The sequence below is a fragment of the Afipia sp. Root123D2 genome (genome assembly GCF_001425835.1).
In the GTDB taxonomy this organism is placed as follows: domain Bacteria; phylum Pseudomonadota; class Alphaproteobacteria; order Rhizobiales; family Xanthobacteraceae; genus Afipia.
This window is the reverse complement of record NZ_LMDP01000001.1, coordinates 1,017,384-1,129,706: the sequence shown is the minus strand read 5'-3', so window position 1 is coordinate 1,129,706 and position 112,323 is coordinate 1,017,384. Positions and strand designations below refer to the sequence as shown.

115 protein-coding genes and 2 tRNA genes (1 of these 117 cut by a window edge) are annotated in these 112,323 nt (G+C 62.0%); 43 read left to right on the top strand and 74 right to left on the bottom strand.

Annotation, left to right across the window (positions count from 1 at the left end; all coding sequences use genetic code 11):
* Window positions 1–318 precede the first annotated feature (318 nt).
* From ASC80_RS05520 to ASC80_RS05495, 6 genes are all read right to left on the bottom strand, one after another.
* Window positions 319–1,836, bottom strand: a complete 1,518-nt coding sequence (locus ASC80_RS05520; protein WP_056293655.1) for a recombinase family protein — start codon at window positions 1,834–1,836, stop codon at window positions 319–321.
* A gap of 147 nt (window positions 1,837–1,983) precedes the next feature.
* A complete protein-coding gene (locus tag ASC80_RS05515; RefSeq protein WP_056293653.1) occupies window positions 1,984–3,372 on the bottom strand; it encodes a hypothetical protein in 1,389 nt (462 codons plus the stop codon).
* 3 nt (window positions 3,373–3,375) lie between these two features.
* A complete protein-coding gene (locus ASC80_RS05510) occupies window positions 3,376–4,101 on the bottom strand; it encodes a hypothetical protein (protein ID WP_056293647.1) in 726 nt (241 codons plus the stop codon).
* Between the two features lie 136 nt (window positions 4,102–4,237).
* The gene (locus tag ASC80_RS05505) at window positions 4,238–5,389 is read right to left on the bottom strand and encodes a hypothetical protein (protein WP_156464266.1); all 1,152 of its coding nucleotides are present in this window, start codon (window positions 5,387–5,389) and stop codon (window positions 4,238–4,240) included.
* A 105-nt stretch (window positions 5,390–5,494) separates the two neighbouring features.
* Window positions 5,495–7,348 (bottom strand): T6SS phospholipase effector Tle1-like catalytic domain-containing protein, encoded by a 1,854-nt coding sequence (locus tag ASC80_RS05500; protein WP_082512410.1) that lies wholly within the window; start codon window positions 7,346–7,348, stop codon window positions 5,495–5,497.
* 188 nt (window positions 7,349–7,536) lie between these two features.
* Window positions 7,537–7,827 carry a hypothetical protein gene (locus ASC80_RS05495; protein ID WP_056293642.1) on the bottom strand — a complete coding sequence of 97 codons (291 nt, stop codon included), beginning with the start codon at window positions 7,825–7,827 and terminating at the stop codon, window positions 7,537–7,539.
* Window positions 7,828–8,231: 404 nt separating this feature from the next.
* Here ASC80_RS05495 and ASC80_RS05490 point away from each other — a divergent pair, with 404 nt between their 5' ends.
* Window positions 8,232–8,525 carry a hypothetical protein gene (locus tag ASC80_RS05490; protein WP_156464265.1) on the top strand — a complete coding sequence of 98 codons (294 nt, stop codon included), beginning with the start codon at window positions 8,232–8,234 and terminating at the stop codon, window positions 8,523–8,525.
* A gap of 125 nt (window positions 8,526–8,650) precedes the next feature.
* Here ASC80_RS05490 and ASC80_RS05485 read toward each other — a convergent pair.
* The 7 genes from ASC80_RS05485 to ASC80_RS05455 all read right to left on the bottom strand — a co-directional run bounded on the left by ASC80_RS05485 (window position 8,651) and on the right by ASC80_RS05455 (window position 13,497).
* Window positions 8,651–8,728 (bottom strand) — tRNA-Pro (locus tag ASC80_RS05485).
* An 85-nt stretch (window positions 8,729–8,813) separates the two neighbouring features.
* Complete coding sequence (locus ASC80_RS05480) at window positions 8,814–9,509, bottom strand: MerR family transcriptional regulator (protein WP_056295654.1); 696 nt, start codon at window positions 9,507–9,509, stop codon at window positions 8,814–8,816.
* Window positions 9,510–9,657: 148 nt separating this feature from the next.
* The gene (locus ASC80_RS05475) at window positions 9,658–9,993 is read right to left on the bottom strand and encodes an integration host factor subunit alpha (protein ID WP_056295651.1); all 336 of its coding nucleotides are present in this window, start codon (window positions 9,991–9,993) and stop codon (window positions 9,658–9,660) included.
* Window positions 9,994–10,121: 128 nt separating this feature from the next.
* Complete coding sequence (locus ASC80_RS05470) at window positions 10,122–11,099, bottom strand: beta-ketoacyl-ACP synthase III (protein ID WP_056293638.1); 978 nt, start codon at window positions 11,097–11,099, stop codon at window positions 10,122–10,124.
* Window positions 11,096–12,157 (bottom strand): phosphate acyltransferase PlsX, encoded by a 1,062-nt coding sequence (plsX, locus tag ASC80_RS05465; protein WP_056293635.1) that lies wholly within the window; start codon window positions 12,155–12,157, stop codon window positions 11,096–11,098. Before plsX ends, ASC80_RS05470 begins: the two co-directional genes overlap by 4 nt.
* Window positions 12,158–12,311: 154 nt before the next feature.
* Window positions 12,312–12,932, bottom strand: a complete 621-nt coding sequence (locus ASC80_RS05460; protein WP_056293632.1) for a YceD family protein — start codon at window positions 12,930–12,932, stop codon at window positions 12,312–12,314.
* A 7-nt stretch (window positions 12,933–12,939) separates the two neighbouring features.
* Window positions 12,940–13,497, bottom strand: coding sequence for a ubiquinol-cytochrome C chaperone family protein (locus ASC80_RS05455; RefSeq protein WP_056293629.1), 558 nt, complete (start codon window positions 13,495–13,497; stop codon window positions 12,940–12,942).
* A 117-nt stretch (window positions 13,498–13,614) separates the two neighbouring features.
* Between ASC80_RS05455 and ASC80_RS05450 the strand changes: the two genes are divergently transcribed.
* Window positions 13,615–14,091 (top strand): outer membrane protein assembly factor BamE, encoded by a 477-nt coding sequence (locus ASC80_RS05450; RefSeq protein WP_056293627.1) that lies wholly within the window; start codon window positions 13,615–13,617, stop codon window positions 14,089–14,091.
* A 64-nt stretch (window positions 14,092–14,155) separates the two neighbouring features.
* On the opposite strand, the gene ASC80_RS24115 is transcribed toward ASC80_RS05450, so the two are convergent.
* The 10 genes from ASC80_RS24115 to ASC80_RS24530 all read right to left on the bottom strand — a co-directional run bounded on the left by ASC80_RS24115 (window position 14,156) and on the right by ASC80_RS24530 (window position 23,335).
* The gene (locus ASC80_RS24115; RefSeq protein WP_200941144.1) at window positions 14,156–14,308 is read right to left on the bottom strand and encodes a hypothetical protein; all 153 of its coding nucleotides are present in this window, start codon (window positions 14,306–14,308) and stop codon (window positions 14,156–14,158) included.
* A 212-nt stretch (window positions 14,309–14,520) separates the two neighbouring features.
* Complete coding sequence (locus ASC80_RS05445; RefSeq protein WP_056293623.1) at window positions 14,521–16,641, bottom strand: sodium-translocating pyrophosphatase; 2,121 nt, start codon at window positions 16,639–16,641, stop codon at window positions 14,521–14,523.
* 225 nt (window positions 16,642–16,866) lie between these two features.
* Window positions 16,867–17,850, bottom strand: a complete 984-nt coding sequence (gene thiL, locus ASC80_RS05440; protein ID WP_056293622.1) for a thiamine-phosphate kinase — start codon at window positions 17,848–17,850, stop codon at window positions 16,867–16,869.
* A gap of 124 nt (window positions 17,851–17,974) precedes the next feature.
* Entirely contained in the window at window positions 17,975–18,451 is a 477-nt protein-coding gene (gene nusB, locus ASC80_RS05435) for a transcription antitermination factor NusB (RefSeq protein ID WP_056293619.1), read from the bottom strand.
* Window positions 18,451–18,942, bottom strand: coding sequence for a 6,7-dimethyl-8-ribityllumazine synthase (ribH, locus tag ASC80_RS05430; RefSeq protein WP_056293617.1), 492 nt, complete (start codon window positions 18,940–18,942; stop codon window positions 18,451–18,453). The genes nusB and ribH overlap by 1 nt, the downstream gene beginning before the upstream one ends.
* A gap of 96 nt (window positions 18,943–19,038) precedes the next feature.
* Window positions 19,039–19,647 carry a riboflavin synthase gene (locus ASC80_RS05425; RefSeq protein WP_056293615.1) on the bottom strand — a complete coding sequence of 203 codons (609 nt, stop codon included), beginning with the start codon at window positions 19,645–19,647 and terminating at the stop codon, window positions 19,039–19,041.
* A gap of 58 nt (window positions 19,648–19,705) precedes the next feature.
* Window positions 19,706–20,809 (bottom strand): bifunctional diaminohydroxyphosphoribosylaminopyrimidine deaminase/5-amino-6-(5-phosphoribosylamino)uracil reductase RibD, encoded by a 1,104-nt coding sequence (ribD, locus tag ASC80_RS05420; protein ID WP_056293613.1) that lies wholly within the window; start codon window positions 20,807–20,809, stop codon window positions 19,706–19,708.
* 25 nt (window positions 20,810–20,834) lie between these two features.
* Window positions 20,835–21,317 carry a transcriptional regulator NrdR gene (nrdR, locus tag ASC80_RS05415; RefSeq protein WP_056293611.1) on the bottom strand — a complete coding sequence of 161 codons (483 nt, stop codon included), beginning with the start codon at window positions 21,315–21,317 and terminating at the stop codon, window positions 20,835–20,837.
* Window positions 21,318–21,341: 24 nt separating this feature from the next.
* The gene (gene glyA, locus ASC80_RS05410) at window positions 21,342–22,643 is read right to left on the bottom strand and encodes a serine hydroxymethyltransferase (RefSeq protein ID WP_056293609.1); all 1,302 of its coding nucleotides are present in this window, start codon (window positions 22,641–22,643) and stop codon (window positions 21,342–21,344) included.
* Between the two features lie 557 nt (window positions 22,644–23,200).
* Complete coding sequence (locus ASC80_RS24530; RefSeq protein ID WP_283805035.1) at window positions 23,201–23,335, bottom strand: hypothetical protein; 135 nt, start codon at window positions 23,333–23,335, stop codon at window positions 23,201–23,203.
* Window positions 23,336–23,352: 17 nt separating this feature from the next.
* On the opposite strand from ASC80_RS24530, the gene ASC80_RS05405 reads away from it, so the two are divergent.
* Complete coding sequence (locus ASC80_RS05405) at window positions 23,353–23,613, top strand: hypothetical protein (RefSeq protein ID WP_056293606.1); 261 nt, start codon at window positions 23,353–23,355, stop codon at window positions 23,611–23,613.
* A 234-nt stretch (window positions 23,614–23,847) separates the two neighbouring features.
* On the opposite strand, the gene ldtR is transcribed toward ASC80_RS05405, so the two are convergent.
* Window positions 23,848–24,360, bottom strand: a complete 513-nt coding sequence (gene ldtR / locus ASC80_RS05400) for a transcriptional regulator LdtR (protein ID WP_056293604.1) — start codon at window positions 24,358–24,360, stop codon at window positions 23,848–23,850.
* A 270-nt stretch (window positions 24,361–24,630) separates the two neighbouring features.
* The gene (locus ASC80_RS05395; RefSeq protein WP_056293602.1) at window positions 24,631–25,128 is read right to left on the bottom strand and encodes a DUF6163 family protein; all 498 of its coding nucleotides are present in this window, start codon (window positions 25,126–25,128) and stop codon (window positions 24,631–24,633) included.
* 198 nt (window positions 25,129–25,326) lie between these two features.
* On the opposite strand from ASC80_RS05395, the gene hemB reads away from it, so the two are divergent.
* From hemB to ASC80_RS05375, 4 genes are all read left to right on the top strand, one after another.
* Window positions 25,327–26,385: a porphobilinogen synthase gene (gene hemB, locus ASC80_RS05390; RefSeq protein WP_056293601.1), complete on the top strand. Its 1,059-nt coding sequence runs from the start codon at window positions 25,327–25,329 to the stop codon at window positions 26,383–26,385.
* Window positions 26,386–26,539: 154 nt separating this feature from the next.
* On the top strand, window positions 26,540–27,094 hold the full coding sequence (locus ASC80_RS05385) for an RDD family protein (RefSeq protein ID WP_056293596.1): 555 nt from the start codon (window positions 26,540–26,542) through the stop codon (window positions 27,092–27,094).
* Between the two features lie 146 nt (window positions 27,095–27,240).
* Window positions 27,241–28,017, top strand: coding sequence for an arginyltransferase (locus ASC80_RS05380; RefSeq protein WP_056293594.1), 777 nt, complete (start codon window positions 27,241–27,243; stop codon window positions 28,015–28,017).
* Entirely contained in the window at window positions 28,014–28,331 is a 318-nt protein-coding gene (locus ASC80_RS05375) for a winged helix-turn-helix transcriptional regulator (RefSeq protein ID WP_502690931.1), read from the top strand. Before ASC80_RS05380 ends, ASC80_RS05375 begins: the two co-directional genes overlap by 4 nt.
* A gap of 10 nt (window positions 28,332–28,341) precedes the next feature.
* On the opposite strand, the gene ASC80_RS05370 is transcribed toward ASC80_RS05375, so the two are convergent.
* Window positions 28,342–29,733, bottom strand: a complete 1,392-nt coding sequence (locus tag ASC80_RS05370) for an Nramp family divalent metal transporter (protein WP_082512409.1) — start codon at window positions 29,731–29,733, stop codon at window positions 28,342–28,344.
* 141 nt (window positions 29,734–29,874) lie between these two features.
* Here ASC80_RS05370 and ASC80_RS05365 point away from each other — a divergent pair, with 141 nt between their 5' ends.
* Window positions 29,875–30,276, top strand: a complete 402-nt coding sequence (locus ASC80_RS05365) for a RidA family protein (protein WP_056293588.1) — start codon at window positions 29,875–29,877, stop codon at window positions 30,274–30,276.
* Between the two features lie 21 nt (window positions 30,277–30,297).
* Here the strand turns inward: ASC80_RS05365 and tsaA are convergent, their stop codons facing one another.
* Together tsaA and parC are read right to left on the bottom strand one after the other, a co-directional pair.
* Window positions 30,298–30,810, bottom strand: a complete 513-nt coding sequence (gene tsaA / locus ASC80_RS05360) for a tRNA (N6-threonylcarbamoyladenosine(37)-N6)-methyltransferase TrmO (RefSeq protein WP_056295646.1) — start codon at window positions 30,808–30,810, stop codon at window positions 30,298–30,300.
* Window positions 30,811–30,864: 54 nt separating this feature from the next.
* The gene (gene parC, locus ASC80_RS05355; RefSeq protein ID WP_056293585.1) at window positions 30,865–33,120 is read right to left on the bottom strand and encodes a DNA topoisomerase IV subunit A; all 2,256 of its coding nucleotides are present in this window, start codon (window positions 33,118–33,120) and stop codon (window positions 30,865–30,867) included.
* 253 nt (window positions 33,121–33,373) lie between these two features.
* Between parC and ASC80_RS05350 the strand changes: the two genes are divergently transcribed.
* Window positions 33,374–33,664, top strand: coding sequence for a hypothetical protein (locus ASC80_RS05350; RefSeq protein WP_056293581.1), 291 nt, complete (start codon window positions 33,374–33,376; stop codon window positions 33,662–33,664).
* 74 nt (window positions 33,665–33,738) lie between these two features.
* Here the strand turns inward: ASC80_RS05350 and recO are convergent, their stop codons facing one another.
* The 9 genes from recO to rpoZ form a co-directional block, all read right to left on the bottom strand.
* Entirely contained in the window at window positions 33,739–34,488 is a 750-nt protein-coding gene (recO, locus tag ASC80_RS05345; RefSeq protein WP_056293580.1) for a DNA repair protein RecO, read from the bottom strand.
* A gap of 51 nt (window positions 34,489–34,539) precedes the next feature.
* Window positions 34,540–34,929, bottom strand: a complete 390-nt coding sequence (locus ASC80_RS05340) for a hypothetical protein (protein WP_244487186.1) — start codon at window positions 34,927–34,929, stop codon at window positions 34,540–34,542.
* 11 nt (window positions 34,930–34,940) lie between these two features.
* On the bottom strand, window positions 34,941–35,864 hold the full coding sequence (gene era / locus ASC80_RS05335) for a GTPase Era (RefSeq protein WP_056293566.1): 924 nt from the start codon (window positions 35,862–35,864) through the stop codon (window positions 34,941–34,943).
* Window positions 35,857–36,720, bottom strand: a complete 864-nt coding sequence (gene rnc, locus ASC80_RS05330; RefSeq protein ID WP_244487222.1) for a ribonuclease III — start codon at window positions 36,718–36,720, stop codon at window positions 35,857–35,859. Before rnc ends, era begins: the two co-directional genes overlap by 8 nt.
* Window positions 36,717–37,475, bottom strand: coding sequence for a signal peptidase I (gene lepB, locus ASC80_RS05325; protein WP_056293564.1), 759 nt, complete (start codon window positions 37,473–37,475; stop codon window positions 36,717–36,719). Before lepB ends, rnc begins: the two co-directional genes overlap by 4 nt.
* A gap of 170 nt (window positions 37,476–37,645) precedes the next feature.
* Window positions 37,646–38,065 (bottom strand): holo-ACP synthase, encoded by a 420-nt coding sequence (gene acpS, locus ASC80_RS05320; protein ID WP_056293560.1) that lies wholly within the window; start codon window positions 38,063–38,065, stop codon window positions 37,646–37,648.
* Window positions 38,062–38,844 (bottom strand): pyridoxine 5'-phosphate synthase, encoded by a 783-nt coding sequence (locus ASC80_RS05315; RefSeq protein ID WP_056293554.1) that lies wholly within the window; start codon window positions 38,842–38,844, stop codon window positions 38,062–38,064. Before ASC80_RS05315 ends, acpS begins: the two co-directional genes overlap by 4 nt.
* 29 nt (window positions 38,845–38,873) lie before the next feature.
* Window positions 38,874–41,150 carry a RelA/SpoT family protein gene (locus ASC80_RS05310; protein ID WP_056293552.1) on the bottom strand — a complete coding sequence of 759 codons (2,277 nt, stop codon included), beginning with the start codon at window positions 41,148–41,150 and terminating at the stop codon, window positions 38,874–38,876.
* Window positions 41,151–41,354: 204 nt separating this feature from the next.
* A complete protein-coding gene (gene rpoZ / locus ASC80_RS05305; protein ID WP_056293550.1) occupies window positions 41,355–41,747 on the bottom strand; it encodes a DNA-directed RNA polymerase subunit omega in 393 nt (130 codons plus the stop codon).
* Between the two features lie 376 nt (window positions 41,748–42,123).
* On the opposite strand from rpoZ, the gene ASC80_RS05300 reads away from it, so the two are divergent.
* The 4 genes from ASC80_RS05300 to ASC80_RS22905 all read left to right on the top strand — a co-directional run bounded on the left by ASC80_RS05300 (window position 42,124) and on the right by ASC80_RS22905 (window position 44,210).
* Entirely contained in the window at window positions 42,124–42,759 is a 636-nt protein-coding gene (locus ASC80_RS05300) for a LabA-like NYN domain-containing protein (protein ID WP_056295642.1), read from the top strand.
* A complete protein-coding gene (locus ASC80_RS05295) occupies window positions 42,737–43,453 on the top strand; it encodes a uracil-DNA glycosylase (protein WP_056293548.1) in 717 nt (238 codons plus the stop codon). Before ASC80_RS05300 ends, ASC80_RS05295 begins: the two co-directional genes overlap by 23 nt.
* Before the next feature lie 129 nt (window positions 43,454–43,582).
* Window positions 43,583–43,816 carry a DUF3551 domain-containing protein gene (locus ASC80_RS22910; RefSeq protein ID WP_082512476.1) on the top strand — a complete coding sequence of 78 codons (234 nt, stop codon included), beginning with the start codon at window positions 43,583–43,585 and terminating at the stop codon, window positions 43,814–43,816.
* A 34-nt stretch (window positions 43,817–43,850) separates the two neighbouring features.
* Complete coding sequence (locus ASC80_RS22905; protein ID WP_502690930.1) at window positions 43,851–44,210, top strand: hypothetical protein; 360 nt, start codon at window positions 43,851–43,853, stop codon at window positions 44,208–44,210.
* Here ASC80_RS22905 and ASC80_RS05285 read toward each other — a convergent pair.
* The 5 genes from ASC80_RS05285 to ASC80_RS24525 form a co-directional block, all read right to left on the bottom strand.
* The gene (locus tag ASC80_RS05285) at window positions 44,191–44,775 is read right to left on the bottom strand and encodes a peroxiredoxin (protein ID WP_056293543.1); all 585 of its coding nucleotides are present in this window, start codon (window positions 44,773–44,775) and stop codon (window positions 44,191–44,193) included. The genes ASC80_RS22905 and ASC80_RS05285 overlap by 20 nt on opposite strands.
* Complete coding sequence (gene smpB, locus ASC80_RS05280; protein ID WP_056295639.1) at window positions 44,772–45,245, bottom strand: SsrA-binding protein SmpB; 474 nt, start codon at window positions 45,243–45,245, stop codon at window positions 44,772–44,774. Before smpB ends, ASC80_RS05285 begins: the two co-directional genes overlap by 4 nt.
* A gap of 102 nt (window positions 45,246–45,347) precedes the next feature.
* Entirely contained in the window at window positions 45,348–45,761 is a 414-nt protein-coding gene (gene mscL, locus ASC80_RS05275; protein WP_056293541.1) for a large conductance mechanosensitive channel protein MscL, read from the bottom strand.
* 27 nt (window positions 45,762–45,788) lie between these two features.
* The gene (gene dapA / locus ASC80_RS05270) at window positions 45,789–46,679 is read right to left on the bottom strand and encodes a 4-hydroxy-tetrahydrodipicolinate synthase (RefSeq protein ID WP_056293539.1); all 891 of its coding nucleotides are present in this window, start codon (window positions 46,677–46,679) and stop codon (window positions 45,789–45,791) included.
* 2 nt (window positions 46,680–46,681) lie between these two features.
* Window positions 46,682–46,804 carry a hypothetical protein gene (locus ASC80_RS24525; RefSeq protein WP_283805034.1) on the bottom strand — a complete coding sequence of 41 codons (123 nt, stop codon included), beginning with the start codon at window positions 46,802–46,804 and terminating at the stop codon, window positions 46,682–46,684.
* Window positions 46,805–46,975: 171 nt separating this feature from the next.
* Here ASC80_RS24525 and ASC80_RS05265 point away from each other — a divergent pair, with 171 nt between their 5' ends.
* Entirely contained in the window at window positions 46,976–49,129 is a 2,154-nt protein-coding gene (locus ASC80_RS05265; RefSeq protein ID WP_056293536.1) for a lytic transglycosylase domain-containing protein, read from the top strand.
* Window positions 49,130–49,294: 165 nt separating this feature from the next.
* Window positions 49,295–50,173, top strand: a complete 879-nt coding sequence (locus tag ASC80_RS05260) for an alpha/beta fold hydrolase (protein WP_056293533.1) — start codon at window positions 49,295–49,297, stop codon at window positions 50,171–50,173.
* 311 nt (window positions 50,174–50,484) lie between these two features.
* Here ASC80_RS05260 and ASC80_RS05255 read toward each other — a convergent pair whose 3' ends face one another.
* Entirely contained in the window at window positions 50,485–51,933 is a 1,449-nt protein-coding gene (locus tag ASC80_RS05255; protein ID WP_056293530.1) for a porin, read from the bottom strand.
* Between the two features lie 520 nt (window positions 51,934–52,453).
* Window positions 52,454–53,896, bottom strand: a complete 1,443-nt coding sequence (locus tag ASC80_RS05250) for a porin (RefSeq protein WP_200941168.1) — start codon at window positions 53,894–53,896, stop codon at window positions 52,454–52,456.
* Window positions 53,897–54,399: 503 nt separating this feature from the next.
* Between ASC80_RS05250 and ASC80_RS05245 the strand changes: the two genes are divergently transcribed.
* A tRNA-Ser gene (locus tag ASC80_RS05245) sits at window positions 54,400–54,491 on the top strand.
* A 51-nt stretch (window positions 54,492–54,542) separates the two neighbouring features.
* Here ASC80_RS05245 and ASC80_RS05240 read toward each other — a convergent pair.
* The 9 genes from ASC80_RS05240 to ASC80_RS05200 all read right to left on the bottom strand — a co-directional run bounded on the left by ASC80_RS05240 (window position 54,543) and on the right by ASC80_RS05200 (window position 63,473).
* Window positions 54,543–54,809 carry an SEL1-like repeat protein gene (locus ASC80_RS05240; protein WP_056293524.1) on the bottom strand — a complete coding sequence of 89 codons (267 nt, stop codon included), beginning with the start codon at window positions 54,807–54,809 and terminating at the stop codon, window positions 54,543–54,545.
* Window positions 54,810–56,221: 1,412 nt separating this feature from the next.
* Window positions 56,222–57,706, bottom strand: coding sequence for an Asp-tRNA(Asn)/Glu-tRNA(Gln) amidotransferase subunit GatB (gene gatB / locus ASC80_RS05235; RefSeq protein ID WP_056293521.1), 1,485 nt, complete (start codon window positions 57,704–57,706; stop codon window positions 56,222–56,224).
* A gap of 52 nt (window positions 57,707–57,758) precedes the next feature.
* Window positions 57,759–59,147 (bottom strand): patatin-like phospholipase family protein, encoded by a 1,389-nt coding sequence (locus ASC80_RS05230; protein WP_056293518.1) that lies wholly within the window; start codon window positions 59,145–59,147, stop codon window positions 57,759–57,761.
* Between the two features lie 139 nt (window positions 59,148–59,286).
* Window positions 59,287–60,765 carry an Asp-tRNA(Asn)/Glu-tRNA(Gln) amidotransferase subunit GatA gene (gene gatA / locus ASC80_RS05225; RefSeq protein ID WP_056293517.1) on the bottom strand — a complete coding sequence of 493 codons (1,479 nt, stop codon included), beginning with the start codon at window positions 60,763–60,765 and terminating at the stop codon, window positions 59,287–59,289.
* Window positions 60,762–60,986, bottom strand: coding sequence for a hypothetical protein (locus ASC80_RS05220; protein WP_056293514.1), 225 nt, complete (start codon window positions 60,984–60,986; stop codon window positions 60,762–60,764). The genes gatA and ASC80_RS05220 overlap by 4 nt, the downstream gene beginning before the upstream one ends.
* 23 nt (window positions 60,987–61,009) lie before the next feature.
* Entirely contained in the window at window positions 61,010–61,297 is a 288-nt protein-coding gene (gatC, locus tag ASC80_RS05215) for an Asp-tRNA(Asn)/Glu-tRNA(Gln) amidotransferase subunit GatC (protein WP_056293511.1), read from the bottom strand.
* Window positions 61,298–61,456: 159 nt separating this feature from the next.
* Window positions 61,457–61,984, bottom strand: a complete 528-nt coding sequence (locus ASC80_RS05210; protein WP_056293508.1) for a PAS domain-containing protein — start codon at window positions 61,982–61,984, stop codon at window positions 61,457–61,459.
* 110 nt (window positions 61,985–62,094) lie between these two features.
* Window positions 62,095–63,171 carry an NAD(P)H-dependent flavin oxidoreductase gene (locus ASC80_RS05205; RefSeq protein WP_056293506.1) on the bottom strand — a complete coding sequence of 359 codons (1,077 nt, stop codon included), beginning with the start codon at window positions 63,169–63,171 and terminating at the stop codon, window positions 62,095–62,097.
* A gap of 77 nt (window positions 63,172–63,248) precedes the next feature.
* Window positions 63,249–63,473 carry a hypothetical protein gene (locus tag ASC80_RS05200; RefSeq protein ID WP_056293504.1) on the bottom strand — a complete coding sequence of 75 codons (225 nt, stop codon included), beginning with the start codon at window positions 63,471–63,473 and terminating at the stop codon, window positions 63,249–63,251.
* A gap of 48 nt (window positions 63,474–63,521) precedes the next feature.
* On the opposite strand from ASC80_RS05200, the gene ruvX reads away from it, so the two are divergent.
* Together ruvX and ASC80_RS05190 are read left to right on the top strand one after the other, a co-directional pair.
* Window positions 63,522–64,013 carry a Holliday junction resolvase RuvX gene (gene ruvX / locus ASC80_RS05195; protein ID WP_056293501.1) on the top strand — a complete coding sequence of 164 codons (492 nt, stop codon included), beginning with the start codon at window positions 63,522–63,524 and terminating at the stop codon, window positions 64,011–64,013.
* A 3-nt stretch (window positions 64,014–64,016) separates the two neighbouring features.
* Window positions 64,017–64,943, top strand: coding sequence for an AEC family transporter (locus ASC80_RS05190; RefSeq protein WP_056293499.1), 927 nt, complete (start codon window positions 64,017–64,019; stop codon window positions 64,941–64,943).
* Between the two features lie 6 nt (window positions 64,944–64,949).
* On the opposite strand, the gene ASC80_RS05185 is transcribed toward ASC80_RS05190, so the two are convergent.
* From ASC80_RS05185 to ASC80_RS05175, 3 genes are read right to left on the bottom strand one after another with little or no spacing between them, the layout of a single operon-like run.
* Window positions 64,950–65,726: a CPBP family intramembrane glutamic endopeptidase gene (locus tag ASC80_RS05185; protein WP_056295637.1), complete on the bottom strand. Its 777-nt coding sequence runs from the start codon at window positions 65,724–65,726 to the stop codon at window positions 64,950–64,952.
* A 28-nt stretch (window positions 65,727–65,754) separates the two neighbouring features.
* Window positions 65,755–67,401, bottom strand: a complete 1,647-nt coding sequence (locus ASC80_RS05180; protein WP_056293497.1) for an acyl-CoA dehydrogenase family protein — start codon at window positions 67,399–67,401, stop codon at window positions 65,755–65,757.
* A 59-nt stretch (window positions 67,402–67,460) separates the two neighbouring features.
* Entirely contained in the window at window positions 67,461–68,219 is a 759-nt protein-coding gene (locus ASC80_RS05175) for a M15 family metallopeptidase (protein WP_056293495.1), read from the bottom strand.
* A gap of 127 nt (window positions 68,220–68,346) precedes the next feature.
* On the opposite strand from ASC80_RS05175, the gene ASC80_RS05170 reads away from it, so the two are divergent.
* From ASC80_RS05170 to dprA, 4 genes are all read left to right on the top strand, one after another.
* A complete protein-coding gene (locus tag ASC80_RS05170) occupies window positions 68,347–69,300 on the top strand; it encodes an aspartate carbamoyltransferase catalytic subunit (protein WP_056293494.1) in 954 nt (317 codons plus the stop codon).
* A gap of 11 nt (window positions 69,301–69,311) precedes the next feature.
* Window positions 69,312–70,613, top strand: a complete 1,302-nt coding sequence (locus ASC80_RS05165; protein ID WP_056293491.1) for a dihydroorotase — start codon at window positions 69,312–69,314, stop codon at window positions 70,611–70,613.
* Window positions 70,614–71,204 carry a glycerol-3-phosphate 1-O-acyltransferase PlsY gene (gene plsY / locus ASC80_RS05160; RefSeq protein WP_056293489.1) on the top strand — a complete coding sequence of 197 codons (591 nt, stop codon included), beginning with the start codon at window positions 70,614–70,616 and terminating at the stop codon, window positions 71,202–71,204. It abuts the gene before it with no gap.
* A 68-nt stretch (window positions 71,205–71,272) separates the two neighbouring features.
* Window positions 71,273–72,394 carry a DNA-processing protein DprA gene (gene dprA / locus ASC80_RS05155; RefSeq protein WP_056293486.1) on the top strand — a complete coding sequence of 374 codons (1,122 nt, stop codon included), beginning with the start codon at window positions 71,273–71,275 and terminating at the stop codon, window positions 72,392–72,394.
* Between the two features lie 2 nt (window positions 72,395–72,396).
* Here the strand turns inward: dprA and ASC80_RS05150 are convergent, their stop codons facing one another.
* Window positions 72,397–73,170 carry an SDR family NAD(P)-dependent oxidoreductase gene (locus ASC80_RS05150; RefSeq protein ID WP_056293484.1) on the bottom strand — a complete coding sequence of 258 codons (774 nt, stop codon included), beginning with the start codon at window positions 73,168–73,170 and terminating at the stop codon, window positions 72,397–72,399.
* A 100-nt stretch (window positions 73,171–73,270) separates the two neighbouring features.
* Between ASC80_RS05150 and ASC80_RS05145 the strand changes: the two genes are divergently transcribed.
* The gene (locus ASC80_RS05145; protein WP_056293482.1) at window positions 73,271–73,723 is read left to right on the top strand and encodes a winged helix-turn-helix transcriptional regulator; all 453 of its coding nucleotides are present in this window, start codon (window positions 73,271–73,273) and stop codon (window positions 73,721–73,723) included.
* Here the strand turns inward: ASC80_RS05145 and ASC80_RS05140 are convergent.
* Entirely contained in the window at window positions 73,720–73,938 is a 219-nt protein-coding gene (locus tag ASC80_RS05140) for a hypothetical protein (RefSeq protein ID WP_056293480.1), read from the bottom strand. The genes ASC80_RS05145 and ASC80_RS05140 overlap by 4 nt on opposite strands.
* 249 nt (window positions 73,939–74,187) lie before the next feature.
* Here ASC80_RS05140 and topA point away from each other — a divergent pair, with 249 nt between their 5' ends.
* From topA to rpmG, 7 genes are all read left to right on the top strand, one after another.
* On the top strand, window positions 74,188–76,932 hold the full coding sequence (gene topA, locus ASC80_RS05135; protein ID WP_056293477.1) for a type I DNA topoisomerase: 2,745 nt from the start codon (window positions 74,188–74,190) through the stop codon (window positions 76,930–76,932).
* Entirely contained in the window at window positions 76,932–79,271 is a 2,340-nt protein-coding gene (gene rnr, locus ASC80_RS05130) for a ribonuclease R (RefSeq protein WP_056293476.1), read from the top strand. The genes topA and rnr overlap by 1 nt, the downstream gene beginning before the upstream one ends.
* Window positions 79,271–79,747: a DUF983 domain-containing protein gene (locus ASC80_RS05125; protein WP_056293474.1), complete on the top strand. Its 477-nt coding sequence runs from the start codon at window positions 79,271–79,273 to the stop codon at window positions 79,745–79,747. Before rnr ends, ASC80_RS05125 begins: the two co-directional genes overlap by 1 nt.
* Window positions 79,744–80,481, top strand: coding sequence for an NUDIX hydrolase (locus tag ASC80_RS05120; RefSeq protein WP_056293472.1), 738 nt, complete (start codon window positions 79,744–79,746; stop codon window positions 80,479–80,481). The genes ASC80_RS05125 and ASC80_RS05120 overlap by 4 nt, the downstream gene beginning before the upstream one ends.
* 101 nt (window positions 80,482–80,582) lie before the next feature.
* Window positions 80,583–81,359, top strand: coding sequence for a cell envelope integrity protein TolA (tolA, locus tag ASC80_RS05115; RefSeq protein WP_056293469.1), 777 nt, complete (start codon window positions 80,583–80,585; stop codon window positions 81,357–81,359).
* A 135-nt stretch (window positions 81,360–81,494) separates the two neighbouring features.
* Window positions 81,495–82,844, top strand: coding sequence for an LLM class flavin-dependent oxidoreductase (locus ASC80_RS05110; RefSeq protein WP_056293467.1), 1,350 nt, complete (start codon window positions 81,495–81,497; stop codon window positions 82,842–82,844).
* 104 nt (window positions 82,845–82,948) lie between these two features.
* Window positions 82,949–83,116, top strand: a complete 168-nt coding sequence (gene rpmG, locus ASC80_RS05105; RefSeq protein WP_056293464.1) for a 50S ribosomal protein L33 — start codon at window positions 82,949–82,951, stop codon at window positions 83,114–83,116.
* Window positions 83,117–83,202: 86 nt separating this feature from the next.
* Here rpmG and ASC80_RS05100 read toward each other — a convergent pair whose 3' ends face one another.
* From ASC80_RS05100 to ASC80_RS05090, 3 genes are all read right to left on the bottom strand, one after another.
* Window positions 83,203–84,876 (bottom strand): adenylate/guanylate cyclase domain-containing protein, encoded by a 1,674-nt coding sequence (locus ASC80_RS05100; RefSeq protein ID WP_200941143.1) that lies wholly within the window; start codon window positions 84,874–84,876, stop codon window positions 83,203–83,205.
* A gap of 185 nt (window positions 84,877–85,061) precedes the next feature.
* Window positions 85,062–86,435 carry a PleD family two-component system response regulator gene (locus ASC80_RS05095; protein WP_056293457.1) on the bottom strand — a complete coding sequence of 458 codons (1,374 nt, stop codon included), beginning with the start codon at window positions 86,433–86,435 and terminating at the stop codon, window positions 85,062–85,064.
* A gap of 10 nt (window positions 86,436–86,445) precedes the next feature.
* On the bottom strand, window positions 86,446–86,811 hold the full coding sequence (locus ASC80_RS05090; protein ID WP_056293453.1) for a response regulator: 366 nt from the start codon (window positions 86,809–86,811) through the stop codon (window positions 86,446–86,448).
* A 124-nt stretch (window positions 86,812–86,935) separates the two neighbouring features.
* Here ASC80_RS05090 and ASC80_RS05085 point away from each other — a divergent pair, with 124 nt between their 5' ends.
* Together ASC80_RS05085 and ASC80_RS05080 are read left to right on the top strand one after the other, a co-directional pair.
* Window positions 86,936–87,223 (top strand): DUF3572 domain-containing protein, encoded by a 288-nt coding sequence (locus ASC80_RS05085; RefSeq protein WP_056295634.1) that lies wholly within the window; start codon window positions 86,936–86,938, stop codon window positions 87,221–87,223.
* Between the two features lie 6 nt (window positions 87,224–87,229).
* Window positions 87,230–88,528, top strand: a complete 1,299-nt coding sequence (locus tag ASC80_RS05080; protein WP_056293450.1) for a DNA polymerase IV — start codon at window positions 87,230–87,232, stop codon at window positions 88,526–88,528.
* A gap of 119 nt (window positions 88,529–88,647) precedes the next feature.
* On the opposite strand, the gene ASC80_RS05075 is transcribed toward ASC80_RS05080, so the two are convergent.
* Window positions 88,648–89,529, bottom strand: a complete 882-nt coding sequence (locus tag ASC80_RS05075; RefSeq protein WP_056295631.1) for a cell envelope integrity EipB family protein — start codon at window positions 89,527–89,529, stop codon at window positions 88,648–88,650.
* Window positions 89,530–89,731: 202 nt separating this feature from the next.
* On the opposite strand from ASC80_RS05075, the gene dmeF reads away from it, so the two are divergent.
* The 6 genes from dmeF (at window position 89,732) to ASC80_RS05045 (ending at window position 95,123) form a co-directional block, all read left to right on the top strand.
* A complete protein-coding gene (dmeF, locus tag ASC80_RS05070) occupies window positions 89,732–90,712 on the top strand; it encodes a CDF family Co(II)/Ni(II) efflux transporter DmeF (protein WP_056293447.1) in 981 nt (326 codons plus the stop codon).
* 93 nt (window positions 90,713–90,805) lie between these two features.
* Complete coding sequence (locus tag ASC80_RS05065; protein WP_056293446.1) at window positions 90,806–91,273, top strand: RidA family protein; 468 nt, start codon at window positions 90,806–90,808, stop codon at window positions 91,271–91,273.
* Window positions 91,274–91,278: 5 nt separating this feature from the next.
* Entirely contained in the window at window positions 91,279–92,034 is a 756-nt protein-coding gene (locus ASC80_RS05060) for a glycerophosphodiester phosphodiesterase (RefSeq protein ID WP_056293443.1), read from the top strand.
* Window positions 92,035–92,141: 107 nt separating this feature from the next.
* Complete coding sequence (locus tag ASC80_RS05055) at window positions 92,142–93,377, top strand: GNAT family N-acetyltransferase (protein WP_056293442.1); 1,236 nt, start codon at window positions 92,142–92,144, stop codon at window positions 93,375–93,377.
* A 165-nt stretch (window positions 93,378–93,542) separates the two neighbouring features.
* Window positions 93,543–94,634: an FUSC family protein gene (locus ASC80_RS05050; RefSeq protein ID WP_056293441.1), complete on the top strand. Its 1,092-nt coding sequence runs from the start codon at window positions 93,543–93,545 to the stop codon at window positions 94,632–94,634.
* Between the two features lie 63 nt (window positions 94,635–94,697).
* On the top strand, window positions 94,698–95,123 hold the full coding sequence (locus tag ASC80_RS05045) for an HIT family protein (RefSeq protein ID WP_056293438.1): 426 nt from the start codon (window positions 94,698–94,700) through the stop codon (window positions 95,121–95,123).
* A 1-nt stretch (window position 95,124) separates the two neighbouring features.
* Here the strand turns inward: ASC80_RS05045 and ASC80_RS05040 are convergent, their stop codons facing one another.
* The 4 genes from ASC80_RS05040 to ASC80_RS05025 form a co-directional block, all read right to left on the bottom strand.
* Window positions 95,125–95,469, bottom strand: coding sequence for an AzlD domain-containing protein (locus ASC80_RS05040; RefSeq protein ID WP_056295628.1), 345 nt, complete (start codon window positions 95,467–95,469; stop codon window positions 95,125–95,127).
* Window positions 95,466–96,206, bottom strand: a complete 741-nt coding sequence (locus tag ASC80_RS05035; RefSeq protein ID WP_056293435.1) for an AzlC family ABC transporter permease — start codon at window positions 96,204–96,206, stop codon at window positions 95,466–95,468. Before ASC80_RS05035 ends, ASC80_RS05040 begins: the two co-directional genes overlap by 4 nt.
* 146 nt (window positions 96,207–96,352) lie before the next feature.
* A complete protein-coding gene (locus ASC80_RS05030; protein ID WP_056293432.1) occupies window positions 96,353–96,976 on the bottom strand; it encodes a class I SAM-dependent methyltransferase in 624 nt (207 codons plus the stop codon).
* Between the two features lie 69 nt (window positions 96,977–97,045).
* Window positions 97,046–97,993, bottom strand: coding sequence for a lytic transglycosylase domain-containing protein (locus ASC80_RS05025; protein WP_082512407.1), 948 nt, complete (start codon window positions 97,991–97,993; stop codon window positions 97,046–97,048).
* Between the two features lie 166 nt (window positions 97,994–98,159).
* Here ASC80_RS05025 and ASC80_RS05020 point away from each other — a divergent pair, with 166 nt between their 5' ends.
* Both ASC80_RS05020 and ASC80_RS05015 read left to right on the top strand, forming a co-directional pair.
* Window positions 98,160–98,627 carry a PilZ domain-containing protein gene (locus ASC80_RS05020; protein WP_056293429.1) on the top strand — a complete coding sequence of 156 codons (468 nt, stop codon included), beginning with the start codon at window positions 98,160–98,162 and terminating at the stop codon, window positions 98,625–98,627.
* 71 nt (window positions 98,628–98,698) lie between these two features.
* A complete protein-coding gene (locus ASC80_RS05015) occupies window positions 98,699–99,118 on the top strand; it encodes an MFS transporter (RefSeq protein ID WP_156464261.1) in 420 nt (139 codons plus the stop codon).
* A gap of 56 nt (window positions 99,119–99,174) precedes the next feature.
* Here ASC80_RS05015 and clpA read toward each other — a convergent pair whose 3' ends face one another.
* Window positions 99,175–101,568 carry an ATP-dependent Clp protease ATP-binding subunit ClpA gene (clpA, locus tag ASC80_RS05010; RefSeq protein ID WP_056293423.1) on the bottom strand — a complete coding sequence of 798 codons (2,394 nt, stop codon included), beginning with the start codon at window positions 101,566–101,568 and terminating at the stop codon, window positions 99,175–99,177.
* Between the two features lie 195 nt (window positions 101,569–101,763).
* Window positions 101,764–102,096, bottom strand: a complete 333-nt coding sequence (gene clpS / locus ASC80_RS05005; protein ID WP_056293421.1) for an ATP-dependent Clp protease adapter ClpS — start codon at window positions 102,094–102,096, stop codon at window positions 101,764–101,766.
* Window positions 102,097–102,762: 666 nt separating this feature from the next.
* Here clpS and ASC80_RS05000 point away from each other — a divergent pair.
* Window positions 102,763–104,169, top strand: coding sequence for a TadE/TadG family type IV pilus assembly protein (locus ASC80_RS05000; protein WP_056293419.1), 1,407 nt, complete (start codon window positions 102,763–102,765; stop codon window positions 104,167–104,169).
* 94 nt (window positions 104,170–104,263) lie between these two features.
* On the opposite strand, the gene ASC80_RS04995 is transcribed toward ASC80_RS05000, so the two are convergent.
* A complete protein-coding gene (locus tag ASC80_RS04995; RefSeq protein WP_056293417.1) occupies window positions 104,264–104,605 on the bottom strand; it encodes a phasin family protein in 342 nt (113 codons plus the stop codon).
* Between the two features lie 395 nt (window positions 104,606–105,000).
* Here ASC80_RS04995 and ASC80_RS04990 point away from each other — a divergent pair, with 395 nt between their 5' ends.
* Window positions 105,001–106,866 carry a D-alanyl-D-alanine carboxypeptidase gene (locus ASC80_RS04990; RefSeq protein ID WP_056293415.1) on the top strand — a complete coding sequence of 622 codons (1,866 nt, stop codon included), beginning with the start codon at window positions 105,001–105,003 and terminating at the stop codon, window positions 106,864–106,866.
* A gap of 231 nt (window positions 106,867–107,097) precedes the next feature.
* Here the strand turns inward: ASC80_RS04990 and ASC80_RS04985 are convergent, their stop codons facing one another.
* The 3 genes from ASC80_RS04985 to ASC80_RS04975 form a co-directional block, all read right to left on the bottom strand.
* The gene (locus tag ASC80_RS04985) at window positions 107,098–107,832 is read right to left on the bottom strand and encodes a DnaJ domain-containing protein (RefSeq protein WP_056295622.1); all 735 of its coding nucleotides are present in this window, start codon (window positions 107,830–107,832) and stop codon (window positions 107,098–107,100) included.
* 141 nt (window positions 107,833–107,973) lie between these two features.
* Window positions 107,974–108,726: a vWA domain-containing protein gene (locus ASC80_RS04980; RefSeq protein ID WP_056293414.1), complete on the bottom strand. Its 753-nt coding sequence runs from the start codon at window positions 108,724–108,726 to the stop codon at window positions 107,974–107,976.
* A gap of 244 nt (window positions 108,727–108,970) precedes the next feature.
* Complete coding sequence (locus ASC80_RS04975; protein ID WP_056293413.1) at window positions 108,971–109,816, bottom strand: alpha/beta fold hydrolase; 846 nt, start codon at window positions 109,814–109,816, stop codon at window positions 108,971–108,973.
* 424 nt (window positions 109,817–110,240) lie between these two features.
* Between ASC80_RS04975 and panC the strand changes: the two genes are divergently transcribed.
* Window positions 110,241–111,092, top strand: coding sequence for a pantoate--beta-alanine ligase (gene panC, locus ASC80_RS04970; protein ID WP_056293412.1), 852 nt, complete (start codon window positions 110,241–110,243; stop codon window positions 111,090–111,092).
* A gap of 6 nt (window positions 111,093–111,098) precedes the next feature.
* On the opposite strand, the gene ASC80_RS04965 is transcribed toward panC, so the two are convergent.
* Together ASC80_RS04965 and ASC80_RS04960 are read right to left on the bottom strand one after the other, a co-directional pair.
* Window positions 111,099–111,536, bottom strand: a complete 438-nt coding sequence (locus ASC80_RS04965) for a DUF1489 family protein (RefSeq protein WP_056293411.1) — start codon at window positions 111,534–111,536, stop codon at window positions 111,099–111,101.
* A 70-nt stretch (window positions 111,537–111,606) separates the two neighbouring features.
* Window positions 111,607–112,323, bottom strand: partial view of a hypothetical protein gene (locus tag ASC80_RS04960; protein ID WP_244487185.1) — the 3' portion only. It continues 279 nt past the right edge of the window; 717 of the gene's 996 nt are visible here — the last part of the coding sequence; its start codon lies off the right edge, out of view; its stop codon occupies window positions 111,607–111,609.

Sequence of the window (112,323 nt, the reverse complement as noted above, 5' to 3'; positions counted from 1 at the left end):
CGCCTGGATGAAGCCCGATATGGCCGGGTCGGCGAGTATGGGAAATAGAAATTTCCACGCCACTACAAACTTGAGAACGTCATCCGCAAACCTTTGTTCGGTGGTTAAATCGGATGACCTTGATTCATAGAGCCGAGCGGAGCTGATAGAATGCCTTGGCCTGCCATCAGATCGACGAATGCGGTATCAGTGACAATCGTTCGAACCTGATCAAGTATCTCACCCACACGAGCGCGACGTGCAAAGGCATGTTGTTCAGCAACCCGCTTCGCAACCGTTCGCCGGAGGCGAGCGCGCTCGGCAAGGTATGCCCGCGTCCTAGTCATGCCAATCCCGCATATCCATCCTCGCACAAAGCCGAACCAGCGGATCAAGCGTCGTGGACTTGAATGCGCCCAGTTTCCCGAGACGTAGAGTTGTGATCGTCAGCCACGTCTCGCTCGGCAGCAAGAGTAGCGGAATCAACAAATAGTCTTGAATGACCGAGCGCCCGTCATCAACACGGACCACGACGAGAATATCCGGCTTTGGAAGTGTCTTCCTTCTGACTTGCCACTGGTTCTTTCCACATCTTGGCGCGATGCAACCCGCGACAACGGCAATCTCCAGTTCGTCGTTCACACAAATCTGAGAATACTCACGATCATGCCGAACAATTCCGCCGGAGCGCCCAATTTGCTCAGCAATAATTGCAACTATCGACTTTCTCAGCTGCGGCGCTTTTCCAAACTGAAGTCGCCCGATATATCCAATTTTGCGATATGCAGGCACGAGGCCTCCGAAATGCTCCAAGTACGCATTCACGCAAGGAGCTTGCTCACTTTGCTCAACAACAGACGCGTTCAAATAGCCCTCCTTGCACCAAATGGCTGTAAGAGAATCGAGCATCTCCGTTTCTGAATAGGATCGAGCATTATCTTCGATCTGCTGCTGCGCCTGGCGAAACCTTTCGTTAGAAACCACGGGTTCAAAAGCGTTCGACACTCTAATCCAATCGGAAGTTGGGTTCTTTCGATAGCGGCTGTTCAGCTTTTTTGATGTGCGATTATAAACTGCCGCACCATTGTATTTTGGATTGGCCAATATTTGCCGAATAGCCACGGAATTCCACTCTCGTCCGGAGCTGTTCGCAATACCGCGACTGTTCAATTCCCGCGCGATCCGACTCATCGAGTACTTGCTATCGATGAACATGTCATAGATGTCGTGGACAATTTTCACTTCCTCAGGTGGGCCGGGCACCAAGATTGTGCGATCAGATGACAGCGCCTTCTGCTGTCCGAAACTCATTTGCATTTTTGGTCGCCCGAACTCGTCGATCAGAAATCGACGCAAACCAAAGCCCGGAAGGGATCCGATAAAGTATCCCTTGGAAACAACGCGGCATTGGCCAGCGAATACCTTGGCCGACAATTCACGACTGAACTCGCCAGCCATGGCGCGCTTGATATTCTTTATGATAGTCGATGTAAGGCTGCCATCGTTCTGAAATTGCTCAGTACAATACTCAATTTTGACACCCGCCTCCCTGCATAGAAATTCATAATAAACGCTCTCATCGGTGTCCTGAAAGCGCCCCCAACGACTAACGTCGTAAACAAGGACTATGCTGAAATCCGCTAAACCGGAGCGAACATCTCTCATCAATTCTTGTAAGGCGGCTCGTCCTTCAATGCTAAGCCCACTTCGGCCGGCGTCTTCGTAGGTCCGCACGATGGAAAGGCCGCGTTGGGCTGCATAGAGCGCTATTGCTTCAGCTTGGTTTTCAATCGAATAGCGTTGCATGTCGGTTGACATGCGGATGTACTGTGCAGCTCTGTTCTGCCGTAACAACATCTACAGATATTGTCAGACAATCGCGAAGAACACGCGACGTAAATTGCGACACTTCGACAAGAGACTGGCACATTATAAGCTAAAGTCTCGCGCTATTCGAACACGGCGAAATGCGGCCACGGATCGACTCTCTAGCAGCATGGCAAATTACTTCCCGCTCTCCCGCGCGGCGTTGTCGACCGCGATCAGCCGGTTCCGCACGGGTTTTTCCAGCAGGTAAGCCGCTACGTCCGGATTGAACCACGCCATCTGGACGATCTCGTCGGCGTTCTGCTTGTTGGTCGGCAGGAGGTCGAGCAACAGCTTGAACCGCTTCACGATACCGCCGCCCTTGAGGTCGCCGTAAACGTGTCGCGCCGCGAGCTGCACCCATTGCGGAATGGTCCGCTCCGCCGTCGGCGAGCCGGTCGTCGCCCGCTTCTCGGCCTCCTTGAAGTAGCCGAGCAGCTTGTGGGCCTGACGAAGATTGTTCATCTCCTCCGGGCTGTAGACCTTGGCCAGGATCGCCTCGTTGTCCTTGAACTCCTTGGCGAGCCGCGCGTACTGCACCTCGGGCGTCTCGCCGATCTTGCGGGTCGACTGCACGCGATCGGCCAATACCTCGGAAACGGCGGCCTTCCAGCCGCGTTGCGCCGCCGGGTCGCTCTTGACCAGGTTGCCGATCTTGTTTTCGCCATCCTCGTTAAAACGCGGGCGCAAACGATCGAGCCGCTGCACGAATTCCGCCGGCATCTGCTGATTTTGCGGGCCAAGTTGATTGATGCCCGCGCGCACCCGATCGATGGCCCCGAACACATCGTCGGCAGGAATCTGCTCGGATCGGCCGGGTGCCTCATCGAACTGTCGGTTCTTTTCTGTACGAGCCGGTACATAATTCTCGTCGACAATCGTCCGGTCGAGGTTGCGGCTGGCGTTGCCCTTGGCTTCGGAATTGGCGATGACGTTGAAAGGTGCCACCCAGTCGTCGAACATACTATTCATCCGATCGTTTCGGCTCTGCAGCCGGCCGATCTCGAAATCTGCAGCACCAACCCGCTTATACCGCTCGCGCTGCGCCACGCTCGCCACGGCGCCCTGATCGGCTTCCGGATCACGGAGCGACGACACACGTTCGCCGGCGGCTTCCTTGACGTTCTGGTCGCGCTGGATGAAGTCGCCGGAGTTGCGGGTGCGCGCAGCCGTTTCGGCCGCGACGAGACCCGGATCGCGGGACAGCAGCCCGGTCGTCGGAACCTGGCTCGGCTCGATGGGGGTTTCGCCCAGCCGTTGCGGGCGTGCAAGTGCACCAGCGTTTTCGCGGATGTCCTGCGCAATCGTGGAAGGGTTGCCGGTCGCGCTGCGCTGGAAGTCGCCAGCGGCACGTTCGGTGTCGGCGCGATTGTACGGCTGGCCGGACGGTTTCACCGGCACGTTCACGTCAGCGCGGCGTTCGCCGATCCGCCGAATTGCTCCGCCGACGCCTTCAGCGGCGCCCTGCACGGTCGAAGCTGCGCCACCGCCGACCAACGGCGCGACGAAGGTCGCGAGACTCTTCACGAACTAGCCAAGTGGCGTTGCGGGCTCCTTGGGCAGGTAATCATCCGCGGCGTTGACCGCGACGCCCGCTCCTGCTCCGCCGACTGCGTCGCCCACAACGGTGCGCGCCGGCGCTGCCTGATACGGCCGCGCCAGGGTGTCGAGCGTCCGGTTAGCCAGATCTCCCGCCGGCTTCGCGCCGGTGGACGCCGCTTCAAGGATCGCAGGAGCACGGGTCGAGAGCGCAGCACCGGTCCCAATGGCCTGCGTACCGAAACGGTTGACATTGTAGGCCTGCTTCTCCTTCGGCGACATTTCCGCTTCAGGAATCGAGAACGGGCCGGCCACTTGCTCCGCGATGCGCGACGCCGGGGTGGCGGATGGAATTTCAGTGTCGAAAACCTTGTTGACAACGCCAGTGGCGAGGTTCTGCGCCCCCGCTGCGAGATCGAACGGTGAGAGCACGATGTCGCGCAGCCCGGCGTCAACACCTTGCGCGCCGACGGCGAAATTGTGCAACAGCCCCTTGTCGGCGTTCGGATTGACGGCCGGCGCCGGAGGTGGCGGCGCGCCAATCTCCACGCGCGGCAAGCCGGATGCCCCGATCGGCACACCGCCGGGAGTGACGGGCGCAGCAGGAGCAGTCGGCGGGCCATAGTGCGCGCGCAACGCACGCGTCATTTCATCCGGCGGAGTGCCGTCGGGAAACTCGACGAGCGTGCCGTCCGGTCCTTGAACTTGCACGGTCATTCGAGTTGCCCTGTAGCCGGGTTGTAACGAAGCACGGACGAAGGAGCGGCCGGAGATTGTGGCGCGCCCGGAGCCGAGCTAGGGGGCGGGGTGGCTCCGGGCGCGGCCGCGCGAGACTGTAGAAACTGGAAAAACATCAGTGCGCCTTGATGATGAGGTTGCAGACCAGCGCGGGGGGCACATTGTTGTGCGCCGTGTCAGAACCGCCCGACGGCGTCGTGCCCGTCATGGCGGGGAGCGTGGCAAATCCTGTGTTGGTGCCAGCGTTGCTACCGAGATGCGGGTTTGGGCCAGTCTCAAAACCATTCGCGGCCGATTGACCCACCGAGTAAGAATGGCGATGGCTGCCCTGCCCCGCCGCAACCGCTGTCGCAAACGTCACATTCGGCAGATTCGCCTGAACCAGCACGACCGACTGCGCACCACCGGTTGCGCCGAGTGTGGTGCCGTCGACGCCGGAGCCGGCCGACGTGAGCCGCCCGGCGGCCGAACCGCCCATGTTGTCCTTACCGAAGATCGACCGGCCTTTGCCGTCCGGCTTCTTCGGGTTGCCGGAGCCGTCCTGGCCATGGGGGAAACTGTCGTCGATGTAGCGCTGGCGCAAAGCGGGGAACGCAGTGTCGGAAAGCAGCACGCCACCGTCCGCCCAATCCCAACCGTCGGGAAGCGACGCGCCCGACCACGGGAGAGGTCCGAGGCCCGCCGGCAAGATCAAATCGCGCAGCTGTGCCGGCACCGCGGCAGCCATCTTGACCAGCGTCACGGCCGCATCGGCGATCTTCGCGGTCGTAACCGCGGACGCGCCGATCTTGGAGTTCACCACGGCGTTCGTCGCGATCTTCGCGGACGTCACGGCGGCATCGGCGATTTTCGCCTCGGTCACGCCGCCGTCGGGCAGCGCAGCCGCGACACTCAGATCGGCCACCAGCCGCCATTTGCTCGCGTCGAACACCGCGCCGGACGTGTGGGTCTCGAGGGCGGTGTAGAACTTCGCCTCGTTGAAGACCGTCGAGACGTCGACCGTGTAGAGCGTATCCGTCGTCCACGGCAGCGGGCTTTTGAAGCCAATCGTGATGGACGAATCGAGTTGGTCCCGACCGACCGATCCCGGTGCGAGGCGCCCGTCATCGGACTGGATTCTTTTTAGATTGCCTTGAGTCTCATCCAGAGAAACTTTGACCGCGTTGAACTCAATATCAAGGTCTGTTCCCCGCTGCGGAGACGAAGGATTCTGCGCGCTGTGAAGCGAGAAACTGTTTTGGCGATCGTAAGGGGTTGGCTGAGGCATTCTGGCGACACCGAAACTGCGCATTGATTGCGCGGCGCCGTCGGCGGAACGGCTACAGGGTCGCCATACGTGATAATACTACGGATGCGTGATTTTGAGAAGCGCCTATGCTTGTGTTTGCGCTGGCGTTGCTATCTTTCTTTGCCGTTTCACCCAACGCTGATACGCCTTTGTGGAAAGCACTCCGAAAAACCAGAACAGAAGGTAACCCGTCAGGAAGATTACGAGCGAGAGGGGCAGCTTAAGGATCCAATCGAACACCTGTTGGAGACCACGCCAATCGGCGAGCATCCTGTGTAGACAACTCCCCACTGTTGAGAGCGGCATAGACCGCCATTCGGCGGTCATCAGCCAATGGCCAATTTGCGCTAGCAGGATTCCGCCTCCACCAAATATTCCGACCAAGCCAAGTACGAAGCCGATGCACGAAAGCGCCTTTTCCATGTCTCGTCCCTCCCCTTGGCTGCTAAAAGCTGATCGAATTGATCGAGACCACCATGCCTGTTTGAGGCTTTGCCAAAACGTAATATGGGGCCATGGAACGTCGTCGTAATAGCGCTCAAACCCTTCATGGGTCCGCAGCGACTCTGGCCGGTATTTAGCCATCACGTCATATTGAAGTACGGCTTCGAACTCAAAACGCTGTTTGACGCTCTCGTGCAACGTCGCGGTGCTAACAGGTGCTCGATCCGACTTTCCCGCCAGGCGAAATAGTAACGATCGAGTCTCGTCGTGCTGTTTGCCGTCGAAGGACGGTTTGAGAGCGAGCACGCTTCGGTCCACTAGCAAACTTTCATCTGTCAGCGACGTTGCTTCGTCGAGCATCCAACTCAGTGTTATATCGGAAAGCCGCGATTCATTCTCAGCGTAGCCACCACCGATATCGGCATGGTTCCCCGCAAACCACAGCTGCCGAAAACGGGGGATCTTGCCGGGGATTGTGAATTCGGTCCTGCTGTTTCCCCATTTCACGCGTTGAAAATCCGCGCGGCGCTCGTCGAGCGATATAGCGTGCCGGGCATATCCTGTTCGCGTGTCAAGATGGTCGTCGTAAAATTTCTGACGAAAGGTAGTCAGATGAACCGTCTCCCACCATTTGAATCCATCTAAGCGCACTGCAAACTTGAGGTGGGTGTATATATAGGCGGCAAGTGCGAGCAACGCCGTGTCAAACGTAAGCCATGGCAGCCAGTACCAATATTTCTGAAGATCGCCTCCAGCAAGGGCAAGAATCAAGCTCAGCGTCAGCAGGGCTCCGACGACGGCACTAGCCAATATTGCCAGAGAACCTCGGTTGGAGAGCGCTGCAACCGTGTCGAACACACCGATAAAGAACGGAAAAGAACTACGCTGCTCCTCTACCGCACCGTATTTCTTCCGAAAGCGAGCGGCGAGTGCTCTTCGTTGATCGAAGTATTTTGCATCTCGCGGGGAACTAACATGTTGATACACAGACTTAACGGCTTCTGCGGCAACCCTTTGCGTCGAAGACTTATCGCGTAAAAGCGGCGCGCCGCTTTTACCGTGCGTTGGGATTCCGCAATACGCCAACACCGTTGCAAGGCATCGAACCGTATAAGCACCGCGACTAAATCCAAACAGAAAGATACGATCGCCCGGGCGCCAGTGCTCAATGACGGCAGCATAGCAGTCGATAATGTTCCGAGTGACGCCGAGGCCGGTCGCTTGGCTAACGAAATTGTAAAGTGTGCGCCAGGTACGTGTAACGGTATTTCCGCCAGCGGGTTGTGTGCCTAGCCCTGGATCGTAGAACGCAACCTGCTGGCGTGGGTCGATCGACGTGTCAGGACCGACACGAGCCGCGCGATAGAGTTTGTATATGTTTGTCCGATCCTCATCGAAGAACACGCCGCCACGTTGACCCGTGCCATCGGAAAAGATGACGACGTTCTTCGAACCCGGCGTTGCCGGATCTCCCGCTGACTCGACATCGACCATGGTTGCGCCCTAGCCAGCACCAAAGTGCTGTGGCAGCAATGGTAGGAGCCGAGCGGATGCACGCGAAGAACTGAAGTCGCCTTTCCACAGTAATCCTGAGGAATATGGAAATTTGCAATTTAGGAAAGCGAGGCGGCGGCTTCTGGACGCCATGAAATCTGCCCCCGCCGGGGGTGGGTGGGTACGCCCTATCGTGCATGCCAACGATCGTCCGCTGCGGTACTGAGGACCTGACGCGGGCCGCGCTTCTTAGCTTCTCGCCAATCCCATAGACGACCGGCGCCAGCGATCAACGCGAAGAACATTCCCAAGGTGAACACGACCGGAATTAACGATCGGCCGAACCCCGTACCAAGAAAGAACAGAGCAAAAAACGATAGCGCTGCAATCGGGATCAGAGCCGCAAGTCCTCTCATGAGGAACGGCACGCAAAGCAAGATTGCGAGCGCAAGCAGTATTCCAAACGCAATTTCGATCATCGCTATATCTCCAACGCATTGAGACTAAAACGAATCTGCTGCGCAGTCGAGTGCAAGTTATGCCTGAAAATAGCCGGTTTCTTGTCGATTTAACGCAGCGAAGAAATCGACATTTTGAGCGTCGATCAAAGATCCTTCGCGAAACTCAACTGCTTACACGTCGATTTTATTGTGCGTGCAAATCGGCGAAAAAATCTGTTTTCGATTTCGGTAGTCAGCCGCATCATTCCCCTGGGCCGAAAGCCTACAACGTTAGCCGAAAGTCGTTTCCGGTAGTCGGCGATCACAAATCAAGTCCAGGGGCCGCACGCGTATGTCCAAGGCGTGAGCCTAAAGGTGTGCGGGGCCGCCTAGCGTCGGTCATTTCGCCCCTGGACGCTCAACCTAAACGAATGGAAATCGCTATGACCCGCCCCACCAACACCGCGCCGACCCTGTCCGTCATTCCCACGCGCGCCCAAGCAATCGCCGCGAAGCTCGACTCGCTCGGTACCGTCTTCCGTCTCGTGATCGAAGAGGATGCCGTGATCCTCGAGGCACACGTGCCGTCCGGTGTGGCTGCCCGCATGTTGAAGCCCCTCGGCCGGCGGGCGGTCGGACAGTTCCACGCCCTGCCGGGCAACATGGTGGTCATTGACGCCCTAGTCGACCTCAGCATGGCCCGGCGAATGCTCGCCCCGGCTGGCCGGATGGGCTAGGGGAATCGGCGCGCGAGGCGACCTGAATTGCGCCTCGTGCTTCCCCGGTGCTTCCCGACAGCAAATAACAGAGGAACTCAGGGCCAACTAAGGAGAAAAATCTGGTGCATATTCAATCGGTTGAATGGTCGGAGCGAGAGGATTCGAACCTCCGACCCCTAGTCCCCCAGACTAGTGCGCTAACCGGGCTGCGCCACGCTCCGAACCTGCCTTCGCGGCCCCGTTGCTGTAGCGTCGTTCGGCGCTACGCGCAAGAAGGCAGGGATACCGGCCGGCACCGCCGGAAGGTCACGACTGGCGTTCGTCCTTGAGCACCCGTTCGATCAGGGCGCGCGCGCCAATCAGGTCATCGAGCGCCGCCTGAAGTTTGCTGCGATCCGGGACGGGCTGCTTGCGAATGGCGGGTGGCCCGTAAATTTCCGCGCCAGCCACGGGGCCTGGCGGCACCGGTTTGGCAACGATGGGTTTTGCAACCACCGGTCGGGCGAATACCGGTTCGCGCAAGATGGTGTCGTCATCGCCATCGTCCGTCAGATGTTCGTCTGCCTGATGGTCTTCGGCACCGTCATCTGCATCGTCCTGATCGTCGTCGAAATCGGCATCGTCGCCGTCCGCGATGTCGTGACCGTTCTCATGCGACTCGGAATCGGCCGGGATGCGGCGCGATGGTTTAACGGCGCCTGCGCCTGCGAACGACGCCGGCGCAATCGCCGAATCGTCCACCAGGTTCTGCACCGCCTTGATGCCGTGCTCGCGCAGGATGCGCTGGACGCCGCGAATGGTGTAGCCCTCGCCGTAGAGCAGGCGGCGAATTCCGCGCAGCAGATCGACGTCGTCGGGGCGGTAATAGCGCCGGCCGCCGCTCCGCTTCATGGGTTTAATCTGGGCGAACCGCGTTTCCCAGAATCGCAGAACGTGCGCCGGGATATCGAGGTCGTCGGCGACCTCGCTGATGGTCCGAAATGCATCCGGCGCCTTGTCCAAATGCATCCTCCCTTTCATCGCATGGCAATGAATCGCTGCCACCGCGAATCTATCGCGTTTTCACTCCAAGGGGAATTCGCTTCAAGCGAGAGGCGCGGCTTATGGGCAGGTTAAGCATCCGGCCCAGCGCGGCAGGCCCGACAATGCGTCAGTCTTGCTCCGCAGGTGCTGCCGCGCCATTGCCGGCGTTACCGTTGATACGCTGCTTCAGGATCGCCGACGGTTTAAAGACCATGACGCGCCGGGGCGAAATCGGAACTTCGGTTCCCGTCTTCGGATTGCGTCCGATGCGCTGGCCCTTCTTGCGCACCATGAAGGAGCCGAACGAGGACAGCTTCACCGTCTCGCCCTTTTCAAGGCAATCGGTGATTTCCTTCAGCACGAGTTCGACAAACGCGGACGACTCCGTACGCGACAGGCCCACCTTCTGGTAGACCGCTTCGCATAGATCGACGCGTGTGACTGTTTTTCCGGTTCCCGTCATCGCCTGCCCCAGTTCGGCGAACATTTTCGTTCCTGAAATTATGAGCTTAGAGCGCGAGGGTCAACACTGCTGATCGACCTAAGGCCAAGAAGTTCCTTTCAAATTTAGCGGACTTCCGGCTGCTATTGTCACCACCGAAGCAGTGCAGACCCCCAGGTGAAGCCCCCACCCATGGCTTCCAGCATGATGAGGTCATTGGCCTTGATGCGTCCATCGTCGGCAGCGGCTGCCAGTGCCAGGGGAATCGATGCCGCGGAGGTGTTGCCATGACGATCAACCGTCAGAACCACCTTCTCCGGCGCAATATGAAGCTTCTTGGCTGACGCATCGATGATCCGCTTGTTGGCCTGATGCGGAACCAGCCAGTTGATGTCATCGGCCGTCGTTCCCGTCGCCTCGAATGCATCGACGATCACATCGGTGATCATGCCGACGGCGTGCTTGAACACCTCGCGGCCTTCCATCCGCAGATGTCCCACCGTTTGCGTGCTCGAAGGTCCGCCATCGACGAACAGTTTGTCCTTGTGGCGGCCGTCAGAGCGCAGATGCGTGGTCAGGATGCCGCGATCAGACGTCTTGCCGGGCTGCGGTTGGGCATCGAGCACCACCGCGCCGGCACCGTCCCCGAACAGAACGCACGTGCCACGGTCGTTCCAGTCGAGGATCCGCGAAAACGTCTCGGCGCCGATCACCAGCGCGCGCTTGAAAGCTCCCGACTTGAGGAAATTGTCGGCTGTCGCGAGCCCGAAGATAAAGCCCGAGCAGACCGCCTGCAGGTCGAACGCGGCACCGTGATTGATGCCAAGCCCGTTCTGAATAGAAACTGCAGTCGCCGGAAACGTGTTGTCGGGCGTCGAGGTCGCCAGCACGATCAGATCGATCGACTGCGCGTCGATTCCGGCCTTGGCAATGGCCGCCTGCGCCGCCCTGAGACCGAGATGGGAGGTAAACTCGCCGTCCGCTGCGATGTGGCGCTGCCTGATCCCGGTGCGCTGAACGATCCATTCATCGGAGGTGTCGACCATCTTGGCCAGTTCGGCATTGGTCAAAATGCGCTCGGGCAGATAGGAGCCATAGCCAAGCACAACCGAACGCAACACAGTCACGAGACAGCCTCCTGCGCGTCCGGCGCCCGAGCAAGGGCGCCGCCGTCACGGTTGAGAGTTTGATTGATCTTGGTCAGGAGATCGTAGCGGACCATGTCATAGCCAACATCGACAGCCGAGGCAAAGCCTTCGGCATCGGTGCCGCCATGGCTCTTGATCACCACGCCGTTCAGCCCGAGGAAGACGCCGCCATTGACCTTGCGCGGGTCCATCTTGTCGCGCAGGGCGTTGAAGGCGCCGCGCGCGAACAGATAGCCGAGCCGGGAGCGCCAGGTCCGTCCCATGGCGCTGCGCAGATACTCGGCGATCTGGCGGGCGGTTCCCTCCGCACTCTTCAGCGCGATATTGCCGCTGAAACCCTCGGTGACGATGACGTCGGCGGCACCCTTCCCGATGCCGTCGCCCTCCACGAAACCGATGAAATCGAGCTGCGGCAGGTTCATGCTTCGCAGCAATTCCGCCGCGCCGCGGACTTCCTCGACCCCTTTGACTTCCTCAACACCGATATTGAGAAGCCCGACCGTCGGGCGCTCGAGATCGAACAGCACCCGGGCCATCGCGCTGCCCATGATCGCCAGCGACGCCAGATGCTGGGCATCACCGCCGATCGAGGCGCCGACATCGAGCACAACCGACTCACCGCGCACCGTCGGCCAGGCGCAGGCGATTGCCGGGCGATCGATGCCGGGCAGCATTCGCAGGTTGAACCGGGCCATCGCCATCAGCGCGCCTGTGTTGCCGGCCGATACCGCGACGTCGGCCTCGCCCTTTTTCACCGCATCGAGCGCAAGCCACATCGACGATGTCTTGCGGCCGCGGCGCAGCGCCTGGCTCGGCTTCTCGTCCATGGTGACCGCGACGTCGGTATGAAAGACGCGCGAGGCCGCCTTCATCGCCGGATGAGCGTCGAGTTGCTTGTTGATGAGCGCGCTGTCGCCGAACAGCAGAAACTCGGTGTCGGGGTGTCGGGTCAGTGAAATTCCCGCGCCGGGAACGACCACCGATGCGCCGAAGTCGCCGCCCATGGCGTCTAGCGCAATTCGAACCTTTTGCGGCATGGGTCGTTCCGGAAACCTGATCTTTTACGGCCGAATGGCTGACCGCAGCCGGGGCTGCAACAATAACGCTTCCCTGAGGCGATACAACATCTTGACCGGCCTGTCTTGATCTTGACTGCATTCTCAAGCGAGGCCAGCCACGCAGCTGTGAGTCCTACTTTTTCTTAGGCTTTTGACCCGACTCCTGCGGCGGCGCGCCCTTGAGCGCCTTCAGCGCGGCAAACGGATGATCCTCGGGGTCGTCTGCGATCGGCGGCAGGTCGAAAACCGCATCCGGCTTGCGCGGATAGGGATCAATTCCCAAAAACAGAAAATCCGCCGCCAGACGGCCGAGATCGATGGCACCTCCGACAATCGGCTCCGGGGGGTCGGGAATTTCGAGATCGCCCTCCTCGCCCGACGCGGGCAGACGCGCATGCGAGACCGGCTCGTCGGATGGCGGCGCGAATGTCACGTCGACCGCCTCATCGATGTCGTTCTCGATCGGATCGAGCGTCACAACGCATGTCTGCCCGACCCGCGCCCGGACTCGTCCTACCACGTGCACCGTGCCGTTTCCCGTATGGGCCAGATCGAACGACGCGCTGGCGTCGCTGACGTCGCGCAGGCCGGCGAGCGCCGCCAGCGCCGCACGCTGCTTCGCATCGGCTTCGAGGACGACATGAGATCCGCCTTCGGGAATCTGCGCGATCATCACAGGGACGCTCCACGCGAGGTCCTTGCGGGGCGTTTTTTCAGCGGTGGGCTTGCCAGCCATCGGAGGTCCCTTGCTCATGATCGTTTCAGGATGCGCCAGCAGGCTGTGGCACGATCGGTTGCGGAAAATGCCACGTCCCCGCGGCCAGGGCCGCACCATCGGCCGGCGCGAGAGCCGCCACCACTGCCAGCACGTACCGCGCCAGCAAACGAGCGCTATCGGGGTGTGCGCCATTCAGGACATTGCGTCCGATGGACTGTGCGAGATCGTCCTCGCCGCCGGCGAGCGCCAGATCGTAAGCCGCCGTGCGGCCATAGAACGCCTCACCGAAGGCCTGCATCCGCTTCGGCACCGTCAGGTCCCCAACCCCCATCTCGCGCAGATTGCCGTCCATGTCCTCGCAGAAGCGGTCGAACAAGCCCTGTGACAGGCTGTCGCCGCCATCGGTCGTGCGCAGGTGCCGCAGCACCATCCACAAATGAAGCACCACCATATCGAAACGGCCGTCCACGGTGTCTCGAACGTTGAGGGTGGCGTAAAATGCCGGTTCTCGCGCTTGCGCCACGATCATGCCATAGATGGCTTCAATGGTGCCGCGCGACGGCAGGCTGGGATTCCTGAAGCGATTGAAGGGCCAAAGCATTTTCGGTTCCGATCGGGCCAGTCGCTGTCATCGGCGACACCCGGCCTGTTGCAATTGGAAGTCCTGCCGGGTACGTCAACCCTCCGCGCGATGCAAGAGGAAGGCGCAGTTTCTGCAATGACCTTGATCGTTCAAAAAACGTCGAAAGCCGGTGAAAACCGCCTCACCCGCCGGTCCGCGCTGCGGGCTGCGGCCGTGATTCTGACCGGCGCGACCCTTGCCGCCTGCACCGGCGAACAGTTCCAGAAGGGTTATATCCTTCCTCCGGGTGCGCTCGAACAGATTCCGATCGGCGCGAGCCAGGACCAGGTGCTGATCGTGATGGGCACCCCCTCCACCGTCGCCACCCTGAGCGGCGAGGTCTTCTATTACATCTCGCAGCGGTCCGAGCGGAAGGTCGCCTTCCTGCATCAGCAGGTCGTCGACCAGCGCGTGATCGCCATCTATTTCGACAAGGATCGCCGGGTGCAGCGGATCGCGAATTACGGCCTGCAGGATGGCCGCATCTTCGACTTTATCAGCCGCACAACACCGACCAGCGGTCAGGAGCTGAGCTATCTGACGCCGCTGTTCAAGATCATCAGTCCGCGCTGATTTTCATCGGTTCGAAAGACCACGCGACGCCGCAAACCTCGCATGATCGGCCGAGACGAACCGCTCACACCGCGGTCAGCCCTTGCTCGACGAATTTATAGCCGGCTTCCCAGCGCGCATGCTGCTCGGAATCCCTCGGATACGGGTTGTTGCGCGGCTCATTGTTGTAGCGCGCGAGTTTGCCCTGCTCGAACGGATCGCCATTATCTGCTGCCATGACATCGCTCCCTTGAATCGCAAGCCGTACGGTTCAAACCCATCAGCCAATAACGCAGCCAATGCGTCAGGTTTCCGCACGTCGATGTCAAAAACGCGGCGGTGCGTTCCGTCAAATTGTCACAAATCGGCAGCGATTCGCCGCGATCGCCCGCACAAACAAAAAGCCCGCGGCAAAACCGCGGGCTTTGATTGTTTCGAGATCGCTTGCGCTTAGTGCGCGAGGATCGCCAGCAGCAGCAGTGCCACGATGTTGGTGATCTTGATCATCGGGTTGACCGCCGGACCTGCCGTATCCTTGTAGGGATCGCCGACGGTGTCGCCGGTCACCGCCGCCTTGTGAGCGTCGGAACCCTTGCCGCCGTGATGGCCGTCCTCGATGTACTTCTTGGCGTTATCCCAGGCGCCGCCGCCCGAGGTCATCGAGATCGCGACGAACAGACCGGTCACGATCACGCCGAGCAACATCGCGCCGACCGCCGAGAACGCCGCCGACTTGCCGGCCGCACCGCCACCCGCGATCGCGTAGATCACGAAGTAGACGAAGATCGGCGACAGCACCGGGAGCAGCGACGGAATGATCATTTCCTTGATCGCGGCCTTGGTCAGAAGATCGACCGCCCTGCCGTAGTCCGGCTTGTCGGTGCCCTTCATGATGCCCGGCTTCTCGCGGAACTGACGACGCACTTCCTCGACGATCGCGCCGGCCGCACGGCCCACCGCGGTCATGCCCATCGCGCCGAACAGATACGGCAGCAGGCCGCCGAACAGCAGGCCGACAACCACGTACGGGCTGTTCAGGGAGAAGTCAGGCGACACGCCGGCGAAGTACGGATGGTTCGCGGAATCGGCGATGAAGAACTTCAGGTCCTGATTGTAGGCCGCAAACAGCACCAGAGCGCCGAGACCGGCGGAGCCGATCGCATAACCCTTGGTGACCGCCTTGGTGGTGTTGCCGACAGCATCGAGCGCGTCGGTGGCCTTGCGGACTTCCTTCGGAAGACCGGCCATTTCCGCGATGCCACCGGCGTTGTCGGTGACCGGGCCGAAGGCGTCGAGCGCAACGATCATGCCAGCCAGCGCCAGCATGGTGGTGGTCGCGATCGCGATGCCGAACAGACCTGCGAGGCTGTAGGTGATCAGGATGCCCGCGATGATGACGATCGCCGGCAGCGCCGTCGATTCCATCGAGATCGCGAGACCCTGAATGACGTTGGTGCCGTGACCGGTCACCGACGACTGGGCGATCGACTTCACCGGGCGGAAATCGGTGCCGGTGTAGTATTCGGTGATCCAGATGATCAAACCTGTCACCGCGAGCCCGACCACGCCGCACTCGAACAGCGCAAGGCCGGTGTAGTCGACGCCGGCGAGCGGGCCGAAGCCGATCAGCTGATGGATGACGAACGCAACGCCGACCAGCGACAGAACGCCGGTGGCGATCAGTCCCTTGTAGAGCGCGCCCATGATCGACTGACTGGCGCCGAGTTTGACGAAGAAGGTGCCGATGATCGAGGTGATGATGCAGATGCCGCCGATGGCGAGCGGCAGGGTCATCACGTTCGCCAGCAACGCCGACTTGGCGAAGAAGATCGCGGCCAGAACCATGGTCGCGACCGCGGTCACGGCGTAGGTCTCGAACAGGTCGGCGGCCATGCCGGCGCAATCGCCGACGTTGTCACCGACGTTGTCGGCGATGGTGGCCGGGTTGCGCGGATCGTCTTCCGGAATGCCGGCTTCGACCTTGCCGACGAGATCGCCGCCGACGTCCGCACCCTTGGTGAAGATGCCGCCGCCGAGACGGGCAAAGATCGAGATCAGCGATGCGCCGAAGCCGAGTGCCACCAGCGAGTCGATGACAACGCGGCTGTTGACCGCGAGGCCCGCGAACTGCGTGAGATAGATGAAGTAGAGCGTGACGCCGAGCAGCGCGAGACCCGCAACCAGCATGCCGGTGATGGCGCCGGCCTTGAAGGCGAGTTCAAGACCGCCGGCGAGCGACTTGGTCGCCGCCTGTGCGGTCCGGACGTTGGCGCGCACCGAGACGTTCATGCCGATGAAGCCCGCCGCGCCCGACAGCACCGCGCCGACCAGGAAGCCGATAGCAACGAGCAGACCGAGGAAGTAGGCCAGCAGGGCAAAGATCACGACGCCGACGACGGCGATCGTCATGTACTGGCGCTTCAGATAGGCCTGCGCGCCTTCGCGCACCGCCGCCGCGATCTCCTGCATCCGAGCGTTGCCGGCGTCGGCCGCGAGCACCGACGACGTCGCCCAGATGGCGTAAACAATGGAAAGTGCCCCCGCGAGCACAATCAACCATAATGCTGTCATTTAATTTGCCTCAGATTCTGCTGTTTTCCCCAACGCGCGTGCAGCCGCGAGTGCGGACAGCGCGAAAACGAGACAAGCCCCGCCAAATGGCCAAAACCGCCTCAATTCGGCGCGGACAATGCCAAAATCGTACCCCTGACGCAATGTTGCCAAAGGCCTAGATCGCGCTTTTTGGGAGGTTCAAATTTCGCCCCGCAGGAACGCGGCCGCGGCCGCGAAAAATCGTCAAAAATGGCTGTAGGACAAGCGTTTCAGGACGACCGGCTGCCCTGCTCCGTCAACGAAGCCAGGCTCTTGTGACCCCGCCACAATGCGGCCGATCACCGTCACAGGAACCTGCGCGGTGCGCGCGGCCCCGACAAACGCCTCCCACCGATTCTCGGGGACGGTGCAGAGAATCTCGTAGTCGTCTCCACCCCCCAGCACGGTTTCGAGATCGGCCGCGCCCTGCACCAGAGCCCTGATCGCAACAGGCGACAGCGGTACCGACACCAGTTCGACCAGAGCGGAGACACTGGACGCCCTGCATAGCTTGGCGAGATCACCCGCGAGGCCGTCCGAGACATCCATCGCGGCACTGGCGTGATCGCGCACCGCCGCGGCGAGCGCATTGCGCGGCTGCGGGACCCGGTAGCGACCAATCAGCGCATCGCGGCTTGCGGGATCGTCCGCAACCATCACAGCCGCACTGCCTTTCTGCAAAACCTTCAGACCGAGCGCCGCATCGCCGATCGTGCCGGTGACGGCGACGAGGTCGCCCACCCTGGCGCCATCACGCCGGACCATCTTGCCGGGCGGGACGCGCCCGAATGCAGTGATCGAGATCATCGCCGGTCCGGGTGTGGACACCGTATCGCCTCCGAGCAGCGGGCATTTGAATTGCGCCGCATCCTCACCGAGCGCGTGGGCGAACGGCGCCAGCCATGCATCGCTGATCTCACGCAATGCCAACGTCAGAACGAAACCGGCGGGCAACGCGCCCTTGGCGGCGAGATCCGACAGGTTCACCCGCAGCGCTTTTTGCGCGACGGTTTGCGGCGGATCGTCGGGCAGAAAATGAACGCCCTCGACGATGGCGTCGGTCGTCACCACGAGGTCGTCGCCAGTCGATTTCAGGGTTGCGGCATCATCGATCAAGCCGAGCGCACCGGCATCGGTGGCCAGCGGCCGGAAGTAGCGCCCGATCAGGTCGTCTTCGGCAGAGGCCATTTTAGGTTGGATCCAGCCATACCGCTATTTTCGACATCGCCGGGCTCGCCCCGGCCATCCACGTCCTAACGAGTATCCCAAGACGTCGGCGCCCGGCACAAGGCCAAGCATGACAATTCCGGTATCAGAACTCGCTTGCGCGGAACTGACGCGCGATCTGGTCGAGCACCGCATTGACCAGACCGGTTTCCTCACCTTCAACGAAGGCCTGGGCAACATCGACGTATTCCTTGATGACCACGCGCGCCGGCACATCCTTGCGGTGATCGAGTTCATAAGCGCCGGCCCGCAGCACCGCGCGCAGGATGGCGTCGATCCGCTTTAGCGGCCAGCCCTTTGACAGCGCCTCGTCGAGCAGCAGATCGAGCTTGTTCTGGTCGCGCACCACGCCCGCGACCACGTCGCGAAAGAACGCCGCTTCCGCAGGCAGATACTTGTCGCCCTCGACCTCGTTACCGAGCCAATGGCTTTCGAACTCGGCGAAGATGTCGTTGATGCCCGCGCCGGCGATGTCCATCTGGTACAGCGCCTGCACCGCCGCCAGCCGCGCCGCGCCGCGCCGGTTGGCTTTCTTCTCGGCGGTCTTTGGAGCTTCGGCCATCAGGGTTTCGCCAGACGGCGCTTGATGCGGATCATCGCCACGGCGGCGCGCGCCGCGTCGCCGCCCTTGTTCAGTTCGCTGACCCGCGCCCGCGCCCACGCCTGCTTTTCGTCGTTTACGGTGACGATGCCGTTGCCGAGCGGCAGGCTGCGCGCCACCGACATATCCATCAAGGCGCGTGCGGATTCCATCGAGACCACCTCGAAATGGATGGTGTCGCCGCGGATCACGCAGCCGAGCGCAATCGCGCCGTCATAGGAACGGCCCTTCTTCATCGCCGCATCGAGCGCGATGGCGACCGCCGACGGAATTTCCAGCGCGCCGGGAACGCTGATCACGTCGTAACCGACACCGGCGGCGTTCAATTCAGCAACAGCGCCCTCGAGCAGAGCATCCTGAATATCGTCGTAGAAACGCGCTTCCACGATCACCACGCGGGCGCCGCTGATATCGGTATCGTCCTTCAATTGCGCCCGGCGCGGCTCGGCCATGGTGTCGTTCCGTCAATCTCGAATGATAGGGTTCGGCGCGGTTGTAGCTGTCGCGCCATGTAAAGCCAAGCCGCTAGAACTCCGGTATGGCAGCCATTACTTCATTTCGGTCAGCCGCGCGGCGTAACGGGCCATCAGGTCGATTTCAAGGTTGACCTCGGAGCCTTCCCGCCAGTCGCCCAGCGTCGTCACCTGCAACGTATGCGGGATAATGAGCACCGAAAACACATCATCCACGGCGGTGTTGACCGTCAGCGATACGCCGTCGAGCGTCACCGAGCCTTTGGCGGCGATAAACCGCGCCAGTTGGCGCGGCGCGCGCAGTTCGAACTTCGCCATGTCCGGCAAGTCGGTGCGCGAGACGATGGTCGCGATGCCATCGACATGGCCCGCGACGATGTGGCCGCCGAGTTCATCGCCGATCTTCAGCGCACGCTCGAGATTGAGACGCGTTCCTTCCTTCCAGTCTTGTGCCGTGGTCATGCGCAGCGTTTCGGCGGCGGCATCGACATCGAACCATGTTCGTCCCTGCTCGACGCCCGACTGCACCACCGTGAGACAGACACCGTTGCAGGCGATCGATGCGCCATCGGCGATTGTCGTCTGATCGTAGGCGCACGAAATCCGCAGCCGGTGCAGTTGCCCCTGCGCCGTCGGTTTGAAGCTGGCGATATGACCCACGTCGGTAACGATGCCGGTGAACATACTTTTCTCTTTGTTTGCCCCTGATCTGATCGGAAAAACCGGTTTCCATTTTTCCGGATCAGAGGCGGCGCTCGTAGATGGTCAGTGTATCTCGATCCAGCGTTTCGGTAGCACGCACACGCCAGCGTGGCGACTGCGTGATGACAGAGAAGGGTTGCGTATCGAGCGCAGCCACGCCGCCCAAGCCAATCTCCTGCGGTCCGCGCAGCAGCCAGATCTCGTCGACCAGACCGGCCGCGAGAAACGAGGACGCCACTCGTGCGCCACCTTCGACCATCAGCCGCGTAATCCCCTTCTCCGACAGCGCGTTTGAAACGGCCTGAAGATCGAGACCGGGCGGCGTCTCCGTCGTCGCGACCCGCATGATCTGCGCACCCGCCCCGCCGAGCTTCATCGCAGCCCGCGCATCCGACGTGCTCGATGTCATCACCCATAGTGGTGTCTCGCGCGCCGAATGAATAAGCCTGCTATCACCCGGCAGCCGCAGCGCACGGTCGAGTACGATGCGCACCGGCGACCGCTTTTCCAGACCCGGCAAGCGGCAGGTCAACAGCGGATCGTCCGCCAGCACGGTGCCGATGCCGACCAGGATGGCGTCGCTCTGCGCGCGCAGCAGATGGACGCGCGCTTTTGCAGTCTCGCCGGTGATCGCGACCGGCCGGTGACCAGCGGCAGCAATCCTGTCGTCGGCCGACACCGCCAGCTTGAGCAACACATGCGGGCGCTTTTCGCGCACCCGCAGGAAATGTCCGGCATGATCGCGCGCGGCTTCTTCGGTGCAGAGGCCGACCTCGACCGCGATGCCGGCAGCACGCAGCCGGGCGTGTCCCTGCCCGGCGACTTCCGGATTGGGATCCTCGACAGCGGAAACAACGCGCGCAATGCCCGCCGCGATAATCGCATCGGCGCACGGCGGCGATTTGCCGACATGCGAGCATGGCTCCAGCGTGACATAGAGCGTCGCGCCGCGCGCGGCTTCGCCTGCCCGTGCCAGCGCTTCCGGCTCAGCATGGGGCCGCCCGCCGGATTGGGTCCAGCCACGCCCGACGATCACACCATCTTTGACGATGACCGCCCCGACAGCGGGATTGGGCCAGGTGCGGCCCTGCCCGCGCCGCCCGAGCGCCAGCGCGAGTTGCATGAAGCGTTGATCGGATGTCATCGGCGGCAATGACGACCGCGACCGGTCATTTCCGCAAGGCCGCCGCGCGTGGATCGTCGTCGCCGGACAGTTCACCGAGCACGGCTTCGAAATCCTTGGCCTCGCGGAAATTGCGATACACGGATGCGAAGCGGACATAAGCGACGTCGTCGAGCTGGCGCAGATGCTCCATCACGATTTCGCCGATCACCTCCGACGAGACTTCGGATTCGCCGCCGCTCTCGAGCTCGCGGACGATAGCGGACACCATCTTCTCGACACGCTCCGGATCGACCGGCCGCTTGCGCAGTGAGATTTGCACCGAGCGCACCAGCTTGTCGCGATCGAACGGGACCCGGCGGCTGTTGCGCTTGATGACGGTCAGTTCGCGAAGCTGCACGCGCTCGAACGTGGTGAAGCGGAAATTGCACGCCATGCAGACGCGCCGCCGCCGGATCACGGCCGAATCTTCAGTCGGCCGGGAATCCTTCACCTGAGTGTCGAGACTGTTGCAGCTTGGGCAACGCATCGGCGGAAACCTTCTGGGTTACCCTTATTGGTAAATCGGAAAACGGCTGGTCAGAGCCTTGACCTTCTCTTTCACCGCCGCCTCGACGCCGGGGGCCTTGCCGTCTTCCGACTGCGCCACCGCGTTGAGCACCTCGGCGATCAGCGTGCCGACCTGCTTGAATTCGGCAACGCCGAAACCGCGCGTGGTCGTCGCCGGCGTGCCAAGACGGAGGCCTGAGGTGACGAACGGCTTTTCGGGATCGAACGGAATGCCGTTCTTGTTGCAGGTGAGGCCCGCACGCACGAGCGCCTTCTCGGAGATGTTGCCCTTGAGGCCCTTCGGCCGCAGGTCGACCAGCATCAGGTGATTGTCAGTGCCGCCGGAGACGATCTCGAAACCGTTGGAGCGCAGCGTTTCCGCAAGCGCCTTCGCGTTTTCGACGACGTTCTTCGCGTAAATCTTGAAGTCCGGTTGCAGCGCTTCCTTGAAGGCCACCGCCTTGGCGGCGATGACGTGCATCAGCGGCCCGCCCTGCAGGCCGGGGAAGATCGCCGAGTTGAGCTTCTTGGCGATCGCTTCGTCGTTGCTCAGGATCAGGCCGCCGCGCGGTCCGCGCAGCGACTTGTGGGTCGTCGTCGTCGTGACGTGCGCGTGCGGCACCGGCGAGGCATGGACGCCGCCAGCCACGAGGCCGGCAAAGTGCGCCATGTCGACCATGAGGTAGGCGCCGACGCTGTCGGCGATCTCACGGAAGCGCTTGAAGTCCCACGCCCGCGAATAGGCCGAACCGCCCGCAATGATCAGCTTCGGCTTGATCTGTTCGGCCTGCTTGGCCACTTCATCCATATCGATGATCTGGTCCTCGCGACGCACGGTGTAGTGCGCCGGCTTGAACCATTTGCCGGACATGTTGACCGGCGCGCCGTGAGTGAGATGGCCGCCAGCAGCAAGGTCGAGGCCCATGAAGGTGTCGCCCGGCTGCAGCAGCGCGAGGAACACCGCCTGGTTCATCTGGCTGCCGGAGTTCGGCTGAACGTTGGCGAAGCCGGCACCGAACAGTTTCTTGGCGCGTTCGATCGCGAGCGTCTCCGCCACGTCGACCCATTCGCAACCGCCGTAATAGCGCGCGCCCGGATAGCCTTCCGCGTACTTGTTGGTCATCACCGAGCCTTGCGCCTCAAGGACGGCGCGGCTGACGATGTTCTCCGACGCGATCAGTTCGATCTCGTGGCGCTGGCGACCGAGTTCGCCCGTGATCGCGGCTGCGATCTCAGGATCGGCGTCGGCGAGCGAGGCCGTGAAAAACGAGTCGGGAGCGGAAGCAGTTTTGGCAGAAGAGCTCATGAGCGAAATGTCTCCACCGCCGCGGCCCTTCGGCTGGGCGCGGACGGCTCAATCTGGGAGCAATTTCAGGCGGAAAACCGGTTTGGTTGCCCTGGCCTCGCTCCGGGTGACGGTCGGAAGCAGCGCGTGCGGGATATCATATCCGGCCCCGGCGGCCAAGTTCTGGCACCCACGGCCGGCTATTTATGCCAGATATAGCGCCCGGCAACCACGACCGGGCGCGTTTGGCGGGCGATTTGGCCGCCAAAGCACGAAAATGCAAAAGAGACCTGCCGCGAACGGCGGCTGTACGCCCTTGCCCGCGCAACCGTTCCTAGAAACGGGCGCATAAGAACACCACGTTCAGCGAACACGCCGCCAGCAAAACGAGCATCAAAGCGACCTGCACACGGTCGCGGGTTGTTTTGAGAATCGTCTTCATCATTCGAGAATGATGGAAAGAGTCCGGTCAAGAGTCTCGGGCTTTATTTTTGGCTTTGCGCGCGCGGGATTCAGGACTCGTTTACGAGTCGATTCCCTTTCAAACCGCCCTGCCGCCGGTGATGCGGGACGCCGCCTCAGAGGAATCCGACGACGAACCGTATGCCGCCGGTCACCACCGCCGCTGACAGCACCGCGAACATCGCGTCGCCCGCCAGCTCCAGCACATAGGGGTCGCTGCCGACCATCCAGTCGTGAATCTTGCGCCGCATGGTATCACCCGATTGGGATGAAGAAGGTTGATCCCATCGCCAACAGCAAAGCAGGAATTTGGTTCCCGGCCTTCCGGCACCAACTGCGCGGACGGGCGAGCGCCGGGCACGCCTTCGAAAAACACCCGATCCCGGGGGAACAAATGGGCCGCCACGGTATTGCCCCTTTTTATCGGGGGTTCCGCATGAAACTTATCGAGGCCATCGCCGAGGACAACCGGCTCTATTACCCGGTCGCCTTCGCGCTCGTGGTGCTGATGTTCAGCCTGATCCTGTAGCCGCGTTTCGCGATCCGGCGCTTTCCCGCGGGACGGCGCGGCCAGCCTGCAAAAACAAAACCGGCCCCCGCGAGGGAGCCGGCGAGATCGCACTTCATCCCGCGCCAGGGGAATCTCGCGCAAGATCGTGCCGTGTGCGTCTTGGGCGCACTTCGGCGTAAGCCAGGGAGGGCTGGCTGAATAGAAGACGGGCTGCCGGTCTTGCGCCGGCTTGGCCCCATTTTCAGAAAATGCTCAGAGCCGATACAGGATCTGGTCGGTCCAGAAGCGCTCGAGACGGTGCAGCGACTTGTTCAGGGTCGCGAACTCCTCGTTCGAGATGCCGCCGACCTGCTCCACCGTCTTGACGTGCTTCTGATAAAGCGCGTCTACGATGTGGCGGACCTCCTGGCCCTGCGCGGTGAGACGGATGCGGACCGAACGGCGATCGACGCGCGAACGCTGATGATCGAGGAAGCCCATCTCGACGAGCTTCTTCAGATTGTAGGACACGTTCGAGCCGAGATAGTAACCGCGGGTGCGCAGTTCACCGGCGGTCAATTCCTTGTCGCCGATGTTGTAGAGCAGCAGCGCCTGCACCGAGTTGATATCGGCGCGGCCGCGACGATCGAATTCGTCCTTGATGACGTCGAGCAAACGGCGATGCAGCCGTTCGACGAGCGTCAGTGCTTCGAGATAAAGAGGCTGGATCGGCGCGGCGGAATCGCGACCGACGGTTTCAACCGCCGTAGCTGCGGCTTTCATCATGACACTTCCCCTGTTGTCGTTTTACGACTTATTCGACGAAACTTTTGTCCCGCCTGATAGCCAGAACGTAAGGGCAGCGTTTGAAGATCAGCTTAAACAACAGCATAAAGAGAAGGTTTATTTGAATCGGTAAACGATCGATTTAGCCCGTGATTTCAGGGCTTTTTGTTACTTTCGATTCACGCTATCGGCCCTGCGTTCACGCTTCGTCACGTGATCTGTCGCATTCCAGAACACCGATCGCTCAAATTTGAAAGATTCTGTTGATCATCATGGCGGCCGCTCCCGGGCCGCCATCCAGGCCAGCGCCAGATAAATGACCAGCAGCACGAGCGCGAGAATAACGACGAGATAATTGCTGCCGTAGATCGCCGGAAACATCAGCTCGATCACCGCCATCGACACCACGGATGTCAGCCACACCACCGCGCCCCACGGCGTCGCCAGCCACAAGCCGACAGCAGCGACCAGTTCGATCACCGCGAAGTAAACTGTTGCGCTTTGCCATTGCGTGGTCTGCACTTCGAACGCGGTGTCTTCGCTGCCGATGAAGCCGGTGATTTCAGCCCAGTGATAGAGTCCTTTCGCCATCGCGATCACCGCCATGATGCGAAGAAACAAAACCAGCCGCGACGTCCAGGCATTGCCGCCGGTTTCGGTGTCTTCCGGCACCGGCGAACCGCCGCTGATCTGCTCGCGCGATTCCGCGGCGGATCCGAAGACATGGACCATGCGCGTTTTCATCGAAGGGCGGGATTCGGTGTTCATTGGATCGGAGTCTTGGTCTGCCGGGGCGACAAAATCAATCCGCTTGTTCGGATGGCGGCGAAAGCGCGGGCCTGGCTGGCTAAACGGGCAAGGCCTGCGCAGGTCCCCGCCGGGTTTGCGCGCAAAACGTGCGGCAAATCGGGATTCCACATCGGGGGCAAAATGCTCTAGAACCCATCGAGACAAGGAGACCCGGCAATGGCGATCAAATTTGGGCGGCCGATCGAAATGCGCGACGAACCGCGCGGCGTGACAAGCGCCTCCCCAGCGCTGGATCTACCGATCCGCCCGCGCCGCAACCGCAAGTCCGAATGGGCGCGCCGGCTGGTGCAGGAAAATGTTCTCACCATCAACGATCTGATCTGGCCGCTGTTCGTGGTCGACGGCCACAACACGCGCACGCCGGTTGCCTCGATGCCGGGAGTCGACCGCATCACTGTCGATCAGTGCGTGCGCGACGCCGAGCGCGCGATGAAACTCGACATCCCGTGTATCGCCCTGTTCCCGTTCACCGACCCGTCGCTGCGCGACGAAACCGGCTCCGAGGCGCTCAACGCCAACAACCTCGTCTGCCAGTCAGTGCGTGCGATCAAGAAGGAATTTCCCGACCTCGGCGTGCTGTGCGACGTCGCGCTCGATCCGTTCACCAGCCACGGCCACGACGGGCTGCTGCGCGGCGACAAGATCCTCAACGACGAGACCGTCGCCGTGCTGGTGCGCCAGGCGCTGGTGCAGGCCGAAGCCGGCTGCGACATCATCGCGCCCTCCGACATGATGGACGGCCGCGTCGGTGCCATTCGCGAAGGGCTCGACCGCGCGGGCTTTCTCGATGTGCAGATCATGGCTTACGCCGCGAAGTATGCGTCGGCGTTTTACGGCCCGTTCCGCGACGCCATCGGCTCGTCGAAAACGCTGACCGGGGACAAGCGCACCTACCAGATGAACCCGGGTAATTCCGACGAAGCGTTGCGCGAGGTCGAACTCGATATCGCCGAGGGCGCCGACATGGTGATGGTCAAGCCGGGCCTGCCCTATCTCGACATCGTGCGGCGCGTGAAGGACACCTTCGCGATGCCGACCTTCGCCTATCAGGTGTCGGGAGAGTACGCGATGATCGCCGGTGCCGCCAACAACGGCTGGATCGACGGCGACCGCGCGATCATGGAAAGCCTGCTCGCCTTCAAGCGCGCCGGCGCCGACGGCGTCCTCACCTACTTCGCCGCCTATGCGGCGGAAAAGCTGCGCACCCAACGCTAGGTTCAAGGGCATAGCCGTCTAAAAAGCAGTGACGTCTTCGTGGCGGCAGCGCCATAACTTTTTCTCCATGTGAGCCTAACTCGTCTTGCGCGCCTCCGGCGGCATCGCCATGTGCGCTTAAGTCCGTCCCGACGGGACGAGAGGGAGAGCGAGCATGTCCGACACCAGAAACTCCGGCAACGGCGGCGCCACCTGGCGCAACGACCCGTCCGGTGCGCGTGCCCCCGCCTACGATCCGTGGCTGAATGCCGAACTGTTCCGCGGCGTTCTGACCAAGCGTTTCATCGCGTTCCTGATCGACCTGGTCGTGCTGTCGATTCCGATCATCCTTGCCGTCATCTTCATCACGCTGTTCGGCGTGGTGACGCTCGGGCTCGGCTGGTTCCTGTTCTGGCTGATCTCGCCGTTCTCGGTGATCTGGGCGCTGATCTATTACGGCGCCTCGCTCGGCGGAAAGCATGGCGCGACCATCGGCATGCGGACCATGGGCGTGGAGATGCGGACCTGGACCGGCGAGCGGCCGTACTTTCTGCTCGGGGCAACCCATGCCGTGCTGTACTGGATCTCGGTGTCGTTCCTGACTCCGTTCATCGTCCTGGTCGGCCTGTTCAACGGCCGCCGCCAGTTGCTGCACGACATGGTTCTGGGAACCGTGATCATCAACAGTTCCGTCCCGATGCCGGTGGTCCAGACCACCCGGCCCGGCTGAACCGCCTGAACCGCGTGGACTGTCTGGCGAGTTGACGGTCCGCGCGCGCGGCGCGATGCTGGCGTTCCGAATGGGAGTGCGAATCTGCTCCCGGCAGGCGATGGAGCGCATTCCCGAACCGACTTGAACGAGGTTGACGGCCACACGTGACCCAGCACTCGCGCAATACGCCGCAATTCTACCTGACGGCGCCGTCGCCCTGCCCCTATCTGGAGGGCAAGCAAGAGCGCAAGGTTTTCACGCATCTCGTGGGCGACAAGGCCGCCGATCTCAACGACCTGCTGACCCATGGCGGCTTCCGCCGCAGCCAGTCGATCGCCTATCGTCCGGCCTGCGATCAGTGCCGCGCCTGCGTCTCGGTGCGGGTGATCGCCAATGAATTCCGCCCGTCGCGCAACTTCCGCAAGGTCCTCGCGCGCAACGCCGACATCGTCAGCGAATTGCGCAGCGCGGTGCCCTCGTCCGAACAGTATTCCGTGTTCCGCGCCTATCTCGACGAGCGCCATCGCGATGGCGGCATGGCCGACATGACCGTGCTCGACTATGCGATGATGGTCGAGGACAGCCACGTCCCGACCCGCATCATCGAATATCGCCGCCGCAACGCGGACACCGGCATCACCGGCCGCGGCGGCGATCTGGTCGGCGTGGCGCTGACGGACATTCTCGGCGACGGCCTGTCGATGGTCTATTCGTTCTTCGAGCCAGCCGAACAGGACCGTTCATTCGGCACCTTCATGATCCTCGATCACATTTCGCGCGCCCGGCGGATGGGATTGCCCTACGTCTATCTCGGCTACTGGATCGAAGGTTCGAAGAAGATGGACTACAAGGGCCGCTTCCTGCCGCAGCAGCGGCTCGCACCGAGCGGCTGGCTGCGCGTCGACGCCACCGGCACGGTTGCACCCGAGCCGCAGGATTGATTTTTCAAGATGGCGGTATCGTGCTGGTCATCATGCTGCTGGGTGACGGCCCGCGCCGCTTCAACGAGATCAAGCGTATGATCGGCGGCATCTCGCAGCGGACGCTGACGCTGACGCTACGGGGGCTAGAACGGGACGGGCTGGTGACGCGCACGGTCTTTCCAACCATCCCGCCGCGCGTCGACTACGAACTCACGGAGCTTGGGCGCTCGCTGCGTCAGCCGGTACAGAATCTCGGTCAGTGGGCGTTCACGAACCTGCCCGAAATCCAAAACGCGCGCGAAAAATTCGATCGCAACGCCAAGGGCGATTGATCCACGATCATCAGCCGGTGATGAAATCCACCACCAGCTTCGCATTCAGCGCAATCACGATCGCTGCCGTCAGTCCGGCGGCGGCGGTGAGCCAGCGCGGCGCAATGAAGGTCCCCATCTTGGCCTTGCTCGCCGTGAACATCACCAACGGCACAATGGCGAACGGCAGTTGCAGGCTCAGGATCACCTGACTGAGGATCAGCAGCTGCGCCGTGCCCCTCTCACCGTACCAGATCGTCACCAGCGCCGCCGGCACAATGGCGATGGCGCGGGTAATCAACCGGCGCAGCCACGGCGCGACCTTGATGTTGATAAAGCCTTCCATCACGATCTGGCCGGACAGCGTCGCGGTCACCGTCGAATTCAGGCCGCAACACAACAGTGCGATACCGAACAGAGTCGGCGCGATGGCCGAACCCAGCATCGGCGACAGCAGCGCGTGCGCCTTGTCGAGTTCGGCGACGTCGGTATTGCCCGACGCGTGGAAGGTCGACGCCGCGAGGATCAGAATCGAGGCATTGATCAGCAGCGCCAGGCACAGCGCGATGGTGGAATCGATGGTGGCGAACTTGATCGCCTCGCGCTTTTCGCCTTCGCTGTGGCCGTAGCCACGGGTCTGCACCAGACCAGAGTGCAGATAGAGGTTATGCGGCATCACCGTCGCGCCGAGAATGCCAAGCGCGAGATAGAGCATGTCGCGATTGGCGACGATTTCGGTGGTGGGCGCGAATCCGCGGATCACCGCGCCCCAATCCGGATCGGCCATCGCGATCTGGGTCGCGAAGCACGCCGCAATGACGCCGAGCAGCGCGACCACGAAAGCTTCGATCCAGCGGAAGCCGAGCACCTGCAATGCGAGAATGAGAAAAACATCGAGCGCGGTGATCAGCACGCCGATCTCGAGCGGAATCCCGAACAGCAGATTGAGGCCGATGGCGGTGCCGATGATTTCGGCAAGGTCGGTGGCGCTGATGGCGATTTCGGCCAGCAGCCACAGCGGCCACGACACCCACTTCGGATAGGCATCACGGCAGGCCTGCGCCAGATCGCGCCCGGAGCCGACGCCGAGCCGCGCGCATAGCGCCTGCAGGATGATCGCCATGATGTTGGAGATCAGCGCAACGGCGAGCAGTGCGTAGCCAAACTTCGAGCCGCCGGCCAGCGAGGTCGCCCAGTTGCCGGGGTCCATATAGCCGACCGCGACCAGGTAGCCGGGGCCGAGGAATGCCGCCAGTTTGCGCCAGAACGACCCGGTCCGGGCGACGCGGATCGACCCGAACATGTCGGCTAGCGACGGTTCGCCCCGTGCCGAACGCCAGCCGCCCGGGAGGGCCTCTGCGGTCGGTTGCGCAACGGTTGAGTGGTTCCGGCGGGGCGGAATTCCGGTCGGGGAGAAATCCATGCGCTCAATATGCCAGCTGCCGCCTCTTGTTGCAAGTGATTTGCAACAGCGGATATCAGCCGCGCTACCCCGCCGGGGGCCGCCCGTTGAAAGACCGGCTTCGTCCTGTACGTTCAACCGGCGAACCAAAGGAATCCGACAATGGGAAAACTGGAACACCCGCATCCAGCCGGGCTTCTGCAGAATCCGGCTTACTCGCACGTCGTCGTGGCGTCGGGAGCGCGCACGATCTACACGGCGGGCCAGGTTGCGATTGATGAGCACGGCGCGCTGGTCGGCGACGGCGACCTCGCCGCACAGACGACCCAGGTGATGCACAACGTCGGACGGGCACTCGCCGCGGCCGGTGCGAGCTTCAACGATGTGGTCAAGATCACGACCTACGTGGTGAACTATCAGCCCGAACACCGGATGATCGTCGGGAAAGCGCGAGCACCTTTCTTCGCGAACATGACACCGCCAGCGAGCACTCTCGTCGGCGTGGCCGCCCTTGCGATGCCGGGATGGCTCGTCGAGATCGAGGCTATCGCGGTGACCGGCTGACAACGAGCGACGACCGCAGCCTCACACGGATGAACTTCCCCCGCCCTCCGTTTCGAAATCTCCGGATTGCGGAGGCGCGACCGGAGTGAACTGGCAACGGTCGGGCTTGAGGTCGATCAGCGGCGTGCCATCGAGGCAATCGAGGCCGCGCACCAGCACGGTGTTGCCTTCGACCCCGATGAATTTGGCAACCGACGTCCCGATCGGATTGGGCCGCACCGGCGAGCGCAGCGAAAAGGTTCCGTGCAGATTCGTGTCGCTGGCCGGGCTTTGCAGCACGAGGTCGCGCCGCGACTCATGCAGCCAGTACAGCACCTCGACTTGCGTGAATCGCTCGATGCCCTTCAGCGCCGGCACCCATGGATCGAAAATCTCGATCCGGCACACCGGCCCGTCGTGCCGGCCCTGCCGTGGCGTTTTCATCCGATCGCTCCATGGCGTGTGGATGCGTCCGATGAACACCAGTCCGGCGTCGGTCGCCGGCGGTGGCGTCACCGCCACTTCGCCCTCGCGGATTTCGTTGTAACGAACCATGTCACGCATTCCTTCAAGCAGACGCGCACAGCGTACTGTGAGGAACGCGGACCGTCACCCGATCTTCTTGCCGAACTTGTTCGACGTCGGGAAGCCACGCGGCGGCAAGCGGCCGGCATCGGCACGGTTGCCGCGCCACTCGGTCAATTCTTTCCAACTTGCGCTGAACTCGCGTCCCGCCGAATCCCGCCAGGTCAGGCCGTCCTTGGCGACAAAGGTGATCACGTCCGACAGGCCGCCGTTCTTGTAGCGTTGCAGCCGCACGCCGCGGCCCCGCGCCATTTCCGGCACCTGATCGAGCGGGAATACCAGCATCTTGCGGTTTTCGCCGATCACGGCAACGGTGTCGCCGGCAACCTCGGTCAAGGCCGCCGCTTCATTCGGCGAGGTGACATTCAGCACCTGCTTGCCCTTGCGGGTATTGGCGACGCAATCATCCTCGTTGACGACAAACCCCTGCCCGTCATGGCTCGCCACAAGGAACTTGCGGCCTCCGGTATTGACGAACAGCGACACGATGTTGGCGTCGCCCTCCATGTCGATGAACATGCGGATCGGATCGCCATGGCCGCGTCCGCCCGGCAGCTTCTGCGCATCGAGCGTATAGAAACGCCCGTTGGTGGCGAACAGCATCAGCTTCGAAGTGCTTTCGGCGAAGAACGCGTAGCCGAGACTGTCGTCGGTCTTGAACGACAGGTTTGACAGATCCTCGACGTGGCCTTTCAGCGTGCGGACCCAGCCCTTGTCGGACACCACGACCGTGATCGGCTCACGCTCGACCAGCGCTTCCTCGATGGCGGCGAGATCGTGCTCCGGCGCGTCTGCAAACTGGGTGCGGCGCTTGCCGAGCGGCGTCTTCGGCCCGAAGGTATCGCGCACCTTCCTGATGCCCTCGCCGACCTTCTTCCACTGCTCGTCCTCGGAAGCGATCACCGCCTTGAGGCTTTTCAGCTCGGCGCGCAGATTCTTGTCCTCGCCGCGGATTTCCATTTCCTCGAGCTTGCGCAAGCTGCGCAGGCGCATGTTGAGGATCGCGTCGGCCTGCACGTCGGTGAGCTTGAAGGTCCTGATCAACACCGGCTTCGGCTCATCCTCGGTGCGGATGATCTTGATGACCTTATCGAGGTTCAGATAGGCGATCAGATAGCCGCCCAGCACTTCGAGACGGTTCTCGATCTGGACCTTGCGGTAATTGGCGCGGCGCAGCAGCACGTCGCGCAGATGATCGAGCCATTCGCGCAAACATTCCGCAAGGCCAAGCACCTTGGGGATGCGGCCCTTCACCAGCACGTTGAGATTGAGCGAGATACGGCTTTCAAGCTCAGTCTGCTTGAACAGCGTCTCCATCAGCACTTCTGGATCGACGTTGCGCGACTTCGGCTCGATGACGATGCGCACGTCTTCCGCCGACTCGTCGCGAATGTCACCGACCAGCAGCAGCTTCTTCTCGTTGAGCAGTTCGGCGATGCGTTCGATCAGGCGCGATTTCTGCACCAGCCACGGAATTTCGGTGACGACGATATTCCAGGTGCCGCGCGCGCCCTCTTCCTGATGCCACTTGGCGCGAACGCGAAACGCGCCGCGGCCGGTGGTGTAAGACTCGGCGATCGCATCCTGGGAGTCGACGACGATGCCGCCGGTCGGAAAATCCGGACCCTTGACGTAGCGCAGCAGGCCGCGCGTCTTCGTCGCCGGTTTGTCGATCAAATGCAGCGCGGCGTCGCACAGCTCAGCGGCATTGTGCGGCGGGATCGCGGTAGCCATGCCGACCGCGATGCCCTGCGCGCCGTTGGCCAGAAGATTCGGAAACGCGCCCGGAAGAACCACCGGCTCTTTCGTCTGGCCGTCGTAGTTGGCGCGGAATTCGACCGCGTCCTCGTCGATGCCTTCGAGCAGCAGCCGCGCGACCTCGGTCATGCGCGCTTCGGTGTAGCGGTAAGCGGCCGGGTTATCTCCGTCGATGTTGCCGAAATTGCCCTGCCCGTCGATCAGCGGATACCGCGAAGCGAAATCCTGCGCGAGGCGCACCAGCGCGTCGTAGATCGACTGGTCGCCATGGGGATGGAACGAGCCCATCACGTCGCCGACGATCTTGGCGGACTTCTTGAACGGAGTACCCGGGTCGAGCCGCAGCAACCGCATCCCGTACAGGATACGGCGATGGACCGGCTTCAGGCCGTCGCGCGCATCCGGCAACGCCCGGTGCATGATGGTCGAGAGCGCATAAGCGAGATAGCGCTCCTCGAGCGCCTCGCGCAGCGCGACCTCTTGGATGTCCATCGGCTGCGGGGGAATCAGTCTTTTGCCCATGGGGAGGGGTTAACTCCTGTCCGGTCGATGAACAAGGCAGGAATCGGCGCCTTTCCGGGCGTGCAATGGGCAGGAAGAGCAGAAAAGCGGGCCTTGGTAGCGCCGCCGCCATGACTTGTCCGCAATCCTCCCGATAGTCGGAACTGTTGCCGGTTGGCCGTTGGAATTCGGCTAAAACGCGGTATTTTATGATGAAGCATCGGCCGGCACCCCGCCGGAGGGCTTCTTTGAGTGGGCCAGGAGGAAACATATAATGCGTCGTTTGATTTTCGCGGCGGTCGCCGCCGTGGCGCTGATCGGCGCCGGGTCGCTCATCGGCAGCCGTGCCGAGGCGATGACATTGCCGGGCGCTGTCACCGCTCCCGCGCAGACCGAGCAGGTTCGCCTGGTCTGCAGCCGGGTCTGGAACGGTTTTGCCTGGGTCCGCAGCTGCTACCGCACCGGTCCGCGTTATTACGCGCCCGGCCCGTATTATGCTCCGCGTCCTTACTATGCACCGCGTCCTTACTACTACGGACGCCGCGGCCACTATCGCCGCTGGTGACCTGCGCGCAGCCAATCATAAATCGCAAAAGGGACCGGATTTTCCGGTCCCTTTTTTAATCCGCAACCGGCGCGTCATGTCATGATCGCTTTTGCGCGCGGCCGGGTCACCGCCGCGATGAAACCGTCCCGCGCATCGGAATGGCCCTGCCCGCGCGGCTCCAGCACGTTGCGCAGCAGAAACAGCCCGGTCAGCCGGAAGCCGTCATGCAGATCGTCGAGCGTCCAGCCGTTGCCCCCCCCGCCGTCCTCGCGCAGAAACGGCGGCAGCCGCAGCAGCTTGTCCCGCCATGGTTCACCGGCCGTGCGCGACACTGCGTTGCCGGATTTCGGCGACACGTAGATCAAATCACCGGTCGCGCCGGTCGACGCGCAGGCCGAAAGATCGAGTCCGAAACCGAGCTCGGTGAGCATCGCCAGTTCGAACCTGACGAGCTGCACCGCCGCCTCGCCTGAATCGTCGAAGTGGTTGAGGATACCCTCGAGCAATTCATAGATGTCCTCATGCGGGTCGCGCTCCGGCAAAAGCCGCGCCAGCGAGGCCAGATGCGTGATGCCATAGGCCGCATGGGGGGATGCAAACATGGTCGCGGCCCGCAGCCGGGTGCCCTCGAGCAGATAATATCCGAGATGCTCGTCGAGCCGCGCGCGCCATGCTGCGCTCACCGAATTGCCGGGCTGCAACAGCGGCCGCATCCGCGAACCCGCGCCACCCCGCACCAGGCCCAAGTGACGGCCGTGCGAGCGCGTCAGCAACTCGACGATCGCGCTGGTTTCGCCATGCCGCCGCACGCCCAGGACGATGCCTTCGTCGGTCCATTCCATGGATCAGAACTTACAGGATTCCACGGGTGTTCGCAGCAGACACTGCGGCAGCTAGGTGCGGCGGGCCGGATCGAACCAGCCCACCGCATCGCCGGTAAAGGAAAAATACAGCCCAGCCGCAGTCAGCACCGTCGACAGGGTATCGACAGCAGTTCCGAACCCCAGCCCGTCCTCACCGAACATCTGGATCAGCGTCACCACCGAAAACCCGAACAAGACGCACAATATCCAGCGCGCCCAGTTCCGCCGCTGCCGTGCAGCCAGCCAGATCAGAAACGCGAACAACACAATAAACGCCGCAGTCACCAACTTGGCGGCGCCCATCATATCGCTGTCAATGGCAGCAAAAGTATCGTCGCGAAACGGGACCGACAGGGTATCGAGCAGCAGCGACGCATACAGCAGCGCCTCAAAACGCAGGATGTTTCCTGGAACGGTCATGTCAGCGCCATTCATTCCTTGGGGAACTCCAGCCCCATTTCGCGATAGCGCTCGGGGTCGTCGCCCCAGCCTTCACGCACCTTCACGAACAAAAACAGGTGAACCGGGTGGCCAACGATCTCGGCGATCTCCTTGCGCGAGTCCGCGCCGATCGCCTTGATCGTGGCGCCACCCTTGCCGAGCACGATTTTACGCTGGCTGTCGCGCTCGACGAAAATCGTCTGCTCGATGCGAACCGACTGGTCCTTGCGCTCGGTCCAGCTGTCGGTCTCGACCGTCGACTGATACGGCAACTCCTGATGGAGATGGCGATAGATCTTCTCGCGCGTGATCTCGGCCGCGAGATGACGCAGCGGCGCATCCGACATCTGGTCTTCGGGATAGTGGAACGGTCCTTCCGGCATCGCCTGCGCCAGAGCAAAGCGCAAATCATTGACGCCGTCGCCGGATAACGCAGACACCATGAAGGTGTTCTCGAATTCAAGCCGCTCGTTGGCGCCTGCCGCCAGCGCCAGCAATTGTTCACGCGGCACCAGATCGATCTTGTTCAGCACCAAGAACTTCGGATGTTTGACGGTGGCGAGCCTGGTGAAAATGGCGTCCGCCTCCTCGTCGATGCCCTGACGCGCGTCGATCAGCACGCACACGAGATCGGCGTCATGCGCCCCGCTCCACGCGGTCGAGACCATCGCGCGGTCAAGCCTGCGCTTGGGCGAGAAGATGCCGGGCGTATCGACCAGCACGATCTGCGCATTGTCCTCGATCACGATACCGCGGATCAGCGCGCGCGTCGTCTGCACCTTGCGCGACACGATGGTGACCTTCGAGCCGACCAGCGCGTTGACGAGAGTGGACTTGCCGACATTCGGTGCGCCGATCAGCGCGACAAATCCGCAACGGGTCGGTGCGGCATCCTTCGGAGAATCTTCAACCATCTTTGCCGCCAGATACGCCTTCGCGAGCGAGCAGCGCCGATGCCGCCAGCTTTTCCGCCGCGCGCTTGCTGCCGCCGACACCCTCGGCCGGGGTCAGGCCGGGCAGTTCGACGGCGACGCGGAATTGTGGATCGTGATGCGGGCCGGTGCGCTCGACCTCGCGATAGACCGGCGTCGGCAATCCCTTGCCCTGCGCCCACTCCTGCAACACCGTCTTGGGATCGCGCAGCGGCCTGATCGGCTTATGCATCCGCTCGGTCCAGTTACGTTCGACGAATTGCGCCGCGGCCGCATAGCCACCATCGAGAAACACCGCGCCGATCACCGCTTCGCAAATGTCGCCGAGCACCGAATTCCTCAAGCGCGCACCGGCGCCAGCACCGACGGTGCCGAGCTTGATGCCTTCGTTGAAGCCGAGCGACTTTGCGACATCGGCACAAGCTTCCTTGCGCACCAGATTGGCGAGGCGCTTGGAAAGTTCGCCCTCGTCCGCTTTCGGAAACGCGCGATACAGCATGTCGGACACGATCAGGCCGAGCACGTGATCGCCGAGAAATTCGAGACGCTGATAGCTGTCGGCGCGGTTGCGCGACGATTTCAGCGCCGACACATGGGTGAATGCGGTCGCCAGCAACGATGGATCGGCGAATGTATGACCGATCCGTTGCTCAATCGCCTTGCCGATGGCCTTCGCGCTCGGCCGGCGAACGGCCTTTTTGGCTTTCGGTTCTGCGGACACAACAGAACCTTCCGCAACGGCTGCTGACTCCGCCAGAGTCCGAACATCGGGCTCCGTTGGAGTCACATCAAGGGATTTGACCACCGGAGGTTTCGTGATTGTCGTCTCGCTGCTCATCGCACGAACGAAAAGATTCTGTTCCATCGCACCGATACAGGCCAGCGCCAGATTTGCCAGGCCTGCTCGCCTTCCGCGATGGAGAAGAAGATCATCTGGGCGCGGCCGATCAGGTTCTCGAACGGCACATAGCCCACCGCTGACAGCACGCGGCTGTCGGTCGAGTTGTCCCGATTGTCGCCCATCATAAAGAAGTGGCCCGCCGGTACGGTGTAGACGTTGGTGTTGTCGTAGAAGCCGTTGTCGACGCAATCGAGCGATTTGTAGGTGACACCGTTGGGCAGTGTTTCCTTCCACTGCTTCACGCGCGCCGTTGCGTCCGAGCCGCACGGATCCTCGCCGACGAAATCAGGCAGACGCTCGCGCTTCACAGGCACGTTGTTGATATAGAGCAGCCCCTCTTTCACCTGGATGCGGTCACCCGGCAGGCCGATCACGCGCTTGATGTAGTCGGTGGTGTCGTCCTTCGGCAGGCGGAACACGACGACATCGCCACGTTCCGGCTCCGAGCCGAAAATGCGACCGGAGAAAATCCGCGGCGACAGCGGGATCGAATAATGACTGTAGCCGTAAGAATACTTCGAGACGAACAGGTAGTCGCCGACCAGCAGCGTCGCCTTCATCGATCCCGACGGAATGTTGAACGGCTGAAACAGAAAGGTCCGGATCACGAGGGCGATGATGAGAGCGTGAATGACGACCCGAATGGTTTCGCCGACGCCGCCTTCGGATTTGGTTCCGGATGTCACACTCATGCTCTTCTGATTCCTGTGGGAGCATCTGGAGAGATGCCAAATCACCCGCGCGGGTTTTAGACGGTTGTCGCAAGCCACGCAATCGATCGGTTGCCAGCTGCCTGCCAATTGCCTGATAAATAAGAACAATTTCGTTTATTGGTGAAAACGTCCGCCCTGACGGGCCCGGATCAGGCTTTGACAAGCGGAACCGCTGAAATGATGACAAAAGCCTGCGCCAACGGCCAATCGTCGGTGATTGTCAGGTCAATCCGGGCCTCAAAATCGGGCGGAATGAGCGATTCCAGCCGGATCAGCGCACCGCCCGTGAGTTGCATGGTCGGCCGCCCGCCCGGCAGGTTGACCACCCCCATGTCCCGCCACCACACCCCGCGCCGAATCCCGGTGCCCAGAGCCTTGGAACAGGCCTCTTTGGCCGCGAATCGCTTTGCGTAGGTTGCCGTGACCATTTTCTGGTTCTTGGCCCGCCGCTCGGCCTTGGCCCGCTCGGCCTCCGTGAAAATACGGTCCAGAAACCGCTCGCCGTGGCGTTCGATGACTTTCTCGATCCGGCGGATGTCGATCAGGTCCGAGCCGACGCCGACGATCATGCGCGGGGCCCGATCTTTTTACGACCGCGGTCCATCGCCGCTCGCATGTCGCGCACCGCCTGCGAAAGGCCGGTAAAGATCGCCTCACCGATCAGGAAATGTCCGATATTGAGTTCGACGATCTGCGGCAGCGCGGCGATGGTTTCAGCCGTCACATAATCGAGGCCATGCCCGGCATGTACCTCAAGACCGAGCGACGCCGCCTGCGCCGCGCCTGTCACGATCCGCTGCCACTCGGCTTCGGCCTTCCGGGTCTGGCCTTCGGCCAGCGCGTCGCACCACGCGCCGACATGGATTTCGATCACGGGTGCCTTCAGCTCCGCCGCCATCGCGATCTGCTTCGGATCGGCGGCGATGAACAGCGACACACGGATGCCGGCATCGTTGAGTTGGGTGATGAACGGCGCCAGCGCGTTGTGCTGGCCGACGACATCGAGCCCGCCTTCGGTGGTGACCTCGGTGCGGCGCTCGGGCACGAGACATACTGCATGAGGCTTGGTCGCCAGCGCGATGCCGATCATCTCGGCGGTCGCCGCCATCTCGAAATTCAGCGGCTTCGCGATCTCGGGCTTTGACAGTTCGCTCTTCAGCCGGGTCATGTCGTCGTCGCGGATGTGGCGGCGATCTTCACGCAGATGCGCCGTGATGCCGTCAGCCCCGGCCTTGATCGCCAGCAGCGCCGCGCGCACCGGATCGGGCGGGAAACCGCCGCGTGCGTTTCGCACGGTCGCGACGTGATCGACATTGACGCCAAGGCGCAGCGGAGGAGCGTGATGCATGAGACAGCCCGATAAACCCAGAACCAGAATCAGCCGTTGACGCGTTCGACGCTGGCGACGACGGACTTCGCGCGCAGTTGCGCGATGATAGCGTTGAGATGCTTGAGGTCATACACCTCGAGGTCGATGGTCAGTTCGGTGAAATCCGGCGAGCGCCGGCTCATGCCGATGTTGTCGATGTTGCCGTCGTGCTCGGCGATCACGCCCGCGACCTGAGCAAGACTTCCGGGCTCGTTGACGTTCTGGACATGCAGGCGCGCCGGAAACCGCCGTGGTGACGCCTCATCGGTATCCCACCGCACGTCGAGCCAGCGTTCCGGCTCCTCTTCAAAATCTTTCAGCGCCGGCGCCTGGATCGGATAGATCGTGATGCCCTCGCCCGGCGTGACGATGCCGACGATCCGGTCGCCCGGCACAGCACCGCCGTTGGGGGCGAACTTGACCGGCAAATCGGTGTTGATGCCGCGAATGGGAATCGCCGTCGACGCAGGCTTCGTCGTGCTCGCAGGCTTCTTCGTCGTGCCTTTCTTGACGCCGAGGCGCGCCTCTTCCTTGTAATCCGGGTACATCGCGCGGGCGACATCGGACGCCTTCATCTCGCCGCGTCCGACCGCTGCCATCACGTCGTCGATCGACGCGCGCGCGAGCCGCGGCAGCGCGCCTTTCAGCTTGTCGTCGGCGTAGGCAATCTTGGCGCGCATGAACAAACGCTCGACGATGCGCCTGCCAAGACCGGCATACTGATCGCGTACGGCGGTGCGGGTGGCGCGGCGGATCGCGGCGCGCGCCTTGCCGGTGACGGCCAGTTGCTCCCACGCCGACGGCGGCGACGTTTGCGCCTGCGAGGTCAGGACCTCGACCTCGTCGCCATTCTCCAGTTCGGAAGACAGCGGCGCGAATTTGCCGTTGATCTTGCAGCCGACCGCACTGTTGCCGACGTCGGTATGCACCGCATAAGCGAAGTCGATCACATTGGCGCGGCGCGGCAGCGCGATCAGCTTGCCCTTCGGCGTGAAGCAGAACACCTGGTCGTGGAACAGCTCCATCTTGGTGTGTTCGAGGAATTCCTCAGGGTTTGCGCTCTCGGAAAGCACCTCGACCGTGTGCCGCAGCCACGCGAACGCATTCGACTCGCGTTGCAACAATTCAGTCGGCGACCCGATGCCGTCCTTGTAGAAGGCGTGCGCGGCGATGCCGTATTCGTTGACGCGATGCATTTCCTCGGTGCGAATCTGCAGTTCGACGCGCTGGTTGCCCGGACCGATCACCGTCGTGTGGATCGAACGGTAATCGTTCTGCTTCGGCGTCGAGATGTAATCCTTGAAACGCCCCGGCACCACCGGCCAGGTGGTGTGGACGATGCCGACAGTGCGATAAGCTTCGGCGACGCTATTGACGACGATGCGGAAGCCGAAAATATCCGACAGCTGTTCGAAGCCGATGGATTTACGCTCCATCTTCATCCAGATCGAGAACGGCTGCTTGCGGCGCCCGATCACCAGCGCCGACACTCCGTTCTTTTTCAGGTTGGCGGTGAGTTGCGCTTCAATCTCACCGATCAGGTTGCGGCTGCGGTCGGTCAGCGCATCGAGCCGCTGCGTGACGACGGCGTGCGCATCCGGATCGAGCACAAGGAACGCGAGGTCTTCGAGTTCCTCGCGCATTTCCTGCATACCCATGCGTCCGGCGAGCGGCGCATAAATATCGAGGGTTTCCTCAGCGATGCGATGACGCGAAGCTTCGGGCACGAATTCGAGCGTACGCATGTTGTGGAGACGGTCGGCGAGCTTGACCAGCAGCACTCGCACATCATCGGCGATCGCGAGCAGCAGCTTGCGCAGATTTTCCGCCTGTTTGGCCTCGCGCGAGACAAGCTCGAGCCGCTTCAGCTTGGTCAGTCCCTCCACCAGCGCGCCGATCTCGGGGCCGAAGATCTGGTCGATCTCGGTCCTGGTCGATTCGGTGTCCTCGATGGTGTCGTGCAACAGCGCGGCGACGATGGTCGCATCGTCCAGCTTGAGGTCGGTCAGGATCGCAGCCACTTCCAGCGGGTGCGAGAAGTAAGGATCGCCGGATGCCCTCTTCTGCTCGCCATGGGCGACCATGGCGTAGACGTAAGCGCGGTTCAGCAAATCCTCGTCCGTGGCAGGATTATAGGCGCGCACCCGCTCGACCAGATCGTACTGGCGCATCATCTTGGCACGAGGCGCCTTTGCAGGCCGCGCTGGTACAGAATCGGCTGGCGCCGCCGCGACCGCATCGGCCGTGGCCCACACTTGCCGTATGATGCGGCGCAAAATCGCCATTCTGGGCAGCCTCGGAGGGTCGGATTCCGGAAAAATACCGGTGGATACAATATCGCTGGGTTAAGGGCCGACCGCAAGGAAGCAGGAAAAAATCTCAATGAATGCAAGGGCCGCAGAATTGCCTGCGCGCCGATACGAAAAAGGCCCGGACCTCGCGGTCCGGGCCTTTAATGGGATGGATGGCCCAGGAGCCGTCCCGATGCCTTACTCGTCTTCCTCAGGCTGTTCTTCCGGGGGAGCCAGGCCTTCGAGGCCCTTCAGAAGCTCTTCCTCGGTCATGCGCTCGACCGCGACTTCGGTATCGTCGGCATCGACGCTGGCGCCGGCCGATCCGATCAGCGGAATGGTATCCGGTTCCGGCTCGTCCACTTCGACGAACTTCTGCAAGGAATGAACTAGCTCTTCACGCAAATCCTCTGGGGAAATGGTCTGATCAGCGATTTCGCGTAGCGAAACTACCGGATTCTTGTCATTATCACGGTCGATCGTGATCTGGGAACCCGATGAAATCATGCGCGCCCGGTGGGCGGCCAGCAGAACCAGGTCAAAACGATTATCGACCTTATCAATGCAGTCTTCGACAGTGACGCGCGCCATGAAATGTCGCTCCGTGAGTTAACCCGAATATGTCCCGATATGCGCGGTTGGTATAGCGATTAAGCACAAACCGCAACAGGCAATTTTTCGCACTGCCGAAACCGGCAGCCGACTTCCAATGAAAAACAAGGTTCTTGCCGCCATTCACAAGACCGGGCAAACAGCAGTCAACGTCGGGGCAAATCGTCCCATGGACAAGAAATCGCTTCATTGCTTCATCAATGTGGCGGTCCGGGGACGAATACCGCCCGCTCCGCGTCGTTCCTCTCCCAGAAGGGCAAAGGACGCGCGCACACCAGAAGACTTAGATGATGGGAATGCGTGGTGATTTTTCACCGCGCCAAAAATGTTTCAACAACAGCGTGAGAACAAACTGATGCCTGCTGCCGCCTCAAACAAGATTGCCCTATTCATTGACGGAGCAAATCTTTACGCGACTGCCAAGACGCTGGGTTTTGACATCGACTACAAACGTCTGCTGACGGAATTCCAATCCCGTGGAACTCTGGTTCGGGCATTCTACTACACGGCGATCATCGAGGATCAGGAGTATTCATCGATCCGTCCGTTGATCGACTGGCTCGATTACAATGGCTATACCGTCGTCACCAAGGCGACCAAGGAGTTCATCGACGCCAGCGGCCGCCGCAAGGTCAAGGGCAATATGGACATCGAACTCGCAGTCGATGCCATGGAACTGGCCGAGCACATCGACCAGATGGTGCTGTTTTCCGGAGACGGCGACTTTCGTTCGCTGGTCGAAGCGGTGCAGCGGCGCGGTGTACGCGTGACGGTGATCTCGACCATTTCGAGCCAGCCGCCCATGATCGCTGACGAATTGCGCCGTCAGGCGGATGTCTTTACCGATCTGGTGCAGCTACAATCCAAACTCGGCCGCGATCCGGGCGAACGCTCGGCTCCGCGCGAACCGCGCCAGCACACGCCGCAATTCCTGCAGCGGGCGACGAGCACGATTGCACCACGGGGCGATGACGAAGAGTTTGACGATTGAGGACAGGACGAAACGAAGCCGGCGCTCAGGCGCCGGCCCGGTTCAATCCAATCCCGTTCAATCAGGCATCGAGCCCGGACGAGACTGCCCGCTCTGCCCGCGGCTCGCAGATTACCGTCAGGCCAACCGCGATGCCCATCCCGGCTGGTTCAACGCGCCGGTGCCGTCGTTCGGCCCGGAGAATGCGCGACTGCTGATCGTCGGCCTCGCTCCCGGCATGCAGGGCGCCAACCGCACCGGACGGCCATTCACTGGCGATTATGCCGGCGACCTCCTCTACGCGACCTTGAGCGAATTCGGATTCGCGCAAGGTCACTACGATGCCCGGCCTGACGATGGCATGACGTTGACCGACTGCCGCATCAGCAACGCGGTGCGCTGCGTGCCGCCGCAGAACAAGCCCCTGCCTACCGAAATCCACACCTGCCGATCGTTTCTAAAAGCGACGTTCGACGAGATGCCGGATCTGCGTGCGATCGTGCTGCTGGGGCGAATCTCCCACGACTCAACCGTGAAGGCGCTGGGCCTGCGCGCGGCGGACGTTCCGTTCGGCCACGGCGCCGAATTCCAGGCCGGCCGGCTGCGCCTGTTCGATAGCTACCACTGCTCGCGCTACAACACGAACACACGGCGTTTGACACCCGAGATGTTCCGGTCGGTGTTCGCCAGCGTGCGGAGTCACCTGTCAGCCTGACGGATGTCTCAGTGGAACGAAGGGTCCGGATTTCCGTTGAATTTCGACACGTTGCCATTGCAGGACCGGCGCGAGTACGCCAATTCATTTTCAACTCCGCCCGCGTCCTCCGGTTACAGGAACGACGCCATGAAACTCATGCTCGCAGCCCTCGCAATCGTCGCCGGGTTTACCGTCATCGAAACCACCCCGGCCAGTGCCCGCGATTATCCCTATTGTCTGGTCTCGCGCGGCACCGGCAGCCCGGGCGATTGCCAGTATCGCTCCTACAGGGAATGCATGGCGACCGCCTCCGGGCGCGTCGCCTCCTGCCATATCAACCCGCGCGTTGCATTCGGTCGTCAGTATCGCGGGTATCGTTGAGGAGCGCTTGCGCAACATTTGGTGACGGGGCGCCATGGCGCGCAAGCTGATCGCATTCGACGACGAAACCTGGCACGCGCTCGTGCAACTCGGGCGTGATCGTATGGGTGACATCGGGCGTGATCGTATGGGTGACATACAGGATTTGGCCGACGAAGCTTTCGCGGACCTTCTCGCCAAACATGGCGTTCCAAAAAATCTGAAAGAAGCGCTCCGCAGGAGCGCAGTACCCGCAACCGGGACAAGCACTCGCAAAAAAAGAGTGTCAAAAATGCGCGAGCCAAAAAACGCGCTCGCCCTTCCGGGGCTCGTAACAAACGCGCAGACAATATCTGACGGGCACGGCCGCCAATTCCACGCCCGTCAATCTGACGTCAGCGCGGATTATCCTTGAGCCATGCGAGCACGTCCGCGGCGTTCCGGTCCGGCGGAAACACCGGATAGAACACATGGGTGATTATCGCGTCATCGATCACCAACGCCATGCGCTTGAGCAGCGTCAGGCCGGCAGCTTCCATGGTTGGCAGGTTCATGGCGCGAGCCAGTTTCAATTCACTGTCGGACAACACCGGAAACGGCACGTGGAGCCGTTCGGTCATCTCGCGCTGGTACTCTGTATCCTGCGTCGACAGGCCGAACACCCTCGTCGCGCCGGCGGCCTTCAACTCACCAGCCAGATCGCGGAACGAACAGGTCTGCGGCGTGCAGCCGCGCGCGCCCGGGATCATGTCCCAATCGTCGACGAGACTGATCTTGCCCGGCTCCCCGGTGCGCGGATAGGCGAACACAACGATACGTCCCGGCACATCGGCGAGCGTGATCGACGATCCGTCGGTGGCGAGCAATGCCACCGGCGCAACCCGCGCGCCTTTCAGGTGATCGGCCGCGCCATCATCGGGTGGCGCCGGAATCTTGCTCCAGTCCACGTCGTGCAAATTCGGCTGATTGGCTGATGTCATCCTCTCGCCCGCAACAAGCGGCCCTTCTCTCGCGCCCAGTCGCGCTTCTTCTCGGTTTCGCGCTTGTCATGCATCTTCTTGCCCTTCGCCAGCGCAAGCTGAAGTTTGAGACGGCCCTGCTCGTTGAAATACATCTTCAACGGAATCAGGGTCATTCCCTCGCGCTCGATGGCGCCGATCAGCTTGTTGATCTGCTTGCGATGAAGCAGCAGTTTGCGCGGGCGCTTCGGCTCATGATTGAAGCGGTTAGCCTGCAGATATTCGGGGATGTTGGCGTTGACGAGCCAGATCTCGCCGCCCTTTGAATCCGCATAGGACTCCGCAATCGTCGATTTGCCGTTGCGGGCGGATTTCACCTCGGTGCCGGTCAGCATCACGCCGGCCTCAACGGTATCCTCGATGGCATAGTTGAACCGGGCCTTGCGGTTCTCGGCCACGACCTTGATCGGACGCTCTTTTTTTTCGGCCATAACAGAAAAGCCCTTCGCGCGGCCTTTGCCGGCCGTGCGCAAGATACAGTTGATTTTTCAAGAGTGCGGCTGCCCGGGCAGCCGCACCAGTTGAATGTCGAGTTATTTCGCCTTCAGCAGATCGCGAATCTCGACAAGGAGTTCCTGATCCTTGGTCAGCTTCGGCGCCTCTTCGACGGCAGGCTTCTCCCGCTTCAGCTTGCTCATCAGGCGGATCACCATGAACAGCACAAAAGCGACAATGATGAAGTTGAGCGTCAGCGTCAGGAAGTTGCCCCAGGCCAGCACCGCGCCCTGCTTCTTCGCGTCGGCAAGGTTGGTCGCTGTCACGGATGCCGACAGACCAGTGAAGTAATTCGAAAAATCGAGGCCGCCGGTGATCGCGCCGATGATCGGCATGATGATATCAGCTACCATCGAACTGACGATTGCGCCGAATGCTGCGCCGATGATAACGGCGACAGCGAGGTCGACCACGTTGCCTTTCATGGCAAAATCACGGAATTCCTTCAGCACAGGCAGCCTCCCATTTGCGATTACGATCTAGTTGATGAGACCCGCGTGGACCATGGCGCTGCGCACAGCTTCCTTGGTCGGTTCAGATACCGGCACCATCGGCAAACGCATCTTGTCGGACATTTTGCCGAGCAACGACAATGCGTACTTCACCGGCGCCGGGTTCGGCTCCATGAAAAGATTGACGTGGAGAGGCATCAGCTTGTCGTGGACCTTGAGCGCCGCCGCATAGTCGCCGCGCATCACCGCAGTATGGAATTCCGCACACAGCCGCGGCGCGACATTCGATGTCACCGAAATGCAGCCGTGGCCGCCGTGAGCCATGTAGCCGAGCACCGTGGCATCCTCGCCCGACAGCTGGTTGAAGTCCTCACCCATCGCCGCGCGTTGCTGCGATACGCGGACCATGTTCGCGGTCGCGTCCTTCACGCCCGCGATATTCTTCAACTCATATAGCCGCGCCATCGTGTCGACGGACATGTCGACGATCGAGCGACCCGGGATGTTATAGATGATGATCGGAATCCCGATCGTATCGTTGATCGCCTTGAAGTGCTGATACAGCCCTTCCTGGTTCGGCTTGTTGTAGTACGGTGTCACCACGAGGACGGCATCCGCACCCGCCTTCTCGGCGTGCTGTGCGAGTTCGATCGCCTCCTTGGTAGAGTTCGAACCGGCGCCGGCGATGACCGGAACCCGGCCCTTCGCCTCGTCGATGCACCATTCAACGACGCGCTTGTGTTCGTCATGGCTCACGGTCGGGCTTTCGCCGGTCGTGCCGACGGGAACCAGGCCATGCGTGCCCTCCTCGATCTGCCAGCTTACCAGACCGCGGAACGCAGTTTCATCGACCGAGCCGTTTTTGAAGGGGGTGACCAAGGCGGTATAGGATCCCCGAAAATTCGTCTTGGCTGCCATGGTCATTCTCCGAAAACTTCATTCTTGCCGGCCCATTCATTGCCGGCTGTTGGCGACTTGATAACGAGTTCCACGCCACGATGAAAGACCGGCAAGACCGTCGGCGCACGCATCATGATGGACATGCGGAAGCCGCGATTTCGCCGCGGTGTCGCGGCATTATGACCAGTCTAACACATTTAGCGTTTTGTCCACACAATCAATGAAATACACCTGAAACAGCAGCCTTTCATGATTCGCCGCCGGGGAACGCCGTGACGCCATTTGCCCGACAGTGTCTGCCTCGCCCGATCACAATGCTTGCAGCCGTCAGCATTATGCTGGCTGCGCCGCTGGTCGCATGGGCCGTGCCCATGCCGAAACCGCGGCCGGTCCCGCGAAGCGTCGTACCGCAAACGCCGCCGCCGATCGCCAAGCTTCCCGCGCCCCAGTCCCTGGCCAAGGGGACATCGCCGGTCTCGCCGGCTGTACCGGCGACGCCCGTGGTGCCGCCGCGCGTCGCCGTGCCGAAAAAGCCATCCGCTCCGCTGGCGGTCGCGCCGACATCCTCGACATCGCGCGCCGACATGACGGCGCTGAAACAGATCATCGAACTGGCGCGCGCCGGCAAGGCTCAGAGCGCGACCCAGCTGCAGACATCCATCAGCGATCCGGTCGCGCGCAAATTGTCCGAATGGATCATTCTGCGTAGTCCCGACAATGGCGCATCGTCTGACCGCTATCTCGCCTTCATGGCCGCCAACCCGAGTTGGCCGAGCCAATCCTTCCTTCGTCGCCGTGGGGAATCCGCGCTGTGGGACGACAAGCGCGACGATGCCACGGTTCTTGCTTTCTTCGGCAACGAACAGCCGGAGATTGCTAAAGGCAAATTCATGCTGGCCCGCGTCCTGCTCGCCCGCGGCGACCGGCGCGGCGCGGAACGGCTGGTCAGCGATGCATGGCGCAACGATTCATTCCCTGAGACCACCGAGGAAACCGCGCGCGAGATGTTCGGCGCACTCATCGATCGTGGCGACGACCGCGCCCGCATGGACATGCTGCTCTACGACAATGAATACACAGCTGCGTTGCGCGCCGCGAAACGGCTTGGCGCGGGCTACGTTGCGCTGGTCAAGGCACGCATCGCGGTCGACAAGCGAGCCTCCAATGCACACGCTTTGCTCGATGCCGTACCGTCGCAACTGCACGGCGACGCCATCTACATCCTGAGCAGGATCCAGTATCTGCGGCGCAAGGATGAAATCGCCGAAGCCGGCCGGCTGATGCTTCATGCACCGCGTGAACCGGCGCGGATCATCAACACCAACGAATGGTGGATCGAGCGCCGGGTTCTCGCCCGCGAATTGCTCGACAAGGGCGACAACAAGATGGCCTATCTGGTGGCACGCGATGCCGCCGTGCCGGAGCGCGCAGTCTACAAGACGCAGCATCAGTTCACCGCCGGCTGGATCGCCCTGCGCTTCCTGCACGATCCTGCCACCGCCGCGCAGCATTTCGCCCGCATCGGTGTGAACACCGCTAACCCGACAGCCCTCGCCCGCGCCGGCTATTGGCAGGGCCGCGCAGCGGAAGCTGCCGGCCGCTCACAGGAAGCGCGCGGCGCCTATCAGGCGGCGGCCGCACACGCGACGAGCTATTACGGCCAGTTGGCCCGCGCCAAACTGGGCCTGCCGCAGATCGGCATCAACGGGCCACCGGGCCGCTCGCATGGCGGTGAACGCCTCGAAATCGTGCGCGCGCTCGCGTTGCTCTACGCACTGGACGAGGAGGACGCTGCCGTTCCGATCCTCGCGGACATGGGCGACAAGGCCGATCAGGACGCGCTTCTCGCATTGTGCGAAGTGGCCGAGCGCAATCACGACGCCCGGGGTTTGCTGCTGATCGGCAAGGCTGCTCTCAATCGCGGATTGCCGTTCGACCACTACGCCTACCCGGTGACGGGAATTCCGCCATACAAGGACATCGGACCGAAGGTCGAGAAAGCCATCGTGTTCGCCATCGCGCGTCAGGAAAGTGGGTTCAACCCGAGCGTCGTGTCCCCGGCGAAAGCTTACGGCCTGATGCAGGTCACACCCGACGCGGCAAAGTACGTCACCAAAAAATACGGAGCGGCCTTCGATCTCAGCCGGCTGAAGAACGACTCGTCCTATAACGCGACGCTCGGTGCCGCCGAACTCGGCGGCCTGATCGACGACTATCGCGGCTCCTACATCATGACCTTCGCCGGCTATAACGCCGGCCGTGGCAGCGTGCGGAAATGGATTGCGCGTTACGGTGATCCGCGCGATCCGAATGTCGATGCGATCGACTGGGTCGAACGGATTCCGTTCTCCGAGACCCGCAACTATGTCCAGCGCATCATGGAAAACCTGCAGGTTTACCGGTCGCGCTTCGGTGGCGGCTCCCGGTTGCTGATCGAGGCCGATTTGCGTCGCGGCGCGGCGGAATAGACCGCGCCCAATCGGACCCACCGGTCATGCGGGCTTGACCTGCCATCCATCTTGAAGAGTCTTACGATAGGCTCGATTGCCGAGGCATAGGCGAGCTTCGACCGGTTATGTCCGGCAATGACGACGGACGTTCGGTACGAGAATCCAACAGAGGGTACAGCATTCATGTCCAGCCAGCAGTTTCGCGATCTCTTTTGCAAATCGGCAGACGGTCTCAAGCTGCATGGGCGCGTGATCGGCCCTGAAACGGGCCCGGCCCTGCCGGTGTTGTGCCTTCCGGGCCTGACCCGCACCACCGACGATTTCGAAGAGATTGCGCAGGCGCTGGCGGAGGATCCGAAAATGCCGCGGCGCGTGGTGGCGATCGATTACCGCGGGCGCGGCCTGTCCGACTACGATCCAGACCCGGCAAAATACGCGGTGCCTGTGGAAATGGGCGACGTGCTGGCGATAGCCGCCGCGGCGGGCATCGATCGCGCGATCCTGCTCGGCACCTCACGTGGCGGCATCATCTCGATGGCGTTGGCCGCCGCACAGCCGGAGCTTCTGGCCGGTGTTATTCTCAATGACATCGGTCCTGTACTTGAGATGGACGGCCTGATGAAGATCAAGGGCTATATCACCGACCCGCCCGCGCGAAAGACATGGAATGAAGCCGCCAGCGGACTCAAGGATCTCTTCAGCCCGGTGTTTCCATCGCTCACCGACGCACAATGGATGGCATGGGCGCGCCGCGCCTTCCGCGAAACCGGCGATGGCCTGGTCCGCACCTACGATCCCCGGCTGGCCGACGGCTTTGCCGCGATCACGCCAGAAACACCGTTGCCGGCGATCTGGGAGTTGTTCGACAAGCTCGCCGGTCTGCCGCTGATGCTGATCCATGGCGGCCTGTCCGATCTGCTGTCGCCACAGGGCGTCCGCGACATGCAGGCCCGGCGACCGGATATCGACCTCGTCGAGGTGGCGGACGAAGGACATGCGCCCCTGCTCGCCGATGCTCCGACCATCGGCCGAATTAGGGCTTTCTGCGCCCGCTGCGATTGAGGCTTCCCCCGCCACGAATACCGCGTGGCGTGACGGCGCTTCTCATCCAAGGCGGCTCGATATTCAGAGTTCGGGATGAGAGCCGGCTATTGGCGGAACGCGTGGTATCGGCCCCCGTTCAGCGACGCATCATGACGACTGCGGCGTCGCTCCGGGGCAATGCTCGTGCAACGTTATGAGCTGTACCACGCCTGGGACACTCGTCGCCCCGATTCCTCGTTTTCGCGAGCGCGATTCGCACAACAAAAAACCCCCGGCATTTCTGCCGGGGGTTTCTGGTCTAGATGGGTATCGCCGTGAGGCGAGACCGATCAGAAGTTCCGCTGAATGCGGAAGTTGACCGAGGTGGTGTGCACGTCGCCGAAGTTGGCGACCGGCAGAACCTTGGTACCGACGGTGTAAGCACCAGCGGTCGTTCCGGTGAAGCCGGTGTCGAGCATGACGTGCTGGACTTCAGCCGACAGAGCGAGGTTCTTGACCGGGGTCCAGACGGTGCGGAAACCGACCTGAGCGATGTTGAAGTCCGGATCACAACCATAGGTCGCGCCGAGACCAGCAACGGTCGCACCGTAGGCTGCACAGTACAGGGCCGCAGCGTCGCCGTTATAGCGAACCTGCGAGTAGCTGCCGAACACGCTCGACTGCCAGTAGGGGTTCCAGTTGTGCGCGTACGCACCGCGGATACCCCAAGCCTGGGTCTTCTGCACGTCGCCATTGCCAATACCGCCGATGCCGCCGAACACGGCGTCAGAGGTCAGGCCGAAACCAACGGTATTGCCGTTGATCATGCCAAACGACGGCGAAGCACCCGAGGTCGCGATGACGTACTTGGTGGCGCCATCAGCATACGACGCATCCAAGCGCAGGTAGTCGCCCGGGCCCGTCGGCAGGTTGCGCAGTTCGATGGCACCCATCACTGCGAAGCCCCACTCGCTTTCCGGATGGCCAAACACTTCAGTCGCACCATAGTAGCCGGTGCGGATCTGGTGAGCGGCACCCGACACCTGGAGGAGACCCCAGGCCTGATCGAGCTTCAAGTTACCAACGAAGTCAGGAGCGTCCTGGCCGCCGTAACCGTTGACGGTGTTCAGGCCGGTGTTGGTGATACCACCAGCGGCGAGGTTAGCCACAGTCGTGCGGTCGAAGGCAATACCTTCGTCAACACCGAGGCTGGCCGAGAAGCCGTTGCCGAAGTCGAAGGTGTAGTGGATGTTGTTCACGCCGGTGACGGAGTCTTCGCCGCCGAGCAGGAACGAGGTGTTGTTGCCCGGATACCCATGCCATGGCGTCGCGTAGACCGAAGCCGACTTACCGAAGGTGAAGCCAGCGAACTGCACGAAGGCGTTTTCGAGGGCGAACGAACCGCCGCCGGGAACGTCAGTGCCGGTCGACCACTGCCAGTCACCCTGACCGAAGGTGCGGACAACGCCGTACTCGGTCGCGGTGCGGGTGTCGATCGTGACAGCCATACGAGAACGCATGTTGAGCTGGTTCACGTCGCGGGTGTTGGCACCATTCTGGAAGCTCCAGAACGGAGCGTCGTAAACGCCGCCATGATAGTTGGCGTCGAAACGCAGGTAGCCGCCCAGCTTGATGCAGGTGTCAGTGCCGGGGATGTAGTAGAAACCGGCGCCGTACAGGGAACAAACCTTCACGTATTCGACCGCTTTGGCCTTCAACGGAAGATCAGCTGCCTGTGCCCCGGCGATCGCGACGAGACCCGCCGCCGAACCCAGGATAAGGCTCTTAATCTTGCTCATAAAACCTCCAAGTTGCTCTGTGTAGGGAAGGTTTCCGGCCCGCTGGTGCAAATGACACCTGAGGTATGGTTCCCTGATCCCCGTGGACCGCCTGGTCGCTTCGCGCTTTCGGACACTCCCGCACAAACGCGAGCGACTTAAGCGAAACCCCCAAACGGGACGACCTCGGGATGCCCCCCTCCGTCGCAAGGCCACAATTACCCAAGGACCCTAAAGGCGCAACAAAGGACCGTGACAGAAGCGTGCAGTTCCTGCCGTTTTCAAATATGTGTTGCACAAATAACACTCAGACGGCGTCATCAAAAGCTCGCAACCTACTGAATTTAATTACTTTTCAACTCGGTTCCACTTTGTGGCGTAAACACGCCCAAAATCTGATGCCCGTCGCTCTGCGTTGAATCGGGCCCGGAATGCCCCGAATCACGCCCCGGCTTGCTGACGCACAATACTGGCGAGTCCGGGCGAAAACAGACCGAAAGTCCCGGCGATTTCTCACCGGAACTTTCGGCTTGGCGAATGGTCAGAAGTTCCGCTGAATACGGAAATTGACCGATGTCGTGCCTTGATCCCCGAAGGAATAGACCGCAGTCGGCTTCACGCCGCCCGGCGACATGACGGCCGCCCCATCGAAGCTCTGATCGAGGAACGCGTACATGACTTCAGCGCTCAGCGTCAGGTTCTTGACCGGAGTCCAGCCGGTGCGCAGACCGACCTGGTAGATGTTGAAGTCCGGATCGCAGCCATAGGCTCCGGCAACGCGGGCGCGATAACCGGCGCAGTACATCGTGCTCGCGGTTTCATTGTAGTTCACCGACGAGTAGCTGCCGAAGAGATCAGTCTGCCAATAGCGATTCCAGTTGTGGGTATAGGCGCCGCGCAGGCCCCACGCCCGGGTCTTCTCAATGTTCGAGCCGACACCGTAGAGGCCATCAGAAGTGAAGCCGAAGCCGACGCCCTGATAAGCCACGCCACTCCCCGAATCGAACATCGCGAAGCTTGGAGACGTGCCGCTGGTCGCAATCACATAGCGCGTGGCGCCATCGGCATAGGTGGCATCCAGCCGCAACCGGTCGCCAGGCCCCGTCGGCAGGTTACGAAGTTCCAACGCACCCTGAACCGCGAAACCCCATTCATTATCGGGGTGGCCTGTGAGTTCGTTCGCGCCGTAGTACGCAGCATTGAGCTGATGGGCCGCGCCCGACAGCTGGACCAGACCCCAAGCCTGATCGAGCCTGATTCTGCCGACGAAGTCGGGAACATCTTGTCCGCCATATCCGTTGCCAACGGTGCCGAGAACCGCTGGCGTCGGAGAACCGAACGCACCCAGATTACCCAGAACCGTACGATCGTAGGCGATCGGCTCGTCGACACCGAGGCTGGCCGACAGGCCGTTGCCGAAGTCGAAGGTATACTGAACGTTGTTGACGCCGGTGCTCGTGTCGTTGCCGCCGATCAGATACGACGTGTTGTTGCCCGGTCCGCCGTTCCATGGCGTCGAATAGGCTGATGCGGATTTGCCGAAGGTGAAGCCCGCGAACTGCACGAACGCATGCTCGAGAGCAAACGCGCCGCCGCCGGGTACATCGCCGGTCGACCACTGCCAATCGCCCTGGCCAAAGGTGCGGACCACGCCGTATTCGGTCGCGGTACGGGTGTCGATCGTGACCGCCATGCGCGAACGCCAGTTGAATCCGTTGGCGTCCCGGCCACCCGCGCCGCCTGCGCCGTTCCAGTACGGATTGTGGTGGGTGCCGCCGTGAATCGTCAGATCGGAGCGCAGATAGCCGCCAAGCTTGATGCAGGTGTCCGTGCCGGGAACGTAGAAAAATCCAGAGCCGTAAAGGGAACAGACCTTTACGTATTCAACTGCCTTGGCCTTGAGGGGAAGATCCGCCGCGCCAGCCCCCGACATCGCGATCAGGCCCGCCGCCGACCCGAGGATGAAGCTTTTCGTCATAGTCACAATAGTCATAACACCTCCAGTGAGTTCACTTGGGTCCCCGGCTTTGCAGATGCAGATCGCATCGTGCCCCTTGCCGGTCTGCGTTGACCCTTTTCTGCCAACTGCCGTCTCGCGCCGGGTTGCGCTGAATTGCGCGCCGGACGGTCCGTCAGGGGACGGCATGGAATTCCACGCCCTCAAGACGCGACCTACATCAGAGCCGGCCGAGTTCGATGACACCTGGATGAAAAGCAAAGAGACATTTCAAACGTCACTTTCATGCCACGCGACGACGTGCCGCAGCGCAGCAAGTGACGGTATTTAAATGACTATTTGGATTCCCGATTGCGGGAGTTTCCGTCGCTGACGACGTGTCGCGCAGCAGACGTGCCGTGACCTTACCGCTCGCCGGTTCTCGTTAATTCGCCGCAATGTGTGCGGCCCGTGCCGGGAAAAAATTCGACAACGACAAGGGGAATCGGAGCTTGCGGCTCACCCCCGTGTCAGGCATATCGGGCGTCGATGGAGACGTGGCCGAGCGGCTGAAGGCACTCGTTTGCTAAATGAGCATACCTTGAAAAGGGTATCGAGGGTTCGAATCCCTCCGTCTCCGCCACTTGCACCGCCGGTTTGATTGCAACAACGCTACATCTGACCGGCAGAACGGTCAGTGCATCGTCATCCACGCCCGTGCTTCGCGCTGGGCCATCGCGATCTGCTCCTCGGACATCAGTTCCGCGATTTCCCGACGCAGCGGGAGAGCGTCCACCCTGCCCTTCAGCGCGGCCAGATTGAACCACTTATGTGCGGCCACGAGATCGACCATGCCCGAGCGGCCGGTCGAAAACATCATGCCGAGATCGAACAGCACATCGCCGCTCGCACAAGTTTCCGCCGGCATCGCCGCCGCGGTCTCGATCAGTTCCTGGAACATCCTGTCTCTCCATCTCTGGCCACACCGGATGTCCGGATGCGGCTCCTGTCTCTCTGATAACGCGCCTGAAATTCGCCTCGCCGTTTGCCGGCTTGTTGCGATCATCTGACCCGTAAAATTTGAAGAGCAGTTTAAATATCGCGATGAATCGAACGTGAATAAGGAAAGGGTGCGCGGCGGGCACGATCTCGAAAACCAGCCATTCGCAAGGGTTTTCGGCAATCGTGAAAATCGATTCACCGTGGTGTTTGATGCGGTGATAACCATCGCGACAACAGCGCGGTATAAGATCAGGTCGCGCCGATCGGCGGTCCGGAATTGGTGTCTGGGAATTAAGAGAGAGTGGCGGCCGGGAATCTTATCGGCCGGCTGAACGGGACAAGGCCTCGTTCTGACGGCTGCACGGAGCAGCCGGTGGAACGAGGGCGTCGGTGAACACGTCAGAGCAGAGATTTCAACCGGACAATCGATCCGCCGAAATTGCGGAATTCAAGTTCCGCAACGAACGAAAAGCACTTCCGCTTTTCTGCCGAACCATTACCGAACCGGGTTGCCCCGTCCTGATGGCGATCCGACCGTCTCGCCTGATGTCTCGCCGACACCCTCTATCGTCAACCCGAGCCGCCCGGTTCAAATCCGTTTCGAGAACGGACGATGCTGGCGGCTCACCTGACGTTGCCGGCATAAAGTTGCCGACAATTCCGTAAGGCGAAGCCTTACTTCTTCTTCTTGGCGACCTTGCGGGTCTTCTTCGCAGTCTTCTTCACTGCCGACTTCGCTTTCTTCGCCTTCTTCGCCTTCTTCGCTTTCTTGGCCATGTTGCCCTCCTAAGTTAGTGAGATGGCTTAATCGCTGTGTGCACTCGGGAATCGAAATGCACTTCAACCGGATTACACCAACACGTTCAAAAAAACAGCGTCCCGCTTAAGGAAGTGTTGACGCATGAGGCACGATGCGCATCGCGAGCGCCGATCGCCGGCTTCGCAAGAGACGTTCGCGACACGACGCGGTCTTCATTGAAACTTCGAAACGCGCGATCGCGAAATTCAAAGAAACGCTTGTACTGCGCCTCTATCTTGCATTCGCGCACTCAAGCAATCGACGATACCGCCGCACAACGCGATGAGCGACACCGATCAAAAAACACGTTTCGCGGACTCTGAGTCGCGAAATTTGGCAACGAAATTATTTTTTGGATTTTTTGCTTTTTTCCCGATCGCCGATCGCAAAGGGAAACTTTTCGGGTCGTTTCCGGAAATCTGATTCGCGCGCCGCCAGCGACTTTGCGAACCATGCGCGGCGCATTTCGGCAGCGGCGCGCGTTCATCATCGAGTCAAAAATCGGGTCGAGCGCATCCGCGTCCGGCGTGCGGCGGACAAAACCGGAGACCGATTTTGCATTCACGCGCGCGTCAGATGCCGAGTTTGGCCTTCAGCAGATCGTTCACTGCCTGCGGGTTGGCCTTGCCGCCGGACGACTTCATCACCTGACCGACGAACCAGCCGATCAAAGCCGGCTTCTCCTTCGCTTGCGCGACTTTGTCCGGATTGGCGGCGACAATGTCGTCCACCACCTTCTCGATCGCGCCCAGATCGGTGACCTGCTTCATGCCGCGCGCCTCGACAACGGCACGCGGGTCGCCGCCTTCGGCCCAGATGATCTCGAACAGGTCCTTGGCGATCTTGCCGGAGATGGTTTTCTCCCCGATCAGATCGACAATCGCGGCAAGCTGGTCCGCCGACACCGGGGAAGAGACGATGTCCTTCCCTTCCTTGTTGAGCCGGCCGAACAACTCGTTGATGACCCAGTTGGCCGCGAGTTTGCCGTCGCGAACCTTGTCAGCGAGCTTCGACAGCACGGTCTCGTAGAAGTCCGCACTCTCGCGCTCGCTTGCCAGCACGCTGGCGTCGTAGGGCGTCAGGCCGAACTCGGCGGCAAAGCGCGCACGTTTTTCGTCCGGCAGTTCGGGCAATTCCGCTTTCAGGCCATCGACATAGGCCTGGGTGAACTCGAGCGGCAGCAAATCCGGATCGGGGAAGTAACGATAGTCGTGCGCCTCCTCCTTGGAGCGCATCGACCGCGTCTCGCCCTTGTTCGGATCGTAGAGCCGGGTTTCCTGCTCGATGACACCGCCATCTTCCAGAATGCCGATCTGGCGGCGTGCTTCATATTCGATCGCCTGGCCGATGAACCGGATCGAGTTGACGTTCTTGATCTCGCAGCGAGTGCCGAGGGGATCGCCGGGCTTGCGCACCGAAACGTTGACGTCCGCGCGAAGGCTGCCCTTCTCCATGTCGCCGTCGCAGGTGCCGAGATAGCGCAGGATGGTGCGCAGCTTGGTGACGTAGGCCTTCGCCTCCTCCGACGAGCGGATATCGGGCTTGGACACGATCTCCATCAGCGCGACGCCCGACCTGTTGAGATCGACGAACGACATCGTCGGGTGCTGGTCGTGCAGCGACTTGCCGGCATCCTGTTCGAGATGGAGGCGCTCGATGCCCACCGTGATGGTCTCGCCGTCGCTGATGTCGACGGTGACGACGCCCTCGCCGACGATCGGCGACTTGAACTGGCTGATCTGGTAGCCCTGAGGCAGGTCCGGATAGAAGTAGTTCTTCCGGTCGAAGGTCGACTTCAGATTGATCTGCGCCTTGAGACCGAGGCCGGTGCGGACCGCCTGTGCGACGCACTCCTCGTTGATGACCGGCAGCATTCCGGGCATGGCGGCGTCCACCAGCGACACGTGGTCGTTCGGCGCGCCGCCGAATTCGGTCGACGCCCCCGAAAACAGCTTGGAGTTCGAGGTCACCTGGGCATGGACTTCCAGCCCGATGACCATTTCCCAGTCGCCGGTCGCGCCCTTGATGAGTTTCTTCGGATTGACGGTTACGTTCATGAGGCGGCTTTTACCCCGGCCGGGAGGGTGAGAAAACCCCTCCAAGCACCGGTCACAGGCTGGCAGCGAAGCTGCGGAAGGTCGGATTGACGCGCAATGCGTCACGCCCGGCGGCGATGATATCGTCGACCTGCTGCGGCGGCAGCCGGAACCGGGTCGGGATCGCCTCCAGCTCTGCCGCCCGCGCCCGATCGAGCTGATCGAAGCCAAGCCGGCCGACGAAAAACTTGAGGTCGCGACAATTCCAGTTCGCGGGCGCGCCGTAGCGCTTGCGATCGGCGGCCGACAGGCCGCACCGCCAGCGCACCAGCGCCGATTGCCAGTCCGTCATCGTGGTGTCGAACGCGGTGAAACTTCCGGCGACGCTGGCATCGATGGTGGTGTCGACCGCCGCCTTCACCAGATCGACGCCGCTCGGACCCTCAACCGTATTGACCCAGTTGCCTGCGACAGCGGTTTTGGCGTCCACCACGAGGAACAGCGCGCGCCTCAGCTTCACCGCCTGGGTCGGCGTGAGCGGGCCGTAGGGCGTGTCCGAGGACAGGCGCGCGATGGTGAAACCGGACAGTCCGTAGTTGTCGACCAGCCCGCCATCGAGCAGCTTGATGTAAGGGATCGAGCCATCGTGATAACGGCTGATCGCCCGAGCGAATGCATTGAGCATCGGCGGTGCATTGGGATTGTCGCGCGCCTTGACGATCCAGGGAGGCAACGGGACCTTGCACTTGTTGGGGAAGGTCTCGATCACCACCGGTGCAAAAGCGACAGGAACCGCGGCCGAGGCGGCGACGGCGCTTGCGAGAGGGTATTCCGACAGGTCGCTGCACATGGCGCGGAAGGCGGTCGCACCGAACACGAACGGCGTGCGGTTGTAGATGTCCGATGCGTTGATCCACACGCGCGGACGTCCAGCAGCGCGGAATTGCCCGAAGGTGGCGCCGTGGAAAAGATTGGCATCGAGCCAGCGCGGAAAGCCGGTCGAGTCATTGATGCCGCCGGCGAAGGCCCGCGGCAGTGTCGCCAGTGACAGGTCGGTCTGCAGCCCCTCTTCCGCATTGCGGAGCAGGAATTTCTCGCGGAAGTCGGCCAGCGCCGCGCGCTTTTTCAACCCATAGTAAGCGGCTGTCACCGCGCCGCCCGACACACCGGAAATGAAATCGACCCGATCGATCATCGGCCCGCCGGTGCCGCGAAGCGGAATCCGCTCCATCTCGGACAGAACACCAAAGGAAAACGCGGCTGCCCGGGTGCCGCCCCCCGAGAATGAGAGGCCAACGACGATATCGTCCGCGATGGCTTCTTCCTTGAAGCTAAGCTCCAGCCTGTTGGCGAGCGTCTCAGGATCACCCGGGATATTGACCGGTGCATTCTGAATCGACGCACAGCCGAGCAGCACGCCGCACACCGCCATCACACTGAGAGAAGTTCGCGCCGAACGCATCGATCACCACCGTCCCGATCGGATACTATCGCCCACCCGGCGATTTTTGACCAATGCAACCGGCGGTCGCCGTTCAACCCCCGGTATCGTGGTTAATCCGCGACCCTGCCGACGTGCCGGCCGAACGCGTTCGCGCCGCTCACGCCCACCAGTTTTTCGGCGTGAAGTTTCCCGCCGCCTGCTCGATGACCTCGCCGAGCGAAAACAGCGTTTCCTCCTCGAACGGCCGCCCGATCAGTTGCAACCCCAGCGGCAATCCCTGCCCGTCCTTGCCGGCCGGCACCGCGATACCCGGCAAGCCCGCCATGTTCACCGTCACCGTGAAGATGTCGTTGAGATACATCTCGACCGGATCGGCCTGGCCTTTCTCTCCGATGCCGAATGCCGCCGACGGCGTCGCCGGTGTCAGGATCGCCTGAACGCCTTTGGCAAAGCAGTCCTCGAAATCCTTCTTGATCAGGGTGCGGACCTTCTGCGCGCGCAAGTAGTAGGCGTCGTAGTAACCCGCCGATAGCACATAGGTGCCGATCATCACGCGGCGGCGGACCTCCGGCCCGAAGCCTGCGGCTCGGGTGTTCTCGTACATCTCGGCGATGTTGCGGCCGTTGACCCGCGCGCCATAACGCACGCCGTCATAACGCGCGAGATTCGACGAGGCCTCCGCAGGCGCGACAACATAATAGGCTGGCAGCGCGTATTTGGTGTGCGGCAACGAAACCTCGACAAGCTCGGCGCCGGCGGCTTTCAGCCATTCTGCGCCTTGCCCCCACAGTGCCTCGATCTCGCCGGACATGCCGTCGAGCCGGTACTCCTTCGGAATGCCGATCTTCATGCCCTTGACCGATTGTCCGATCGCCGCCTCATAGTCGGGGACCGGACGATCGACAGATGTCGTATCCTTCGGATCGTGGCCTGCCATCGACCGCATCAGGATCGCGGTATCGCGCACGGTACGCGCGAACGGCCCGGCCTGATCGAGCGACGACGCGAACGCGACGATGCCCCAGCGCGAGCAACGCCCGTAGGTCGGTTTGACGCCGACGATGCCGGTGAAGGCCGCGGGCTGGCGGATCGAGCCGCCGGTGTCGGTGCCGGTCGCACCGAGACACAGGCTGGCGGCGACCGCGGACGCCGAGCCGCCGGACGAGCCGCCCGGAACGAGATTGACGTCGGAGCCTTCCCGCCGCCACGGGTTGATGACCGGTCCGAATGCCGAGGTCTCGTTCGACGAACCCATCGCGAATTCGTCGTTGTTGAGTTTGCCGAGCATCACTGCGCCGTCGCGCCAGAGTTGGGACGTCACTGTGGATTCATACTGCGGCTTGAAATCGCCGAGAATCTTCGAGCACGCCGTGGTGCGGACGTCCCTGGTCGCGAACAGATCCTTGATACCGAGCGGAAGCCCTTCGAGATTGCCGGCCTCGCCTTTCGCAATTCGCTCGTCCGCGGCGCGCGCCATCGCCCGCGCCTGATCCGGCGTCTCGAGCACATAGGCGTTCAGCACACGCGCCTTTTCCATCGCCACCAGATGGGCGTCGGTCAATTCGAGCGACGTGAAGGATTTCTTAACGAGACCCTCGCGGGCGTCGGCAAGCGAAAGAGCAGTCAGATCAGTCATTCATCAACCGGATCGCAGGAGAAAGGAGAACGCGGCGCAGGCGCCGCCGGAAAATGAGTAGAGAGGGCGGTGTCGGCAACGTCCTTGCCCGAAGCCATCATGGCCGCTGCCGCCGCATCCATCGCCTTGTCGGGATCGGCGGCATTGCCCCGACGCTCCATGGCATCGAGATAGTCCATGTAGGCTTTGTAGGCCTTTTCGTCTTCGCACAGCAGGCACATGGCGGCGACCTCGCAACCGGACCTTATTCGACGACTTTCGGCACCAGAAAGAAATGATCCTCGGTAGCCGGCGCATTGGCGAGAATCCTGTCGGGAATCTCCCCGTCGTTGACGACGTCCTTGCGCTTCTTCATCTCCATCGGAATCACCGAGGTCATCGGCTCGACGTTCTCGACATTCACTTCCGACAGTTGTTCGACGAATGCCAGCATCGCATTCAGTTCGCCCTGAAGGTGAGACACCTCGTCCTCCTTGACCGCGATACGCGCAAGATGCGCGATCCGGCGGACGGTGGCTGCATCGACTGACATATTCAAGAAACTCCGGACGGCGGCTCAATTCAGCCCGCCCTATAGAGCATTTCGCGCGGAATCGCCAACTTCAATTGGAGAGAAAAGGTCACGACAGGAAAATTTGCTGCGTTTGTTCAACGACTTGTGAGATGGAGCCAACTGAAGAGTGGCGCGAAATCAGCTGCCTTGCGACGCCGACGAGCTCATGGTCACGAAGGGTGACAGATTATCTTCCGTAAACAGCGTGATCACGCAGTAGATCTGCTCCACGTCTTGCCCCGAACGCGTGAACGGCAGGAGCAACCGCTCATAATTCACGATCGCGCCGTCCTCGCCCCGCACCGGCGTCGAGTTGAACGCCGGCGTCTGACACTCCACGACCTGCCGGTAGGTTTTCAGACCGCGCTCGCGCACGGCCGGCGCCATCACCTCGTTCAGAAGCAGACCGACGCAGTTACGGTTATGCATCCGGTCGAAATCGGAGCCCTGATAGCGGATCGGGTAGCGCGGCGCGCCATCATGCCACTCTACATCGAGCAGCATCAGCTTCTCACGCAGCCGCTCAAGATCGTGTTCTTGAACCGCCGCGGCCTGCGGCAGCGCTGCAGTACCTTTCAGGCGTTCCCATAACTTGAGCATGCCAAGCTGCTGAACGCAGCGAATGGCTTCGCGACCCTCGAAGTCGGTCTTGATGTGGCTGTTCAACAGGAGATTCCGTCGCGCGACCGGGCGCTAGATGCCCGGATCGCGTGAGCTTTACAAGGGGATCGGATTGATCCGGTCAGTTCCGTCGATGGAACCCCGCTTGCCCTGCTTTATTCCGAAAGTTGTTTCAGACGATGGAGTGCCGCGCTTGCCAGCGCCCGCGTCAGATCCGCAGCCGGCATGTCGCGGCCGAGCGCGACCGACTGACCGGCCCACAGATTGGTGAAATCCGTCTTTCCTGCTTTCTCCGCCGCCGCCTTGAGCGGCGCGAACGCCGTCGCCGCATGGGGAAAGGCCGGTGCGTCAGGTGAAACCGGGCCGATCTCCGCCATCACGCGGTTGATGACACCGCGTGCTGGACGTCCCGTCATGACATTCGTGATGGCGGTCGAACTGTCGTCCGCCTGGGCAAGTGCGGCCTGCGCCAGCGCACTGACTTTCGACTCCGGCGTCCGCAGATAGGCGGTCCCGATCTGCACGCCCGCCGCGCCTAGCGCGAAGGCCGCCGCGATGCCCCGCCCGTCGGCGATGCCGCCAGCCGCAATCACCGGAACGCGCACCGCATCCACCACCTGCGGCACGAGAGACATCGTGCCAGGTTGAGATGCGATGTTGTCGGTGAGGAACATGCTGCGATGACCGCCGGCCTCCGCGCCCTGCGCGATCACGGCATCGACTCCGTTGTTTTCGAGCCAGACCGCTTCCTTCACGGTGGTGGCGCATCCGACCACGATGCAGCCGGCCGCCTTCACCCGCCGCAGCATATCCTTGTCGGGCAGTCCGAAATGAAAGCTTACGATCTCGGGCTTCAATTCCTCGACCAGCGCGCACATCGTTGCGTCGAACGGCGCACGATTGGCGCCCTGCACGACGACTCCCGGATCAAGGCCGAGTTCTTTGTAGTAAGGCGCGAGGCGCTTGCGCCATCCGGCATCGCGTGCCGGATCGGCAGCAACCGGCGTGTGGCTGAAGAAATTCATGTTGAGGGGCGCGCTGACGCGTTGCCGGATGATGCCGACTTGCTCGCGCGCCTTCTCGGCGGAGATCGTCGCACACGGCAGCGATCCGAGCGCGCCGGCTTCGCTCGCCGCAATGACCAGTTCGGCGTCCATCGCGGAGGCCATCGGCGCCTGGACAATCGGAACCTCGATCTTGAAAAGGTCGAGCAGTCTGCGATTCGGCCACATCATCCGTTCCTCTCGTCTCTTGCACCGGCGTTCTGGCAAGCCGGAGCGCGCATGACAATGCGACGTTGGTTGCCCGTTCAGGCGGAAACCAGACGCCGGGATGACCAGCGCCGCAGGGCGACCACCGCCCAGATCGCTTCGACCACGCCGAACGGCCAGGCGCCTTGCAGAAAGCCGTAGGCCGAGCCCAGCGCGCAGGCGGCTGCAAATCCGAGGATATACAGGGGATGTCTGTCTTCGAGCGCATAGCAGACAAGCATCGCCGTGACCGCGAACAGGCCGAACAATGTCAGGCCATCCATGTCGTCTCCCCGCTTTACATCGCCTCGCCCGCCGATGATAAGCGGGCCATGCCCGCGCCAATATTACCGCTGACCGAAGCCGCTGCACACTGGCCACCTCGTGGCGCCCTGATCGGCCTCGATCTCGGCACCAAGACCATCGGCGTGGCCGTATCCGATCCGGACCGCAGGCTCGCCACCGGCATCGAAACCATCCAGCGCAAGACTTTCACAGCAGACGCCGCGCGACTGCTGGTACTTGGGGCCGAGCGCAACGTGGCCGGGTTCATCCTCGGCCTTCCGATCAACATGGACGGCAGCGAAGGCCCGCGTGCCCAATCGACCCGCGCCTTCGCCCGCAATTTTTCCAGGCTCACGGATCTCGCCATCGGCCTGTGGGACGAACGGCTGTCCACGGTGGCGGTCGAGCGCGAACTGATCGGGATGGATATGAGCCGCGCCAAGCGGGCCAAAGTGATCGACGAGCACGCCGCGATCTTCATTCTGCAGGGCGCGCTGGACCGGCTCACGGCGCTGCGTAAATCCGCCGGGGATACCTGACCGATGTTCGCCGTCGCCGCTGCCCTGCTCCCGGTTTTCCTGCTGATCGTGATCGGATTCGGATTGCGACGCGTCCTGCTCAAGGACGAAGCGCACTGGGTCGGCCTGGAGCGGCTGGTTTATTACGTGCTGTTTCCGGCGCTGCTGATCCAGACGCTCGCCCGCGCCAAACTCACCGGCGTGCCCGTCGCCGGCGTCGGCGGCGCGTTGCTGATCGCTGTGATGCTGATGATGGCGCTGTGCCTGCTGCTGAGGCCGTTGCTGCAGAAACATCTAGGCCTCAACGGTCCAACCTTTTCATCGCTGTTTCAGTGTTCATGCCGCTGGCAGACCTACGTCGCGCTGGCAGTCGCGGGAAATCTCTATGGAGACATGGGCCTCACGCTCGCCTCGGTGGCGATGGTCGCGATGATTCCGCTGCTCAACATCGTCTGCGTCTGGGTGCTCGCCCATTTTGCCGCACCGACCCGCCTGTCATGGCCGCGCATTCTGCTGACCATCGCCCAAAACCCGCTGATCTGGGCTTGCGTCATCGGGCTGACGCTCAACCTGTCGGGCGTGGCGCTACCCGCGTGGATCAACGATCTCACCGACGCGCTCGGCCGGTCGTCGCTGGCGCTTGGGCTTCTCGTGGTCGGCGCAGGATTGCAACTCAAGGGCGTGCTGCGCCCGCCCCCCGCGGCCATTGTCGCGATTTTCCTGAAACTGATCCTGATGCCGGTGATGGCGATCAGCCTCGGCCATGCCTTCGGTCTCACCGGCGTCAATCTGGCGATCGTCGCCTGCTGCTCGTCGGTGCCGACGGCGTCGAGCGCTTATGTGCTCGCGCGGCAGATGGGCGGCGACGCATTGCTGGTCGCGGAAACCCTGACGATCCAGACCGCCCTCGCCGTATTGACCATGCCGGTGTTCATCGCCCTCGTGGCGTGATCCCGGTCAGGAATGCCCGGTGAGCCAGATCGTCTGCAATGTCGCGGCGAGATTGTTGATGCCGTGGACGATCACCGTCAGCCAGGTCGAGTTGCTGCGGTAACGCAGATAGCCGAGCAGCAGGCCGATCGAGAATACTTCGCCGAGAAAGAACAGATCGTACTGCAGATGCATCGCTGTCCACACCAGCGACGACAGGATGATGGCCCCGACCGGGCGCAGGAACGATTCCGACCAGCCGCGATACAAAAAACCGCGCGCGAAAAACTCCTCCGTGATCGGTGCGCCGACGCAGAATGCCAGCACCAAAAGCCACAACGCGTTGTCGGCACGCGCCGACTTCAACACGTCCCCCATGAAGCCGGGCGCAACATCGCGGCCGATGCTTTTCGACAGCAGATCCCACGCGAAGATCAGAACGATGAGACTGCCGATCCCGATCAGCAGGTTTTTCCAGCCCGGCCACCGCAGCGCGAGATAATCCGCGAACGGCGTGCGCGAGATGCGGATCGCGATCCATAGCGCCGCAATCACCGCAGGCAGCCCCATGATGACGGACAGCGAAATCGTCGTGCCGTTAGCGAGCAGGGCTTTCAGCGATGCGATATCGAGGGCGCCCTCACTGGTCGTGATGACATACGCCACCACGGTGATCTGCCCGAGAAACATCGCCGTGAACGCAAACAGCCCCCACAGCAGCGTGCCCCAGAATTTCCAGATACGCGGCGGTTTCGCCGCCGTCACGGTTTCGATCGGATCGGCGGGATTTTCCAGCGATGTCATCTGCAGGCTTTCATGAAACGGACGCGCATCATGCGGGCAGCGCCCGGTCGAGAAGACCACGAATATCGGCGTCAGCAAGATCGACCGCGCCGTACATACTGCCATGGTCTTCGGCCAGACGCGTTACCGCGAACAGCTCCGCATGTTTCGGCGATATCTCATTGAGCGCCGCCGTCGCCGCGACCAGCGCCAGTTTCTCCACCGCGCGACGCGCAACCCGCTCGACGTCAGGCTCGCGAAAGGTCTTGGCGATGAAGGCGACAGCTTCGGCCGCGCCCGGCAAGTCCCTCGTCAGTGCCGCCAGATCCAGCAATACCGTGATCGCCGCCTCACCCTCGCGCGAGAGCGCGCGCAAGACATCGAGGCACATCACGTTGCCCGAGCCTTCCCAGATCGCATTGACAGGCGACTCGCGATAGTGCCGCGCGAGAATTCCTTCCTCGACGTAGCCGTTGCCGCCCATGCACTCCATCGCCTCGTAGAGAAATCCCGGCGCGCTCTTGCAGGTCCAGTATTTCACCACCGGCGTCAGCAGCCGCATATACGCGGCTTCAGCCTTGTCCGACGGCGCGCGGTCGAACGACCGGCATAGCCGCATCACCAGCGCGGTCGAGGTCTCGACATGCAACGCCATGTCAGCAAGCACGCTTTTCATCAGCGGCTGATCTGCCAGATGCTTCTGGAACACGCTGCGCTGACGGGCGTGATGCAGTGCATGTGCAAGGCCCGAGCGCATCAGGCCGGCGGACGCCGTCGCGCAATCCTGCCGCGTCAGCGACACCATCTGGATGATCGTCGGGATGCCGCGCCCCTCCTCGCCGAGCCGCAGAGCATAGGCATTGTCGAACTCAACTTCGGATGACGCATTGGAGCGGTTGCCGAGCTTGTCCTTCAGTCGCTGAAAATGGATACCGTTGATGCTGCCGTCCGGCGCGAAGCGCGGCATGAAGAAACAGGTCAATCCGCCTTCGGCCTGCGCCAGCACCAGAAACGCATCACACATCGGCGCCGACATGAACCATTTGTGCCCGGTGATGCGATAGGCGTCGCCGTCGCGCACCGCGCGGGTGATATTGGCGCGCACGTCGGTGCCGCCCTGCTTCTCGGTCATGCCCATGCCCATGGTCATGCCGCGTTTGTCCCACCACGGCGCGAAGGCCGGATCATAAGAGCGCTTGCCGAGCACGGGCATCACCTTGGCGCGCAATGCCGGATCGGTCGACAATGCACCGACCGCGGCGCGGGTCATGGTGATCGGACACAGATGTCCGGTCTCGACCTGCGCTGCGATGAAGAATTTCGCAGCGCGGAGCACTTCGGATGCGCCGCCAGCCGCCTCGCCTTTTTCGTTCCACGTCGAGTTGTGAATTCCAGCGTGCGCGCTGTGCGCCATCAACTCGTGATAGGCCGGATGAAACTCGACCTCATCACGGCGATAACCTCGCGAGTCGAACAGCTTCAGCTTCGGTGTATTCTCGTTGGCGAGGCGGCCGCGCTGGGCCATCGCCGCCGATCCCCAATGCCTGCCGAACTCGGACAATTCCGCGATCGCGTCCTTGCCGCCATTGGCCGCGACGGCGTCGACCAGTGGCCGGTCGGTCATAAACAGATCGACGTCCTCGAACGGGGTCGACTGGTTGAAGACTTCGCGGGTCTCGTGTCGGAGCTCTGTCATCGGCCTCAACGTCCCTGTGATCGGCACAATGTATGCCGAAACCTGCCTGCGGCCATGACCTAGCGCCGTTTCGTCACCGGGAAATCGTACGCCACGTTGGCGCCACCCGGCAGCGCGAAGTGCCACCATTCCAGCCGGAAGTTGACGAAACCTTGCCGCGTCATCGCCGAAACCAGCGTATCGCGCCATTTGCGCTGATGCCGCGTGATAGCCTTTGAGGCGGTATGGGCCTTCGCGTCGGAGCAATCGTAGCCCGTGCCCATGTCGACGCTGCCCTCCGGCGTTCGCAGGCCCTCCGGTGCGGTGCAATCGGCAAACCCGGCATTGGGATCGAACGGAGGCACCTTCGCCGCCGGCAGTTGCACCAGCGTCAGATCGACTGCCTTGCCGGTCGAATGACCTGAGTGTCTGACGATGTAGCCGCGCCGGAACAAATCCGCCTTGCTCATCTTCGGATTGTAGCGACGTTGTGCGGCTGTCTCCCGGCCGTCCTGCGCCCAGGCGTACATGTCATCGACCGCGCGCTGCGGGCGATAGCAGTCGAGCATCTTCAGAGACAGGCCACGGGATGCGAGATCGCGCTGCACCCGCGTCAGCGCGGCGGCGACCTTGCGGGTGACGATACACTCCCCGGCCTCATACCCCTTGAGCGGGCGGCCAACGAAATTGTTCGAACCCGCATAGCGGATGTCCTGAAGAATGGTCGGGTCGGCATCGCGGAGGAACACGAAATCGCCCGGCAACGGCTGAGCGGCGGCGACGGAAACAGCCGCCGACAACATCGAAAATCCAACGATCGCCGCTGATACCGATCTCATCCCGAAAATATGTCCCGGCTTTGTTGCCTGCCATTTACCCTACACGGTCACAGGTTGGGGAGAGTATGTCCGGCGCGGGAAATCGCCCTTGCTCCCCTGTCCAACTCTGCCTATAGCTTTGGCTTTAATGACCCTTGCATCGAAATCGTCTTTTGTCCTCGATCACCGGCATCTGCTGGGCATCGAGGGCCTTTCCGTGGCCGATATCACCGGCCTGCTCGACCTCTCGGAAGAATATGTCGAGGTCAACCGGCAGGTCGACAAGAAGCGCACCAACCTGCGCGGCCGCACCCAGGTCAACCTGTTCTTCGAAGCCTCCACCCGCACGCAATCGTCGTTCGAGATCGCCGGCAAGCGCCTCGGCGCCGACGTCATGAACATGTCGGTGTCCTCGTCCTCGATCCGCAAGGGCGAGACGCTGATGGACACTGCGGTGACGCTGAACGCCATGCACCCGGATATTCTGGTGGTGCGGCACCACGCCTCCGGCGCGGTGGAACTGCTCGCCCAGAAGGTGGACGGCTCGGTGATCAATGCCGGCGACGGCGCGCATGAGCATCCGACCCAGGCGCTGCTCGACGCGCTGACGATCCGCCGCAACAAGGGGCGGCTCGAAGGGCTGCTGGTGGCGATCTGCGGCGATGTGCTGCATTCGCGCGTCGCGCGCTCCAACATCCTGCTCCTCAACACCATGGGCGCGCGCGTCCGCGTGGTTGCGCCCTCCACGCTGCTGCCACCGGGCATCGAGCGCATGGGCGTCGAGGTCGCACGTGACATGCGCGAAGGCCTTGAGGGCGCGGACATCGTCATGATGCTGCGCCTGCAGCGCGAGCGCATGAACGGCTCGTTCGTTCCTTCAAGCTCCGAGTACTTTCACTATTACGGCCTCGACCAGAAAAAGCTCTCCTATGCCAGGCCGGACGCACTGGTGATGCATCCGGGGCCGATGAACCGCGGCGTGGAAATCGACTCGATCGTGGCGGATGGCGCTCAGTCGCTGATCCGCGAACAGGTTGAAATGGGCGTGGCGGTTCGCATGGCAGTGCTCGAAGCGCTCGCCCGCAACCTGCCCAACGCGTGACGGGATTGACGATGCTGACCGACCGCCGCCCCATTCTGCTCGCCAACGCCCGCCTGATCGACCCCGCGCGCGATCTCGACGGCCCGGGCGACGTATTGATCGCCGACGGCGTGATCCGCGAGGCCCGTCGCGGCATCGGCACCGCCGGCGTACCGGAAGGCACCGACATTATTAATTGCGCCGGCAAGGTGGTCGCCCCCGGCCTGATCGACATGCGCGCCTTCGTCGGCGAGCCCGGCGCGGACCACCGCGAGACTTTCGCCTCCGCCAGTCAGGCTGCCGCGGCCGGCGGCATCACCACCGTGATCTGCCAGCCGGACACCAAGCCGGTGATCGACAATTCGGCGACCGTCGACTTCATCATGCGTCGCTCCCGCGACACCGCGATCGTCAACATCCATCCGATGGCGGCGCTGACCAAGGGCATGAAGGGTGAAGAGATGACCGAGTTCGGCCTGCTCAAGGCCGCCGGTGCCGTCGCTTTTACCGACGGCGACAAGAGCGTGATCAATGCGCAGGTCATGCGCCGCGCGCTGACTTATGCCCGCGATTTCGATGCGCTGATCGTTCATCACACCGAAGATCCATATCTGGTCGGCGAAGGCGTCATGAATGAAGGCGAGTTCGCCTCGCGCCGTGGCCTGATGGGAATTCCGACCGCATCGGAAGCCATCATGCTCGAACGCGACATGCGACTCGTCGCGCTGACCGGCGGACGTTACCACGCCGCATCGCTGACCTGCGCCGAATCGCTCGAGGTTCTCCACCGCGCCCGCGACAACGGACTCGCCGTCAGCGCATCGGCCTCGATCAATCACGTTACGCTGAACGAAAACGACATCGGCCCCTACCGCACGTTCCTGAAACTGTCGCCACCGCTACGCACCGAGCAGGATCGCGTTGCACTGGTCGACGCCATCGCCTCCGGTCTCATCGATGTCATCATGTCGGACCACAATCCGCAGGACGTCGAGGTCAAACGCCTGCCGTTTGCCGAAGCCGCCCCAGGCGCGATCGGCCTCGAGACCATGCTGTCGGCCGGCCTGCGTCTGGTCCATTCCGGTGAAGTCGAATTGAAAACGCTGATCCGCGCCATGTCGACACGCCCGGCGGAACTCCTCGGCCTGCCCGGCGGCTCGCTGCGCGCCGGCAGCCCGGCGGACATTGTCGTAATCGATCTCGATACGCCTTGGGTACTCGACCCGGCAGACCTGAAATCGCAATGCAAGAACACACCGTTCGACGAAGCCCGCTTCACCGGCCGTGTCGCCCGTACTATCGTCAGCGGACGCACCGTATTCGAGCATGTGTAAATGATCGGAACCCTCCTGCTAGCACTCGCCTTCGGCTATCTCTGCGGCTCGGTCCCGTTCGGGCTGATCCTGACGAAGGTCGCCGGCACGCAGGATCTGCGCTCGGTCGGCTCCGGCAATATCGGTGCCACCAACGTGTTGCGCACTGGACGCAAGGGCCTCGCGGCGGCAACGCTGATCGGCGACATGTTGAAGGGCACGGTCGCCGTGATCGCCGCAGGCTATGCCGCCGGACCGGACGCGGCGATCGCTGCGGGCTTTGGTGCGTTCCTCGGCCACCTGTTTCCGATCTGGCTGAAGTTCAAGGGCGGCAAGGGCGTCGCCACCTATATCGGCGTGCTGCTCGGACTGTTCTGGCCGGCTGCGCTCGCCTTCTGCGCGGTCTGGCTGGTCGTCGCCTTCGTGTCGCGCTACTCGTCCCTGGCGGCGCTGGTCGCGAGCGCCTTGACACCGTTCGGCCTCTACTTCGACGGCCATCCTGCGCTGGCGCTGCTGTTCGCGGTGCTGACCGTCGTGCTCTGGATCATGCACCGCGCCAACATCCAGCGCCTGCTGAACGGGACTGAAGGTAAGATCGGCAGCAAGAGCTAGATTTACCGCTGCTGCCCGATTGCCCGCGCTGGCAAGTTGCGCGACAATTCCGCTCTCCGGGGGCGGGCGTGAACATAGAACCCAGCAAAACAACCAGGCTGACCGATGCGCAGCGGATCGACTGGCTGCGGCTGATCCGTTCCGACAATGTCGGGCCGCGGACGTTCCGGTCTCTCGTCAACCATTACGGCAGTGCGCGTGCTGCGCTCGACCGCCTGCCCGATCTGGCGAGACACGGCGGGGCATCCAAACCCGCCCGTATCTGTTCTCATGATGAAGCGGCCAGCGAGATCGCGCGCGGCGAACAGATGAAGGTTGCGCTGCTGGCGCCGGGAGAAGACGGCTATCCGCCCCGTCTTGCGCTGATCGACGATGCGCCTCCGCTGCTCGGTGTGCGCGGCGCGCGCGACATCGAGATGCAGCCGATGATCGGTATCGTCGGGTCGCGCAATGCATCGGGCGCAGGACTGAAGTTTGCGCAGACGCTGGCGCGCGAACTGGCCGACGCCGGATTCATTATCGCGTCGGGGCTCGCGCGCGGCATCGATCAGGCTGCGCATCGCATCGCCATCCAGAGCGGAACGGTCGCTGTGCTCGCCGGCGGCCATGACAGGATCTATCCGCCGGAGCACGAGGACCTGCTGCTGGAAATGATCGACAGCGGCAGCGGCGCGATTTCGGAAATGCCGCTCGGCCACGGTCCGCGCGCACGGGACTTTCCGCGCCGCAACCGCCTGATCTCCGGCGTGTCGCTCGGCGTCGTTATCGTCGAGGCCGCCCATCGCTCCGGCTCGCTGATCACCGCGCGCTTCGCCAACGAACAGGGCCGCGAAGTGTTTGCGGTGCCCGGCTCCCCGCTCGACCCGCGCGCGGCCGGCACCAACGATCTCATCAAACAGGGCGCGACGCTGACGACGTGCGCCGCGGACGTGATCGACGCGGTGCGTCCGATCATGGGGCGGCCGGTCGAACTCCCGTTCAATGAGCGCGACGACGATCCGATTGACGAAGAACCGCATGCCGACGAACGCACCCGCATCGTCGACCTGCTTGGCCCCTCGCCTGTCGGTATCGACGATCTGGTGCGAATGGCCGACACCTCGCCAGCCGTGGTGCGCACCGTCCTCCTTGAGCTTGAACTTGCAGGACGGCTGGAGCGTCACGGCGGCGGAATGGTGTCGCTGGTCTAGACTCAGCCGCGATAGATCGGCGCGCCGGCGGGCAATGCGGTTGCGCCGCCATCGACAAAGATTTCCTGCCCCTGGACATGCGCGGCATCGTCGGATGCAAGGAACAGCACGGTCTTGGCGATATGGTCGACTTCGCCGATCCGGCCAAGCGGTGTAGAGCGTGACATCCGCGTCTCTAGCGCGGCGAAGGCGCCGGCGGTCGGCGCGGCTCCGTTCCAGATCGGTGTGCGGATCGCTCCCGGTGCGACGACATTCACCCGAATGCCACGCGGCGAGAGTTCGCTTGCCATCACGCGCGCCATGGCGCGGACGCCGGCCTTGGTCGCCGCATAAGCCGAGTAGCCGGGGTTGCCGAGCACGCTGATGACGGAACCGTTGAGAATAATCGAGGCGTTGTCATTGAGATGCGGCAGGGCCGCCTGTACCGTGAAAAAAACTGACGTCAGGTTGGTTCTGATGACCTTCTCGAAGTCCGCAAGCGACGTGCCGCCGAGCGGCGTATTACCGGCAATGCCCGCGTTGGCGAACACGATGTCGAGCTTGCCGAACTTCGCTTCGGCTTGAGTGAATGCCTTGTCGAGCGCCGCCACGTCATTGGCATCAGCGTTGATCGCCAGTCCATTCGCCCCGAGTTCCTTCGCCGCGGCATCCAGCGTCGCCTGATTGCGGCCGGTGATGACCACCCATGCACCTTCGCCGGCAAACAACTTTGCTGTTGCGAGGCCAATGCCGCTGTTGCCCCCGGTGATGAATGCGACCTTGCCCTTCAATCTCATGGAACTCTCCCGTTATCTGGTTTTATAATGAAACTAGACTTGCGAGATAATCCATCGAGTTTTATAATGCAACCACATTATCGTGATTGGGGTTAAGACCATGAAACGAAAAAGCCTCGAAGGCGACCTCTGTCCGATCGCGCGAACGCTGGACGCCATTGGCGACTGGTGGTCGTTGCTGATTGTGCGTGACGCGATGATGGGATCGCGGCGGTTCAGTGAATTTCAAAAAAATCTTGGCGTGGCCAAGAACATCCTGACAGTGCGGCTGCGCACGCTTGTCGGGCAAGGCATTATGGAATCGACGCCGGCATCTGATGGCAGCGCGTATCAGGAATACGTGCTGACCCCGAAGGGGCGCGGGTTGTTTCCTGTGCTGGTCGCGTTGCGGCAGTGGGGTGAAGAGTTCTCATTCGAGCCCGACGAGGCATTCTCGAAACTACTGGATCGCAAAACCCGTCGCCCACTCCGCAAACTCGAGATTCGCGCGCAAGACGGGCGGATTCTCAACCAGTCCGACACGATGGTGATACCGGCGTTACCCTCGGCTTAAATGCCTCCGGGTTTTCGACGAAGCGTTGCGATCTCGTCTGCTTCCATCTGCGCCATGTCGAGCAAGAAACCGAGAGTCTGGTGGCCATGACGCCGCGCGAGGATCGCGAGATCGGCAAGAGCCTCTGAAATAAAGAGTGCCGCCTCGCCCGGCCCGCCATCACCAGGGGCTGAATCCGCCCAATCGTGTCGGGCTTTTTCGCCATGTGCCGCCATCCACCGACCTCCCGGCTACAAGGTCGAGCATTCGCTCATTAATAGTATTTTGTTATGATACACGCAATACGTGTACATCTAAAGGTTATATTTTGTCGATTATACAACCTCAATTAGGACGGGTTCTCGGCCCTGATCAACACATGTCCATTTGACAGGCAGGGGCAATTTACCCATGTATCGGACGAAACAGCCTCCTCGAATCCTTCGATTCCGGCGTGTGCTTTCCCCGTAAGCCATTGGTACAAAATGAATATCGTCATTGTCGAGTCGCCTGCAAAGGCCAAGACGATCAACAAGTATTTGGGCTCCTCCTATGAGGTTTTGGCCTCTTACGGCCATGTCCGAGACCTCCCGGCGAAGAACGGATCGGTCGATCCGGAGGCTAATTTCCAGATGATCTGGGAGACCGACCCCAAGGCGGCCGGGCGATTGAACGATATCGCCAAGGCGCTCAAGGGAGCGGACAAGCTGATCCTCGCAACCGACCCTGATCGCGAGGGCGAGGCCATTTCCTGGCACGTGCTCGAGATCATGAAGCAAAAGCGCGCGCTGAAGGACCAGAAAGTCGAACGCGTCGTCTTCAACGCCATCACCAAACAAGCCGTGACCGAGGCAATGAAGCATCCGCGCGAGATCGACGGCGCGTTGGTGGACGCCTATATGGCGCGCCGCGCGCTGGATTATCTCGTCGGCTTCACACTCTCCCCGGTCCTGTGGCGCAAACTGCCGGGCGCCCGCTCGGCGGGTCGTGTGCAATCGGTCGCGCTACGCCTTGTTTGTGACCGCGAGCTGGAAATCGAGAAATTCGTCCCGCGCGAATACTGGTCGCTGGTGGCGACGCTGGCGACGCCGCGGGCGGAAACGTTCGAGGCCCGTCTGGTCGGCGCGGACGGCAAGAAAATTCAGCGCCTCGACATCGGCACCGGCGCAGAGGCGGAAGATTTCAAGAAGGCGATCGAAGCGGCCAATTTCACCGTCACCTCGGTGGAAGCCAAGCCCGCGCGGCGCAATCCGCAAGCACCGTTCACGACATCGACGCTGCAGCAGGAGGCCAGCCGCAAGCTCGGCTTCGCCCCCGCCCACACCATGCGGATCGCGCAGCGTTTGTATGAAGGCATCGATATCGGTGGCGAGACCACCGGTCTCATTACCTATATGCGAACCGACGGTGTGCAGATCGCCAATGAAGCCATCGCGCAGGTGCGTTCGGTGATCGGTGAGGATTACGGCAAAAATTATGTGCCGGACGCACCGCGCCAGTACAGCGCCAAGGCCAAGAACGCGCAGGAAGCCCACGAAGCGATCCGCCCGACCGATCTGTCGCGCCGCCCGGCCGCGCTGAAGCATCGGCTCGATAACGACCAGTTCCGTCTCTACGAGCTGGTCTGGATGCGCACCGTCGCCAGCCAGATGGAATCTGCCGAACTCGAGCGCACCACGGTAGATATCGCGGCGAAAGCCGGCGCCCGCGTGCTTGAGCTGCGCGCCAGCGGTCAGGTCGTCAAGTTCGACGGCTTCCTTGCGGTCTATCAGGAAGGCCGCGACGACGATCCGGAGGACGAGGACAGCCGCCGCCTGCCCGCCATGAGCGAAGGCGAAGCGCTCAAGCGCGACAGCCTCAGCGTCACCCAGCATTTCACCGAACCGCCGCCGCGCTTCTCGGAAGCGTCGCTGGTCAAGCGCATGGAAGAACTCGGCATCGGCCGGCCTTCGACCTATGCTTCGATCCTGCAGGTGCTGAAGGATCGCGGCTACGTCAAGCTCGAGAAGAAGCGCCTGTCCGCCGAGGACAAGGGCCGCGTCGTCGTCGCGTTCCTGGAGAATTTCTTCGCTCGCTATGTCGAATTCGATTTCACAGCCGCGCTGGAAGAACAGCTCGACCGCATCTCGAACAACGAGATTTCCTGGCAGCAGGTGCTGAAGGATTTCTGGAAGGACTTCATCGGCGCGGTCAACGACATCAAGGACGTCCGCGTCAGCGAAGTGCTCGACGTGCTCGACGCGATGCTCGGCGAACACATCTACGAACCCCGCGCCGACGGCGGCGATCCGCGCCAGTGCCCGAGTTGCGGCAGCGGCAAGCTCAACCTGAAAGCCGGCAAGTTCGGCGCCTTCGTCGGTTGCTCGAACTATCCCGAATGCCGCTATACCCGCCCCCTCGCCGCCTCCAGCGGTTCAAGCGACCGCCCGCTCGGCAAGGATCCTAAAACCGGACTCGAAGTCGCGGTGAAGGCCGGCCGCTTCGGACCTTACATCCAGCTTGGCGACGCCAAGGATTACGAGGAGGGCGAGAAACCGCGCCGAGCCGGCATTCCGAAGAACATGTCGCCTGCCGATGTGGAACTCGATCTCGCGCTGAAACTACTGTCGCTCCCGCGCGAAGTCGGCAAGCATCCGGAAGACGGCGAGCCGATCACCGCGGGCATCGGCCGTTTCGGGCCGTTCGTGCGCCACGGGAAAACCTATGCCAGCCTTGAGGCTGGCGACGAGGTGTTCACGGTCGGCCTCAACCGCGCTGTGACGCTGATCGCGGAGAAGATCGCCAAGGGCCCGAGCCGGCGGTTCGGCGCCGATCCCGGCAAGCCGCTCGGCGAATATCCGGCGCGCGGCGGCACCATCATGGTCAAGAACGGACGCTACGGCGCCTATGTGACCATCGACGGCATCAACGCCACCATCCCGAGCGACAAGACGCCCGAGACCATCACGTTGCCGGAAGCCATTGCGCTGATCGAAGAGCGCGCGGCCAAGGGCGGCGGCAAGCCGAAGCGCGGAGCGAAGAAGGCTGCAAAGCCGAAAGCGACGAAGGCCAAAGCTAACACCTCCGATACTGAGGCCAAGCCGGTGAAGAAGAAGGCGGCCGCGAAGAAAGCAGCGCCCACCAAGGCCGCCGCCAAGCCGCGCGCGAAGGCAGCACCTAAGGCAGCGCCAAAAATCGCCGCGGCCAAAACACCCACGGCGAAGAAGAGCGCTGGAAAAGCACGGGGATAATGAAAAACAAACGTGACGCGGCCGCAGCATTTCCCGACCGGGAGAGCATTGTCGCGTTCATCAAAGCCCATCCCACCGAGGCCGGAACGCGAGAACTGGCCCGGCATTTCGGCTTGAAGAATGAGTCCCGCGCCGCGTTGCGGCGCATTCTCGGCGAGCTTGCCGAGGAAGGTGTGGTCGCCAAACGCGGCAGGCGCGTCCGCGAAGCGAAATCGCTGCCGCCGACACTGGTCGCCGATGTGACCAAACGCGACAGCGACGGCGAACTGATCGCAACGCCCGCCGAGTGGCTTGAGGAAGTCGACGGGCCGGCTCCCGTTATCCGAATTCACGTCCCCCGCCGTCCGCAACCCGGCACAGTGGCCGGCGTCGGCGATCGTGCGCTATTGCGCATCGAGAAGCCCGATAGCAAGCACGAAGGTGCCGCCTATCGCGGACGCGTCATCAAGCTGCTCGATAAGACGCAGCATCGGGTGCTCGGCATTTTCCGGAAGTTGCCGAACGGCACCGGACGGATGATTCCGATCGACAAAAAGCAGGTCGGCCGCGAACTCGCCATTGCCGAAGCCGATGCCAATGGCGCGCAGGACGGCGACCTCGTCAGCGTCGAACTGATGCGCTCGCGCGGCTACGGCTTGCCTTCAGGACGCGTGAAGGAGCGGCTCGGTTCGCTCGCCACCGAAAAAGCGATCAGCCTGATCGCGATCCACGCCCACGACATTCCGCAAACGTTCCCTCCCGATGTTGTTCGTGAATCTGAATCCGCCCGGCCTGCTGTCCTGCAGGGCCGTGAGGACTGGCGCGACGTGCCGCTCGTCACCATAGATCCTCCCGACGCCAAGGATCATGACGACGCGGTTCACGCCGAGCCTGACGGCGATCCCGGCAATAAGGGCGGCTATATCGTCAATGTCGCCATCGCCGATGTCGCATTTTATGTCCGCCCCGGATCGGCGCTCGACCGCGAAGCACTGAACCGCGGCAACTCGGTCTATTTCCCGGACCGGGTCGTGCCGATGCTGCCGGAACGAATCTCCAACGATCTCTGCTCGCTGAAATCCGGCGAGCCGCGCGGCGCGCTGGCGGTGCGCATGGTGATCGGTTCCGATGGACGCAAGCGCTCGCATACATTCCATCGTGTGCTGATGCGCTCGGCGGCGAAACTCAACTATGCGCAGGCGCAGGCCGCGATCGACGGACGTCCCGACGACACCACAGGCCCCTTGCTCGATCCGATCCTGAAGCCGCTCTACGACGCCTACGCTTTGGTGAAACGCGCCCGCGACGAGCGCGACCCGCTCGACCTCGACCTGCCGGAGCGCAAGATCTTGCTCAAGCCCGACGGCACCGTGGATCGCGTGGTGACGCCGGAGCGACTCGACGCCCACAGACTGATCGAGGAGTTCATGATCCTCGCCAACGTTGCCGCCGCCGAGACACTTGAAAAGAAGACCTTGCCGCTGATCTATCGGGTTCACGACGAGCCGACGGTGGAGAAGGTCCACAACCTCCGCGAGTTCCTTAAAACACTCGATATGCCGTTCTCCGCAACAGGCGCGCTGCGGCCTGCGGTGTTCAACCATATTCTCGCGCAGGTCAAAGGGCGAGATGCCGAAACGCTCGTCAACGAGGTGGTGCTGCGCTCACAGGCGCAAGCCGAATACGCCGCGGAGAACTACGGTCATTTCGGCCTGAACCTGCGCCGTTACGCCCACTTCACCTCACCGATCCGCCGCTATGCCGACCTCATCGTCCATCGGGCCCTGATCCTGGCGCTCGGTCTTGGCGAAGGCGCGCTGCCCGATACAGAATCGTTTGAAACACTCAGCGAAGTGGCTGCGGCCATTTCGCTCACCGAACGCCGTGCCATGAAAGCCGAGCGCGAAACTGCGGACCGGCTGATCGCGCATTTTCTGGCGGACCGTATCGGCGCGACGTTTACCGGCCGGATTTCGGGCGTAACCCGCGCCGGGCTGTTCGTGAAACTCAATGAAACCGGGGCCGATGGCCTGATTCCGGTCCGCACCCTCGGAACCGAATATTACAACTACGACGAAACGCGCCACGCCCTGATCGGCTCGCGCAGCGGTGCCATGCACAGGCTGGGTGACGTCGTCGAGGTTCGTCTGGTAGAAGCGGCACCGGTCGCTGGCGCATTGCGGTTCGAGCTTCTGTCCGAAGGCAGTCCTGCTCCGCGCGGCGGCCGCAAGCATGACGACCGCTCAAAAGGAAAATTCGGACAGCAGACAAAAGGCAAGGCACGGCCGGGACGCACCCCGAAAGGAAAGGCGAAAAAACCCGGCAAAGCCAAGTCCCGAAAATCGAAAAAGGGCAGATGATGGATAGCGCGACGGCACGACCGGCAAAGACATGGACAGCGGCCAATTCAGCCCTGCCCAAACGCGACCTCTGGAGCGCGATGGCGCGCGGATGGCGCTGTCGCTGCCCTAAATGCGGCGAAGGAAAACTGTTTCGCGCTTTCCTGAAAACTGCCGATTCGTGCTCGCGCTGCGGACAGGACTTCACCCATCATCGCGCCGACGATCTCCCTGCTTACCTTGTCATCGTCATCGTCGGCCACATCGTGGTGCCGATCGTATTGTCGGTCGAAACCAATTTCGCTCCGCCGATGTTACTGCAGTTGGCAATCTATCTGCCGATCACTCTGATCTCTTCGTTGTTGCTGCTTCAGCCGGTCAAGGGTGCCGTGGTCGGATTGCAGTGGGCATTCCGGATGCACGGTTTCGACGAGGGCCACGGGATTGACCCTGACAGCGTGATCGCGCGTGCTACCGCACGGACCGACCTGTCATGAGCGAGCCGGAGAAGGAAGAAAAGGAAGATGACCACCACCCCTATCGCCGGCCGAAGGATGCAGCGACGCTGATCCTGGTCGACCGCAGCGGCAGTGTTCCCAAGGTGCTGGTTGGACGGCGTCACGACAAGGTCGTGTTCATGCCCGGTAAGTTCGTATTTCCAGGCGGCCGGGTCGATGCAACCGATAACCGGATCCCGGTTGCCGCGCACATTCCTGCTGCACTTGAGAAAAAGCTGATGGGCGGCAGTCCGAAGATTGCGGCCTCGCGCGCTCGGGCGCTCGCCGTCGCCGCCATCCGCGAAGCCTGCGAAGAAACCGGACTGTGCCTCGGCAAGAAGCCCGCCTCGCTGCCGCGCGCCGATGCCGCGAAGCTCAATGGCGAATGGAAACCTTTCGCCGATTGCGGCCTGTTGCCCGATCCGTCGGGCCTGTTCCTGATCGCACGCGCCATCACCCCGCCCGGCCGGGTCCGCCGTTTCGACACCCGCTTCTTCACCGCGGATGCCTCAGCCATCGCCCATCGGGTCGAAGGCGTGGTCCATGCCGATGCCGAACTGGTCGAACTGGTATGGGTCGAACTGGGATCGCCACCGCTCGCCGACGCCCACCAGATGACCAAGAACGTGCTGCGCGAACTCGATGCGCGGCTCAAGACCGGTCCGCTGTCGCACGCCACCGAAGTGCCGTTCTTCCATTTCTATGGCGGCAAAATGCAACGGGACACCATATAGCCCGGGCTCGGGACGCGTTGCCCGCATCAAAAGATCAACCGCCCGCGCACGCCGCCTGCTATGCTGGCCGGGCTATGTCGGCGTTCAGGCATTGATCGACAATGATCGGACCACAACTTCTCAAACGCGCGGGTATCGCCTTTTCCGTGGCGGCGCATGCCGCCGTGGTGGCATGGGTCATTTTCGGATCCGGCGTCCGGTTGTTCGATCCGGCTCCTGCTGAAGCGATCACTGTCGATCTTGTATCCCCTGATGAAGCAAAGGCGCCGCCCGGCAATGGCGACGGCACAACTCCGGAAGAATCGAAAAAAGACGACGCGGAATCGCAGTCCATCGTTCCCGGATCGTCAGCGCAAGCAACGCCCGATCTGCCCGCCCAGCAATCGCCTCCGACCGAACAGGCCAAGGAACCGGCCGAAGAACCGATCAAGGAGCAGGTGACAAAACAGGCGACAGTCCAGTCGCCCCCGCCCCCACCGGCAATTCCCCGCGCCGAGCCTGACATCACCGAGAAATACGGAACGATGTTCAGCCTGAGCGACAGCGGCTACACCCCGACAACCACCGCCGCGCAAATTCCGGAAGACGCTGTATCGAAATTCCGCGCCCATCTCAGGACGTGCGCCAAATTGCCGGAGAATGTTTCGTCGGGCGACGACGTGCGCGTGGTCCTGCGCATCGGGCTGCTCCCAAGCGGAAATCTCTCCGCTGCGCCAGCGCTGATCGAGGCGAGCGCATCGGCCAAGGGTCCGCTGCTGATGCAGGCCGCGATCAAGGCGCTGCAAGCCTGTCAGCCCTACAACATGTTGCCTGCCGACAAATATCCGGAATGGCGCGTTCTCAACCTTCCGTTCACGCCGCAGGATTTTTCCGGCTAGTCCGGATTACGAAAAAAATCAGTCATGCAGTCCGGCGAAAAGACAATAATCTTCTGTGGCAACGGATCGCCGGCGACCCCATAAATTCAATGCGCGCATATCGCGCGGCAAGCATCCGCGACGGGACGTCACATCATGAGCTCACGTCAATTGCGCCTCGGCGCCTTCATGCGTCCCGTCAGCATCCATACCGGCGCATGGCGTTATCCCGGCGCCTATCCGGATGCCAATTTCAATTTCAATCATCTCAAGCGCTTCATTCAGAAGCTCGAATACGGCAAGTTCGACGCCTTCTTCATGGCCGATCATCTCGCCGTGCTGAACATGCCGATCAACGCACTCAGGCGCAGCCACACCGTCACGTCGTTTGAGCCGTTCACGCTGCTGTCCGCGCTCGCGGGCGCGACCGAACGGATCGGGCTGGTTGCCACCGGCTCGACGACATTCGACGAGCCCTACCATGTCGCGCGGCGCTTCGCCTCGCTCGACCACATCAGCGGTGGCCGCGCCGGATGGAACATCGTCACGACGTCAAATCCGGATGCGGCGCGCAATTTCGGGCTCGAGGATCACATGGAGCATGACGAACGCTACCGCCGCGCACGCGAGTTCTACGACGTGGTAACGGGCTTGTGGGATTCGTTCGCCGACGATGCCTTCGTGCGCGACGTCGAGAGCGGGCTTTATCTCGACCCCGCGAAAATGCGTACGCTCAACCACAAGGGCAAATACTTCTCGGTACGCGGCCCGCTCAACATCGCCCGCCCGGTGCAAGGTTGGCCGGTGATCGTTCAGGCCGGCGCCTCGGAGGCCGGCAAGCAACTCGCGGCCGAAACCGCGGAGGCCGTATTCACCGGCGGCGGCAGCCTGAGCGACGGGCAGAAACTTTACGAAGACATCAAAAGCCGCATGGACAGGCTCGGCCGCGACCGCGAGCATCTCAAGATCCTGCCCGGCGCGTTTGTCGTGGTCGGCGACACCGTCGACGAGGCCAAGGCCAAACGCGCCCATCTCGACAGCCTCGTGCACTACGACAGCGCGATTGCCTCGCTGTCGGTGATCCTGGGCACCGATGCCTCGGGGTTCGATCCCGACGGGCCCTTGCCAGAGATTCCCGAAACCAACGCCAGCCAGAGCGGCCGCCAGCGCCTAGTGGACGCTGCGGCAAAAGGCAACCTCACCGTCCGGCAGCTCGCGCAGCGCGTCGGCGGTTATGGCGGACTGTCCTTCGTCGGCACACCGGTCACCATCGCCGACCAGATGGAGGAATGGCTGATGACCCGCGGCTGCGACGGCTTCAACATCATGTTCCCGTACCTGCCGGAGGGACTCGACGATTTTGTCGACCGGGTGGTTCCGGAACTGCAAAGGCGCGGCATTTTCCGCAAGGAGTACGAAGGACGGACCTTGCGCGAGAATCTCGGGCTTCCGAGGCCGAAAAACCGGTTTTTCGACGAATCCGGTGCTTCGAATGCGGCTGAATAACCGCCTAAAACCTTGACTTTGGGACTTTCGGAGCTAGTTTGCGGCCCAAACGCGGTGCCTGCGCTAGCTGACCCGCCTGATTCCTGACATTCGAGGTTCTGAACATGGCCAAAGCGGTCACCATCAAGGTCAAGCTCGTTTCCAGCGCGGACACCGGCTTCTATTACGTCGCCAAGAAGAACTCGCGCACGATGACCGACAAGCTCGTGAAGAAGAAGTACGACCCGGTCGCGAAGAAGCACGTCGAGTTCCGCGAATCCAAGATCAAGTAATCTTTTCAGATACTTGAAAAGGCCAACGGAGCCCTCGTGGCTCCGTTTTGCATTGGGCGGGCCTGCCGAGGCAGGCGGCCACTCGCCTATTTGTGATCCAGACGCCAGGCACCGTCCCAACCATCGGCCGGCGGATTCGACCGGAAGCTTTTAACCCGCGCGGCCAGTGTCATCGCGGGACCATCGCCCGGAACGGCTTTGAGCGCAGCATCGAACGCAATGCTCGCCTCGTCCCAGTTTCGCGCGCGATACGCCGCGAGCCCTTCGGCATACCGGGTTCGCAACAGAATCTGTTCAGAGGACAGTTCGTCCTTCCGCCCCATGATCTCGAACACCTGCTGCGACGCAGCGTGGCCGGCCAAAACCAGCCGATCGATCTCGCGCACTTCGATCTCGGAACCGGCGGCGATCGCGGTCGCCTTTGAAACAAGGGAGCGGCTGCCATACACCTTGTTGGCTGCTTCAAGACGCGACGCCATGTTCACAGCGTCCCCCATGACGGTATAGCTCATCATGAACTCGGATCCGATGCTGCCCACCAGCACTTCGCCAGTCGCAATGCCAATCCTGATATCGCATTCGCTCGGCACCTGACGGACGCCGAGCAGTTCGGGGATTTCCATCCGAAATGTCGCGATGTGTTCGATCATCTCGATTGCCGCGAGGCAGGCAAAACGGGCTTGATCGCCGTCGTCGGTAAAGGGAGGCCCCCAATAGGCCATCACGGCGTCGCCAATGTACTTGTCGATGATTCCCCGATGACTGCGGATTGGCCCCGATATCGTCGACAGATAATGGTTCATCACCTTGACGAGTCCCTGAGGCGTCATTCCCTCACTCAGGCTGGTGAACCCCTTCATGTCGCAGAACAGGACGGTCATGACACGGCGCTGGCCATCGGCGGCCGTCAGCGCCGGACGGTTGATCAACCCTTCAACCACTCGGGGATCGATATACTTGCCGAAGGTTTCGCGCACCCGCTCGTTGTGGCGCAACTGTTCGACCATGCGGTTGAATGCTCCGGTCAACTGGCCGATCTCGTCCCGCGTTGTCACGCTGATCGATCCGTCGAGATGACCTGCTTCAACGGCGCGGGTGCCATCCAGCAGCCGCCGCACCGGACGCGTGATTCCGGTGCTGACGAGAATCGAAACCACAAGGCCAAGGATCGCGGCCAGTCCCGTCACAATGGCTGAGACGAAAATGGTTCGCTGCTGATTCCGCATGGTGACGACGGCATCGGCCCGGACCTCTCGCAGCATATCGGACCGGATAGCGTCTATTTTCTGATTGAGGTCGCTGCGCAGCGCATCGACACGCACAAGGCCGGTTCGCATCGCTTCGAAATCCCGGCTCTCGAATATCCGGAACAGACGTTCGTTTTCCTCGTCGAGGTAGCGGCGCGTATCCTTGTTCACGGACTCGATACGGCTATCGATGCGAGCCAGAATTGCATCGTCCGAAACCGTTGTGACGTCGTCAATGATCTCATTGATCAGCTTGCGTGCGGCGTCCGCCTCCTGACCGACCTCGATACCCTTGGCCTCATAGACCTTTCTGCGTTCCGCATACGCGGCATCATCCGGCGGCGACTGCATCTTCGCGATGGCCATCTGGCGGACCGCCAGCGCCTGCTCGACCGAACGGACGTTCATTCGCGACAGGTGACCGTAGGTTTGAACGTACTTTGACGTCAGTTCATCGAGATAATGCGCAACCTTGCTCGACAGCACCATCGAGATTGCGGACGTAATCACCATGAGGATAATCAGCCCCACGGCAATGCCGACGATTTGCCTTTTGATCGATTGGCGGATCAACGGTCAACGCCCTTCCCGTGAAATCGTATCCTCGGTGAGATTGCGGCAACCTCTTGGCAAAAGCCCCGGACTTGGCAGACCAAATTACACGATCGGATCGTGACGCATAATCAACGGCTACAAATTTATGCGGCGGTCGCAACCACCCGGTTACGGCCATCGTGCTTGGCGCGATAGAGCGCCTGATCGGCACGCTTGAGCACGTCGTTGATCGGTTCGCCCTTGCGCTCCAACGTCGAAATCCCGATCGAGATCGTCACTTCGATACGCTTGAGGCCCCGCTCGATGGCGAAAGGCTCGCTGGCGATGGAGCGGCGCAGCCGCTCAGCGACCATGCCTGCAACGTGCAGATCGGTCTCCGGCATCACGATGACAAATTCCTCGCCGCCATAGCGGCAGGCAAGATCAATACCGCGAATCGACTTGCGGATACGCACCGCGAATTCGCGCAACACATCGTCGCCAGCGTCGTGACCATGACCGTCGTTGATCGCCTTGAAGTAGTCGATATCCAGCATCATCAGCGCCAGAGGCTTGCCGCGTGCGGCCGCCTGCTCGGCCAGCGTGCCGAGATGGCTTTCCATGTAGCGGCGATTGTGCAGCCCGGTGAGCTGATCGGTGATCGCCATTTCAATCGAGTTCTGCACGTTGTCGCGCAGATGGTCGGTGTAGCGGCGTTTGCGGATCTGTGTCCGCGCCCGCGCCAGCAACTCGTTCTTGTCGACCGGCCGCAACAGGTAGTCGTTGACGCCGATCTCCAGGCCGCGCAGCAGGCGGCTGTTGTTGTCCGCATCGGAGATCGCCAGGATCGGCACGCTGCGTGTGCGCTCAAGCGAGCGAACCTGACTGCACAGCCGCAAGCCGTCGAAATTCTCGAGGCCGAGCGAGATGATCAGCAGATCGTAGTTACCCTCGGCGGCATGGAAGACCGCATCCGCCGGATTGGGCTCGACGTCGACCGAATGTTCGCCCGCGAGCACCGGCGCCAGCCGCTCGTAGGACGACGGCCGGTCATCGACCAGAAGCACACGTCCGCCCCGCCCGGTATCGGCAACGGCATCGCGCTCCGGGGCCTGCACGCCAATCTCATGCGACGTGATCGCGCGCATCCGCAACTCGTCGGTCATCATCTTCAAGCGTGTCAGCGAACGCACCCGCGCGATCAGGACGACGTCCGAAACCGGCTTGGTAAGAAAATCGTCAGCGCCGGCATCCAGACCGCGCACGCGGTCGGACGGGCTGTCGAGGGCCGTCACCATGACCACGGGAATGAAATGAGTCCTGGGATTGGACTTCAGCCGGCGGCAAACCTCGAAGCCGTCGATGTCAGGCATCATCACGTCGAGCAGGACGATGTCGCATTCGGCACGTTCGCAAATCTCCAGCGCCTGCGTCCCGCAATTGGCGGTGACGACGTCGAAATACTCCGCCGACAGCCGCGCTTCGAGCAGCTTTACGTTCGCGAGAACGTCGTCGACAACCAGCACGCGCGCGGACATTGCATTCCCCTTAACCGATAAACCGTCGAACGGTCTCGATAAACTTCCCAACAGAAATAGGCTTCGACAGATACGCCTCGCACCCGCCCTCGCGGATGCGCTCCTCATCGCCTTTCATGGCGAAAGCGGTGACTGCGACCACTGGGGTCGCGTGTAATTCATCGTCGGCCTTGATCCATTTGGTGACGTCAAGGCCGGAAACTTCAGGAAGCTGGATGTCCATGAGGATCAGGTCGGGGCGATGCCTGCGGGCAAGGTTCAGCGCCTCTCGACCATTGCTTGTGCCGACAGTCTGATAGCCATGGGCTTCAAGCAGATCGCGGAAGAGCTTCATATTGAGCTCGTTGTCCTCCACGATCAGGACGGTTTTGGCCATCCTGGCCCTCCAGTTCCGCAAATGCCTTGTGAGCCGGCAATCAATAGAATTCGCCACGCCGGAATGACTCGGGCATGATGAATTAAAATAGAGACGATAAGTTACGGAAAGGCAAATGAGACCGATGACAAAGCGGCCACAAAACTCCCGCCAAGTCGCTGAAATCGTGGCTGTTCAGGCGCTGACCTTTCTCGCCGGAGCGCCCGATAAATTAGGGTTATTCCTGTCCGAGAGCGGTATTGGCCCGGAGACGCTGCGAAGCGCCGCCGCAGACCCCAAATTCCTGGCAGGTGTACTCGATTTCATCATGCGGGATGACGCAACCGTGAAGGCGTTCGCCGATTCGTCGCAATTGCCGCCGGCCACCATCGCCGCCGCACGCGACGCGCTGGGCGAGCCAAACTGGGAGTAATATTGCGTGATTGTGCAATCGCAGTGCGATTCGCTTCACCATCTTACCGGATTTTGCCGGGACTGCCTGTCCGATGCCCCTGACAAAGCATTGCGCTGTGCGGAATGCGGCTCCCCTCGCCTCGTCCGCCACCCTGCGCTAAACCAGCTGGCGCTGGCGCACATCGACTGCGATGCGTTCTACGCGACTGTTGAGAAACGCGACAATCCCGATATTGCCGACAAGCCGGTCATCATCGGCGGCGGCAAGCGTGGGGTCGTCTCCGCCGCCTGTTACATTGCCCGCACCTACGGGGTGCGCTCGGCGATGCCGATGTTCAAGGCGCTTGACCTTTGCCCGCACGCCGTCGTGGTGCGGCCCGACATGGCGAAATACGTTCGGGTCGGGCGTGAAGTGCGCCAGGCCATGATGGCGCTGACGCCGCTCGTCGAACCGCTCTCTATAGATGAAGCCTTTCTCGACCTCTCCGGTACGGAACGGGTTCACGGCATGATCCCGGCGAAGGTGCTTGCGCGCTTCGCCACCAGCGTCGAGCGCAGCATCGGAATCACAGTTTCGGTCGGGCTGTCGGTGAACAAATTCCTCGCCAAGATTGCGTCGGATCTCGACAAGCCGCGCGGCTTCGCGGTGCTCGGCCAGGACGATGCGCGGGTGATGCTGGCGGACAAGCCTGTCGGCTTTATTTACGGCGTCGGGCCGGCGTCGCAGGAGAAACTCGCCCAGCGCGGATTCCGCCTGATCAGCGACTTGCAGCGCGCCGACGAGACCGAGTTGATGAAGCAACTCGGCAGCGAAGGGCGGCGGCTGTGGCGCCTCGCGCGCGGCATCGACGACCGCAAGGTGGTGGCGGACCGTGACGCCAAGACGATTTCCAGCGAGACCACGTTCGAGAACGATATTCGCGATTTCGCGACGATGGAGCGTGTGCTGTGGCGGCTGTGCGAAAAGGTCTCAGCACGGCTCAAAAGCGGCGACCTGTGCGGCTCGACCATTACGCTGAAGCTGAAGACCGCCGATTTCCGCCAGCGCACGCGATCGCAATCACTCTCCACGCCGACCCAGCTTGCGACCAAAATCTTCGCCACCGTGCGCGAGATGCTGACGCGCGAGATCGACGGCACCGCATTCCGGCTGATCGGCGCCGGCGTCAGCGCGCTGAAGCCCGGTGCGCAGTCGGACGATTCCGACCTGCTCGATCGCCGTTCGGCTCACGCGGAGCGCGCGATGGACGATGTGCGGAAGAAATTCGGCAACGCGTCGCTGATCCGCGGCATCGCCTATGACGGTCCGCCGAAGGCGGAGTGAACCAAATCCTCATCCTGAGGAGCGTGCCCTTGCGCGCGTCTCGAAGGATGAGGCAGGAAAATCACAGCTTCATGGTTCGAGGCGATGCTTCGCGCCTTCTCACCATGAGGCGTATGTCCCTACTTACAGGGCTTGCTTTCCTTGATGTCGAGTTCGCCCATGTCGCCGGCGATGACGAAATCGTTGTAATCGAGCGCCAGCGCACGCGATACGCCATCTTCGTACAGTTCAAACGACATCGCATAGACGGGCGTCTGCTCGCCGGCGTCCTGTTTCGCCGCACGATCGTAGTAACTCACGGTGACCGGCCAGCGCGTCAGCGATTTCAATTGGCCGTTCCTGGTTGACGCATCGGGCGTGGCCGGGGCCTTGTCGCCCGGAATCGGCTGTCCGATCACCGTCAGCGTGTTGTAGACCTTCTCGCCGCCGTCCGAACCATCGTAGATGACGAGTTCGAGAATCGTCTTCCCAGCCTTCGCGGCTTCGATAATCCGCTTCACCTGCTCGGTCGGAAACACGACATCCTTGCCAAGGTTGAAGGTCTTGGCGACCGGCCGCTTCAGCTTGACGACGACACCGTCGCTCGACCGCTCAGCGACCCCATCCACTTCGGTGGAATCGGCATCGTTCATCCGGCTTTCGATGTTGAAGCGATAGCTCTTGCCCGCGCCATCTTCCCAGCTGGTCGAGCGCAGATCGCTCAGAGTGGTCTTGTTCTCCCCGCTTTGAAGCTCCGACACCTGACGGAATTCCGTGGTGTAGCCTTCGCAAGTGCTGCCGGCGAACTTGTAGAGAATCCGTCCGCGCACGGCGTTGACGCCACCGGCATTGCCGCGCGCCTTTTTCAGACTGAGATCATAGACCGCTTGATGCGCCAGAAACGGAACACCGGTTGCGGCATTCGCGGCATATGCGCTCGTCGCCACCGACAGCGCCATCGCAGCCAAAGCCGGGCGCAGCAGGAAGGGGCGAAGCCGTGACACCTGACGCGGAAAACGCATACGATCTCCTTGGATGAGCGAATCGAACATACTGATAGCAAAATGGCGCCGCAACGGGCGGATCATGAAATCCGGCAGCAGATTGGCCCGCCAATTTGGTCTTTTTAGCGGCTCTGACCGGCCGTTTCCTCCCTCAAGACCTCGACGGCAAGATCCGATATACTAAGTATACTGGCCTTCCGTTCTGATCTTTAGGTGACACATGCATTCACATTCGCTCGACAACTGGACGCATGACCACGTCTTCCTTGGCGTGCAACATGCGCGCAACGAACGCCGGACATGGCTCGTCGTCGGGCTGACTGTCGGCATGATGTTCGCTGAAATCATCGGCGGCACGATCTTTGGCTCGATGGCGCTGCTCGCCGATGGCTGGCATATGTCCACTCACGCGATGGCGCTCGGAATCGCGGCCGTGACCTATCGATATGCCCGGCGACACGCCCATGATTCCCGCTTCGTATTCGGCACCGGCAAGCTCGGTGAATTAGCGGCCTTCACCAGCACCGTGATTTTAGCGATGATTTCGCTGGGCATCGCTTACGAAAGCTTCGTCCGTTTCGCCAAACCTGTTCCGATCGCCTATGGCGAGGCCATCGCAATCGCTGCGGTCGGCCTTGCAGTCAATGTGGCATCGGCATGGTTGCTCCGGGACGACCATGATCATCACCATCACCACCACGATGAGGATCATCACGACCATTCGCATGGCCACGCCCATCATCATGCCCACGACAACAATCTGCGCGCGGCCTATGTCCATGTTCTCGCGGACGCGGCAACATCCGTGCTCGCCATCGTGGCATTGCTGTTGGCCCGGTCGTACGGCTGGCTGTGGATCGATCCGCTGGTCGGTGTGATCGGCAGCATCGTGATCGCGAGTTGGGCTTATGGGCTGATGAAGAGCGCGGGCGCGGTGCTGATCGATGCCATGCCCGACCGCCGCATTGCCGATGACATCCGTCGTCGTATCGAAGTCGAGGGTGACCGAATCTGCGATCTTCACGTGTGGCGGGTGGGCCCGGGCCATCAGTCCGCGATCATCTCGATCATCACCCACGACCCGCGGGCGCCATCATTCTACAAGGATCGCTTGTCGGAAATTGCCAGCCTGAGCCATGTCACAGTCGAGGTGACGACGTGTGAAGGCGACCATTCCGATTTGGAAGTTGCCCACGCCTGAGTTCGCCGATCCAACCCACTTCGCTTGCAGGAACGGCTGCGATAGGCGACATAGGCATGGCACGAGATCAGTTCACGCATTGGGGAGACGGACATGGCAGGAACGGTTGAACAGAAACTTGCGGCGCTGGGCATCACCCTCGAAGCGCCCAGAACGCCGGTGGCAAATTATGTGGGCTTCGTCCGCACCGGTAATCTGCTGTTCGTCTCCGGCCAGGTCTGCGCCACGTCCGACGGCAAACTGATCGCTAGAGGCAAGCTGGGCGCCGGCGTTACCCTCGAACAAGGCGTCGCCGCGGCGCGCGGTTGTGCCGTCAACCTGCTGACGCAGGTCAAGGCCGCGCTCGGCGATCTCGACAAGGTCGCGCGCGTTGTGCGGCTCAGCGGGTTCGTCAACTCAACGCCCGATTTCCTCGATGGACCGAAGGTGCTCAATGGCGCATCCGACCTGATGGTCAACGTGTTCGGCGACAAGGGCCGTCACGCCCGCACCACCGTCGGTGTCGCGGTACTGCCGTCCGATGCCGCGGTCGAAGTCGAAGGCATCTTCGAGGTCGCTTAAATCCCATGCCGTCTCGCGCACCGGGCTGGCTGACCGCGCGGCCGGTCGCACACCGCGGCCTGCATGACCGTACGCGCGGCATCGTCGAAAACATGCCGTCGGCGATCACCGCTGCCATCGCCGGCAACTTCGCCATCGAGGTCGACATTCAATTGTCTGCCGATGGCGAGGCGATGGTCCATCACGACTATGCGCTCGGCCGCCTGACCGAAGGCGACAGCGAGTTGCTCAATCTCACCGCGACACAGCTCAAGCAGGTCGTGTTCAAGGATACACCCGAGCGCATGATGACGCTCGGCGATCTCTGCGATTTGACCGCCGGCCGTGTACCGCTGGTGATCGAGGTCAAAAGCCGCTTCGTCGGCGATCGCAAACTGGTGATGCGCATGGCAGAAGTTCTCGCGGCCTATCGCGGACCCACGGCAGCGATGTCGTTCGATCCAGATCAGGTACTGGCTATTCGCGAGCAGGCTCCCCGTGTGCTCCGCGGAATCGTCGCCGAACAGCATTACGATCGGGGCGAATGGACACGTTTGCCGCTGACCAAGACACGCGAGATGAGCGGCTTGCGTCATGCCTTCCGGACCCGGCCGCATTTCGTCAGTTACCGGGTGGACGACCTGCCCGCCCTCGCCCCGTGGATCGCGCGTAATATCTTCGGCTGCGCGTTGTTGACCTGGACCGTGCGCACGCCGGAACAACGCGCCCGCACCGCCCGCTATGCCGATCAGATGACTTTCGAAGGCTTTGTTCCCGGATAACGTTCGCACGGCGTCTTGAAGTGACACCCTCGGACAACGATCTATAGGATTGATCCAGCCTGAAAATCCCGGCCTGAAAACGCCAAGTCCAGGTTCATTGTCATCTGATGGATTCTTCCGACATTACACTCGAGGCAGTTCCGTCGATCGGTCACATTCCGGCGGACGACTGGAATGCCTGCGCCCATCCGAAACAGGATGCCGCCAGCCTCGACCTGTTCGACACGTTGTCGGATGCGGATTCGCACGGCGGCTGCAAACCCGCATATAACCCGTTCATTTCCCACGCTTTTTTCTCGGCGTTGGAGGAATCAGGTTCCGCCACGGCGCGGACCGGCTGGGGGCCGCGGCATCTGGTGGCACGGCTCGACGGCAGCATCGTCGGCATCGTCCCTTGCTATATGAAGAGCCACTCGCAAGGCGAATACGTGTTCGATCACGGCTGGGCCGATGCGTTCGAGCGCGCCGGCGGCAGCTACTATCCGAAGCTGCAGGCCACAGTACCATTCACGCCCGCTACCGGGCCGCGGCTGCTGATCCGCGACGGCGTCGATACCCAGCGCGTCGCCGATGCGCTGGCAGGCGGCCTGATCGGCCTGTGCGATGCCGTGAACGCCTCCTCCGTTCATGTCACCTTCGCGCGCGAGGCGGAAACCCGCTTTCTTGCCGAACGCGGCTTCCTGCTGCGCACCGACCGGCAATTCCACTGGCGAAACGAAGGCTATGCAACGTTCGAGGATTTTCTCGGCACACTGGTGTCGCGCCATCGCAAGGCAATCCGCCGCGAGCGCCGCGATGCGCTCGCCGAGGGCATCACCGTCCATGCCCTGACCGGAAACGACATCACCGAAGATGCCTGGGACGCGTTCTTCGAGTTCTACATGGAGACCGGTTCACGCAAATGGGGGCGGCCCTATCTGAACCGCAAGTTCTTCGCGCAGATCGGTGAGACGATGGCGCAGGACGTTCTGCTGGTGATGGCGAAGCGCAATGGCCGATGGATCGCCGGTGCGATCAACTTCATCGGCTCCGACACATTGTTCGGCCGCAATTGGGGAGCGATCGAGCACCATCCCTTCCTGCATTTCGAAGTCTGCTACTATCAGGCAATCGAGTTCGCCATCGCGCGCGGGCTGAAGACCGTCGAGGCCGGGGCCCAGGGCGAGCACAAGATTGCTCGCGGCTATCTGCCTCAGACCACCTGCTCGGCGCACTACATCGCCAACCCGTCGCTACGCCGCGCTGTCAGCGACTACCTCAAGAACGAGCGGACTTACGTGCAGGAATCCGTGGAAGACCTGACCGAAGCGGGACCGTTCCGCAAGACGAACAAAGACGGCTGATCGCGGACGCCCCACCCCTCGACGCGCCATCTTGCTTCACATCGTGCAACCGATTGCACATCGTTTTGGACCGGCCAGCACGAGATTGCATTGTCCCGTTACCCCGACCCGCCTAGGCTTGCCGGTCTGGGAGCCAGCAGGCCAAACGAAATCGCGGGACAGAGCGTGGCATCGATCAAAAGCTGGATGGACGATTTTCTGACCCGCCGCGCCGCCGCGCTGCGCCAGACCTTTCGTGTCACGATCGCGACGGCTGCTGCTTACGCTGCCTACAAGGCTCTCGATCTTCAGCAAGGCTACTGGGCCGTCTTCACAGTCCTGATTGTGATTCAGGCCTCGATCGGCGGGACACTGGGAGCGGCGGCGGACCGGATGATCGGTACGCTCGCGGGCGCCCTGCTGGGCGGGTTCGCTGCCGCCTTTCATTCGGGCACCGCACTCGGTCAAGGCACCGCGCTCCTCGTCGTCACGGCGCTCGCCGTGCTGGGTGCGGCCGTCTATCCCCAGTTGAGAATCGCACCGGTCACCGCAGCGATCATGCTGCTCAGCCAGCCGCCGGGTGTGCCGGTCGAGAATTTCGTCGTCGATCGCGTCATCGAAATCGCACTGGGCGGCCTGATCGGCGTGCTGGCGACGGTTTTCATCCTGCCTGCCCGCTCGCACGAGATCGTCGTCGAACGCTCTGTCGCGGTCCTTCGGCGCATCCAGGGCCTGCTGCTGTCGGAAGCGGAAGCACTGACGCGCGGCGAAGCCCTCGCGCCGTCGTCCGAGCATCCTGCCCTGCGTCAGGCGCTCGCCAATGTCGAACAGGCCATGAAGGAGGCCGATCGCGAGCGGGCATCGCGCCTCGCCGACCACGCCATCCCGCCATCGATTCCGCGGACCTTATGGCGAATCCGTAACGACCTCGTTCTCGTCGGGAGCGCACTCGGCACACTCTTTCCAGAGACCATCGCGGCAACGCTCTCGCCGGCAGCGGCCACCCTGCTCCAGTCGGAGGCCGCGCTGGCCGCTCGGTGCATCACAGGACTGAGCAGTAAAAACTCCGTCCCGCGCGACAATGTCGAGGAGAGCTACCTTGCCTTCACCCAGGCCTTCCATGAATTGCGCCGTACCGGCGCGATCCGCCCGCTCGATTTCGAGGAAGCGGGCCGGGTGTTCGGATTTGCCTTTGCACTCGAACGGCTCCATCGCGATTTCAACGATCTCGCCGACCGCATCGACGAAATCGCGACCGGCAAGCCGGACAGCACATGATGTGGCCGCTTGACGCGGTCAATCCACGCGGCGATGGTACGCCGCTGAATTTTGGGATCGATCATGACCGCTTACGACAATCAAAACATCTTTGCGAAAATCCTGCGCGGCGAACTGCCCTGTTACAAGGTCTATGAGGACGACCATACGCTGGCATTTCTCGACATTATGCCGCGCTCTCCCGGCCACACGCTGGTGATCCCGAAGGCGCCGGCCCGCAACATCATCGACATCAAACCGGACGATCTCGCCCATGTCGCGCGGGTGTCGCAAAAGATCGCGCTGGCAGCGATGACGGCATTCAAGGCCGAAGGCGTCATGATCGCGCAATTCAGCGAACCCGCTGCCGGCCAGGAGGTCTATCACCTGCACATGCACGTGATGCCGCGCAACGAAGGCGTCGCGTTGCTGCCGCCGGCGACGCGGAAGGAAGACCCCAAGGTGCTGGAAGAGCACACCGCGCGAATGATCGCGGCGCTGAAATCCTAAATCAGGTCATCAGCCAGGTACCGGCGAGCACGAAAATCTCGCCGCACACCACGCCCGCGAACACCGATTTGCGGGCGGCGAAATAGCCGACGATGCCGACGAGCACCGAACTGTAGCGAATGACGTCCGGCACACTCGCCAGCGCGCCCGGCGGCACGATCAGGATCTGTGCGATCACCCCGGCCAGAATGGCGGTGGCGACGGCCCGGACCCAGACCAACACTTCCGAATTCTCCTCGATGCCGCCCCCGATGACGAGGCCGAGCAGACGCCATATCTCGTTGGGCAGGAAGCCTGCCACCAGCAGGATCACGAACGGATACCAGCCGCCGATGAGGTCGCTCATTTGCGCCTCGCCCATCGGTTCAAGCCATAAGCGATGGTGCCGGCCGAAACACCGCTGACCAGAATATCGACACCGGTGTGCATGTAGGTCGAGACCAGCGGGTAAAACGCCAGCCCGAGGATCAGCGCCGCCCGGTCGGCTATATCGCGGCCATTGCGCATCGTGGACAGCAGAAACACGAGCGGGGTCAGCGACAGGATGCCGGCGGCAAAGATCGTCGGCAACTTGGCGGCCAGGCCGAAACCGAACGCCGTGGCAATCGCGCACAGCGCGACAAAACCAGTCCCGAGACCATTGGCGAAGGCGATGCGTTTTTCGCGTGGCACCAGCGGCAAGAGCCGTACGCTCTCCACCCAGAAAGTGACGGCGGTGAAATGCGCAGGCAGCGCGAGCTGATACATTTTAGTCTGCCGCGTCCGCAGCATCGGCAGCACGACCACCACCATCGGCAACAGCCGGATTGCGGTGAGCGTCACCGCCAACGCGGACTCAACCAGACTGGCGCCGGCGTGAGACGTCGAAATCAGGATGATTTGCGCGGGACCGGCCCAGATCAACACGCTGCTGACCAGAGCCCATGTGAGGCTGAATCCGGTATCGTGCGCAAATGCGCCGATACCGATAAATGTCATGAACAACACCAGGCCGAGAACCGACGACACAGCCGACCGCAGGCCCTCGAAAAATGTCCGGGACGAACTCTGCCATGTTGGGGAATCGAGGGCGGGCAGCGTCAAGCCAAATCACTCGGTGGTTGCGAGGTATCGTGGACCTTCACGTCGTCGAAACCGTTCGACCGGTCAAGGGAACAAAGGGTGACAGAACCCTCGCCGCACGAAGGTCTGACCTGCATGCGACGAGCACAGCCAATGCACCCATCTGCTCATGGGCGGAGGCGGAAGGTGCTGAACTGAAATCGCTGTGTCGTCCCCCACGGCGTGACGTGCTCACGGCGGCGGCTGTCTACAAATGAGAAACTATCACCCAATATGGAAGCGAGGCTGTTCTCGTCATGCCGTGCCACGGGCAAACCGCTGCATTTTTCGGGCCCATCCATTGCAAACGTTCCTATGACGGCGAAACCGCCCGGGCGCAGCCCACGCCGAAGACGGTCTGCGTAAGCCGATTGATCCGCTGTCTCCGTCAGGAAATGAAAGGCCGCGCGATCATGCCAGACGTCGTAGAGGCGCTCGGGCTCCCAGGTCGTTACGTCGGCTGCAATCCAGTTGACGGTATCGCCTCGGGGACCGAGACGCGCCCGCGCAATGGCAAGTGCCGCCTCGGAAAGATCGAGCACCGTCAGATCGCGATAACCGTCGCTGACAAGCCTATCGACCAATCGCGACGCGCCGCCTCCGATATCGATGATCGCAGACCGGTTTGTAGCATTGGCGAGCGCCAGGAGTTCGAGCGACGGGACGGGATCCTTCTGAAACCAGCTGACACTGTCCTCCTTCTTGGAGGTGTAAACGCCTTGCCAATGCGCCTTGCGGGTTGCGCTATCCATGAACTCAAGCCTGTCAGAAAGATAAACCGGGATACTACACAAATCATGGGCGATGCCGAAACAGACTGGTCAACCGCGAATGCCGCGATTGCGCAACACGATGCAGGCTGCGCCCGTACGGTGAATTTTCGCGCACAGATCGTCCGCCGCGGCGCGGGTGTCGGCGCCGATCCTGACCTGACAAAACGCCCGGGTGCCACGGCTGCGCAGCACCGAACTGAGAAGATTGGGATCGCGATCGCCGACGACCCCGCTGAGCCGCTTCATCGCCCGTGCATACATCGCCAGCGCCTTGTCGCGGGAGAACCCGGCCGCGAGCTGCACGCCCCACGGGCTGGCGGTGCCGAGCTTCACGCGCTGTTCGAGACCGGCGATGAATGGATTCGGTGCACGCGTCAGCAACGCCATCAATTCGCGACAGCCGGATGGCTTGTCACGCGGCTTCACGGCATCGCCCCTCCCCGCCGACGCCCAGTCATCCACCGATGTTCCGGTGATGGCGTAGACATAGTTGCGGGTCTCCGCGGGCATGTAACCGGTACCGGCAATCCATTCCTGGACCCGGCGCGGACCTGAATTATAGGCCGCCGCCGCCAGACCCAGATTGCCGAACTGTGTTCGCAGCTCGGCAAGAAACTCGGCGGACTTCGGAAGGGCCTGAACCGGATCGAACGGATCGAGCAGACGCCGCTCACTGGCCGTGCCCGGCATAAACTGTGCGACACCCTGCGCGCGCTCGCCGCTGCGCGTCACCGGCCCGACCGCGTCCGGCTGGAAGCGGCTCTCCTGCCAGATCACACGGGCGAAGAACTCGAGTGGCAGGCCATGCGCCGACGCCGCAGATTCGATCATCAGGCACATCGCCTCGCGCGCAGCGGCATCGCTGGACCCTGCGGGCCTGTTGGTGGCAGCAGCGCTGTCATGAGGGGCCGGCGCAGCATCCTCGGCGACAGCAGCGCTCGCCACCACCAGCACGGCGCACAGGCTCGCGACGAATCGCAAAATCGCAGGTGGCATGGAAGCCCATCTGTCGGAAATGCCGGATTTGAGCTGAAATGGCGCCGTTACCGGTCATTTCAAGGCACGCGTGCGTTAACTTTGATGGCAATCGCAATCCACCTTTGTCTTACGTCCCCCGACCGCCACGGTATGATGAACAATTCGTAAACAGAGCATTGGAAACATGATCGAGCGGCGGAAAACCCGGAGGGGGCGCGTGCTCTACGGAGCAGCAGTCGACTTCAACGAGCGGCAATCGGTTTTCGATTGCATCGTCCGCAATTATTCGAAGGACGGCGCACGCATTTCATTTCCAGACGGCACATCGTTGCCGGACGCCCTCAACCTCACCATCCGTCATCGCGGCGAAACGATTTCAGCGAAGACCGTGTGGCGGAGCCATGATCAAGCCGGTCTCGCCTTCGCGCGCGACAGCGAGACCGGCAAGGTGGTCGACTTCGCTACGCGCCGCAAAGCGATCCGACGAAAAGTGGAAGGTTTTATCACCGACGACACCGCCGGCATCGGTCTTGATTCCCTGCTCGTCATTGCCGCCGGCGGCCTTGTTGCGGCGGGCATCGGTCACGTCGCCGGTCAGGCGATCGAAGAAAAATTCGACGTCATCACCGAGACGCTGAAACATCTCGGCTGACGTCGGCCGCTGGAGAATTTCGGGTTTCCCATGACGTTGAAGCCGGCAGCATCGCTGCCGGCTTTTTTGTTATGCCTACATGCGCCATGCTGGTCGGCGGCACCGGTTGCATGGGCGGCGGACTGCTGTTGCTCGCGGCAGCCGCCACCGCCTCCCCGAACCTGTGGTTCGTTCAGGCCTCACTGGTCGTCATCGGTGCCGGCCTCGGTCTCAACACCGCGCCGGTGAATGCGGTTGCTGTGGCGGCGGTCGGCCCGGCGCGCTCGGGAACGGCCTCTGGTCTGATCAACACCACGCGCATGGTCGGCGCCACCATGGGCATCGCCGTTCTCGGCGCGATCTATGCGAGCCACGCCGGAGGCGGAATGCAGGACGGCATGCTGAGCGGGCTGCGTCTCGCCTATGTCGGCGGCGCGGCAGCGGAACTGACCGGAGCTGCCATCGCGCTGCTGTTCACCCGCCGCGACTCGATGGTGCTCAAGACAGGCTGACGTCGAAGCATGCGCGCAAACGAAAAGGCCGGGAGGTGATCCCGGCCTTCTGTTTGTTACACCTTGACGAGCGGCACCTTGGTCGGCCCCTTTGGGCCGTCTCCGCCCTTCGGCTTGCGCGGAGCGCGCTTGCGCGCGCCGGGCAGCTTCTCCGGCTTCGGCGTGACCGGGCCTTCGACAAATTCGAAGCCGATCTTGTCGAGCCCCTGCTCGTCCTTGTTGACGACGACGCGGACATGCCCGCCGCCCTTGAGCTTGCCGAACAGGACCTCGTCCGCCAGAGGCTTCTTGATGTACTCTTGAATGACGCGCGCCATCGGCCGGGCGCCCATCTGTTCGTCGTAACCTTCCTTCACCAGCCACGCCTTGGCGGGTTCGGAGAGTTCGATGGTGACGTCGCGGTCTCCGAGTTGCGCCTCGAGCTGCAACACGAACTTTTCGACGACCATGCCGATCACATCCGCATTGAGATGCGCGAACGAAACGATGGCGTCGAGACGGTTGCGGAACTCCGGCGCGAACTGGCGGTTGATCGCCTCGCTGTCGTCGCCTTCCCGCTTGGTGCGCGTGAAGCCGAACGCCTGACGCGCCAGATCGGCGGCGCCCGCATTGGTCGTCATGATCAGGATGACGTTGCGGAAGTTGACCTGCTTGCCGTTGTGGTCGGTCAGCTTGCCGTGATCCATGATCTGCAACAGCACGTTGTAGAGATCCGGATGTGCCTTCTCGATTTCGTCGAGCAGCACGACGCAATGCGGATGCTGGTCGACGCCGTCGGTCAGCAAACCGCCCTGATCGAAGCCGACATAGCCCGGAGGCGCGCCGATCAGGCGCGACACCGTGTGCCGCTCCATATACTCTGACATGTCGAAGCGGATCAGTTCGACGCCCAGCGACGCCGCGAGCTGCTTCGCCACTTCGGTCTTGCCGACGCCGGTGGGGCCCGAGAACAGATACGAGCCGATCGGCTTCTCCGGTTCGCGCAGGCCGGCGCGCGCCAGCTTGATCGACGCCGACAACGCCTCGATGGCCTTGTCCTGCCCGAACACCGTGCGCTTGAGGGTCTGCTCGAGATGCTTGAGCACCTCGGCATCGTCCTTCGACACGCTCTTGGGTGGAATCCGCGCCATGGTCGCGATCGTGGTCTCGATTTCCTTGATGCCGATGGTCTTCTTGCGCTTGTTCTCCGGCACGAGCATCTGCGCAGCGCCCGACTCGTCGATCACGTCGATCGCCTTGTCCGGCAGCTTGCGGTCGTGGATGTAGCGCGCCGACAGGTTCACCGCCGCCTCGATGGCGTCGTTGGTGTACTTCAGCTTGTGATAATCCTCGAAATACGGCTTGAGGCCTTTGAGGATGCCGATCGCATCCGCCACCGACGGCTCGTTGACGTCGATCTTCTGGAACCGGCGCACCAGCGCGCGATCCTTCTCGAAGTGCTGGCGATATTCCTTGTAGGTGGTCGAGCCCATGCAGCGGATGCCGCCCGAGGCCAAAGCCGGCTTCAGCAGGTTGGATGCATCCATCGCGCCACCGGATGTCGCGCCGGCGCCGATCACGGTGTGAATCTCGTCGATGAACAGGATCGCATTGGGATGCGCCTCCAGTTCCTTGATGACCTGCTTCAGCCGCTCTTCGAAATCGCCGCGATAGCGCGTGCCGGCCAGCAGCGTTCCCATGTCGAGCGAGAACACGGTGGCCGCGGACAGCACCTCGGGCACCTCGCTGTCGACGATGCGCTTGGCGAGCCCTTCGGCGATCGCGGTCTTGCCGACGCCGGCCTCACCGACGAACAGCGGGTTGTTCTTCTGGCGGCGGCACAGCACCTGGATCGCGCGGTTGATTTCGGCGTTGCGGCCGATCACCGGGTCGATCTTGCCATCGCGCGCCTTCTTGTTGAGGTTGACGCAATAGGTCTCAAGCGCCTCGCCCTTCTTCTTGGAATCATCGCCGGTCTTGGCATCGGCCTCTTCGTCCACGCCGCGTACCGGACGCGCCTCGGACACGCCGGGGCGCTTGGCAATGCCGTGGCTGATGTAGTTGACCGCGTCATAGCGCGTCATGTCCTGCTCCTGCAGGAAGTACGCCGCATGGCTCTCGCGCTCCGCGAAAATCGCGATCAGCACGTTGGCGCCAGTGACCTCCTCGCGGCCGGACGACTGCACGTGAATCACTGCGCGCTGCACGACGCGCTGAAATCCTGCCGTTGGCTTGGCATCGTCGGAACCGTCCGCGACCAGATTCTCGAATTCGGTCTCGAGATAGTTGGTGAGGCTGGCGCGTAGCTTGTCGAGGTCGACGCTGCAGGCGCGCATCACCGCGGCCGCGTCGGAATCGTCGATCAGCGACAGCAGCAGATGCTCAAGCGTCGCATATTGATGATGGCGCTCGTTCGCGATCGCCAGCGCGCGGTGCAGGGATTGTTCAAGGCTTTGAGAAAAAGTCGGCATTCGCTTCCTTTGTGGCCCCCGCCAGCTTCACGTCACTTGTTCGTTCGCTACGTATCCGATGGACGTATCTGTTGGTCGCTCAAGTCCATTGCAAGGTTTGATTGCGGGCCAATTTTCCGGTCGGCCAGTTCCGGACCTATTAACCTCAATTCCGCAGAGGGCATCCCGGTTCCAGGGTCTTATCCTGACCAAATGCTACTTCTTTTCCATCACGCATTGCAAAGGATGTTGATGCTTGCGCGCAAAATCCATCACCTGCGTCACTTTGGTCTCGGCGATCTCGTATGTGAACACGCCGCACTCACCGATCCCGTGGTGATGAACATGCAACATGATCTTGGTCGCAGCTTCAACGTCCTTCTGGAAGAACTTCTCCAAAACGTGGACGACGAATTCCATCGGCGTGTAGTCATCGTTCAGGATCAATACGCGGTACAGACTCGGCCGCCGTGTTTTCGGCTTGGTTTTGGTGATGACCGAAGTGGTCGGCCCCACCGGACCGCCGGTGCGATCATCGTCCTTGCCCATACGGCTCGACGCGGTAGCGGCACGAAAGGTCGTTGCCGACGTTTCCGGCGGCTGAAGGTGTGGAGGCAGGTGCAGCATGGCTCGCGCGTTCGAAATCCCCGGGGACTGCAGCCACAACCAACCCTGGATAGCCGTGCGTCCCGCCTGCTGAATATGGGTTCGGTTTATGACTGCCGCAAGCATGGCAAATTGCCCCTGAAAAGCGCTGGTCGGATGTCGGGATCGCGTTCCACCAGACCTATTCCGGTTAACAAACGCTGCGTAATTCGATGAAATTGCGGCCGAGGCCGTCGAATCTTCATTGAGACTACCGCCAGAAACCGGTCCAAAACAGCGCCCTCAAGTGGCATTTTACCTAGATTATCCGCAAACTTTACCGCCCCTTCACAGCGGCTCTCCTATCAACGTCACCAGATGAACGCCTGTTTTCTGGTGACAGCCATGACGATTGCCTCGACATTTGCCCGGTTGCGCGGGTCGCTCCGCACCGTGGATTCGTTAAAATTTGACGGAACCGGACAACACTCCATTGACCATCGGACAAGGACCCGGGGTCCGGCCGAAGCCTCTTCCTGCGGTGTACCCGTTATTCATCGCCGCATTTTACTACCTCTTCACGCCTCAAGCCTACGTGACGTGCCAGAACCACTTTTGCCTGGTGACGTTATGAACGCTCCATTACTTTTCAAATATGCCCGCACAACGGCGTCGCGGTTCCGCCACGCCGACAGCGGCAACGTCGCGGTTTTCTTCGCGATCGCCATTCTGCCGATGCTCGCCCTCGTCGGCGCGGCCATCGATTATGCCCGGGTCAACAACGCCCGTACCGCATTGCAAACTGCTCTCGATACGGCGGCGCTGATGGTCTCCAAAGATGCCGCCGCCGGCACGCTGAGCGACGACAAGATCACGGAAAAAGCGCAGGCGTACTTCAAGGCACTCTACAATCACCCGGAAGCGCCGGTCGGCCCGATCGAGGCGAAATTCACCCCCAACACCGGCAAGGGCGCAACCATCCTGCTGACCGGCGGCGGATCGATGCAGACCGACTTCATGAGGGTCGCAGGCTTTCCGACTATCAAATTCGGCAGCAACAGCACGACAACTTGGGGCAATACCAAGCTACGCGTCGCGATCGCGCTCGACATTACCGGCTCGATGGACAGCGCCGGCAAGCTCGAGGCGATGAAGATAGCGGCTATCAAACTCGTCAACACGCTGAAGGAATCGGCGAAGACCGCAGACGATGTCTACATCTCAATCATTCCGTTCAACGTGATGGTCAATGTCGGCTCCGCAGGCGGCATTATCGGATCCAACAAAATCGCGGACTACAAGAATTGGCTCGACTGGGACACCACTTACGGCAGTTGTAATAAATCGAAGAGCACCAGAAGCGCGTGCATCGCTGCTGGCGGCAAGTGGACGGCCAACAGCGACCTTAAGAACTGGAAGGGCTGTGTGTGGGATCGCGCACAGGACTACGACACCACCAAAACTGCGCCAGATTCAAGCATTGCAGCGACACTCGTCCCCGCGAAGGAGTACGTAGACAATCGGGGTAACAACGTCTGTGGCTCATCGATCTTGCCGATGACGCCGGCCTACGGTTCGACCGAGCCTGACGACTCGCGCGACGACGCGACGCTGAAAGGCAAGATCAACAACCTCGTTGCCAACGGCAACACCAACCAGTCGATCGGGATGTTCTGGGCATGGATGTCGCTTCAGAAAGGTGATCCACTGAACACGCCTGCCAAGGATTCCAATTATATCTATACCGACGCGATCATCCTGCTGTCCGACGGCGAGAACACCCAGAACCGCTGGTATAAGTCGGCATGGCAGATCGATGCGCGGCAGAAAACTCTCTGCGACAACATCAAGGACATCAAGAACGGCAAGACTTCGATCTATACGATCCAGGTCAACACCGACGGCGATCCTGAATCCGCTGTTCTCAAATACTGCGCCGATGAAGGCTCGTTCTTCCCGACGTCGACCGCCGATGGAATTGGCGCGGCTTTCACCCAGATCGGCGCATCGTTGCTGAAGCTGCGGATCGCGAAGTAAACAAAGCACGCCACGTCCCGCACGTGCGGCGCAGACAAATAAAAAGCCCGGCCGAAAGGCCGGGCTTTTCGCATCTCATCTGGAAGCCGAAAATTTAGTGCGTCGTCGAAGGGGTCAGCTTGGAGACCAGGCCTTCGAAAGGCTTATAAGTCTGCTTGGCGAGATCCGAATAGAGTTCGCCGATCTTCTGCGACTCGGCGACGAACGTCTCGTAGGCCGACTTCGCGAATTCCGTCTGCGCTTCGATCGCCTTATCGAACGACTTCACGCCCGAGAGCTTCTCGACGTAGGATTTGGTATCCTCGAAGGACTTCTTCGAGTAGTCGCCGTAGGCAGCAGCGATCGCCTGAAGACCGTTCGAGAAGGTCTTGGCTGAAGCCACTGCGGCTTCGAACTGCTCTTTGCTTTGCTGCTGGAAGTCTTCAACTTTGAACATGCGTAATCCTTCTCCAAACCGTATTAATTTACCGCCGAAAGGTACCGCGGTTCCCTGACCAGCCACATAATGCGGCATCGCACAATGACAGTCAAGAATCTTGTGCGTCGCACAATTTTCACAAATTGGAGCCAAAGACAATTGGTTGTGGAAACGGTTGCTTAACCCTTTGGAAACCGCAGCGACTTACCGTGGCAGCTTGCGCCGACCTGACTCCTGTGGTGGAAAAAAGCCGCATCCGACCAGCCTCTTAGCCGGATGCCGACCACCCCGGGCAGACTGGTCGACACGCGCACTTCACGAGCGGACGACCCGGCCCGAGAAATCGGCTGCGCGCCGACCAAAATTTAGCCTCAGAACGGGGCGACGTGTCTGGGAACTGGACGAGGAAGTTCATGATCGGTGTCAAACTCGCGTCCAGCCGGACCGCCCGCTGCCTTCTCCTCGGTCTCGCAACCGTTTCGATCGCCGTTCTCATCACCACCGATAGCGCCGACGCGCGCCGGCGTCATTCCAAGCACCGTCATCACCACGTCCAGCGCAGCACCTACAATCCGCCGTTCGCATCGCTGATCGTTGATGCCAATTCCGGCGCCACTTTGCAGGCGACCAACGCCGACGCCATCCGTCACCCCGCGTCGCTGACCAAGGTCATGACGCTCTACATGCTGTTCGACCGTCTCGAGAGCGGCAAGATAACTTTGGATTCCACGATGGAAGTGTCCGCGCATGCGGCAGCGCAGGCGCCGACCAAGCTCGGCCTGCGGCCCGGTCAGACCATCCGCGTTGAGGATGCCATCAAGGGCATGGTGACACGCTCGGCGAACGATGCCGCCGTGGTCGTCGCCGAAGCGCTCGGTGGCAGCGAGGAGGAGTTCTGCAAGATGATGACGCGCAGGGCGCGCGCGCTGGGCATGAGCAAGACGACCTACGTCAACGCATCGGGCCTTCCCGATGACGATCAGGTCACCACCGCGCGCGATCAGGCCCTGCTCGGCCGCGCGATCCAGGATCGCTTCCCGCGCTATTATCGCTACTTCGCGACCAAGGCCTTCACCTTCCGCGGCCGCGTCATTCGCGGCCACAACCGGTTGCTCGGCAGCGTCGACGGCGTCGATGGCATCAAGACCGGGTACACCCGCTCGTCCGGCTTCAACCTCCTCACCTCGATCAAGCGCGGCAATCGTTACCTGATCGGCGTCGTGCTCGGCGGCCGCAGCGGCGCATCGCGCGACGCCACCATGCGCAAGCTGCTGGCGGAAAACCTCGACGAAGGCGCGACCCGCCGCACCGTCGCCGTCATCACTGAACGCAACGCGCCCAGGGATGTCGCCGAAGCAAGCGCTCGCGAGGATTCCGCCGCCAAATCGCGCGTGAAGCCCGAGCCCGCTCCGATGGTTCAGGTCCAGGGCGCGGTGCAACTCGCGTCCGCCGTGCCTGATCCGGTGCCAGTGCCTGCCCCGCGTGCCCCGACCGCGCCAACCCAGCCGCAGGTTGAAGAGAAGCCCGCTCCCGCACCTCTCACCAGCGGGGTGATTTCATCGCCGATCTCGATTGTACCCGGCTCCGAGGAGCCGATGACGCCGGTCCGCGTCAAGACCGTTCACGTCCGCATGGGCGGTACCAAAGTCGCGGCCGCGGCACCGGCGCCGCATGCCACCACCGGCGCACTTCCCGCGCGTACGCCCGAACCGGTCGAGAAGCCGCGGGTCGAACCGGTTCGCACCGGCGCAGCTGGACCGCAGGTCAGATTCCCTGCGCCGCTGCCCATCGCGATTTCCCATCAGAGTCCCGGCCTTGGTCAGGGCACGGTCGGTCCGGCCCCCACCCAGCCGCTGGCACCGCCGCGCACGACTCTCGCCTATGCCGATCCCAATCGCGGCGCGCCGCCCAGCACCCTCGGCGCACAGGCCCGGGCACTTGAAGTCCCGGCACAGGAACAGGCAGCCCAAGCGCCCGCCCCCGCGACCGAAACCATCCAGCACAACGGCGCGATTAAGGCGACCGCGCGCAGCGGCTGGATCATTCAGGTCGGCGCGCTGGAGAGCGAACGCGAAGCCCGCCAGCGTCTCGAGACGGCCCGCGAAACCGCCCAGAAGCTGCTCGGCAGCGCCGATCCGTTCACCGAAACCGTGACAGTCGCCAAGGGCCGCAAGACGCTGTACCGCGCACGCTTTGCCGGCCTCAATCAGGACTCGGCGGAAGCCGCCTGCCGCAAGCTGAAGCGCTCCGACATCAGCTGCATCACGATCCGCAACTGATCCTCACCTCACTGTGCGACAAAGCCCGCGAAGTCCTGCTTCGCGAGCTTTGTCGTTGATGAGGCGAGTTCGACCGCGCCGGCCATGCCCGGCGCATGACAACTCTTTCTCAAGGTTTGGTCTCTAAAACCTTAAATCTCAATCGATCACGCCGGCCAACGGCGGACGACCACGGGGCATCGGACAGAACGAAAGGAAGCCGCTCGCACGGTAGCGTTGTGTTGCGTGGAGTTAGCTGCGATGCGTGCGAAGCAAAGTATCCTTGGCCTCGTTCACCCGGGCCGCGAGGTACGTCGACCCCCCCTGATCGGGATGCAGTTTCTTCATCAGGGAGCGATGCGCCCGGCTGATCTCGTCGCGGGTCGCCCCGCTCTGCAGGCCAAGGATCTGGTAAGCCTCCTCCGGCGTCATTTTGCCGCTCGGCGCCGCGCCTCGATCCTCGCGGAACCCTCCTGCCGTTGCGTCATGCGCGTCTTGACGCCAGGCGGGAAACCGGCGGTCAAGATAACTTTCAAGAAGGGCCCAGCTCTCGCCGTCGAAGCCTCGCGCCAGCGCAAGAAGCTCGTCGAGCGTGAACTCGTCGAGTACGCGCCCCGCTTCGGGGCCGGCCGTCAGACGCCCCTCAAGCGCACCGGTGTCATGGTCCAGCGTCATTTCTACAAATTTGGACCGTACCTGGGACTGCTGCCCGTTTGATTTGCGGCTGTTGCCGCCCCAGTTGCCGAACGCCGCGCCGAGCTTGGCGCCGAACGGCGACCAGCCGAGTAGCCCCGCGCCAAAAATCGCAATCGGGACCGCCACTGCGATCTCGCCGCGCGCGCCGATGAAGGCGGCGAACGCCAGCGCCAGCACCCCGCCGCCGCTCCTGATGATGCGGGCGAGGAACTTCGGATCGGCGCCCTTGATGATGTTCAGGGCCGCATAGATCAGCACGACAGCGATGATGCCAGCGATCAGTGTAGGCATGGTCCGGGCGGCTTTCGTTTCCGTGGTGCGGCCTGTCGCCGCTCCACCACATCTATGATGTTCCGGCACCTTGGTAAGCACGAATGACCGCCGTGCGGCAACACGCCGGAGCGGAACGGTGCTGTGCTGGCGGGATGAATCCTATCTCAACTGCGTCAGCAGCGCATGCGCGCCGGGAACGCTCTTCGACAGCCGCACCAGCGCCTCGCGCCCGCCCGCAGCATAGGCTGCGACCGCGCGCAGCAATTCGCGCAGCTGCGCCGCGGCGCCCGGATCGAACCGGCACCATGCCCCGCCCGACAGCCGCGCGATCTCGCGGAACGCACTCTCCGCCACCGGATCGTGCCCTTCCTGGAACAGGAAGCACGGCACCTTCAGCAGGCCGAGTTCGCCGGCCTTGGCGCACAAATCGTCAACATCCTCTTCCATGGCATCGCCGACGAACACCAGCGCACGGACGCCCTCTTTCACCGCCTCACGCCGGGTCTCGGACAGCACACGCGAAATCTGCGTATGACCGCCCTGCACCTCGATCTTGCTCATGAGACGCGCGAGCTTCGCGGTATCGGAAATCCATCCGGTGGCGCGACATTCATTGAGCCCCCGGAAATAGACCAGACGTACGTCGAGCCCGCCGATACTCCCGGCCTCGCGAAACATGTCGGCCTGAAGCTGACACGCCATGTCCCAGGTCGGCTGGCGGCTCATGGTAGCGTCGAGCGCGAACACCAGCCGTCCGCTCTTGCCGCCGGCCGTCGCCGCCATCGCGCGCGCCTTGGCGACGAAGGCGGAGATGTCCGAAGTCGACGACGGCTGGGCGTCCGGCATGGATCCGCGCTCGCCCGCCACAGGCGCTTTCACAGGAGATTTTGGAGCGGTCGGATCGCGGGACATGTCAAACTCGCCGTGCAGATTGATCTTATGTGGAGTGATCGTTGCACTGGGTCAATCGCTGGCCAACTTTGCGGCGCGCCGATGCCGCCTGTTCGCTAGCACCTGTGCAGCAGCTGAACCGGCGGATGGACCTGAGATCATTGCGCCAGCCAACGCGCATAATGCCTCCGTGGATCGGACGACCCACGACAGGGAAGCATCGGCCATTTGCGAAAAATCAGCGCGCAGGGACTTCGCGCAGCAATCAGTTCACAGGCGCCATCTGGGCAACCGGCCCGGGCTTCGGCACCTTGATGGCGTCGGTGTTCACCGGCTTGAGCGTGCTGTCGTCGCTCAGGAACTTGTTGAGCGTGTTCTGGATGCTTTCCTTGACCTTCTCAGGCCCGCGGTCGCTCATATCGGTGTGCTGGTAGCCGGTCTGCACAACCGTGATCCCGGACTGCTCGCACTGGTCGTCGTCAGGCACCACGCCCGGATCGGCCTTGAAGTTCGGATCCTTCGAACGGAACGACAAAATCTTGAACCTGCCGTCGGTCATGAACGGCACGCGCAGGTTGTCGAGCGTCACCAGCTTCTTCACCTCGTCAGGGTGCAGCTTTGCGAAATACATCGCGATGTCACCGCCGTTGGAATGGCCGACCATGGTCAGGTGGCCGTAGTCAGCGTGGGGCTGAATCTTCTTCATTTGCGCGATCGCGAACTCGATGTTGGCGATACCACGCTCGTAAACCGGCAGACGGCCGACGTACAATTCGCCGACCTTGGTCACGAGCGGCGCGTCGCGCGGCAGATCGTGCTGAATGCTGATAGCCATGTAGCCGCGCGCAGCAAGCACGTTCGCGAGGAACGAGTACTCGGTGTATTTGACGGTGTTGCCGTGATTAACGATCGCGACCGGCAGCGTCAGCATCCCGGCATTCGCCTGCATTTCCTTGTCGCGGCGAATGGCGATATCGACATCAACCGGACGATCGCGCGTCGCATCGTAGAACGACAGCGTCTCGTGACGGATCAGCCATTTGCTCGCAGTAAAGTAGCCGGTCACAGCGACCGCGCATACCGCAAGCAGGATAATCAGTCCGCGTTTCATGTCGTCTCCGACAGGTTGTCCGGCGTGATCGTTCACGCCTTTAATTCAAGTGTTTTAGAATCCTTCCGCCTTGTCCAGCGAGTTCATCACACCTGTGTGACGAAACATATATAATTCCCGAAATTGTGACCGAAAGCCCCCATTTGCGTTGTGCAGCGCAGCAACACACCGAATTCGGTCTAAACCCAACACATTGAAGTTGCTGATAGTTAGTAACCAATGCCGGACCGGCCGGAAGGTTCCCGTCAACAGTCGCTGGCGGCGGAACTTGCCGGGGCAATTGATCAGAAAAACGGCACCGCATGACCGTTTTCGAGCGCCAATCTTTGGCTGAAGCAGCCTGCCGATCTGGCAAATCCGTCGGTCCGTTTGATATGGTCCGGCCGATTCCGCACCTCCCATTCCCCAGACATACCGAGACCCCATGGCCCGATCTCCCGGCATCGCCCGTACGCTCCCGTCCCTGCGTCGCGCCCGCGATGAACTCGCCAGGCGCAACGCAACCATAGCGCTGGTGCCGACGATGGGTGCGCTCCACGACGGCCATATCGCGCTCGTCCGCCTCGCCAAACGGCGGGCGAAAAAAGTGGTGGTCTCGATCTTCGTCAATCCGACGCAATTCGCCGCGCACGAGGATCTCGGCTCCTATCCACGGACATGGAAGCAGGACATCGCCAAGCTTGCGGCTGAAGGGGTCGACCTCGTATGGAACCCGGACGTCGCGACGATGTATCCGGACGGCTTCTCGACCCGCGTCGCACCGGCCGGTCCTGCCACCGCCGGACTGGAGGATCGCTTCCGTCCGCATTTCTTCGGCGGCGTCGCCACCGTCGTGACCAAACTGTTCACGCAAGTTCGGCCCGATTTCGCGATGTTCGGCGAGAAGGACTATCAGCAGTTCAAGGTCGTCACGCGGATGGCGCGCGACCTCGACCTCGGCGTGAAAGTCGTCGGCGCGCCGATCGTGCGCGAACGCGACGGCCTCGCGATGTCATCGCGCAACGTCTACCTGTCGCCCGATCAACGGCGCGCGGCACCGACATTGTTTCGTGCGATGAAGGAAGCCGCGAAACATATTCGCGCCGGTGACGACGTGAAGACAGCCCTCGCCGATAGCGCGACGATGATCGAAAACGCCGGCTTCGTGCTCGACTATCTCGAGGCGCGGCAGGCCGAAACGCTGGCGCCGATCGCGTCGCTGAAGGATGGCCCCGTCCGCCTGCTGGTCGCCGCCAAAATCGGCACCACGCGGCTGATCGACAACATCAAGGTCTGACGGACGCTAGAGCAGTCCGAGTTCTCGCAGTTCCTTGCGCAGCGGCTCCGGCATCTTCGCGATGCTTTCCGCAGCCTTGCCGAGATCCGGTGGCGCGCTTTTCGGATCGAGATAGCGCCAGCCCTGGAACGGCCGCATCGGACGCGGCGACACCGGGATAAGTTTCGGCTGCATCACCAGACGGCATCGTCCAATGCCGTCCTTGTCGCGGAACGGTTCGATGGCGAGCAGCTTCTCGCGCGCGGCGATCTCGCCCTTGATCACCCAGTAGATCGAACCACCGTCGAGCAGTTCCTCGTCGCGCTTCGGAGTCATGCGGGTGATGTGGATATGCCGGCCCGGAAGGCCCTTCTGCTTGGCCTGACGAACGCGCTCGGCGATCCACCCCTTCAAGTCCTTTACGGACTCGGCGCCGACGCTGAGCTTGACGAGATGAAGTGGCATGTTCGACGACCGCTGGCGCGTGAGACGCGGCGTGCATTCGCAACATCACGCGCGAGTTGAGTGAGAGCGATCAGTTATCCTTGTCCTGCACCGGCGGCGCAAGCACAACGGGCGCACTGGGACGCGATTTCTGTGCAGAGTGTTTCTCGGTCTGCTTTCGGGCTGCCGGCGGCGGCGCGCGACGCTGCGTCGTGGCCGTCGTGTCCGGCTTTTCCGCAGTGGCGTGAGCCGGAGCGCTCGGCGCAGCCGGTTCCGGCGTCATGATGTTGATCGGCGGAATCGACGCAGCACTCGGAAAATCACCGGACACCGGCTTTCCGGTCGGAACATTGGGCGCGCCCGGCACTGCCGCCGCAGCGGCCGTGGCTGCGATCCCGGCAATCGGCGAACCGGCTTCCGCCGTGTGCGCAACGCCCCACAGCGGTGCGTAACGGGCAATGATGCCGTCGTAGGTTTTCGCGCTCATATTGTTCGCGATCGGCGCGGTGTTGGCCAGCGAACGGAAGAATGCGCAGTTCGACAGCGTGCAGCCATCCCGCACCGTCAGCACATGCGCGATCATTCCGAAGCGGTCGCGCTCCACCGCACGGCGCAAGGCCTGCAATTCCGGGGTAATCGCAGTGTTGGCTGCGGCGAACGTGCCGTATTTCTGAAGCTTGGTGATCTGGGCGGCGGAATACGACACCGCGGCGGCGGTTGAATCCGCGGACGCGAACAACGCCTTTTCGCAGGCGACCTCGACGCTTTCACCCGCCAGCCCGTCGAGACACGACAATGCAGGCAGCGA

Coding starts and splice junctions, on each gene's coding strand:
- ASC80_RS05520 (WP_056293655.1), bottom strand. CDS start 1,836: ATGTTGTTACGGCAGAACAGAGCTGCACAGTACATCCGCATGTCAACC.
- ASC80_RS05510 (WP_056293647.1), bottom strand. CDS start 4,101: ATGACCGTGCAAGTTCAAGGACCGGACGGCACGCTCGTCGAGTTTCCC.
- ASC80_RS05505 (WP_156464266.1), bottom strand. CDS start 5,389: ATGCCTCAGCCAACCCCTTACGATCGCCAAAACAGTTTCTCGCTTCAC.
- ASC80_RS05500 (WP_082512410.1), bottom strand. CDS start 7,348: ATGGTCGATGTCGAGTCAGCGGGAGATCCGGCAACGCCGGGTTCGAAG.
- ASC80_RS05495 (WP_056293642.1), bottom strand. CDS start 7,827: ATGATCGAAATTGCGTTTGGAATACTGCTTGCGCTCGCAATCTTGCTT.
- ASC80_RS05490 (WP_156464265.1), top strand. CDS start 8,232: ATGACCCGCCCCACCAACACCGCGCCGACCCTGTCCGTCATTCCCACG.
- ASC80_RS05475 (WP_056295651.1), bottom strand. CDS start 9,993: ATGACGGGAACCGGAAAAACAGTCACACGCGTCGATCTATGCGAAGCG.
- plsX (WP_056293635.1), bottom strand. CDS start 12,157: ATGCCGCAAAAGGTTCGAATTGCGCTAGACGCCATGGGCGGCGACTTC.
- ASC80_RS05460 (WP_056293632.1), bottom strand. CDS start 12,932: ATGAGCAAGGGACCTCCGATGGCTGGCAAGCCCACCGCTGAAAAAACG.
- ASC80_RS05455 (WP_056293629.1), bottom strand. CDS start 13,497: ATGCTTTGGCCCTTCAATCGCTTCAGGAATCCCAGCCTGCCGTCGCGC.
- ASC80_RS05450 (WP_056293627.1), top strand. CDS start 13,615: ATGACCTTGATCGTTCAAAAAACGTCGAAAGCCGGTGAAAACCGCCTC.
- ASC80_RS24115 (WP_200941144.1), bottom strand. CDS start 14,308: ATGGCAGCAGATAATGGCGATCCGTTCGAGCAGGGCAAACTCGCGCGC.
- ASC80_RS05445 (WP_056293623.1), bottom strand. CDS start 16,641: ATGACAGCATTATGGTTGATTGTGCTCGCGGGGGCACTTTCCATTGTT.
- thiL (WP_056293622.1), bottom strand. CDS start 17,850: ATGGCCTCTGCCGAAGACGACCTGATCGGGCGCTACTTCCGGCCGCTG.
- nusB (WP_056293619.1), bottom strand. CDS start 18,451: ATGGCCGAAGCTCCAAAGACCGCCGAGAAGAAAGCCAACCGGCGCGGC.
- ribH (WP_056293617.1), bottom strand. CDS start 18,942: ATGGCCGAGCCGCGCCGGGCGCAATTGAAGGACGATACCGATATCAGC.
- ASC80_RS05425 (WP_056293615.1), bottom strand. CDS start 19,647: ATGTTCACCGGCATCGTTACCGACGTGGGTCATATCGCCAGCTTCAAA.
- ribD (WP_056293613.1), bottom strand. CDS start 20,809: ATGACATCCGATCAACGCTTCATGCAACTCGCGCTGGCGCTCGGGCGG.
- nrdR (WP_056293611.1), bottom strand. CDS start 21,317: ATGCGTTGCCCAAGCTGCAACAGTCTCGACACTCAGGTGAAGGATTCC.
- glyA (WP_056293609.1), bottom strand. CDS start 22,643: ATGAGCTCTTCTGCCAAAACTGCTTCCGCTCCCGACTCGTTTTTCACG.
- ASC80_RS24530 (WP_283805035.1), bottom strand. CDS start 23,335: ATGCGGCGCAAGATTCACGACTGGATGGTCGGCAGCGACCCCTATGTG.
- ASC80_RS05405 (WP_056293606.1), top strand. CDS start 23,353: ATGAAGAAGGTTGATCCCATCGCCAACAGCAAAGCAGGAATTTGGTTC.
- ldtR (WP_056293604.1), bottom strand. CDS start 24,360: ATGATGAAAGCCGCAGCTACGGCGGTTGAAACCGTCGGTCGCGATTCC.
- ASC80_RS05395 (WP_056293602.1), bottom strand. CDS start 25,128: ATGAACACCGAATCCCGCCCTTCGATGAAAACGCGCATGGTCCATGTC.
- hemB (WP_056293601.1), top strand. CDS start 25,327: ATGGCGATCAAATTTGGGCGGCCGATCGAAATGCGCGACGAACCGCGC.
- ASC80_RS05385 (WP_056293596.1), top strand. CDS start 26,540: ATGTCCGACACCAGAAACTCCGGCAACGGCGGCGCCACCTGGCGCAAC.
- ASC80_RS05370 (WP_082512409.1), bottom strand. CDS start 29,733: ATGGATTTCTCCCCGACCGGAATTCCGCCCCGCCGGAACCACTCAACC.
- ASC80_RS05365 (WP_056293588.1), top strand. CDS start 29,875: ATGGGAAAACTGGAACACCCGCATCCAGCCGGGCTTCTGCAGAATCCG.
- tsaA (WP_056295646.1), bottom strand. CDS start 30,810: ATGGTTCGTTACAACGAAATCCGCGAGGGCGAAGTGGCGGTGACGCCA.
- parC (WP_056293585.1), bottom strand. CDS start 33,120: ATGGGCAAAAGACTGATTCCCCCGCAGCCGATGGACATCCAAGAGGTC.
- ASC80_RS05350 (WP_056293581.1), top strand. CDS start 33,374: ATGCGTCGTTTGATTTTCGCGGCGGTCGCCGCCGTGGCGCTGATCGGC.
- recO (WP_056293580.1), bottom strand. CDS start 34,488: ATGGAATGGACCGACGAAGGCATCGTCCTGGGCGTGCGGCGGCATGGC.
- ASC80_RS05340 (WP_244487186.1), bottom strand. CDS start 34,929: ATGACCGTTCCAGGAAACATCCTGCGTTTTGAGGCGCTGCTGTATGCG.
- era (WP_056293566.1), bottom strand. CDS start 35,864: ATGGTTGAAGATTCTCCGAAGGATGCCGCACCGACCCGTTGCGGATTT.
- rnc (WP_244487222.1), bottom strand. CDS start 36,720: ATGAGCAGCGAGACGACAATCACGAAACCTCCGGTGGTCAAATCCCTT.
- lepB (WP_056293564.1), bottom strand. CDS start 37,475: ATGAGTGTGACATCCGGAACCAAATCCGAAGGCGGCGTCGGCGAAACC.
- acpS (WP_056293560.1), bottom strand. CDS start 38,065: ATGATCGTCGGCGTCGGCTCGGACCTGATCGACATCCGCCGGATCGAG.
- ASC80_RS05315 (WP_056293554.1), bottom strand. CDS start 38,844: ATGCATCACGCTCCTCCGCTGCGCCTTGGCGTCAATGTCGATCACGTC.
- ASC80_RS05310 (WP_056293552.1), bottom strand. CDS start 41,150: ATGGCGATTTTGCGCCGCATCATACGGCAAGTGTGGGCCACGGCCGAT.
- rpoZ (WP_056293550.1), bottom strand. CDS start 41,747: ATGGCGCGCGTCACTGTCGAAGACTGCATTGATAAGGTCGATAATCGT.
- ASC80_RS05300 (WP_056295642.1), top strand. CDS start 42,124: ATGCCTGCTGCCGCCTCAAACAAGATTGCCCTATTCATTGACGGAGCA.
- ASC80_RS05295 (WP_056293548.1), top strand. CDS start 42,737: ATGACGAAGAGTTTGACGATTGAGGACAGGACGAAACGAAGCCGGCGC.
- ASC80_RS22910 (WP_082512476.1), top strand. CDS start 43,583: ATGAAACTCATGCTCGCAGCCCTCGCAATCGTCGCCGGGTTTACCGTC.
- ASC80_RS22905 (WP_502690930.1), top strand. CDS start 43,851: ATGGCGCGCAAGCTGATCGCATTCGACGACGAAACCTGGCACGCGCTC.
- ASC80_RS05285 (WP_056293543.1), bottom strand. CDS start 44,775: ATGACATCAGCCAATCAGCCGAATTTGCACGACGTGGACTGGAGCAAG.
- smpB (WP_056295639.1), bottom strand. CDS start 45,245: ATGGCCGAAAAAAAAGAGCGTCCGATCAAGGTCGTGGCCGAGAACCGC.
- dapA (WP_056293539.1), bottom strand. CDS start 46,679: ATGGCAGCCAAGACGAATTTTCGGGGATCCTATACCGCCTTGGTCACC.
- ASC80_RS24525 (WP_283805034.1), bottom strand. CDS start 46,804: ATGTCCATCATGATGCGTGCGCCGACGGTCTTGCCGGTCTTTCATCGT.
- ASC80_RS05265 (WP_056293536.1), top strand. CDS start 46,976: ATGCTTGCAGCCGTCAGCATTATGCTGGCTGCGCCGCTGGTCGCATGG.
- ASC80_RS05260 (WP_056293533.1), top strand. CDS start 49,295: ATGTCCAGCCAGCAGTTTCGCGATCTCTTTTGCAAATCGGCAGACGGT.
- ASC80_RS05255 (WP_056293530.1), bottom strand. CDS start 51,933: ATGAGCAAGATTAAGAGCCTTATCCTGGGTTCGGCGGCGGGTCTCGTC.
- ASC80_RS05240 (WP_056293524.1), bottom strand. CDS start 54,809: ATGTTCCAGGAACTGATCGAGACCGCGGCGGCGATGCCGGCGGAAACT.
- gatB (WP_056293521.1), bottom strand. CDS start 57,706: ATGAACGTAACCGTCAATCCGAAGAAACTCATCAAGGGCGCGACCGGC.
- ASC80_RS05230 (WP_056293518.1), bottom strand. CDS start 59,147: ATGCGTTCGGCGCGAACTTCTCTCAGTGTGATGGCGGTGTGCGGCGTG.
- gatA (WP_056293517.1), bottom strand. CDS start 60,765: ATGACTGATCTGACTGCTCTTTCGCTTGCCGACGCCCGCGAGGGTCTC.
- ASC80_RS05220 (WP_056293514.1), bottom strand. CDS start 60,986: ATGTGCCTGCTGTGCGAAGACGAAAAGGCCTACAAAGCCTACATGGAC.
- gatC (WP_056293511.1), bottom strand. CDS start 61,297: ATGTCAGTCGATGCAGCCACCGTCCGCCGGATCGCGCATCTTGCGCGT.
- ASC80_RS05205 (WP_056293506.1), bottom strand. CDS start 63,171: ATGTGGCCGAATCGCAGACTGCTCGACCTTTTCAAGATCGAGGTTCCG.
- ASC80_RS05200 (WP_056293504.1), bottom strand. CDS start 63,473: ATGGATGGCCTGACATTGTTCGGCCTGTTCGCGGTCACGGCGATGCTT.
- ruvX (WP_056293501.1), top strand. CDS start 63,522: ATGCCCGCGCCAATATTACCGCTGACCGAAGCCGCTGCACACTGGCCA.
- ASC80_RS05190 (WP_056293499.1), top strand. CDS start 64,017: ATGTTCGCCGTCGCCGCTGCCCTGCTCCCGGTTTTCCTGCTGATCGTG.
- ASC80_RS05185 (WP_056295637.1), bottom strand. CDS start 65,726: ATGACATCGCTGGAAAATCCCGCCGATCCGATCGAAACCGTGACGGCG.
- ASC80_RS05180 (WP_056293497.1), bottom strand. CDS start 67,401: ATGACAGAGCTCCGACACGAGACCCGCGAAGTCTTCAACCAGTCGACC.
- ASC80_RS05175 (WP_056293495.1), bottom strand. CDS start 68,219: ATGAGATCGGTATCAGCGGCGATCGTTGGATTTTCGATGTTGTCGGCG.
- ASC80_RS05170 (WP_056293494.1), top strand. CDS start 68,347: ATGACCCTTGCATCGAAATCGTCTTTTGTCCTCGATCACCGGCATCTG.
- ASC80_RS05165 (WP_056293491.1), top strand. CDS start 69,312: ATGCTGACCGACCGCCGCCCCATTCTGCTCGCCAACGCCCGCCTGATC.
- plsY (WP_056293489.1), top strand. CDS start 70,614: ATGATCGGAACCCTCCTGCTAGCACTCGCCTTCGGCTATCTCTGCGGC.
- ASC80_RS05150 (WP_056293484.1), bottom strand. CDS start 73,170: ATGAGATTGAAGGGCAAGGTCGCATTCATCACCGGGGGCAACAGCGGC.
- ASC80_RS05145 (WP_056293482.1), top strand. CDS start 73,271: ATGAAACGAAAAAGCCTCGAAGGCGACCTCTGTCCGATCGCGCGAACG.
- ASC80_RS05140 (WP_056293480.1), bottom strand. CDS start 73,938: ATGGCGGCACATGGCGAAAAAGCCCGACACGATTGGGCGGATTCAGCC.
- topA (WP_056293477.1), top strand. CDS start 74,188: ATGAATATCGTCATTGTCGAGTCGCCTGCAAAGGCCAAGACGATCAAC.
- rnr (WP_056293476.1), top strand. CDS start 76,932: ATGAAAAACAAACGTGACGCGGCCGCAGCATTTCCCGACCGGGAGAGC.
- ASC80_RS05125 (WP_056293474.1), top strand. CDS start 79,271: ATGGATAGCGCGACGGCACGACCGGCAAAGACATGGACAGCGGCCAAT.
- ASC80_RS05120 (WP_056293472.1), top strand. CDS start 79,744: ATGAGCGAGCCGGAGAAGGAAGAAAAGGAAGATGACCACCACCCCTAT.
- tolA (WP_056293469.1), top strand. CDS start 80,583: ATGATCGGACCACAACTTCTCAAACGCGCGGGTATCGCCTTTTCCGTG.
- ASC80_RS05110 (WP_056293467.1), top strand. CDS start 81,495: ATGAGCTCACGTCAATTGCGCCTCGGCGCCTTCATGCGTCCCGTCAGC.
- rpmG (WP_056293464.1), top strand. CDS start 82,949: ATGGCCAAAGCGGTCACCATCAAGGTCAAGCTCGTTTCCAGCGCGGAC.
- ASC80_RS05100 (WP_200941143.1), bottom strand. CDS start 84,876: ATGGTGATTACGTCCGCAATCTCGATGGTGCTGTCGAGCAAGGTTGCG.
- ASC80_RS05095 (WP_056293457.1), bottom strand. CDS start 86,435: ATGTCCGCGCGCGTGCTGGTTGTCGACGACGTTCTCGCGAACGTAAAG.
- ASC80_RS05090 (WP_056293453.1), bottom strand. CDS start 86,811: ATGGCCAAAACCGTCCTGATCGTGGAGGACAACGAGCTCAATATGAAG.
- ASC80_RS05085 (WP_056295634.1), top strand. CDS start 86,936: ATGACAAAGCGGCCACAAAACTCCCGCCAAGTCGCTGAAATCGTGGCT.
- ASC80_RS05075 (WP_056295631.1), bottom strand. CDS start 89,529: ATGCGTTTTCCGCGTCAGGTGTCACGGCTTCGCCCCTTCCTGCTGCGC.
- dmeF (WP_056293447.1), top strand. CDS start 89,732: ATGCATTCACATTCGCTCGACAACTGGACGCATGACCACGTCTTCCTT.
- ASC80_RS05065 (WP_056293446.1), top strand. CDS start 90,806: ATGGCAGGAACGGTTGAACAGAAACTTGCGGCGCTGGGCATCACCCTC.
- ASC80_RS05060 (WP_056293443.1), top strand. CDS start 91,279: ATGCCGTCTCGCGCACCGGGCTGGCTGACCGCGCGGCCGGTCGCACAC.
- ASC80_RS05055 (WP_056293442.1), top strand. CDS start 92,142: ATGGATTCTTCCGACATTACACTCGAGGCAGTTCCGTCGATCGGTCAC.
- ASC80_RS05045 (WP_056293438.1), top strand. CDS start 94,698: ATGACCGCTTACGACAATCAAAACATCTTTGCGAAAATCCTGCGCGGC.
- ASC80_RS05040 (WP_056295628.1), bottom strand. CDS start 95,469: ATGAGCGACCTCATCGGCGGCTGGTATCCGTTCGTGATCCTGCTGGTG.
- ASC80_RS05030 (WP_056293432.1), bottom strand. CDS start 96,976: ATGGATAGCGCAACCCGCAAGGCGCATTGGCAAGGCGTTTACACCTCC.
- ASC80_RS05025 (WP_082512407.1), bottom strand. CDS start 97,993: ATGCCACCTGCGATTTTGCGATTCGTCGCGAGCCTGTGCGCCGTGCTG.
- ASC80_RS05020 (WP_056293429.1), top strand. CDS start 98,160: ATGATCGAGCGGCGGAAAACCCGGAGGGGGCGCGTGCTCTACGGAGCA.
- ASC80_RS05015 (WP_156464261.1), top strand. CDS start 98,699: ATGCCTACATGCGCCATGCTGGTCGGCGGCACCGGTTGCATGGGCGGC.
- clpA (WP_056293423.1), bottom strand. CDS start 101,568: ATGCCGACTTTTTCTCAAAGCCTTGAACAATCCCTGCACCGCGCGCTG.
- clpS (WP_056293421.1), bottom strand. CDS start 102,096: ATGGGCAAGGACGATGATCGCACCGGCGGTCCGGTGGGGCCGACCACT.
- ASC80_RS05000 (WP_056293419.1), top strand. CDS start 102,763: ATGAACGCTCCATTACTTTTCAAATATGCCCGCACAACGGCGTCGCGG.
- ASC80_RS04995 (WP_056293417.1), bottom strand. CDS start 104,605: ATGTTCAAAGTTGAAGACTTCCAGCAGCAAAGCAAAGAGCAGTTCGAA.
- ASC80_RS04990 (WP_056293415.1), top strand. CDS start 105,001: ATGATCGGTGTCAAACTCGCGTCCAGCCGGACCGCCCGCTGCCTTCTC.
- ASC80_RS04985 (WP_056295622.1), bottom strand. CDS start 107,832: ATGCCTACACTGATCGCTGGCATCATCGCTGTCGTGCTGATCTATGCG.
- ASC80_RS04980 (WP_056293414.1), bottom strand. CDS start 108,726: ATGTCCCGCGATCCGACCGCTCCAAAATCTCCTGTGAAAGCGCCTGTG.
- ASC80_RS04975 (WP_056293413.1), bottom strand. CDS start 109,816: ATGAAACGCGGACTGATTATCCTGCTTGCGGTATGCGCGGTCGCTGTG.
- panC (WP_056293412.1), top strand. CDS start 110,241: ATGGCCCGATCTCCCGGCATCGCCCGTACGCTCCCGTCCCTGCGTCGC.
- ASC80_RS04965 (WP_056293411.1), bottom strand. CDS start 111,536: ATGCCACTTCATCTCGTCAAGCTCAGCGTCGGCGCCGAGTCCGTAAAG.